The following is a 115343-nucleotide window of genomic DNA, read 5'->3' as shown; positions in this document are numbered from 1 at the left end:
TCAAAGCACGTGTGAAGGTTCCAGAGGGTACACAAAATGGACGTCAATTCCGTCTTAAAGGAAAAGGTATGCCCATGTTGCGCCATCAGCAAGAAAGGGGTGATCTTTATATTCATATCACTATTGAAACACCGCAGAAGCTAACTCAAGAACAACGCGAATTATTGCAAAAATTTGAAAAGCTTTCAAATCATGAGAATTCACCACAATCACACGGTTTTTTTTCACGTATGAAAGAATTTTTTGAAAATATCTCGAAACAAAATTAAGGAATATGCAGCAAAATTCATGAAGGGAAGAGTGCGCTTGCAAGGTTATTGTCATGCATTTTCTATTGCATCATAATCTTTGAAAAGATTGCTCTTTTTTCTCTCATGAAGTTATTTAAAAAGAAAAGAGGGAGATGTTTTAGGATACGGTTTTATGGCTATCTGTGGATGTCTTAAATTATGGCGTAGAACGAAGAGAAGAAAGAATGGAATAATTTTACGGTTTTCTATCAGAGAAAGTCGTATATTCTATTAAAAAGGACAAAGCATGACAGAGCTACAGGTTTTCTGATGTGCTGTTATCAAGCTGGTTCTGTTATTCATTTGTCCTCTTCTATTATTGTGACTATTTCTTTTCCATGGTCCGTAAAAAACATTGTTAGTTCTTTTAAAACGGTTTTATTCAAATACTGGTATTATTTAGTATACCGTAAAACACTGTTGTTTAGGATAGTGATATAAGGTATGAAAAACTGTGTAGATGAAGTCTTTTTAGATAATATGTGAGTATTCAGAGCAGGACTTGTCCGTAGAGTCTATGAATTGAATTATACCAATAGTCAGCAGTAGGAACCAACCAGAGAGGGAGCGGGTTATTGACAAACCAGCAGTGGTAGGAATCTTTGTCCTTTAGGACATGGAGGAGGTCAGTTGTCATCTGTAAACCAACGGTTTTGTTCATTCATTATAAAAAAGAGATGGAAATAAAGAAAATATTTCCCTATTGAGAGCTCTCATTTAACAGAACAATAATGAATTATAATTATAAATCAATGTATTAATTATCTGTAGTTTGGGAGATGGAGACTGTTCAGTTCATTTTTCTGATGTTCAATTATGGGAAAGAAGGCAAATTTTGAGGTTAAAATTTTAAATTATTTGAAGGAGGACATATGTGCAACTGAGGCATTTTCTATATTGGCGATATGATGATTCACGACATCGTGATTTTTATTGTCATCTTATAAAATCAATGGTTGTATATATCCGTATTCATTGTTAAAGATCCGTAAGGTAACATCCGTAAGTTAAGTGTACGGTGTGGCTTCAAAGTCCTTCTAAGTTCTGCTTTCATGTATATACAAGGTCATAAAGACAATGATATTTTGTACATCTATTTTGTTTCATTTTTAGATATCAATTCTTTTAAAGGGCAGCCTTTATTAGGTCTTTTTATTACTTTTGTGTGATGTAACCAATGGGCGTTTTTTAAGGGGGGGATGGATAGAGTAAACTTGTTTTAATTTTTTTCACTTTTTCTCAATTGCTTAAGAGAGGGTAAAAAGTGATGAGGAGGCTCTTTTGATGGATAAAGTTGAAAATGATATTGAAGATGTTTTTGAAAAACAAGCAGCATTTTTATCATCTGCTTTACCTTATATGCAAAAGTATGAGAATGAAACAGTCGTTGTAAAATACGGCGGTCATGCTATGGGTGATCCTGCTTTGGGGCGGGCATTTGCACGTGATATTGCTTTGTTGAAGCAATCAGGAATCAATCCTGTTGTTGTTCATGGTGGAGGCCCGCAGATTGCTGAAATTTTGATGAAAATGGGGATTGAATCACGGTTTGAAAACGGTTTACGCGTAACTGATGAGCGGATTGTTGAAGTCGTTGAAATGGTTTTGGCGGGTTCCATAAACAAAGAAATTGTTGCTCTTATCAACGCAGAGGGGGAATGGGCAATAGGGTTGTGTGGCAAGGATGGCAATATGGTTTTTGCTGAAAAGGCTTATAAAACTGTTATTGATCCCGATTCGCATATTGAACGTGTTTTAGATTTGGGCTTTGTGGGAGAACCGGTTGAAGTTGACCGCACATTGTTAGATCTTTTAGCATGTTCTGAAATGATTCCAATTCTTGCGCCTGTGGCTCCAGGACGCGATGGAAAGACCTATAATATTAATGCTGATATTTTTGCTGGAGCCATTGCTGGTGCATTAGAGGCTAAGCGTCTTTTATTTTTAACAGATGTTCCTGGTGTTTTAGACAAACAGGGCAACCTTGTAAAGGAGTTAACAATTTCTGAAGCGGAAAGCCTCATTAAAAATGGAACGATTTCAGGTGGTATGATTCCGAAAGTAGAGACGTGTATAAAAGCCCTCCAAAATGGTGTGGAAGGTGTTGTCATTTTAAACGGCAAAACCCCGCATTCTGTTTTGCTAGAACTGTTTACGGAACAGGGCGTTGGAACACTTATTGTTTCATAAGATATAGAGAAGAATTGGAGAAAACCACCTTTCATGATGAATATAAAACAGTTGAAACATTCTTTGTTAAGCAAACCAGAATTCATATTATTCGCTGCGACAATATTGTGGGGTATTACATTTTTAGTCGTTCACATTGCGGTACGCTATAGTGGTCCTCTGTTCTTTGTTGGATTTCGTTTTGTTGTTGCATCGCTGATATGCGGGGCAATTTTTTGGCGCTCGATGCAAGATATAACTATTTATGAGATTTTTGCTGGGATGGCAATTGGTGTAGGAATGTTTTTAGGTTACGCTTTACAAGCAGCGGGGCTTCAAACCATTATTAGTAGTCAATCAGCTTTTATCACAGCACTTTATGTTCCGACAGTTCCAATATTACAATGGATTGTTTTTAGAAAGCCACCTCATTTAGCTTCTTGGCTTGGTATTATTTTCGCCTTTATTGGTCTTATCCTGATTTCTGGACAAAAGCCAGGACAGTTTGATTTTTCGAAAGGCGAAATTTTGACTTTGTTAGGCGCTTTAGCAATTGCTGGGGAAGTGATCCTCATCAGTATTTTTGCCAGCAATGTTGATAGCCGGCGTGTAACAGTTATACAGTTATTTTTTAGTGGTATTTTTTCATTTTTTTGTATGCCTTTGATGGGTGAAAGCATTCCTGAATTTTCATGGGTATGGTTGAATATTGGTATAGGTTTGGCATTGATGAGTGCGATCATTCAATTGGCGATGAATTGGGCACAAAAATCTATTTCGCCCACACGTGCAACACTCATTTACGCAGGAGAGCCAGTATGGGCTGGTATCGTTGGGCGTTTGGCTGGTGAGCTTTTGTCCCCTTTAGCTTTATTGGGGGGGGGATTTATTTTGATTGGGATTGTTGTGGCTGAACTCCAACCTTCACAATGGCGTAAAAAAACGAAAATGACTGAAAAATTTGATTAATTGTGCATTTTTGTCATGCTATTTCCATCTAAAAAGATTTCATATTTCTCTTTCTTTAACGAAAGTAAGCCAGTTTTTGATGTTTTAATTTTTAAGTCAATATATTGATTTATAAGAATAATCTATTTATTCGGATGTTGAAGAAGAGAGACGAAAACAGTAAAATTTTCTCATTTAAATCCTATTACTAAATCACCCCAAATGATTGGTTTGCATGCTACAAGTGGGGCTAGTAGTATGGATAAGAAGCGTTTTTAAAAGCGTAAAAATGTTTCTTATGTGAACGCTCTCAAATGCAAGTGTTATCGCAATATTGAAGATTGATAAGAGATGATGACGCCTTCTTGCGTTTTTAGAAGTATAAAAATGGAGGTATTCAATGCATTCGACATTATACTATATACTATTCATGGTTGCTTTCATGAAATGAGTATGATGAGCATGAAGAAAAGTTTCTTTAAAACAGGGTATGAATGCGCAAGACAATGGCATTCTCTTTTGCGGCGTTCTGTACTTTGTGAGGGGTATGATCCTATCAAAAGAAAGAAGAATAAAATTTTTTAAAAAGTACACATTTTTCAAAAGACATGCTGCAAGAAAGAGTCTATTTCTAAAGTTTTACAGTTGCAAAGATTATCTGCTTCGATATAAGGCTGTTTTGTGTAAGGCTGATAAAAAATAAGTTAGCATGTACAAAGAAAAAGACAAGATCCTTTGCAAATCTTGTCAATCTTACGCAAGTCTCAAGCTGTAGAAGAATTTCTAACAATATACAGCCTATGAGTGGAAAAAGGGCAACGAATATAAAAAAGTTGGCAGCATTTGGGTATTTTGAATTGTTTACAGAGAGTTTAGCAAACAAAATCCTCACTTTTTATGTTATGAAGAGCTCTGTTTTTAAAAAGCCTTTTCATTTATATTTTTTGCAAGGCTTTTGAAGAGGCATAATTGGTCTTTGCCTTTTGTGCTATTCTTTGCTAAATCGCCCCTATGACAGTAGATCGTAATTATATTCGTAATTTTTCCATCGTGGCACACATTGACCATGGAAAGTCAACTTTAGCTGATCGTTTGATTCAAATGACAGGAGGGCTTGAGAGTCGCGAGATGAAAGAGCAAGTGCTCGATTCCATGGATATTGAACGCGAACGTGGGATTACCATTAAAGCACAAACAGTACGTTTGCACTATAAAGCGCACAGTGGTGAAACCTATATTTTAAATCTTATTGATACACCTGGTCATGTGGACTTTGCTTATGAAGTTTCGCGATCTCTTGCTGCTTGTGAAGGTTCGCTGTTGGTAGTAGATGCGAGCCAAGGTGTAGAGGCGCAAACGTTGGCAAATGTTTATCAAGCTATTGATAATTCTCATGAATTGGTTGTGGTGCTTAATAAGGTTGATCTTCCAGCGGCAGAACCTGAGCGTGTAAAAGAACAAATTGAAGATGTGATAGGCATAGATACCTCTGAAGCCGTAGAAATATCAGCAAAAACAGGTTTAGGTGTTCCTGATGTTTTAGAAGCAATCGTTACACAATTGCCCCCACCACCTACGGGTGATGTACACAAGCCTTTAAAAGCGATGTTGGTTGATAGCTGGTATGATGCATATCTTGGTGTTATCGTTTTGGTACGCGTTATTGATGGCGTATTAAAAAAGGGTCAGATCATTCGCATGATGGGGACTGGGGCGAAATATCCAGTGGAACGGGTTGGGGTTTTTACTCCAAAAATGATTCAGGTGGATGAATTAGGCCCAGGCGAGATTGGTTTTATAACGGCCTCTATCAAAGAAGTTGCAGATACTCGGGTTGGCGATACCATTACGGAAGAGCGCCGCCCTTGTGAAGAGGCATTACCTGGTTTTAAACCAGCACAACCAGTTGTTTTTTGTGGACTTTTTCCCATTGATGCTGCTGATTTTGATGATTTGCGTGCAGCCATGGGAAAATTACGCTTAAATGATGCAAGTTTTTCTTTTGAAGTTGAAACATCAGCGGCTTTGGGATTTGGTTTTCGTTGTGGTTTTTTAGGGCTTCTTCATCTTGAAATTATTCAAGAGCGGTTAGAGCGCGAATTTAATTTGGATTTAATTGCCACAGCACCTTCGGTTGTTTACCGTATGAATATGCATGATGGTTCTGTCAAAGAACTCCATAATCCAGCAGATATGCCAGATATTGTTAAAATTTCTTCTATTGAAGAACCATGGATTCGCGCGACCATCATGACTCCTGATAATTATCTTGGATCCGTTTTAGAGCTTTGCCAAGAACGACGTGGAATACAAGTGAGTTTGTCCTATGTCGGAACGCGTGCCATGGTGACATATGACTTGCCACTCAATGAAGTTGTTTTTGATTTTTATGATCGTTTAAAATCAATCTCAAAAGGTTATGCTTCTTTCGATTATCAGATGACGGATTATACAGAGGGCGATTTGGTTAAAATGTCCATTTTGGTGAATGGAGAATCGATAGATGCATTATCAATGCTTGTACACCGCACGATTGCAGAAAAGCGTGGGCGTTCACTGTGCGAAAAATTGAAGGATCTTATTCCTCAGCATATGTTTCAGATTCCGATTCAAGCAGCCATTGGTGGTAAAATCATTGCGCGCGAAACAATTCGTGCTTTACGCAAAGATGTAACAGCGAAATGTTATGGAGGCGATGTTACGCGTAAGCGCAAGTTGTTAGAAAAGCAAAAAGAAGGCAAAAAGCGCATGCGCCAATTTGGAAAAGTAGAAATTCCACAATCAGCTTTTATTCAGGCGCTCAAAATGAATAAATAACGAAATAAGGGAGTATTCTCCCTTATTGACTGCTTTGATTTTGTTGATTGGCTACAGTTCTTTACGGAGTTCTTAAAGAGTACACTTTAGTCACGTAAAAGGTCATTAATGGATGTTTTCTCTCGTGTTTTTTGATCAACACGTTTCACTATAACAGCACAATAAAGGCTTGGACCTGCTTCACCATTTGGCAGTGGTTTAGCGGGGAGAGAACCTGGAACAACAACAGAATAGGGAGGAACTTCGCCCACAAAAATTTCGCCTGTTGTCCGGTCAATAATTTTTGTGGATTTCCCAATAAAGACTCCCATCCCTAAAACAGAACCTTCACGGATAATGCAACCTTCAACAACTTCAGATCTGGCACCGATAAAACAATGATCTTCAATAATCGTTGGGTTTGCTTGCAGTGGTTCTAAAACGCCGCCGATTCCAACACCACCAGAAAGATGAACATGTTTGCCAATTTGTGCGCAAGATCCAACGGTAGTCCATGTGTCAACCATTGTGCCTTCATCAACAAAAGCCCCTAGATTGACAAAGGATGGCATGAGTATGACGTTTGGTGCAATATAGGCAGAATGGCGTACAATTGCTCCAGGAACGGAGCGGAAACCTGCTTTTTGAAAGTCAACTTCTTGCCAACCAGAAAATTTCGAAGGGACTTTATCCCACCAATAGGATTCATGAACACCGCCAGAAAAGATGCGCATAGGATTAAGGCGAAAAGACAAAAGAACAGCTTTTTTCAACCATTGATGAACATGCCATTGTCCATCTTTTTGGCGTTGTGCAACACGCATTTCTCCTTTATCAAGGAGATCTAGTGCATGTTCGACACTCTCACGAATTTCCCCCTTTGTGGTGGTATTGATAGAATTGCGGTCGTCAAATGCTTTTTCAATAATCATTTCCAGTTGCGTGAGATGAGCCATGGCCAGAGTTCCGTTAAACAAGTTGAAAGTTTCAATATTTATGACTCTATGGACTACGCGAAGAAATCTGTGCAGTCAATAAAACGATGTGGAAGGAAATAGGATAGAGGCATGAAAAAAGGCTATAAAGAAAAACGAAGAGAAGAACAAAACCATTGGACACCACTGCTTCATGCGAAGGATGCCTTACAACAAATAAAAAAAGTTTCTGATTCAGCACAAATGCATTCGCCTACTTATCGTTTGGCTTATATCGATCAAGAATTTATGATGCGTCCAGAACTACGCTCACAACGTATTGGTCTTGAGTTTTTAAAGCCAGAAATAACGCTTCAAGAATGTGATATCCAATCAACAGTTGTTTTATTTGGTGGTGCGCGTATTCCTGAATCTGGGCAAGCAGCGTGGGCAGCAAAAAATGACACGCAAAAGAAAAATTTGCGTGCTATGTCACATTATTATGATGAGGCAAGGGAGTTTGCGCGTTTGTGCTCACGCTATTCTGCTACCACTCAATATCGTGAATTTGTAGTTGTCACGGGGGGAGGACCAGGGATAATGGAAGCAGGAAATCGTGGTGCAGTTGATGTTGGTGCACCAACGGTTGGTTTGAATGTTGTTTTACCCCATGAACAGGCGCCTAATTCTTACATAACTCCACATTTATGTTTTAATTTTCATTATTTAGGAATGCGTAAAATGCATTTTCTCATGCGGGCAAAGGCATTAGCGATTTTTCCTGGAGGGTTTGGGACTCTAGATGAGCTGTTTGAGACATTAACTTTAATACAGACAGGACGGATGAAACAGGTTCCAATTTTATTGTTTGGCAAAGAATTTTGGCACAATGTGATCAATTTTAGCTATTTATCAGAACAAGGCACAATTTCTCCCTCCGATGTTGATTTGGTAAAATTTGTTAATACCGCGGCAGAAGCTTTTGAAGAAATTCGTTGCTTTTATAAGCTTCCGTAATTGCTTTTGAAGAATTAATTTTAATGGGACAGTTAATATTCCACTTTAGTCAAATAAAGCCCTGAAGGCGGTGCAACAACACCACACCGTGTGCGATCTTTAGCATGAAGAGCTGCTTCAAGATCTTGTGCTCTCCAGCGCCCAACACCAACTTCCATCAGGCTTCCTGCAAAGGAACGGATTTGATGATGCAGAAAAGAGCGTGCTTGTGCATAGAGGAAGATTTCTTCCCCCTCTCTTTTCACATCAAGGCGTTCAAGGGTGCGAATAGGGCTTTTAGCTTGGCAATGTGCTGAACGAAAGGTGGTAAAATCATGTTTGCCTACAAGTTTTTGGGCAGCTTCATGCATGATTTCCGCATTAAGGGGTTTTGGTACCCACCATACGCGTTTAGCGTTTAGGGCTGGTGGAGAGCGGCGATTGAGAATTTTAAAAAGATAATGACGTTTGGTTGCAGAAAATCGTGCATCAAAATCATCAGAGACATTTTCGACATTTAAGATTGAAATATTTTCCCCCCGTTTTTGCAAATGCGCATTCAGAGCATCGCGTACAGTGTGCGTCTGCCAGTTTTTTTCAAAATCAACATGTGCAACTTGCCCCATAGCGTGTACACCAGCATCTGTTCGACCCGCTGTTGTAATGGTCAATTGTTGTCCGCAAAAGAGAAAAATGGCTTGTTCAAGAGCTCCTTGTATGGTGTGCAGATCTGCTTGACGTTGCCAACCAGCATAATTTGAACCATCATATTCGAGGGTGAGTTTAAAACGTGGCATAATGTGCAATTTTCTCCATAGCGTATACACCATTATCCGTTCGACTTGCTATTGTGTTGGTCAATTGTTGTCCACAAAAGAGAAAAATGGCTTGTTCAAGAGCTCTTTGTATGGTGTGCAGATCGCTTGACGCTGCCAGCTAACATAATTTGAGCCATCATATTCAAGGGTGAGTTTAAAACGTGGCATATCAACAAACAGCAGAAATATGAGCGCCTCGCAAAAATGTTGCGCCCTCAAGGACTTTACCGCCAGATCTTTGCAAATCGGTTATTTCAAGGCGCTCTTGTCCACAATGGATAATTAAAGAATCTGGCTCTATTCGACCGATTTCAAGAGAAGGGTCTGTTATTATGCGGCTTCCAAGAATTTTTACACGTTCTTCTCGTCCACTGATATTCATGTTACACCAGCACCCAGGAGAGGGAGAGAGGGCACGAATATATCTGTGAATATGTTCTGCGGGCATTGTCCAATCAATGCGGGTTTCTTCCTTGTCAATTTTAGCGGCATAGGTGATGCCTTCTTCTGATTGTGGTGTAAGTTGAAGTTGTCCTTTTTCCAGAGCTGATAGAGCTTCTACCATAAGTTCTGCGCCGATATGTGAAAGCTTGTTTGCGAGTTTATCGGTCGTCATGTTATCAGTGAGAGGGATGGAGCGCGAAAGAGCAATAGGCCCTGTATCAAGTCCTTCATCCATTTTCATAATCATCATTCCCGTTTCCTTATCACCAGCCATAATGGCACGCTGAAGAGGTGCAGCACCACGCCAACGTGGCAAGAGTGAAGCGTGGGCATTAAAACAACCAAAACGCGGTATTTCAAGAATGGTTTTAGGTAAGAGAAGCCCATAGGCAACAACAACAGCAACATCAACAGCAAGTTCTGCAAATTGCGCCTGCTGTTCGGTTGTTTTGAGTGTTTGAGGAGTGAATACGGGAATAGATTTTTCTTCTGCTGCAATTTGTACAGGAGACGGGATCAGTTTAAGACCACGACGCCCCGCTGGGCGAGGAGGTTGACTGTAAACAGCGACAACATCATGACCTGCCTCTAACAAAGCCTGTAAAATAGGAACAGCAAAATGCGGCGTTCCCATAAAACTTAATCGTAATGCCATTACAATACTGCATCCTGTGTATTGTTTTCTTTTGCGCGTTTTTTAAATTTTCGTATCACCATATCACGTCTGATTTTTGAAATGTGATCAATAAAGAGGCGACCATTTAAATGATCAATTTCATGCTGTAAACAAGTTGCTAAGAGATTATCCGCTTCCATTTCTGTTTGTTTTCCTTCACGATTCTGATAGCGAACACGAAGGCGTTTAGGGCGTTCAACCTTTGCAAAATATTCCGGAATAGAAAGACATCCCTCTTTGTGAACATTACGTTCTTCTGAAAGCCACAAGATTTCTGGATTGATAATAACCTGCGGATTTTTCTGTTCATCATTTTGCGAAACATCTATGACCAACATGCGCAGTGGTATACCAATCTGAATAGCAGCAAGACCAACGCCTTGAGCATGATACATCGTTTCCAGCATATCATCAGCAAGCGTTTGGAGAGCTTCATCAAAATGCTCAACAGGTTTCGATACTTCCCGTAAAATCGGATCAGGTAAAATAACTAAAGATCTCATTGGCATGGGGCACAGATTAATCAATCCATTGTTGTGGGTCAATATTGAATAACGGATTTTCGCACTTTTTACGATAAGCACGTTATATTGTACCTTATGCTTGATTCGTTTTTTTCTTTTATGCTCTCTGATGAGTCTTTTACAAGACTGAGTGCTCTGCTTTTATTGCTGCTTGTATGTTTGGCATTTTTTATATTGATTTATTCTCACCGAAAAAAGGCATTTTTGGAAAGCGAAGCTGCTAAGTGTGCCCGTGAAGCACAAATACAGATGGCCACATTGCTCAAAACACAAGCTGAAATGCAAGGACGAATGCAAACAATGGCAGAAATTTTTGGTCAAAGGCAGGCTGAATTGAATAAGTCACTCAGTGAGCAACTCAATGGCATGACAGTTAATTTAGGTCAAACCCTTCAGGTACAGACCAAATCAACTTATGAAAATTTAAATCGTTTGCAAGAACGTTTAGCGGTTATTGATGCAGCGCAAAATAATATTCAGTCACTTACGGGGCAAGTCGTTCAACTACAAGCCATTTTAAGCAATAAGCAAACGCGTGGTACTTTTGGTCAAGGACGGATGGAAGCAATTATTGCCGATGCTCTACCAGTCAATGCTTATGTTTTTCAAGCAGTTCTCTCCAATGGAAAGCGACCAGATTGTCTTATTCATATGCCGAATAAATCACCCTCCTTGGTTGTTGATGCTAAATTTCCTCTAGAGGCTTGGAATGCCATGCGTAAAGCAGCATCTGCACAAGAACGTCAAGAGGCAGAACGCCAATTTCGTACCGATATGGAAGTTCATATTCGTGATATTGCCCAAAAATATCTCATCCCTGGAGAAACACATGATACGGCTTTTCTCTTTGTTCCATCGGAATCGATTTTTGCCACAATCTATGAGGATTTTGAGCCATTGGTACAAAAAGCCAATAAAGCACATGTGATCATTGTATCTCCCTCTTTGTTGATGTTATCCGTTCAGGTTGTACAAACCATTATGAAAGATGCGCGGATGCGTGAACAAGCGCATTTAATTCAGTCGGAAGTAGCAAAATTGATGGAAGATTTTGGAAGAATGGATACCCGTGTTCGCGCATTACAGAAGCATTTTTACAAAGCGGGTGAAGATATAGAGGGAATTTTAATATCATCCTCCAAAATTATGAAACGTGCTAACCGCATTGAAAATTTTCAATTAAAAGATAATCATGCTGAACCAACGGACATGACAACATCTGTTCAATCACAAACATTACGTTTGGTTGATGAGGAATAAAACCAGCTTTTCAGTAATCACAACTATTGTTATGCTCTTTTATGGATTGGTAATCATTTTTTAGTATTCATCTTTCATGATTTCCTCATGAAAGAAAGAGAAAATATGCGACACCTTTTGTTTTTAGGGGCATTGGTGTTTCTGCTGGAAGGGTGTGCAACAACTTCCCCGATCCATACAAATAATGCTTGTGCTATTTTAGCACAAAAAGATGGTTTTTTTGATAATTGGGGAAAGGCTTCCAAAAGAGCAGAAATGCGTTATGGAATTCCGATGCCTATTATTCTTGCAACCATTAAGTTGGAATCAAACTTCCGCCACAATGCACGTCCACCACGCACAAAATTGCTTGGTTTTATTCCATGGAAGCGTCGGTCGACAGCTTATGGTTACTCTCAAGCGCTTGACAGTACATGGGCAATGTATCTTCGCTCTACGGGGAGGTCTTTAGCATGGCGTACAAATTTTGCCGATGCCGCTGATTTTGTGGCTTGGTATCATCGCCAAAGTGTGGAGCGCAATGGTGTGAGATTTGATGATGCCTATAGCCTTTATTTAAATTATCATATGGGGCATGGTGCTTATGCGCGTAGCCGAGGATATGCAAATGGTGCACTTATACAGGCAGCGCAGCGTATGGCAAGAATGTCTAAACAATATGAGCAGCAATTAAAAACATGTGGGCGGCGCTAGGGAGGATTATAAAAATATCAACAAGAATTGAGATGGTTTTGCAATTGGTTTCAGTATAGAACTTCTCATCAGTAAAACGATCAGGTTTGGTTTTAGAGGGATATCTCCTCATGATTTCAAATCAATTTCACGAGAGTGCTCGTGGAGAGTGAAAGAATAAAATCCATTGGGCACCACAATTTTTACGCTTATGCAGGGGCCATTGGTCACTATCATTCTCTTTACAGCCCCCATGTTGCGACAGCTTTTACATCAAGACAATTCATAAGAGGCATTTTACGCCTTTTTAAAATGGTTCTTATCCATTTGCTGATCTTGCGTGTAACATGCCAGAAAATACTTTGATTGATTCAACATAGGAGAGATTTAAAATGAAAGAATCTTATGGTATTCAGATCTCTCATTCGATATGCAAACAATGAATTATGATTATCAATCAAATGCATTTTTTAAATTTACATGCATTAATTTCTCCCTATGACCAAGCAATTCTTCAGTGTGTTTGAGAACATAAGAGGGAGAATTTTTATAAAAATCTTTATTAAAAAGAAAATGCAAATAATAAAAGATAAAAAGCCAATGTAAAAGATTGCTAACAGAATATAATAAACAGCATGAATCAGAAAAGCTCTCATCTTTTATAAAAGTCAAACAACAGAGTATAAAAGAAAGAACGGGCGCCATTTAAATTGATAGTCTAAAAAGATATCAGGAAATTAAGCGCAGCTAAACTTCTTTATCAAAACAGTTACGCCATTCCTGAAACTCAAATGATTTTCTTCCAGCTTTTCTATAAAAAGACTTATCGCTCCTCGCTCTTAAGAAAGAGCGACAAAGCTTATAAAAATCTTAAATTATTTTTCTAAACAGTTTAGTGTAGAGTTACAATTTGTAGCTCATGTTCATTGGCTCCGGCAAGAGCAATAGAGCGCTCATCAGACAAAATAATTGGATAACCTGTTTCACCAAAAAGAGCCCATATTGTAATACCTGGAGTCATTGGTGGAAGATCTGGAAAATTTTTAGCGAGGTCATCAGTACAAACTTTTTTTAAATAAGCAATTTGCCCTACTTCAGAGTAGGACATATTCTGCAACGAAAAGCTTTGTTTATGTTCTCCCATTTCTCTATTCCTTTATGCTTTGGCTTTTATGATTTAAGCACTGCTCACTTTAATCGGAATTTGTTTTATTTGTTTTTTTGCTTTTGGTTGATGTAGATTAATTGATAAAAGACCATTTTTCAACTCCGCATTTGTAACCTCCATTCCCTCGGCGAGAACAAAGGTCCGTTGAAATTGGCGCGCTGCTATACCATGATACAAATATTGATGATTTTGATTGTCTGTTTGTTTACCATGAATGATCAGTTGATTATCATCGAGCAAGATATTGAGATTATTGACTTTAAATCCAGCAACAGCCAGAGTTATCCGTATATAGTTTGTGTCATCGTTTTTGTGTAAACGCTCAATATTATAAGCTGGATAAGTCTCATCAGCTTTGCTAATACGTCGCAATGTTTTTTCTACCGTTTCAAATCCTAAAAGAAAGGGATTGGAGAAAGGCGTCACATGTGTCATTGTGAATGTCCTCTTCAAAGCGGCTTTTCTTGACCAAGCTCTATAAAAAGTGTTTTCTACATGTTTCTCATATGGCAAGTATGAATGATAACTTCAAGAGAGAAGATTGAGAGAGTTCAATGGCTCAAAGGACGAAAAAAGTGTCGAAGACGCAAAAATCCTCTGGAACATTGTACAGGGAAGATGAAATTGAAGAAATATTTCGGCGTTTTTCTGTCCAACGTCCGGCTCCTCAGAGTGATCTTATCTATACAGATGTTTTTACGCTCTTAATTTCTGTTGTTCTTTCGGCTCAAGCGACAGATATGAGTGTTAACAAAGCAACAAAAGAATTATTTCGTCTCGCTGATCGTCCGGAAAAAATGATTGCTTTAGGAGAAGAAGAAATTGCACGCCATATTCGCACCATTGGTCTTTGGCGTGCAAAAGCGCGTAATGTTTATACACTTTGTCGCTTTTTAATTGATCACTATGGCGGTCAAGTTCCTGATACACGTGAAGCACTTATGTCCCTTCCTGGAGTGGGGCGTAAAACAGCGAATGTTGTTTTAAATATCGCTTTTGGTCAGCCTACATTGGCGGTAGATACACATATTTTACGCCTTAGCAACCGTCTTGGTTTGGCGCCTGGTAAAACACCAGAGATTGTTGAAGAAAAGTTGCTCAAGATTATACCGGTTCATTATCTGCATCATGCGCATCATTGGCTTATTTTACATGGGCGTTATGTTTGCCAAGCGCGCAAAGCACAATGTATGCGATGCATTATTGCTGATCTCTGTAAAGCAGCAATAAAAACGAATGCAATTCCAGCACCTTTGGTTGAAGTTCAAGGCAATGGAGCTCCCGTTTTTTTTTGATACACTCTTGCTATTTTGTGTAGACTAGCTTATGAAATGCCGTTGGAACTGTCCGGCAGGGCATGCCGTGGCTGTTTAAATGCTTGTTCAAGCGTTGGTCCGCTTGAATAAAGAAGTTCACTTTAATGAATTATGTGAAATAAAATGAAATTATATAAATGAATAAATATTGTATGGAGTAGCAAAATGCCCAAGATGAAGACCAAATCATCCGCTAAGAAGCGGTTTAAAATCACTGCGTCAGGCAAAGTTAAAGTAGCAGCTGCAGGTAAACGCCATGGCATGATTAAACGTTCGAATAAGTTCATTCGCGATGCACGTGGCACAATGGTTTTGAGTGAACCAGATGCTAAAAAAGTGATTCAGTATTATTTGCCAAATGGTTTTTAAACCTTACGCTTTTGATTTTTAGGAGAGTATTACATGGCACGTGTAAAAAGAGGTGTAACAGCGCACGCTAAACACAAAAAAGTTTTGAAACAGGCGGAAGGTTTTTATGGTCGTCGTAAAAATACCATTCGTGCAGCTAAGGCAGCAGTTGATCGTTCAAAGCAGTACGCTTATCGTGATCGTAAAAATAGGAAACGTAATTTCCGTGCTTTATGGATTCAGAGAATTAATGCGGCGGTTCGTGCAGAAGGTCTAACTTATGGGCGCTTTATTGATGGTTTGTCAAAAGCGGGTATTGAGGTTGATCGTAAAGTTCTTTCAGATATAGCAATTCATGAAAAGGCAGCATTTTCTGCTTTGGTTGCTTCTGCAAAGAAGGCTTTAGAATATTTGAAAAACACAACGCCTAATGCTTTTGAAGGCGCTGTCAAATAAGCCAGTCGTGTTCTCTTAAAGCATACATTTATTTGGGATCCCGTACTGGTTATTTCTGGTGCGGGGTTTTTTCTATTCAAAAACAATAGGCAAAAATATGAGCGATATTGAGCGTCTGGAACAAGAAATTTGTTTAGCTTTAGAGGGGGCTTGCGATGAACAAGCGCTAGAAGCAGTGCGTATTGCGGCGTTAGGCAAAAAAGGCAGTATTTCTGAAAGACTAAAAGCACTAGGGAAGATGGATGCTGAAGAGCGCCAAAAAGTTGGTCCAGCTCTTAATGGGTCGAAAAATCGCATTTTAGAATTATGGACACAAAGACGTGATCTTTTAAGACGTCAAGCAATGGATGCACGCCTGTCTCGTGAAAAGGTGGATATCACTTTGCCCGTGCGTTCTTCGCCTATGGAACGGGGGCGTATTCATCCGATCTCACAGGTCATTGAGGAAATTATCGCTATTTATACGAAAATGGGTTTTTCTCTTGCAGAGGGTCCAGATATTGAAACAGACTATTATAATTTTACGGCATTGAATTTTCCGGAAGGTCATCCAGCGCGTGAAATGCATGATACTTTCTTTTTTGATGTTGATAAAACAGGAGAGCGGAAATTATTACGCACCCATACATCCCCTGTCCAAATTCGTACCATGGAAAAGCAGAAGGCTCCGATACGTATTATTATTCCTGGGAAAACCTATCGTATGGATTCAGATGCAACGCATTCTCCTATGTTTCATCAGGTAGAGGGTCTTGTTATTGATAAAACCTCGACCATTGCCCATATGATGGGGCTTCATGAGACTTTTTGTAAAATTTTTTTTGAAGTTCCCTCTGTAAAGATGCGTTTTCGCCCCTCTTTTTTTCCTTTTACCGAACCGTCTATGGAAGTTGATATTCAATGTGATCGCTCTGGTTCAGAAGTAAAATTTGGGGAAGGGCAGGATTGGTTAGAAATCTTAGGATGCGGAATGGTGCATCCCCATGTCTTAAAAAATGTTGGTTTAGACCCTGATGAATATCAAGGTTTTGCTTGGGGCATGGGCATTGACCGCATTGCCATGTTAAAATACGGTATGCCTGATTTACGGGCGTTTTTTGATGCGGATCTGCGTTGGTTAGATCATTATGGTTTTCGCTGTTTTGATATGCCAGCTTTTTTTCCTAGTTTGAGAAATGTGTGATCTTATCAGAAGCTTTAATGTGAGGTTTTAAAATGAAATTTACATTGTCGTGGATAAAAGATCACTTAGAAACAGATGCATCTTTGGATGAAATTTGTGAGAAGCTAACGGCTATAGGTCTTGAGGTTGATCATGTTGATGACCGTTCTTCTTTAAAAGCGTTTGTCATTGCGAAAGTTTTAACGGCAGTAAAACATCCTGATGCAGATAAACTTCAGATTTTATCGGTAGATACAGGGTCTGCTACACCTCTACAAGTTATCTGTGGGGCACCAAATGTACGTGCTGGACTTGTGGGTGTTCTTGCTTTACCAGGCACTTATGTACCAGGACTTGATGTGACATTATCGGTGGGTAAAATTCGCGGTGTTGAAAGTTTTGGGATGATGTGTTCGGGGGCCGAGCTTGAATTATCAGGGGAACAGAACGGGATTATTGAGCTGCCAGAAGATGCACCGATTGGGGAATCTTTTGCGGTTTACGCCGGTTTAGATGATCCAATTATTGATATTGGTTTGACACCCAATCGTTCTGATTGCACAGGTGTTCGCGGTATTGCCCGTGATCTTGCTGCTGCTGGAATTGGAAAATTAAAAGAATTATCTTTGCCACAATTCGACGTGAGCTTTGAGACATTGCTTGATGTTTCTTTAGATTTTTCGCAAAGCGCGCCATTATGTTTAGGTTTTGCTTGGCGTGAAGTGTGTGATGTTCAAAATGGTGCATCGCCGCAATGGATGCAAAAACGTTTAAATGCCATAGGTTTAAGACCGATTAATGCGCTGGTGGATATGACCAATTACATCAGTTTTGATCTTGGTCGTCCGCTTCATGTTTTTGATGCCGACAAGATTAAAGGCAATTTGCATGTACGTTGTGCGCGTGAAGGTGAACAGCTTCAAGCGCTTAATGGAAAAATTTATCATTTGAGTGTTAAAGATTGTGTCATTGCCGATGAAGAGGGGGTTGTTTCCATTGCTGGGATCATGGGTGGTGAGCGAACAAGTTGTGATGAGACGACGCGGCGCGTTATTATTGAGTCAGCGCTTTGGGATGCACAGAGTATTGCACGGACTGGTCGCACAATAGGTCTTATCAGTGATGCCCGTTATCGGTTTGAACGGGGTGTTGATCCAGCTTTTATGGAAACAGGGCTTGAAATTGCCACAGAACTTACCTTACGCTTTTGTGGTGGTGAAGTATCTGAGAAGAGGATTGTTGGTTATCAAAAACCAGAAGTCAAACAGATTGCTTTTCCTTTTTCTGAAATTAAACGTTTAACAAATTTGTCAATAGAGCGTGAACAAGCTGTAACCATTTTAACAAAACTTGGCTTTTGTGTTGAAGGAAAAGGAGATGTGGTTACGGTTAAAGTGCCCACATGGCGCCCTGATATTACTGGTAAAGCTGATTTAGTGGAAGAGGTAATGAGGATTTATGGGCTAGATAAAATTAAGCCTATTCCATTGGAAAATTTTATAGAAAGCGAAGGTCCGATTTTAACAGTTTCGCAACTTCGTGCACGTGTTGCACGTTTGGTTTTAGCGCATCGTGGTATGAAGGAGGCCGTGACTTGGTCTTTTATTTCTGAAAAACAAGCATTGGCTTTTGGAGGTGGTCAGGCACAGCTTAAATTAATAAATCCTATTTCTGCTGATATGTCCATTATGCGTCCTTCTCTTTTGCCTGGTTTGTTGGTGGCGGCACAGCGCAATGCTGATCGAGGCTTCTCAGATCTTGCTTTGTTTGAAGTTTCCAATATCTATGAGGGTGATACTCCAGATACGCAACAACGTGTTGCCGGTGGTATACGTCGTGGAACAGAACGATTTGAAGGGGCAGGACGCTTTTGGCATGGGAATGCAAAAGCCATTGATGTTTTTGATGCAAAAGCTGATGCATTGGCTGTTTTAGAAGCATGTGGTATAGAGAGTGGCAAGCTACAAATTGAAGTTGGAGCACCGGATTGGTATCATCCTGGTCGTTCAGGGGTCATAAAACTTGGATCAAAGATTATCCTTGGTTTTTTTGGTGTTTTTCATCCTGCTACATTGGAAAAACTAGATGTTAGTGGTCCTGTTTGTGGTTTTGAAATTTTTCTTGATCAAATTCCAGAGTCAAAGAAAAAAATGACAAAAAGTCGTTCTCCGTTGAAATTATCGCCTTTCCAAATGGTGCGGCGTGATTTTGCTTTTGTCGTCGATAAAACGGTTGCTTCTTCTCTTATCGTGCGTGCGGCGAGTGGAGCGGACAAAAAGCTTATTCATTCTGTACAGGTTTTTGATATTTTTGAAGATTCAAGCCTTGGTGAAGATAAAAAATCTGTTGCCATTGAAGTAACTCTTCAACCCATGGAACGGACTCTAACAGATGAAGATCTAGAAGGTCTTGCCTTGAAAGTAGTGGAAAATGTCACGAAGATGACAGGCGCATATTTGCGCTGTTGAGTATTCTTATCTTCTCTTGGTTCTTGGACCCTTTATAAAAAGGGAGCATTTTTGAATGCTCCCTTTTTGCATTCAAGAGTTATAGAGTTTCTTGAAAGGTGATTTTCTTATTAAAGCAGGCTCACTTGAAGTCATTAAGTTTTTCAAGATGAAAAAGACGATTTTTAAACATCTTGAAAAGTTATGATTTCTGATAATCTTTCATTGCAAATATAAAATATAACTGTTATTGCTAAATGATAATGCAAATTATTCGCAATAAGGAGAGAGGGCATATGAAGGAAAGAGAGAAGCAATGAAGGTAAGGACGTTTTTCACGATAGTTTTTGGGAGTCTTGTTTTTTTTGCTCCCAATTTTGCCTTATGTGCAGGTAAATTTAAAGCTGTTACGACATTCACTATCATTGCTGATATGGCGCGCAATGTAGCGGGTGATGCTGCTGATGTTGAATCGATCACGAAACCAGGTGCTGAAATTCATGAATATCAACCCACTCCTCGCGATCTTATGCGCGCACAAGGAGCCAATCTTGTTTTGTGGAATGGATTAGATTTGGAGCTTTGGTTTGAAAAGTTTTTTCAAAATATCAAGGATGTTCCAAGTGTGGTTGTTTCCAAAGGTGTTGTACCCATTAAAATTGGTGAAGGTCCCTTTAGCGGCAAGCCCAATCCTCATGCTTGGATGTCACCCACTTCTGCTTTGATCTACGTTGATAATATTCGCGATGCTTTTGTAAAGTATGATCCTGAGCATGCTGCTATTTATAAAGAAAATGCTGAAATTTATAAGCAGAAGATTCGCGCAACGATTGACCCAATCAGGACTGCATTAGAAGCAGTACCGCAAGATAAGCGTTGGCTTGTCACCAGTGAGGGTGCATTTAGCTATTTAGCGCGTGATTTTGATCTAAAAGAACTTTATTTATGGCCCATTAATGCGGATCAGCAAGGAACACCACAGCAGGTTAAGCATGTTATTGATATGGTTCGTAAATACAATATCCATGCCGTTTTTTCTGAAAGCACTATTTCTCCAGCGCCTGCTAAGCAAGTTGCCAGAGAAACAGGGGCTAAATACGGTGGTGTGCTTTATGTTGACTCTCTGAGTGAGAAAAATGGTGAAGTACCAACCTATATTGATTTATTACGCGTCACAAGTGGGCGTATTAGCAGTGCCTTATTAGAGGGAGTAAAAAGCCAATGACGGGATCTGGAATATTTGCCCAAGGGGTAACAGTAACTTATCGTAATGGACATACGGCTTTACGTGAAGTGAATTTTGAAAGTCCAACAGGTTCTATTACGGCATTGGTTGGCGTGAATGGATCAGGGAAGTCAACGTTATTTAAAGCTATTATGGGGTTTGTCCGCCCCTCAAAAGGGAAAATTCGCATGCTTGGTTTGCCTGTTGATACAGCTTTGAAAAAAAACCTTATTGCTTATGTTCCCCAAAGTGAAGATGTTGATTGGAATTTTCCTGTTCTCGTTGAAGATGTTGTCTTGATGGGGCGGTATGGTCATATGAATTTCTTTCGTTATGCACGCTCACGAGATTATGAAGCAGTTCGTGTTGCCTTAGAACGGGTTGATATGTTGGCATTTGCCAAGCGCCAAATTGGCGAACTTTCTGGTGGGCAAAAGAAGCGTGTTTTTCTAGCACGCGCTCTTGCCCAGCAGGCAAAAGCAATTTTATTAGATGAGCCATTTACAGGGGTTGATGTCACAACAGAAGATAAAATCATTGCTTTATTACAGGATCTTCGTAAAGAGGGGGCAGTGATATTAGTTTCTACGCATAATTTAGGTTCTATTCGTGAGTTTTGTGACCATACAGTTTTAATCAAGGGAACAGTTTTGGCTTCTGGGTTAACTGAAACCGTCTTTACAAAGGAAAATCTGGAAAAAACTTTTGGTGGTGCTTTGCATCATCATATTTTTGATCTTCAAGCTGTGAACAAAAATGATGGTTTCACGGGGGCAAACCGCTCTGCTCTTCATGAGAATATTCAAAGAATGGAGCACGTTGCATGATTTCTTGGTTGCTTGAGCCACTGAGCTATCAGTACATGGTTAATGCGATGTGGGTTTCTGGATTAGTTGGGTGTGTTTGTGCCTTTCTTTCTGCGTTTTTGATGTTAAAAGGTTGGTCGCTTATTGGTGATGCGCTTTCCCATTCGATTGTTCCTGGTGTAGCAGGGGCTTACCTTTTAGGTTTACCTTTTGCGCTTGGAGCTTTTTTTTCTGGTGGGCTTGCAGCAGCAGCGATGCTGTTTTTTAATCAACGGACAAAACTCAAAGAAGATACGATTATTGGTCTTATTTTTTCTTCTTTTTTTGCTTTTGGGTTGTTTCTTAAATCATTAAAGCCAATGGCTGTGAATATTGATACAATTGTTTTAGGAAATATTTTAGCAGTGAGTTCATCAGATATTATCCAATTGGCTTTTATTGGTTTTTTCTCTTTACTTATATTGCTGTTAAAATGGAAAGATCTTCTTGTTTCTTTATTTGACGAGACACATGCGCGTGCCATTGGACTGAATGTAAAGTTTTTAAAGATTCTCTTTTTCACCTTGCTTGCTGCTTGTACTGTTGCTGCTATGCAAACAGTTGGAGCATTTTTGGTCATTTGCCTTGTGGTGACGCCTGGGGCAACGGCTTATCTTTTAAGTGATCGCTTTGTAAATGTTTTGATCATTGCAGTTATAATCGGGACCGTCACAAGTGTATTAGGTGTTTATGTGAGTTACTTTTTAAATGCGCAAACAGGTGGTGTTGTTGTGCTTTTTCAAGCATTTTTATTTATGTTAGCTTTTGTTTTTGCTCCTAAACACGGGTTTATTGCTGCACGTTTGCGTATAAATGCGGCCAAAAAAGGTGTGATATTGTCATGATTGATCAATTACTACTTCCTTTTCAATTTTCTTTTATGTTGAAAGGCATGCTTATTGTCATGATCCTTTCTATTCCTATGGCGATGCTTTCTTGTTTTCTGATTTTGAAAGGATGGGCACTGTTAGGCGACGCCATTTCTCATGCTGTTTTTCCTGGTGTTGTTGTGGGTTATATGACGACGCCGTGGGTGATAGCATTTTTGACTTCTTTACCGTTTGCTTGGCTTCAGCATATGCGTTCAGAAAATATTACCATGACTTTGATTACTTGCGGAGCTTTTGTCGCAGGTATGATTTGTGCGCTTGCAACAGGTTTTTTAGGAAGCAATAGTCGGATCAAACAGGATACGGTGATGGGCGTTGTTTTCTCATCGATGTTTGGTTTAGGGCTTGTTTTGGCCACATCTATTTATAGCAGTTTAGATTTGAATCATATTCTATTTGGTAATTTGTTGGGTGTTAACTGGCTTGATATTACACAGACGGCAATTATTTCTGCTGTTGTTACCTTTATTTTAGGAGCAAAATGGCGCGATTTTATGCTGTATATTTTTGATTCCGTTCAAGGTCGTGCTATGGGATTGCGAATATCATTACTTCACTATACTCTCTTAACAATGATTTCTCTCACAATTGTTGCAGCTTTGAAAGCTGTGGGTATTGTTCTGGTTATTTCTTTACTTATAGCACCAGGAGCAATCGCTTATCTTATTACGAAGCGATTTTCTTTTATGTTGGTGATTGCTATACTTGTTGCAGCTTTTTCTGGTTTTTTAGGAATTTATCTCAGTTTGTTTATTGGTTCTGATTCCGCTTCTACGATCGTATTGATTTTGACATTGATTTTTATTGCGATTTTCATGTCAGTTTTTTTTCGTCGCGCTACGGTTCAGGAAATTTGAGATTTCTAAAGTTCATGCATATCAGCCATGCATTTTTGTGTATTGTCTCTCATGTTTGTTTTAACTAGAAAGCACCTCGCTAGATTATTTTCCTCCTAACATCTGGCAAATGAATGCAGTATGTATTCTCCTCCCAACACTGCATTCGTAACTAAGAGGCTGCATTGATTTATTCTGCAGCCTTTTTATTTTTTCTTTTTCTAAAAATTTATTCATATTTCTTGAAAATTTAAAAATGATCATCATATTGCGTAAGCTGTTTTTGCTTTAAAAGAAGTTATCGAAGAAAATACACTTGCGTATAAAGTCGTATAAATGATTGTGCTCTAGAGCATGCAAAAGCAGGAAAATATGGAGAGAAATAGTACGAGAGGATGAAAAAAGATTTTAAAATATCTCACCCCTTGCGTATTTGCTATTATGTAGCAGGTTGGGCAATGATTATATTGGCAATTATCGGTATAGTATTACCTATTATGCCAACTGTGCCGTTTTTATTAATTGCTTCATGGTGTTTTGCTCGTTCATCGCCACGTTTTCATCGTTGGCTGAATAATCATCGCGTTTTTGGCCCACCCATTAAGCAATGGGAGGAAAAGAGAGCTATTTCCACATTTGTTAAAATTTTGGCATTGGTGAGTATAGCAGGTGGTTTTTTATCTTTTTTAGTGATAACGCATCCTGCTTTGTGGCTTGCTTTATTGGTTGCTGCACTTTTACTGTTTATTGTTCTTTATATCTTAACGCGTCCATCTTCGTAGTGATAGAAAGTAAAGGAGTTATAAACCGAGCAGTTTTTTGATTTTCGCAGATTTGTGAGAGTTATGTGATAGTTTTTTAACTCCAAAATTTGAGGGAGATGCTTACATAACAAAGATATCTATAAGAGAATGCTTTTAGGATAATTTATGATAAGATAACATGTGGGTGAAATAATTTTATAAAAAAAAGATTATCTGCAAATACCTTATAACTCAATATGCGTAAAATACATTGATAAGAAATGAGAGCAGCTTTCAGAGGGGGTATTTTTGCAAGTAAATGATGACTAAAATCTACCTTGGCCCTATCCATCAGTGATGTACTTTATCCTCTTTTAGTTTTCAATATTTTCTATGAATAGTATGAATAATGAGAGCTCTTTTAAACGTCATCATTTTTTTATTTATAAAGTAACAGACCAGCGATTATCTGAAGCCTGTTCTCATGTTATAAGTATTTTTGCCTTACAGAGAGTTGAGAGAAAGTAATCAAGTCTCTTTTCAAAAAGTTTTTATGCATAGATTCATTCTTTTTATGACAAACAAGTAACAGATTTTTTTTATATAATGGAAAACACTTGAAATAAGAAATTGTTTTACGTTGTATTCTCATTCCAAATAGGGAATGGTAAATGATCACGGTATCAATATATTCATTTTTTAAATTAGCAAGCAGCTAAGTTTTTATAGATCTCGCAATACGTTTTTCATTGCCAAAAAAATTGAGGTAACGCTGTACTTCTTGTGGATCACCAATGGTTTTTTCAGGATTATCTGAAAGTTTTACGGCTGGTCGACCATTAGCATGGGTGACTTTACAAACAAGGGACAGGGCATCAAAAGTTGCAATTTCTTGGGGGGAACATCCTGCAAAATCATTCGTCAAGTCTGTTCCCCAGCCAAAACTCATGCGTACTCTTCCATGGAAGTGGTGATAGGTTTTTTCGATTGTATCGACGTCAAGTGCATCAGAAAAAATCAATAATTTTTCCTGTGGATCTTTTCCCTTTTCCTTCCACCATTGAAGAATGCGTTCACCTCCCTCGATGGGAGGAGCACTGTCAGGCCTAAACCCTGTCCAGTCAGAGACCCAATCTGGTGCATTGCGCAAAAATGCTTCTGTGCCAAAGGTATCGGGCAAAACAATGAGGAGATTTCCACCGTAATAGCGATTCCAATCTTGCAAGACTTTATAGGGTGCTCTGTGTAGATCATCATCATTTTCTGCAAGAGCAGCAATAACCATGGGCAATTCATGGGCATTGGTTCCAAGAGCTTCTAAATCTGTATCCATGGCTAAAAGAACATTAGAAGTTCCGGTAAAAGAATTGCCAATACCTTCTTTTAATGCTTCAACACACCAGCGTTGCCATAAAAAGGAATGACGACGCCTTGTACCAAAATCAGATATTTTAATATCAGGTAATTTTTTAAGGCGTTCAACTTTACTCCACATTTTTGCTTTAGCGCGTGCATAAAGCACATCGAGAGCAAAACGATCGAGGTTTTTCATAGCGGCACGTGAACGTAATTCACTGATAATAGCAAGAGCGGGGATTTCCCACATGGAACTATGAGCCCACGGACCATGAAAATGAAGGATATATTGACCATCTTTGCGGGTAAGTTCATATTCTGGGAGTTGAAAGTTCTCAAGCCAATGAAGAAAATCTGGTTCGAAAATTTGTTTACGCCCATAAAATGTATTACCAGCAAGCCAAATCATTTCTTTTTTTGTAAAGCGCAAGCTCAAGGCGTGATCAAGTTGAGCACGCAGTTCACTTTCATCAATATCATCGGCAAGACGTATTGTTTTGCTGCGGTTTATAAGGGAGAAAGTAACATTGACATGAGGATAAAGCCCCCAGATCATCTGTACCATAAGAAGTTTATAAAAATCCGTATCGAGCAATGAACGAATAATAGGATCAAGTTTCCAAGTGTGATTGTATACACGCCTCGCAATATCTGGATGATTCATAACCCTCGTTCTTTCAGTCTTACAGAATATAAAATTATTGTGCTCCAACAAAATCCACATAGGCCAACAAAATACATATAGGAATGAGAAAAACTATAACAACTCTAAGGTCTTGAGCAAGAATAAAAAAAAGCCTTTTATCTTTTCTGTTTTGAGGATTGAAGAACGCATATGATTTCATGTTTTCCTGTTTTTTCCAATTTTATTCTTGCTTGAGTATGAGCATATTTTTTATCATCAACATGAAGCATATTTTCAACTCCCCATTTTACGGTGATGGTATAAATGGCATCATAAAATTTCATTTTTGCTTCATATTCAGACCATGAAGAAGGTAAATGTGGCTCTAAGAATAATTGATCATCTTGACGATTAATCCCAAGAATGGCTTGTGTTGCGGCGCGGTAGAACCAGCCTGCTGAGCCTGTATACCATGTCCAACCTCCTTGTCCACGATATGGTTCAACGGCGTAAATATCTGCGGCCATAACATAAGGTTCCACACGATAAATTTCAGGATTTTGCCCGTGGGTAATCGGGTTAATGGCAGAAAATAAAGCATAAGCTTTATCGCTTTCACCCATTTGGGCAAGCGCCAAAATACTCCAAATGGCACCATGCGTATATTGACCACCATTTTCTCGAATACCTGGAGGATAACCTTTTATATAACCGGGTTCGAGAGGAGATTTATCAAAAGGTGGCCAGAAAAGACGTATAAGACCGCATTTTTCGTCATACAGCTGTTCAAGCATTGATGCCATTGCTTGTTTTTGGCGCTCAAGCGATGCCATTTGCGAAATAACAGCCCAAGATTGAGCAATGGTATCAATTTTGCATTCATCATTGATTTGAGAGCCAAGAGGTGTACCATCATCAAAATAACCACGCCGATACCAAGCACCATCCCAACCGTTTTCTTCTAAGGATTTGGTTAAACGTTCAAGATATGCACGCCATGTCTCAACACGGGTGTTGTCACTCCGTTTTTGGGCAAGGGGGATAAATGCTTGGAGTGTAGTACCAAGAAACCATCCCAACCACGTGCTTTCCCCTTTTCCTTTAATACCTACCAAATTCATGCCATCATTCCAATCGCCGCCTAAAATAAGAGGAAGTCCGTGTGGTCCACAGCGTTTGATAGCAAGATCTAAAGCCAAAGCACAATGTTCATAAATTGTTGCAACCTTTAAGGATTGTATGGGCTTAAAATAAGCGTCTTGTTGTTCATTGTTAAGAGAATCTCCTTCAATAAAAGCAATAGGGGTATCAAGAAATATGCTATCACCAGTGGTGTTGACATAAAGTGCTGTGCCATAAGCAAGCCAAACAATATCATCAGAAATACGCGTGCGAACACCGGCGTTTGTATCAGGCAACCACCAATGTTGTACATCGCCTTCGAGAAATTGATGTGCTGCGGCGTTTAACAATTGTTCACGCGCCAGTTTCGGGTTCAATAATAATAAGGACAAGCTGTCTTGTAACTGGTCGCGAAAGCCAAATGCACCACTTGCTTGATAAAAGGCAGCGCGTGCCATCATACGGCAAGCGTAAATTTGATAAGGAAGCCAATGATTGACCATAAGATCAAAAGAGGGGTCAGGTGTTTTAACTTGGAATGGAGAAACAAAATCATCCCATTGCTGTTTTTGTTGTGTGAGCAAAATTTCAAAATCGCTTGCACGCACCTTGTCTAGTAAATTTTCCGCTTCTTGCCTATTTTCAGCATTGCCAAGATAGAAAACGATTTCTTTTGTTTGTCCTGGGAGAAGATCAATATCATAGGAAAATGCTGAACAAGGATCACATCCTGCTTCAACTGTATTTGAAAGAGCATTGGCTTTACGGATCGCGTGAGGATGTATCACTGTTCCCGTTACACCGATAAATTCAGTGCGATCAGTAGTCGTACTTGTTGGTAATTGGGAAGCAGATAAAAATGCCACTTGTTGAGATTTGTCGATGTGGTAGGGATTTTGGATAAAATGTGCACCACGTATAGGATCATAATAGGGGAGTATGAAAGGTGCATATTTTGTACGGACATTGCCCAAAACCCATTCAACATAATTATAAAGGCGTAAACTGCGTGATTTTTTCCCGTTATTTTTAAGGGTGAGTCGTGAAAGACGTACTGGTTTTTCTGGATCGAGTATATGGGTGAGCTCTAAGGCGATCTCTGTATGTGTAGATTTAAAGGTTGAAAATCCAAAACCATGGCAAGCCTCATAGACAACATTTTCATCACATTCAACGGCAGAAACGGGTGAGAACCGTTTTAAAGAAAGGCGGTCTACAAGATAAAGTGCTTCTCCTGGACGGTTAGAAATGGGATCATTACTCCAAGGGGTTAGTTGATAATCACGGCTATTATTTGCCCAAGTAAAGAGCGCTCCTTCAGCAGAGACATGGAAGCCAAAGTTTTTATGAGCAATGATGTTAATCCATGGTTGTGGTGTGGTGGTATGCCCATGAAGACGTACCACATAATGATTATGATGATTAAATCCACCATAACCATTCCAATATTTTAGGTCATTTCCATCAATGGGGAGAGGTGAAATTTTTTGTTGACCGATAAGACCAAGAGAAGCAAAGAGGCTTTGCTCCTTTGATATGATACTTTGTCGTTCTTGATGATGTTTTTGCTCGTTTAATTGATAATAGGATTCTTGATGTTCTTTATGGATGGTGAGATCAAAGTCATTATTGTCAAGTTGTTTGAGTTGTTCAGACAAAGATCCATTTTGAGCATCAAGAATAATGCGTGCTGAAGCAAGAAGAGTTTGAAAACTCTGTTCATTCATTTGATCACGCCGAAGAGTGAAAATATGTTGGCGTTCATCTGTATCATGAATGTGATGGCGATAGGATTCGCATACCCATTCAATAGCATGTTGTGTATTTTGTATGTAGGAAAATGCTTGTTCATTAAGAATGACAAGATCAACAATAAGTCCACGCATACGCCAATATTCATGTGCTTTGAGAAGTTCACGTAGAACAGTGATATCTCCCTCATTATCTAATCTGAGAAGACAGAGCGGAATGTCTCCTGAAAGTGACATTGGCCAAAGATCAGATTGTTTACCAAGATTTTTTGCTAAGTTTTTTGAAGAAAGACGCCATGTTCGATCAAGATAAATAAGTGGTGTTGCATATTTTTGATAGGTAATAGCTTCTTTAAGGCTGATACCACTTTGATAGAGCGAGACTTGCGAGCGTGTCCATGCCATTGAAAATTCTTGCTGGAATATATTGGGCTGCCGATAATGTTTAATATAATTGTGCAGTGTTTCTTTTGCATGAGCAGCAAAAGTCCAAAAAATCAGTTCAACTTTTTCATGTGCTGGAATTTTTACACGGCATCGCAGTGAGATAATGGGATCAAGCACACAACCTTGACTATTGCGAAAATGCGCATTGTGGTCAAATGCAGCAGGTCGATGAATAGATCGTCCTCGACCAATAAACTGCAAGCGATCCGTTTCAGCTTCTGTTTCTTGGATATTATCACCAGTCACAAAATGGGCAATGTGGATTTCAGGATCATGGGGAGAGCGTTTGCGCCTCTTAGCAAAAATTGTCCTTCTCCCGTTAGCAATTTCTGTTTCTATAAACATCCGCGAGAAAGCAGGATGTGCTTGATCTGCATCCATTGTTGCGAGGGCGAGTTCACCATAAGAGGTCACTTCAATGATACGGTCTTTGTTTGTTGTATTAATAAGTTGAAGACGTCTGCCTTCACCACATCCTTCAGAGGTAATAAGACATTCAAGTGTTGATTTGATACCATCAACCATTTTTGTATATTCAGCTTTTTCATCTGTAAAAATGCAGACTGCATCTTCTCCGACAACGCGTGTTGGCTCACCAGTCACAGACCACCAACGACCATTCTCTATATCACGGAGAAAGAACAAAGTTCCTTGTTGATCTTCTGTTGCATCGGGAATAAAGCGTGTAATCGCATAATCATGCCAACGACTGTAACCAGAACCGTTGGCTGTCAACATTGTAGAATAGGAACCATTGGACAAGAGCAAAGTTTCACGTGGTTTAAGCAGCGGGTTTTTGATAATACGCAAAGGAGCATCGTTGAATTCTTGATAATTGTTACGCATGCGATGAATAACTTTGCTATGAATGATAGGAATTTGATGTGGTGCTCTTTCCTGTAATAAAAATTGGATTGCTTCAATGATTGGGTCACTATGAAAGCGATCACGCATCCGCCCTTGAAAAATAACATTATCGATAGCAAGAATGGACATGCCATGATGATGCGCATAATAATTGCGTACTACAGCGTATTTTTCTCCTGTTTTCACGCGTGAGGGGGTGAAATCAAGAGAATCGTAATAACCATATGTTCCTAAAGCTCCAAGATCACGGAGATGTTTTAAATTGGTCACGGTTTGGTCAGGAACATATTGTGCTGCTAAAAGACTAGCATAGGGAGCAATAACGGTATTGCGTGAGAGACCACGTTGGAGTCCGAGGCTTGGAACACCAAAATGAGCATATTGGTAATTCATTAACTGATCACGAGCGTTAAATGCTGCTTCTGAAATTCCCCAAGGGACTCCACGTTTATAGGCGTATTGTATTTGATCATGAATAATCAGTCGATTGGTTTGATCGAGGAGAGATCCCAAAGGTTCGTGCATAACAAGGGAAGGCATGAGATATTCGAACATGGAGCCAGACCATGATAACAATGCACCTTTCCAACCAATGGGGACGAGGAGTCGACCAAGATGAAACCAATGTTTTACTTTTATATCGCCTTTTGCGATGGCAAAAAGACTTGCAAGGCGCGCTTCTGAGGCGAGTAAATCATAACAATTTTCATCGAGTTTATTTTCTTGCACACGATACCCAATAGACAAAAGATGACGTTCAGGTTGTTCTAAAAAGTCAAATTTCATATCCAAGGCAATTTGCCGCGCTTCTACAGCTAAACTATTCAATGTTTTACGTAATTTTTCACTGTCATAGCCAGCAGTAGCATCATGATGGTGAGCGTTACAGGTTTCTAAAAGACATTGAGCCCAAGAGAGTGTTTGAGAAGATTTTTTCGTTTGAACTTTTTGATGAAGTTCATCTATTAAGTGTATAAGATCATGCGCGATAAAGGATAGGTCTGTAAGCTGAGAAATGATGGTGTTTGGTGTTTCTACGACAGTACTCATACAATGATCAAAATTGCTGATGTACTTTTCGATTTGTTGACGTAAGGGATGTAAAATAGGTTGATTATCCGGAATTTCTTTGACAGTTTCTTCCAAAAGAGCATAAACATCACGCAAGCCGTCCAGATCACTTTGAATAAAAACATGAGGTTTTTCCGCCCATTCTCTTAAAGCTGAAGCAAGGGTCAGTAAATGGCCAGCAAGATTTCCTGAATCAACGGTTGATACATAAGTTGGTAGAAGAGGTTTGAGTGTATCTGTTTCATACCAGTTATAAAGATGTCCACGAAATTTTTTCATTTTAGCAAGAGAACGTAGTGTACATTCAATGCGGGTAATGGTTTCTTGACAACTAATCCAGCCAAAGTCACGCGCAGCAATAACAGAAAGAAGATAAAGCCCAATATTGGTCGGAGATGTGCGTTGTGCAATCAGAGGTTCAGGGTCTTCTTGAAAATTATCGGGGGGCAAATAATTGCTTTGCGCATTGACAAAACTTGCATAATAAAGCCATGTCTGTCGTGCAATAGAGCGTAGTGTTTTTTTATCTTCAAAAGAACTATGAAGAGTATCTTGAAATGTTGAAGGTTGACTCACAATCCATGCAATGAAGGGTGAAAAAAACCATGTCAGACCAAACGGTAAGGCAATAAAGCTTGCAAAATTATGGGAAAAGAAAGGAAGTGCTATAGCAAGAATACCCATAAGTGTTGCTGGCCACATTGTAAAGATAGAGAAGCGAAGGCTATTGGGAATAGATTTTGTTGCAGCAGAGGTTTTCCATTCAAGCAAGTGCTGTTTTGAAATCGTCATGCGATAAAGTGTGCGGATAATTGCATCAGTCATAAAATAAGCTGAATGAGCAAGAAATGTCATTTTAAGAAATATATTTGCGCCAGTTAGGGTCGTTTTATTGAAAATTAATTGAAAATATCCACGTAAAGAATCACCAATATTGGATGGAACAAGCGTTTGTAAGATACTTAAAATTGGTGCAATGAAGAGACTAAAGAACAAGAATGTTTGCCAAATAATTGCACTCTTTAATGGCAAAAGAGACCATCCAGCAAAGGCAGCAATGAGCCACATCAGTGGTGTGAGAGAACGGCGCAGATTATCCTGTATTTTCCAACGTGTCGTAGAACTAATTTGACGAGGACAAAAGAGATAAGGCAAGAGTTGCCAATCTCCGCGAACCCAACGGTGATAACGCGCAACATCAACATTATAAGCTATTGGATAATCCTCAATGACTTCTACATCACTCACCAATGCGGTACGTGCATATCCTCCTTCTAAAAGGTCATGACTAAGAACAGTATTTTCTTTGATTTTGCCGTTAAGTGCTTGCTGAAATGCATCAATATGATAAAGACCTTTGCCGATAAAAGTTCCTTCTCCTAAAAGATCTTGATAGGTATCGGAAACAGCAAAGACATAAGGATCAATACCGCGATTGGTAGAAAAAACCCGTTGCAAAATGGATGTTTCTTTTCCTGTGGTAAGAGAAGGCGTAATACGGGGTTGTAAAATGCTATAGCCTTTTACAATTTTTTCATGGAGAGGATCAAAAGTGGGGTGGTTGAGCGGATGGTTCAGTTTTCCAACAAGTTTTGTGACACATTCAGGGGGCAGGCGCGTATCTGCATCCAACGTCATAACAAAACGGCAATCCATGGGAAGATGTGGGTTAGGAGGATAAAAGCTGGTGTTTTTATCACCTCTTAATAACAGATTAAGTTCATGAAGTTTACCACGCTTTCGCTCCCATCCCATCCAGCATTTTTCGCTGGGATTATAAAGACGCCGACGGTGTAAAAGGAAAAAAAGAGGGATATCATCACGATGATAACGACAATTAAGTTTATCGATACTCTTTTGCGCGTAATACAGCAAGTCAAGATCATCTTGCGTTTGCTCTAAGGGAGAATCTACCCAATCTGTGAGGATTGCAAAATGGATGGCGCCTTTGGGATTGGAAAGGTAGTGCACTTCAAGATTGCGCACTTGCTCATCAATAGAGTCGCGTGAGGTGATTAAAGTAGGCACAGCAACCATTGTGCGTGCATGTTCCGGAATCCCCTTTTTATATTCATAACCAATGAGTTGTTTTGAGGGAATAATCCATGAAACAACAGTGTTGAAAAAAGCAAAAGCAGCATCCATAGCAGGAAACAGCGCTAAAGCAGTGAAAAGAAGCGTTATCCAGAGTGTTTCAGATGTCTGTAAAAGAGCGTAGATTGCAAGCAAAAGGATAAGCGTGAGAAAAGAAACAGGAATAGTAATAATGCTTATCTTTGAACAGCAGAAAAACCGTGCCCATTTTATAAGCAAAGGTGAAGTATAGCCACATGCTTTTTCAAAACTATGCCGTCCATCACCAATAAGGTACCACCCAACAGAGGAGTGCAGAGGTGTATTTTCAGAAGGAGAACGTGCTATTTCTATCGCTTTTCGTGCAACTTCCTGTTCACTAAGAGGTGAAAAGCGAGCGATTTTTTCGATCACTTGTCGATAAATATTGCGTGAATGAGCATCAATTTTAGAAAAATCACTATTTTTATGCAAAATAGAGTCTACAGAACTAACAGTTTCAAACCATACTGCCCAATCAACATCACCAAGTGCTTTAAGTGCACGGATAATATTGCCCATGGTGACACCATCTGCTGCTTGGCGTATATGTTCATCAGTTGTGGCAATTTCGAGGTTACTGCCTTGGTTTTGTAATTGCTGTTCAAGCCAATTTAATGCGGTTGTTGAATCCACAGATGCACTGCGCAGACGATAGAATAAATGGGCTGAAAAGCTTGGATAAACAGTGAATGGTGTATAACGAGTAAAAAGAGTATGTAATTTTGTTTCATTATCAGTGAGGGAAATTTTATCAGCAACTTTATGGGCAAGCTGGCGCATAGTGCGTGTTTGTTCAATACGCAGTGCAAGACGACGGACATTTTCGATGAGCAACATCTGTATAACAGAAGGAAGAGCCCATAATTCACCAATTTTGAGAGCACAAACTTCTTGAAACCCATTGATCATAGCCGTGAGTGTTTTTTGTGAAAATATACTGTCCGTATGGGCAATATAAAGCCAAGCTAACGCAAAAATGCGTGGTATGTCTTCCCTTTGTTCATAAAGAGGAAGTTGCTTAATGAAAGACTTAGATAAGTTACGACGGAGTTGTTGTATCGTTTTGTCAATGGTATAATGATTATCAAGCAGCCATTGAGCAGATGGCGCCATGGTTTCATCGTTTCGAGCAGCAATATAACAGGTGTGAAAGGCACGGAGAATAAGTTTAGCATTTTCATTCAACCTTTTGTGAAAATTATTTTCTCCCTTATATTCAGGAAGGAGGATTTCTTTTTTAGAAGCTATGTCATAGCCTAATTTATAAAGTTCATCCTGCGATTTATAAGTTGAACGAAGAGGAGCACTGGTTTGAGTCAGATGATGAATCTTAGTTTGTTGAGAAAAAAGATACTTTATGCAGGATATTGTGAATACCATATTATTTCGATTCAATGATGTGGTTTCTTCATATTTAATAGGCTGTAAGCATTTTATTTTAATACTGAACAGTTCAAAGAAAAAATAAATTGTTTCTTTAAGAATAGTTGTAATTTTTAACAATACAATTGAAGAAATAAGCAAACAATTTTTTAAAACAAATAAAAAAGGCCGCCCGAAAAATGAGCGACCTCACATTATAGATAATTTCTTTTAACAATGGAACATTAATCTTGTTCTTGCTTTTTCAAAGCAGCACCGAGAATATCACCAAGAGAAGCACCTGAGTCTGTAGAACCGTACTGTGCAACAGCTTCTTTTTCTTCTGCGATTTCTAAAGCTTTGATAGACACTGAAAGTTTGCGTGTTTTCTTATCAAATGCGGTGATGCGGGCATCAACTCTTTGACCAATAGAAAAACGTTCAGGACGCTGTTCATCACGATCACGGGCGAGATCAGCACGGCGAATAGTTGTTTCAAGGTTATGATCAATTAATTTAACATCAATATCATTATCATTAACGGCGATCACTTCACATGTCACAACAGCCCCTTTGCGAAGTTCACCTGCTGCTGCTGCTTCTCCAACTTTATCACTAGAAAGTTGCTTAATTCCAAGAGAGATACGTTCTTTTTCAACGTCAACATCAAGGACCACAGCTTTAACGATATCTCCTTTATTGTAGGTATCAATGACTTGTTCACCAGGGCGATTCCAATCAAGATCAGAGAGATGAACCATACCATCAACATCGCCTTCAAGACCAATGAAGAGACCAAATTCTGTTTTATTTTTAACCTCTCCTTCAATTTGTGAATTGACAGGAAATTTATTGGCAAAAGCGACCCATGGATTTTCAAATGTTTGTTTTAAGCCAAGAGAAATACGCCGTTTAGAAGGATCAATTTCAAGCACAACCACTTCTACTTCTTGTGATGTAGAGAGAATTTTTCCAGGATGAACATTTTTCTTTGTCCAACTCATTTCAGAGACGTGGATCAATCCTTCGATTCCTGGCTCTATTTCAACGAAACCACCATAATCAGTAATGTTGGTAACAGCACCGGTAATTTTTTTGCCCACAGGATATCTCGCACTGATGCTTTCCCAAGGATCACTTTCAAGCTGCTTCATGCCAAGAGAGATACGGTGTGTATCTTGATTTATGCGAATAATCTGGACTTTAATTGTTTGCCCAATGGTGAGAACTTCTGATGGATGATTAACGCGTCGCCAAGCCATATCTGTGACGTGTAAGAGCCCATCAATTCCACCAAGATCAACGAAAGCACCATAATCAGTGATATTTTTAACCACACCTTCAACAATTTGGTTTTCTTCAAGATTTTGTACAATTTCTGAACGTTGTTCAGCACGACTTTCTTCTAAGACAGTACGGCGTGAAACAACAATATTACCACGACGACGATCCATTTTTAAAATTTCAAAGGATTGTGAATTGTGCATAAGAGGTGAAACATCACGGATAGGGCGAATATCAACTTGGCTGCGGGGTAAGAAAGCAACAGCACCATCGAGATCGACCGTAAAGCCCCCTTTTACTTGGCTAAAGATAACCCCATCAACGCGTACACCAGCATTGAATTTTTCTTCCAACCGAATCCAGCTTTCTTCACGCCGTGCTTTTTCACGTGACAGAACAGCTTCACCCATCGCATTTTCGATGCGTTCAATGTAAACTTCAACTTCATCGCCAACTTGTAAGGAACCGTCTTTTCCTTTAGCTCCAAATTCTTTGAGTGGAATACGTCCTTCGACTTTAAGTCCAGCATCAATAATGGCCATGTCTTTTTCGATTGCAATAATGCGACCTTTAACAACGGATCCTTCATTAAGATCATTGGTTTGAAAGGATTCCATAAGAAGGGCTTCGAAATCCGCTGTTGTGGGATTGTATTGTGACATAAGAACTCCTGATACATACCTTCATTGTAAAAGGTATAAGCGCTAGGTTAGTGTTAACATGGGGCAAGTTCCCGCCTTTTTCCTTGAATGCAGGAAAAAAATTAGCGCTCGGCCGGAAATCACCTTTACAACTTTATCCAATTATACGCTCTTTTATGATAGGATCAATAAAAGTGCATGCAATTGCAAATGTTGCTTCTATACTCAATTCTGACGTATCAAGCAAGTGGGCGTTTTTTGCTGGTCGCAGTGGGCTTTGTTTGCGGGTTATGTCACGTCTATCGCGCTGTTCAAGATCGCTAAGGATTTTGTGATAATCTGCTTGGTTTCCTTTTTCTACCATCTCCTGATAGCGGCGTTTTGCACGTGTTTGAACATCCGCTAAAACATAAAACTTAATATCGGCATCGGGGCAAACAACAGTACCAATATCACGTCCATCAAGCACACTTCCAGGTAAAATTTTAGCAAAATCACGTTGTTTTTCGACAAGGGTTTCACGCACAGCGGAGTTAAGTGCTATTTTTGAGGCAGCCTCACCAAGTTCATGACAAGAAAGAAGAACTGGATTTAAAGTGTTAAAATCAAGCTCTTTGGCACAATCGATAGCACTTTTTTCATCATTGAGAGGGAATTTTTGTTGTAAAAGTGCGTAGGCAACACCACGATAAGTAAGCCCAGTATCGAGATGGTGAAGATGATAATGCCTAGCAATTTTGCGTGCTAATGTTCCTTTTCCTGAAGCGGCTGGTCCATCAATTGCGATCACAAAAGGTTTCAAGCGATTTTCCCCCCAAGTTGTTTGATGAAAGAAATAAATTCTGGAAAACTGGTAGCGATCATTCTTTGATCATCAATGGTAACAGGTTTTTCTGACGCGAGTCCAAAAACCAGAAAGCACATAGCAATTCGATGATCAAGATATGTGGTAACGTTTCCACCACCCAATCCTTTTCCGGAACCTTTTCCATGAACAATGAGAAAGTCTTCCCCTTCTTCACATTCTACATGATTCATTTTGAGTCCTTTTGCGATTGCAGAGAGTCGATCTGATTCTTTAACACGCAATTCCTCAATTCCGAGCATCATCGTTTTGCCTTCAGCAAAGGCTGCTGCTACCGCTAAAGCGGGATATTCGTCAATCATTGATGGGGCTCGTTTTTTTGGCACAACAACCCCTTTTAGCGTTGAAGATTGAACGCGCAAATCGGCAACATCCTCTCCACCTGTTTGGCGTTGGTTCAAAAGTTCAATTTGAGCGCCCATTTCCCATAATGTTTCGATAAGCCCTATTCGAGAAGGGTTTATAAGAACATTTTCGATGGTGATATCAGAATCCTCTACAAGAAGGGCGGCGATCAGTGGAAAAGCTGCAGAAGAGGGGTCGCCTGGGATATCAAGAAGCTGTCCGGTCAGATGTGGTTGGCCATTGAGGTGAATAAAACGCGTGCCTTCCATATCTGTTTCTATTTCAAGTTTAGCACCAAATGCTTTGAGCATCTTCTCCGTATGATCTCGCGTGGGAATTGGTTCAATAACGGTTGTGGTACCAGCAGTATTAAGACCAGCAAGCAGGACCGCAGATTTAACTTGAGCAGAAGCCATGGGAACACGATAGCAAATCGGGTTAGCCATTTTGGGACCATGAAGCGTTAAAGGAAGAAGGTCTCCACGGGTTGCTGTAACGTCAACACCCATTGATCGTAATGGATCGAGAATACGTCCCATGGGACGTTTGGAAAGAGAGGCATCACCGATAAAGGTTGTTTTCATATGATAAGGGCCAACCATTCCCATAACGAGGCGAACACCCGTTCCAGCATTGCCAAAATTGAGAGGGTTTTGTGGTGCTAAAAGGCAACCATTTCCAGTCCCTCGTATAATCCAGTGATCATTTTTCTTTTGCATACAAGCGCCCAAAGCTTGCATAGCAGCCGCTGTCTTTAAAACATCATCACTCTCAAGCAGTCCGTGAATATGTGTTTCACCAGTTGCTAGCCCTCCCAATATAAGAGATCGGTGAGAAATTGATTTATCTCCTGGTATTTTAATTTTTCCAGAAAGATGGGTAGATCTGTAAGCGGTTATAGGTATTGCTTTTTGCATAGAAATTCTATTTAATTTTATCTAAATTTTACGAAATTAATCCCCTCCTTAGCACAAGCTTTGAGAGGCGTCATGAGGAAATCCATGAAGAATGATGTATTTATCTTTTGACAAAGACATTATTTTTTGATTAAGCACCATGAAATTTATTTTTTAATGGAATGATAGTTAAGCAAAAGAGGCACGGTTCATGGCAAAACAGGATCTTGGAACTAAGCGTGTTGATCCAGAAACGGGAAAGAAGTTTTATGATCTTAATCGCGACCCTATTGTATCACCTTATACAGGGATTTCTTATCCACGTTCTTATTTTGAGGTTGCAGCAGCTGAAGCAAATAGTGAAGAAGATGTTGATACTGAAGAGCTTGATACAGCACTTGAGAAATCTGCTTTTATGCTTCTTGAAGAGGATGGTGACGATTCTAAAGATGATGATCTTCCTGATTTGGAGGATGGTGATGTTGATCTTGGTGATGACGATGACGCCTTTTTATCCCACGATGAGGACGATGAGGATGATGATGTTGCCGATATTCTCGGAGGCGGTGTTTCTAACGACGACGATTCTTAAAAGTTAAGAGAAACGAAGGTTATTCTTTTCATTGAATACAAATTTTTCTTGATCTTCGATTTTTATCGTTCTAGAAAATTTCAGTCAGGTTATTTGCCTTTCTTTTAAGGGATAACTGTCTTTAATATGGGGCTATAGCTCAGCTGGGAGAGCGCTTGCATGGCATGCAAGAGGTCAGCGGTTCGATCCCGCTTAGCTCCACCAAAAGATCAAAAGTTTTTTCAATAAGCTATCAATATTTATAAAAAGAATTTATCTGCTGTGAAGGGCGCATTTTTATCTATAGCATTTTCAATGATTGCATAAAGTGCTTCTTTCCAAGAGTTCGCTCTATGCCTTTTCTTTGATAATACTCATGAAATTTATTGTTATGAAAGCGCAAGAGCAGATGAGTGATATTTTATAGTTTGCGCAAATATCTCTATACCGAAAATGAAAGTCTGTTCTCATATGATTTCTTAAATCAATAGCTCTTTATAAGATAGCTTTTATGATTTTCAAAAGCTTTAGCGATCATTTTTGCAGAAAATGTTTTGGATAACAAACAATAGCTGCAGCTTTCAATTTTGTGATTTAATTGTCTCAATAACGGGCTTTTTTTATTTTTCGCAGGCGAGCTCTTGTTTTTAAGGGGAGATTGCAGCAAAACAAAGAAAATGGAATTATTTGAGGGGAAAAAATAATGCCTTCTTACCGTTCAAGAATATCGACTCATGGACGCAATATGGCAGGGGCTCGCGGTCTTTGGCGTGCGACAGGGATGAAAGAGACTGATTTCGGCAAACCTATCATTGCTATTGCCAATTCTTTTACACAATTTGTACCAGGACATGTCCATTTAAAAGATCTTGGACAGTTGGTAGCACAACAGATAGCAATTTCTGGCGGTGTTGCGAAAGAGTTTAATACTATTGCTGTAGATGATGGAATTGCGATGGGGCATGATGGAATGCTCTATTCTTTGCCTTCACGTGAAATTATTGCTGATTCTGTTGAATATATGGTCAACGCCCATTGTGCTGATGCACTTGTCTGTATTTCCAATTGTGACAAAATAACGCCAGGTATGTTAATGGCTGCTTTACGCTTGAATATTCCAACAATTTTTGTTTCAGGCGGTCCTATGGAAGCAGGTAAGATTAAATGGAAAGGTCAAAATCTTACTGTTGATTTGGTGGATGCCATGGTTGCTGCGGCTTCAGAGCATAATTCAGAACAAGAAATTGCGGAAATGGAGCGTGCTGCTTGTCCAACATGTGGTTCTTGTTCAGGAATGTTTACGGCTAATTCTATGAATTGTTTAACCGAAGCATTAGGGCTTTCTCTTCCTGGCAACGGGTCAATATTAGCAACGCATAGAGATCGCCAAATGCTTTTTGAAGAAGCAGGAAGACAAATTGTTACATTGGTCAAACGTTATTATGAACAAGAAGATGAGACAATTTTACCGCGTTCGATTGCCTCACGCAAGGCTTTTGAAAATGCCATGGCTGTAGATATTGCTATGGGAGGATCAACCAATACTGTTTTACATCTTTTAGCGGCTGCGCAAGAAGGTGAAGTAGATTTTACCATGACGGATATTGATCGACTTTCACGTCGTATTCCTGTTTTGTGTAAGGTTGCTCCTTCTGTTGCAAATGTGCATATGGAAGATGTCCACCGCGCAGGTGGAATTATGGCCCTTTTAGGAGAATTGGATGCTGCCGGACTGATTGATACGTCTACTTATACGGTTCATGCAAAAACGATGAAGGAAGCTCTTTGTCACTGGGATATAAAACAGACAGCTGAAACAACCGTTCATGAATTTTATCGTGCAGCGCCAGGGGGGATTCCAACACAAACAGCGTTTAGTCAATTTTGTCGCTACGAAACTCTTGATCTTGATCGTGAAAAAGGTGTGATTCGTAATAGAGAACATGCCTATTCGCAAGATGGAGGATTAGCGGTTCTTTATGGGAATATTGCCAGAGATGGTTGTATTGTGAAAACAGCAGGTGTGGATCAATCAATTTTAACTTTTAAAGGTTCAGCAAGAATTTTTGAAAGCCAAGATTCCGCTGTTTCAGCAATCTTAAATAATAAAATTCAATCAGGTGATATTGTTTTAATTCGTTATGAAGGGCCACGCGGTGGACCGGGAATGCAAGAAATGCTCTATCCAACAAGTTATCTCAAATCGAAAGGATTAGGCAAGGCCTGTGCACTTATAACGGATGGACGTTTTTCAGGAGGAACTTCAGGACTCTCAATAGGACATATCTCACCAGAGGCTGCAGAGGGAGGAGAAATTGCTTTGGTAGAAGAGGGCGATATCATAGAAATTGATATTCCTAATCGTACCATTCATATGTTGGTCGATGACGCTGAGATAAAGCATCGTCGTGCTAAAATGGAAGCGAAAGGAAAAGCAGCTTGGCAACCCATTGAGAAGCGTGAGCGTAAAGTCTCAAAGGCTCTCAAAGCTTATGCAGCAATGACAACTTCTGCTGCTAAGGGTGCGGTTCGTAGCATATGATTGTGTGAAAAACCTTATTTATGGAAAATGAAGAGAATTATAACTCTTTTTCGTAAGATGACAACACATTGATTTATAATGATAAAGTATCATTTTTCAACGTGGATCACAACTCCGAATCGAGAGAAATTTTCTCATCACAAATCCTCTTAGTCGATTAATATCACTTGCTTGCACGTCACAAACGGGGCTGGCGTGTGGGTAAAACTACACAAGAAAGGAGTAAAAATGCCTCTTATGAATGCTCTCAAAGGCAAGGGTTGTCGCAACATTGGGAATTGGCAAATATAAGGATGGTGCCGGTTTGCTTCTCCACAAGTATAAAGATGGTGGTACTAATAGCTTGATCGTTATACCCTTCATGGTTGGTTTCGTGAAATAGGCTTTTGTGTCTTAAGAAATGTTTCTTTAAAAAAGCACGTGAATGTGTAATTGGGTGGCGTTCTGTTTTACATGAAGGTCGTGACTTCATGAAAAAACGAGAGAAATAAAAGCGTGAAGCAATGCCAATTGCCATTATTTAAAGGATATTGTTTGAGATACTTTTGAAAGTCGGAAAGCAGAGTTTCAAACTGATTATTTTACATTTTTTAGAAGAATATTGAAAGTCAGAGTGCATCAGAATGACAAGTATCGCGCTGATGAATATGGCGCTATAAATTGCTTGTTTGTATAAAACAATTGGCTTTAAAAAGTATGGTATAATTTCTTTCCCGGTCTCTACTTTACGGTTGTTAAGAGACATTATGTAAAAGCAAAATGATAAGGTAATGAAGAGTCGATATGCGTTAGAATGATCAAGAAAGAATGTTTTCTTTGATTTTTTTATAAAGGATTTAGCTTTTTTCTAGTTTTTTGAGGCGATAAAGTTCTTCTAAAGCTTGCTTAGGGGAAAGTTCATCAGGGTGAATATTTGCTAACGCCTCATGAAGTGCGCAATGCTCTTGTGTTTTTTCATTTACAGGAGATACTGCTTTAAGGGAAAAAAGTGGTAAATCATCAATAAGTTTATGTCCTTTTCCAGCCATTTCACCTTGTTCTAATTGGTGGAGAACATCTGTAGCGCGGGCAATAACTGCTGGGGGAAGTCCAGCAAGTTTTGCAACTTGTACGCCGTAGGATCGATCTGCAGCTCCTGGTGTGACTTCATGAAGAAAAACCACATCACCATCCCAATTTTTAACTTTCATTGTTACATTATAAAGGCGGTTAAGCTTTTCTGTCAGTGCTGTCATTTCATGAAAATGGGTAGCAAGAATAGCACGACAGCGATTCACTTCATGCAGATATTCTACAGCTGCCCAAGCAATGGAAAGTCCATCAAAGGTTGATGTTCCTCGTCCAATTTCATCAAGAATAACAAGGGATTTGTGACTAGCGTGATTAAGAATTGTTGCTGTTTCCACCATTTCCATCATGAAGGTTGAGCGCCCCCTTGCAAGGTCATCGGAAGCACCAACACGACTAAAGAGGCGATCAACGACGCCAATATGTGCGCAAGTTGCTGGAACAAAGGATCCCATTTGCGCCATAATAGCAATCAGCGCATTTTGCCGTAAGAAAGTGGATTTTCCTCCCATATTGGGACCTGTCAAAAGCCAGATGGCTGCATATTGATGATTTTCTTGTACAGAGAGATCACAATTATTGGCAACAAAGGGTTCTGCAGCTTGTTTGCGAAGTGCTTGCTCCACGACAGGATGGCGCCCAGCAGTGATACGAAAGGTAAGAGAATGATCGATTTTGGGGCGACAATATCCTTGTTCTTCAGCCAGATGTGCTAATGCGACGGATATATCCAAGACAGCAAGTGCTTCGGCTGCTTTACGAATGAAATCAATCTGCTCAGTAATTTCATGCACAAGGGTTTCAAAGATTTCCAGTTCAAGTGTCAGTGCGTGGTGAGCGGCATGGGCAATACGGCTTTCAAGATCAGCAAGCTCTGTTGTGGTAAAGCGCATAGCATTTGCCATTGTTTGCCGATGAATAAAACGTTCTTTGGCTTGAGGGTTATTTGTGAGTGCAGATGCTTGTACATTGGTGACTTCAATGAAGTAGCCTAGAATATTATTATGCTTGATTTTAAGCGTTTTAATATCTGTTTCTTGGGCATATTGTGCTTGAAGTTCGGCAATGACACGGCGCGATTCATCACGTAGAGCACGCATTTCATCAAGCTCTTTATGATATTGAGAGCGAATAAAACCACCATCACGTTTCAGCAGAGGAAGGTCATCCGCTAATGCCCGTTCTAAATGATCATGTAAAGCAGTGGGCAAATGTGAGAAAACCTGTTGTACGTCACTGATTTCTTGAGGAAGCAATTGATCATTAAAAAGCTGCTTGATTTCACGAATAATTTCAAAACCACGCTGGATTGCAGCCATATCACGGGGACCACCTCGTCCAAGCACCAAACGTGACACTGCACGGGGCATATCTGGGCCCCCCTTTAAAATAAGTTTTATGGCTTCTGCAAGGGAGGTATTTTGTAAAAAAAAGGCAACCGAATCGAGTCTATGATCAATAGCCGAGGGTGTGGTGAGGGGTGCAATGAGACGATCGACAAGAAGACGTGATCCCCCTCCTGTTACCGTGCGATCAATAGCTTTTAATAAGCTTCCATCACGTTGTCCTGAAGTGGTTCGGACAAGCTCAAGACTAAGTCTGGTTGCAGCATCAATGAAAAGGGTAGCACTTTCATTTTGACGTTCAGGATGCATAAGAAGAGGGCGATGCGTGATTTGTGTTTTTTCGATGTAACGGATGGCAGCAGCGATTGCAGAGAGTTCAGGGCGAGAATAATCGGCAACACCTTCAAGGGTTGAAAGTTTAAAATAACCGCAAATATCGCGTTCGGCAGTAACTGTGTCGAAGAGATTAGCAGGTTGAGGTAAAACAATGCGATCGAGAACATGAAAAAGTGATTTGTGGGATTTGTCATGAAAGAAAGAGTCAGCGACAATAATTTCTTGAGGATCTACGCGCATAATGTCTGCCAGAAGTTTTTCAGGACGGCTTTCTGTTACACGAAATATGCCTGTTGAGATATCAATCCAAGAAAGGGCAAAATCCTCTCCATCGCTGGTTTTGATGCGCGCAAGTGTCATCAGATAATTTGCACGCGTTGGATCAAGAAGTTTTTCTTCGGTAAGAGTTCCAGGTGTGACAAGGCGCACGACATCGCGTCGAACAACCGATTTTGATCCACGCTTTTTGGCTTCGGCAGGATCTTCTGTTTGTTCACAAACAGCAACGCGATATCCACAAGCAATAAGTTTTTGCAAATAATCATCAGCAGCATGAACGGGAACCCCGCACATAGGAATATCTTCACCCAAATGTTTGCCGCGTGTTGTGAGGGTGATTCCTAAAGCTTGAGCAGCTTCAACAGCATCATTAAAAAACAATTCATAAAAATCACCCATCCGGTAAAAGAGCAGGGAATCATTATTGACTGCTTTGATTTCTATATATTGCTCCATCATAGGTGTGAGGCGTTGTTGATGAGGAGCAGATGAGAGGGCAGGCTGAGGAATTAAATTATTTTTAGAGTTGTTTTTTTTATCCATGTTTACGCGCCTGTCTCCTTCAAGTGAAGTTTTAATACCCTTTTTTGTTTACTTCAGTAATACTTATCTTCATTATCTCTAAAAATTGAAACGTGTAATCAGGTTTGTTAAAGCAAGCATAGCGATTTCTCATATATGAATCAAATTTTAAAATCGGGTAATTACACGTATCATAGAGCATAATTGACACTGTTTTGGAGAGAATTGAGTGAAATGAAAAAGCAAAATCAGAAACTACCTCAAATGATTTATGGTGTTAGTGAGCAAGAAGCTCTTGATTTTCATAGTTGTGGTCGACCTGGAAAGCTTGAAATTATTGCAACAAAGTCTATGGCAACACAGCATGATTTAGCACTTGCTTATTCACCAGGTGTTGCTGTTCCAGTGAAAGCAATTGCTCAAAATCCAGCATTGGCTTATGATTATACGACAAAAGGAAATCTTGTGGCTGTGATATCAAATGGAACAGCTATTTTAGGTTTGGGCAATTTAGGTGCGCTTGCATCGAAACCTGTAATGGAAGGCAAAGCAGTGCTTTTTAAGCGCTTTGCGGATATTGATTCCATTGATTTGGAAATTGATACAAACGATCCAGAAGATTTTATCAATTTAGTACGTCATTTGGAACCGTCTTTTGGCGGTATCAATCTTGAAGACATTAAAGCACCAGAGTGTTTTATGATTGAGAGTCGCTTACGCGAAGTTATGAATATTCCTGTTTTTCATGATGATCAACATGGTACAGCAATTATTGTTGCCGCTGGCGTACTGAATGCTCTGTATTTAACAGGGCGTGACATGCAAAATACGAAGTTAGTCTGTAATGGTGCTGGCTCTGCTGGAATTGCTTGTATTGAATTGATTAAAGCAATGGGGTTTCGACCTGAAAATATTATACTCTGTGATACGAAGGGTGTGGTCTATGAAGGGCGCAAAGAGGGAATGAATAAGTGGAAAGCTGCCCATGCTCTTCGAACCGATAAACGCACGCTAGCCGAAGCAATGGAAGGCGCTGATATGTTTTTTGGGGTTTCGGCGAAAGGTGCAATTACCCCTGAGATGGTCAAATCGATGGCACCACAGCCGATTATTTTTGCTATGGCCAATCCCGATCCAGAAATTACACCAGAAGAGGTTATGAAAGTGCGTAATGATGCCATTGTGGCAACAGGTCGTTCAGATTATCCAAACCAAATTAACAATGTTCTTTGTTTTCCTTATATCTTTCGTGGTGCACTTGATGTACGTGCGACGGTTATCAATGAGGACATGAAAATTGCTGCTGCAAAAGCTTTGGCGCAGTTGGCCCATGAAGAGGTTCCTGACAGTGTAGCAGAAGCTTATCGTGGCAAGCGATTGAAATTCGGACCTAATTATATCATTCCTGTTCCTTTTGATCCACGTTTGTTTACGGTTGTTTCAAAAGCGGTGGCAAAAGCGGCAATGGAGAGTGGTGTTGCGCGAAAGCATATTGATGATTTAGAGGCTTATGAGCGTGATTTAAGTGCAAGACGTGATCCCATTTCCTCTGTGATGCGTGGAGTTTATAATCATATTCGCCAAGCGCCAAAACAGATTGTTTTCGCAGAAGGTGAAGAAGAGCAAGTCATCAGAGCCGCTGTTTCCTATGTTCATCAAAAACTAGGACAAGCAATTTTGATTGGCCATGAAGAACAAGTGAGAGAAACTGCAGCTATTGCTGGTATTGATCTTGAGCGTGAAGGTATTTCACTTATGAATGCAAAGCTCTCCTGTCGTACGGATGCTTATGCGAATTACCTTTATAAAAAGATGCAGCGTCAAGGCTGGTTATTGCGTGATTGTCACCATCGTATCAATAATGATCGCAATTATTTTGCTGCTTGTATGGTGGCATTAGGGGATGCTGATGCAATGGTTACAGGAGTAACACGCAATTATGAAACAGCATTGATCGATATACGTCGTGTGATTAATGAAAAACCACAAGAACGGTTGATTGGTATCTCAATGGCTATTTGCCGTGGACGAACGGTGTTTATTGCAGATACAGCTGTTTATGAGGATCCTAACGCTGAAGAACTTGCTGATATAGCGGAACAAACAGCTTCTTTTGTCCATGGATTTGGATATCAACCACGGGTCGCGTTTTTAGCATTTTCTACTTTTGGCTATATGAAAGGAAAAGTTACACAAAATATCCAGGATGCTGTTCGTATTTTGCATGAACGCGGGGTTGACTTTGAATTTGATGGAGAAATGAGTGCAGATGTTGCGCTCAATTTGAAATTGATGCAACAATATCCCTTTATGGGATTAACAGAACCAGCCAACATTTTAATAATGCCTGGCTATCATAGCTCTTCTATTGCGAGCAAAATGTTGCAAGAGCTTGGTGAAGCAACCCTTATTGGACCTATTCTGATTGGATTGGAAAAATCTGTCCAAATTGTACCTTTTAGTGGAAATGATACAGATGTTGTTAATATCGCAATGTTAGCAGCGTATCATGCAAAAAAATTGTAAAAAAAAGGCCCTGAAGTATCAGGGCCTTTTTGATAATAAAAAAATAAATTTTTACGATGGTTGTACCTGACTCTGATTGTCGTTTTGTTCTTCAGCAAGACGTTTTTGAAATAATGCTGCAAAGTCAATTGGATCAATCCAAAGAGGTGGAAATCCTCCATTTTGGGTAGCATCAGATATAATTTGCCGCGCAAATGGAAATAAAAGACGAGGACATTCAATAAAAACAAGAGGCATAACATGCTCTTGTGGAATATTTTTAATATGAAAAACACCACCATAAATGAGTTCTACATGAAACAATATTTCCGTATCATCACTGGCTTTAACAGAGAGGGATAAGACAACATCATAATTATCATCACCGATTGGGTTTGCGTTGACATTGATATTGATATCTATTTGTGGTGATTTTTCACGCGGACGCAGTGAATGAGGAGCAGCTGGGTTCTCGAATGAGAAATCTTTTAAATACTGCGTTAATACAGCAAAAACGGGCTCTCCACCACTGTTGTTCATTTCACCTTCGGCCATAGTATAAACTTTCTCAATTTCTATTATTATATATTTCTATTTTAGAGCTACAGATTAAGCTGGTTATCACGCCTTGCAAAAGGTTGCAAGAAACGCTCCTCTTGTCTTGATTATTTTTTAAGTTGGTGACAGATTTTTTTCTCTTTCAATGATTATCATCATTTTTACGCCATGGAGATTCTGTAGTATTATAGACTTCGTAGTCTTCAGCTTTAAGATCAATGATTTTTTCAGAATCATTGTGAGTATTGGTTTTATTTTTAGTATGTTTGTTCATTCTATTTTGAAATGATAAAAAGAAGTGCCAGATAAGAAAACGGATTGGCTTAATAAGGAGTAGTATTCCAAAAATATCGCTGACAAATCCAGGAAGAATAAGCAAAATCGCTCCCACAATGATAAAGGCATCATCGGTAATATTGTTTTCCAGTCTGCGTCCTTGGATAAGTTCATGTTGTATATTTTTTAAAAGGCTAATGCCTTGAATTCGCAATAAAACAGCTCCAACTATTGTTGTGAGAACAACAAGACTCAAAGTTGCTAGAATGCCAATTTCTTTTCCAACAAAAATAAAACCAGCAATTTCGATTAAAAGAGTGCTAAGGAAGATAATGATAAAAAAGCGAGGATTGATAGGGTAAGACTTTATCACATAAAAACTCCCTTCTAGATAGTTTAGGATAATAGAAGATTATAAGAGCCATTCTTTTAAACATACATGAATAAAGTTTATAAAAATACATGAAAGGCTATAAAAATATTTGAATCGTAGATTCCTTATTTTACATATTTATTGATAAATGATATTGACTGCAATGTTTATTACAGATCATCTTAGGTTTGGAGATTGACAGCACCCATGGAATTTGACGTTATACTTGTCGTAGCTCTTATCATTATGGTTATCGTTTTTGTGCAACTGCGTAATGTATTAGGAAAACGGATTGGTTTTGAAAAACCTCCCTTTGATCCTTATTCACGTTGTTCTAAAAAGCAAACTGAGGTAGAAACGACAGACAGTATTGTTTCGTTCCCTCATCAAGACAATTCGCAAAAGAATGATTTTAGCGAGATTGATGCGATTTCACCAGAAGGGACTGTACTGAATGAAGGGTTACGGGCACTTCGCAAAATTGATTCCCATTTTTCTCCTCAATTTTTTATAAAAGGTGCACGGGTTGCTTATGAAATGATTGTCACAGCTTTTGCTAGAGGTGATCGAGATCAACTTAAAAGATTGCTTTCTCAAAATGTTTTTGAAAGCTTTTGTGCTGCTATTGAAAAACGTGAAAACAACAATGAAAAGGTTCAGTTTACTTTCGTTGGAATTAATAAGATAGAGTTCGTTTCAGCAGCAATACAAGATAAGGACGAATTTATAACTGTGCGGATTATCAGTGAGATGATTTCTGTAACCTATAATGGGCAAGGAGAGCGTATAGATGGTGATCCTGATGCTATCGTAGAAATTAGAGATGTTTGGACTTTTGTTCGCAACAGTTTATCATCAGACCCAAATTGGAAGCTTTTTGCAACAGAAGATGAAAATTAAGATCTTTTTTCTATAAGATTATAATAAATAAGCTTTATAAGAGATTGACGATTGAAATGTCTATGGGTGAATGGAGATGCAAAAAGGAATTCTTGACTCCACAAGATCGTCTTTTATGGGAGAGGGTGTGTCGTACAATAAGACCGCTTCATGATACTCTCCTTTCTTCTCTTACAAAAGATGCAGCAAATATTGATAACGAAAAACAGCGCCTAGCACCAATCGGTTCATTATCTCAAAAAAAACAACTGAAACAAACAGTTGTTAAAACAGAAAAGGAAATACTTGCACGAGCGCATAAAATCCATTTTTTTGATCGTGCTGCATATCGCAAGGTTGCCAAAGGGCATTATCCTATAGAGGCACGTCTTGATCTTCATGGTTGTATGCAGGAAGAAGCTTATTTTTTCTTAAAAAAGTTTCTACAATCGTCTCAGCAGAATGGATTGCGTTATGTCCTTGTGATCACAGGAAAAGGACGATCGCTTGGAAGTGATGGTGCTTTGTATAAGTTGGTTCCTCATTGGTTATCAACACCAACTTTTCGATATTATGTGCATGCCTTTGAGCAGGCGGCCCGCCAACATGGTGGTGGAGGTGCGCTTTATATCTGGTTGCGCCGTTTTGCACGAGATAAAGGGCATGATGTCATTTGAGTTATTGTAGGTTCAATCTTTCTTTGGCTCGTTATAGTATTTTACAAGTTATATTTTCTTGGCAGGAATAGGGGGGAGCGCAAAACTTAATCATGAGTTTTATGCTATTGTGTTTGATTTTTATAAAGAGTCATTCTGTTTAAGCCAAACTATAAGGAAAGAGACATCCTCAGTTCAAAAAATATTCGTGGAATCACAAGTCTGTAGAAAGAATATCCAAAGCTCTAAAAAAGTTTTAAAAACTTTTCATTTTCCTCAAGAATGAAATATTTGTTTGCTGTCTTTATTTTTGATACTTTGGGCTAGCATAGTAGCATATTGAGATGGGCAGATACTATCGATGAGTTGATATATAAAAGAGCATAAAATATTCTACCTTCACTTTTTATTTAAGACAGACACGGTAATAAAGTTTTATCATGCTTATGTTTATCAATAAATATAAGCAGAAAAATCATTATATTGATAACTCATGCTGTAAGTTTTCTTGTAGTCAACTGATTCATAAGGATTATTTTCCTCATTTTTATTTTTTCTGATTCATAATCAGAGGATTTGAATAAGAAAATACAATGATATTGAGCAAGTTTATTGCATCTGACAAAGATAATTTACCATTAATAATCAATATGTTGATCATTAAAAAAGAAAGAGTTCTTCAGTATAAAAAACTCACTTATGATGTGCAAATGTAAAAGAGAACTGTATTTAAAAAGAATAAAGCATATGTGAAACTATAAGTTGTTTCTATAAAAGAACATAGGGAACGCATACATAGGATTTGAAAAAACGTATAATCGTTTAGGCAAGGAAAAAACAGGGTGTGTTGCAGAGAACAAAATACACAAAAGATTTTAAAAGTTGATACGAAGCTGTCTTTAGGTGCAGCTGTATCATGAAAATAACTTTAGTGACAGAAAGCATTTCCTTGTTTGTAAGAAATATTTGTTAGCTTTTTTCTTCAGAAAATTCTTGCAGTTTAAAACGATAAGTTGTTGAGCAAAACTCACATGTGACGGAAATATATTGATTTTTAACCATTTCATTTCGTTCATCAGGGGGGAAGCCTTCAAGCATACCTTTAATCTTTTCACGCGAACAAGAGCATTGATCCACAAGAGAAAACGGATTAAAAACTCTGACACCATATTCATGGAAAAGACGGAATAAGAGCCGCTTACTGCCGACTTGGGGATCTGTCAATTCGGCACTTTCAATGGTTGCGGTTAGCGCTTTAGCCTCTTGCCAATGGTCTTCAAGTTGTCCATCGATTTTTGCTTTTTCTTGTTTTTGACCTAGATCATCTATTTCATGATGAGATGATGCTTTGGGCAAGAATTGGGTCAAAATTCCTCCTGCTCGCCAGTTTTTCTGTGTTTTTCCTTGTTGGTCTCGATTGACCAATATAGCAACTGCCAAACGGATATCGGTAGGAGTTTGCTCTGATTGATCAAAATAAATACGAGCAGCTTCTTGCAAGTTTGTTCCGTCTAATGCAACGATTCCCTGATAGGGCTGTGTATGGGAGCCTTGGTAGATGGTGAAGGCTAAAGTGCCTTTTCCCAGAAGGGTTTCTGAAGATATTTGCTCATTGGCAATTGCTTTTTTTAACTGTTCTTTATCAAAACGCGCATAACCACGCAGATGAGAGGGAGGAGAGAAATCGCATACCAACATATTAACCGGCCCATTGGAATGGGTTTGTAAAATAAATTTTTCCTTGAGTTTTAGGGAAGTTCCAAGCAAAACAGTCACAACTAAAGCTTCTGCGAGAAGGTAAGAAACTGGTTCAGGATATTGATGTCTTGTAAGAATAGAATTTAAAGCGTCACCAAATTGTACAGAACGCCCACGAATATCCAGTTCTTCGACTTGAAAGGGAATAACAGTATCATCTTCACTCAAGTAGATATTTTTGAGAGAAGCTTCATCTGTGGATTTTTCGCGCATATTTTTGCCTTTTATATAATCTGTTTTGTAAGATATTGTGAAGTGAAAAATCCATCTTGTAAACACCATGCAAGAATTGCTTTTTGGGTATGAAGGCGATTTTCAGCTTCGTCAAAAACAACGGAATGCGCTCCATCTATCACAGCATCAACAACTTCTTCACCACGATGCGCAGGAAGGCAATGCATGAAAAGAGCATTGGGTTTGGCTAATTTCATTAAAGCTTCATTGACTTGATAAGGTTGAAAAATAGAATGATCGCGGGCACGAAACTCTTGTCCCATGGAAAACCATGTATCGGTAATAATACAATCGGCATCCTTAGCAGCCTTTTGAGGATTATGCGTTAAGGCAATATGAGCACCTCGTTCACGTGCCCAGTGAACAAATTTTTCTTGTGGTTCGCTGCCTTTTGGAGTGGCAATACGTAAGTGAAAGTTAAAAAGGGCAGCAGCTTCGATCAAGGAATGAAGCACATTATTGCCATCCCCCATCCATGCAAATATTTTTTTTGCAATGGGTCCACGATGTTCTTCATAGGTCATGATATCTGCTAGAATTTGGCAAGGATGAGTGTCATCTGTAAGGGCATTAATGACAGGAATCTGTGCGTATTGTGCCAATTCAAGCATTCGATTATGTGTTGTTGTTCGTAATATAACAATATCCACAAAACGCGATAAGACCCGAGCTGTATCAGCAATGGTTTCACAATAACCAAGCTGCATCTCTGAACCCGTTAACATGATTGTATCTCCCCCAAGTTGGCGCATCCCGATATCAAATGAAATACGGGTTCGTGTGGATGGTTTTTCAAAAATCATTGCGAGTGTTTTATCAACAAAAGGTTTTGAGCTTTTTCCTGCTTTGAAAGATGCTTTAAGTTTTTTTGCATAATCGATAAGAGCACGTGCTATTTGCGGGGTTAAAGCAGATAAATCGGTGAAGTGGCGAAGAGCATTTGTCATGTTTGTCATATTTTCCTTGTTTTATTTGTTTGCGAAAGAGAGGCAATTGCTTTTTCAACACGACGCAAGCTTTCATCGATTTCTTCTTCCGTGATGATAAGAGGAGGCAATAAGCGCACTACATTATTGTTGGCATGAGTACAGAGAACATATTCATTTTCCAAGGCACTTACGACTACATTTGCGGGAACCACACACTGAATACCAATCATAAGACCTACCCCCTGAATTGCAGAGATAATATCAGGATAGATATTGAGAATTCTCGAAAGTCCACTTTTGAGCTTATCGCCTACCTGCTCAACATGTTGGAGAAAGCTTGGTTCTAATATAATATCAAGAACACTATTGCCCACCGCCATTCCAAGAAGATTTCCTCCAAAGGTTGAACCATGGGTCCCTGGTATCATACTTTTTGCGGCTTCCTCTGTTGCAAGACAAGCTCCCAGCGGAAATCCACCACCTAATCCTTTTGCGAGAGTAAGAATATCAGGCGCAATATCACTCCATTGATAGGCAAAAAGCTTTCCTGTACGTCCAATACCCGTTTGGACCTCATCTAAAATCAATAATAAATTATGATCGTCGCATATTTTGCGCAAAAATTTTAAAGTGTCATAAGAAACCGTTCGTATTCCTCCTTCGCCTTGAATAGGCTCGATAAGAATAGCTGCGGTATTTTGATTGATGGCGTTTCGCAAAGCGGTTTCATCACAAAAAGGAATTTGAATAAATCCACCAGCTTTGGGCCCAAAGCCTTCGAGATATTTTTCGTGCCCAGTAGCCGCAAGCGTTGCAAGTGTGCGTCCATGAAAGGCACCTTCAAAAGTAATAATTTCAACGCGTTTTGGATGGCCAGATGCGTAATGATAATGACGAGCTGTTTTGATAGCGCATTCTAATGCTTCAGCACCAGAATTACAGAAGAAAACCTTATCAGCAAAGCTATTTGCACAAAGCCGTGCAGCAAAAGCTTCTTGTTCAGGTGATTGAAAAAGATTGGAAATGTGCCAAAGTTTTTCAGCTTGTCTTTTGAGAGTATCGACCAACCTTGGGTGCGCATATCCTAATGCATTCACAGCAATACCAGATGTCAAGTCAAGATAACGCTCTCCTTTATCAGAAATAAGCCAGACACCACTGCCTTGTTTAAAATGCAAATTACGTCGAGCAAAACACTTATAAAGTGGCTGTAGAGCAGGAGTGCCCATTATTCTTTCCTTTTATATTTTAAATTTTGTCATACAATAAACAAAACAATGTGATAAATAAAGCAGTGTTCTAGCTTTAGATACAGTATTTCATTACACACCCATGTTATAGATCGTGACCGAGATGGCTAAAAAGTCAATAAAGGTTCTGCAAGAAGTATTTAGAGGGGCAAGTCTTAAGCAAATACGATAGTTTGGTCTAGACTTGATTTGCAAGTTGGGGAAAACGTTCTAAATAAACTCTTCAAGAGGGAAAGACTCTTGTCAGAGAGTCGATGCGTATTGTAGTTTAAATCAGCAAGCAAGGTTGTGTTGAGTTTTTAAGTTCCATAGGTTGAATGAAATTGTTATGCTTAGGGCAGAGTAATTTTTTTTCATTCGATTCATTGGGGACATTATTCAAACATTTGAAGATGCAAGGGGGAGCATCTCATTGAGGTGATCAGGATTGGAGTGCTGATATGGGTTGGACAGATGAACGCGTTGAACTTCTTAAGAAGTTCTGGAGTGAGGGGTTAAGTGCAAGTCAAATTGCCGCCCAGTTAGGTGGGGTCAGCAGGAATGCAGTGATTGGTAAAGTGCATCGATTAAAGTTACCGGGACGTGGTAAAACAGCACAAGGGAATGTGCGTGCCCAAAAGACACCTGCTAGTAGTCCATCATCTCCGCGTATACGTCGTACACCATCGACGGTATCACCAACGATTGCTCCGTCTTGCAGCGTTGGAGCAACGGCATTAAAGGTGGAGTCTGTAGTCGAGGATATAAAAGAACCCGATGTGCCTGAGAAACCGAATGTAGTTGTGCCTATATCACGCCATCTTAATCTTTTGCAATTAAGTGAGAATACATGTAGGTGGCCCGTTGGAGATCCCTTATCATCGGATTTTCATTTTTGTGGTGCTGATTCCGGTGAAAATAGTCCCTACTGTGCTTTTCATGCTAAAATAGCATTTCAGCCAATCTCTGAAAGACGGCGGATAAGAATATAATATTTGAATGTAAGCACTATTACATTTTCTGTTTTATCTTGATTATTAAAGATAAGGCTTTTGCTGAAAAGAGAAGTTTTCTCTGTTAAGGGAATCTCCAAGTAGTATTTTTGTGTTATTGCATAATGAAGTGCCGTTAAGGTGCGAAAAGTTGTCTATTTTTATTTAGCTTTACGGATCAAAGTATCTACAGCAGCATTTTGTGAATAATACAGAATTGTATAAAGCTTCATATTTTTGTTTTTTATACTCTTATAATGACTTCGCTTTTCTTATGCAAAAGAACACAGTATTTATTCAGTGACGCACTTAAACTTAAAGAAATTATATTTTGTTTATTTTATTGTTTTAATGGCATAATACAAAATTTATAGCGTACTCTCATATTTATCTATTCCTCATGTTTAGCTACTTTTGCATGAAGTCCCACAAAAATGCAGAGTAAGTTTTCTCAAGTGAATTTATTCTGCCTGCCTTTTTTATTATAATAAGTCGGCACCATCATACTCTTTGCCAACTCAAAATGCCGCGACAATTCTTGTATTTGAGAGTGCTGATAAGAAATATTGCTCTTTTCTTTAATAGTTTTTATCTACACGCCAACTTCATTTGTGATGTGAAGGAGATAATTCTGAGCTGATACAGCATAACAGCTTTGATAGGAAAGAATCTAACAATGTTTGGGACTCTCATTCAAGTTGTAAAAAGAAATGATCATGATAAATCGATGTATTGCATTAACAATGCAAGGGAATCTTTTAAAGAGGGTATCATCAGAGGGAGAAATAAAAAAATTTAACCCTATTCTCATTCTTCAATATGAGAAAATAACGCATTATCTTTATGCATCAATGCATTGTTGTTGGATATCTCTTCTTGCATGATAGCCTTTTCAATTTTTGGTAGGATTTTGTTTTGGTAAATTTGCCATGTTAAGGGACCAACATGTTTAGCAATAATAATGCGCTCTTTATTTAAAAGAAAGGTTTCTGGCGCTCCATATATTCCCCAATTAATGGCTGTATATCCTGAAGCATCAAAGCCAATCACTTTAAAAGGGTTCCCAAAACGATTCAGAAAGCGTTGAGCGTTTTCTTTATTGTCTTTATAATTAATACCAATAAGATCAAAACGTTTATCTTGTGCAATCTTCATCAAAAACGGATGTTCTTTACGACAGGATGAGCACCAAGATCCCCAAAAATTGATTAATGTTATACGTCCTTTCAATTGATCTGAATGGAGAAGATGCTTTTCATTGCCAAGAAGGGGAAGACTTATTTGGGGAGCTGATTTTTCAACAAAGCTGTTTGGCAGAAGAGAAGTATCATTGGGGTATTTTCTCCCTATAAGAGAGAAGAAAACCACAGTGAGAAGAGAAAAAAACATAAATGGTCCAAAAAGACCAAACACGATAGATAAGAATGTGTTTTTTTTAATTTTTTGAAGGATATTTTTCATGATGCTTTTCTTTCCAAAACACCTCTTTTTTGTTCAACTGTTGTAGGATTTTTTTTTGATAGATAGCTTTGCAAAGGATATGACCCATAAGGCACAGAAGGAAGATTGCGGAAAGCATGTAACTCAAAATAACAATTTGCTTGTGGTGAAGAGTACCAAGAAACAAGTCAATTTGCTGAGAGAGATTTCCTAAAAGTCCGCTATGACTGCTATTGAGATCAAGCATGATGAAAATTCCTAATATTGTGCATGACGGGCTTTTTTCTTCTGAAGTATCTGGATATGACGGCTATTGATTTCGTTGCGTATAGCCATCAAATAGAGCAAAATAAACAGAAAGCTCAAACAAAAGATCATTGTGATAAGGGGCCATAACATAGCACGTTCGATAGTTGGCCCTCCTGAACGTAAGAGCGATGACGATTGATGGAGTGTGTTCCACCAATTAACGGAAAATTTGATAATAGGGATATTGACAAGTCCAACGAGGGTAAGAATGGCTGTTGCGCGTGCAGCTTTTTCTTGATTATAAAAAGCACGAGCAAGCATGACAATAGCAAGGTAGATAAAAAATAAGATCAAAACAGATGTGAGTCGTGCATCCCATACCCACCATGTTCCCCATGTAGGGCGCCCCCAAAGCGCGCCTGTTATCAGAGCTAAGGCTGTAAAGATTGCTCCAATAGGTGCACCACATTTAAGTGCTATATCAGCAAGATGATATCTCCAGATCAAACTCCCTAAAGCAGCTGCACTTATGATGATATAACAAAATGTAGAGAGCCACGCGAATGGTACGTGAAGATACATAATCTTGACAGTGATGCCTTGTTGATAGTCATCAGGAGAATAGATAATCAAAATAAGCCCTAGGATAAGAAGGCCCAATGTCATACTTGTTAACCAAGGTAACACAACACGACTTATTTTCATAAAACGAGTTAAACTTACTGGGAGCGTACCCATTTTATGTCTGTGAGATATTTTATTCATGAAATTTATAATAGGCAGAGTTTTGCTGTGCGGCAATCCTCTTTTACTCTTCTGCTAAAAGCTTGAGCGTTATAGCAGCAACAAAGGAACTAAAAAGACTCAAAAGAAGTGAGAAAGCGATAAGAAGAGTCAGGGAACTCAGAAAAGAGACACTTGGATTTGTTGGGGCTGTAGCGGCTGAAACGCCAAAAATCATGATAGGAATGATCCATGGTAAGATAATAATAAAGACGAGGAGAGTGCTATGTAACAATGAGGTTGCGAGGGCAGCTCCTATAGCGCCAATGAAAATAATAGCAGGTGTTCCACATAAGAGGGTGAGTGTTGTTGTAAAAGTTGTTACTGCATCGAGATGGAGCATGAATGCTAAAATCGGCGTAGCAAAAATAAGAGGGAGCATTGTTCCTGCCCAATGAGCGAGGCATTTAATAAATACAATCAGAGTAAAACTTTGTCTTTGTCCAGAAAGAATGAATTGATCAAGACTGCCATCATCATGATCGGTTTGAAAAAGTTTATTAAGATTGAGGAGTCCTGCAAGAAGGGCTCCAAACCATAATATGCCAGGGCCTATTTGTGCAAGGACTTTAGGCTCTGGCCCAATGGCAAAAGGGGTTATCATAATAACGGCGATGAAAAACAACAGCCCTTTTAACGAAGAGGCTTGTGGTGCTAGAGTTAATTTAAGATCACGCCAAAACAGTGCTTTCATTCTTTATCTTTCTTGGAGAGATAGGAATTTTTCCAAAGCAATATTATGATTTTCTGGAATACCGAGGGGATGATGGGTTGCAGCAATAATCATACCACCTTGGTTTAGATGATGTTGAAAAATATGAGAAAGAAGAGTTTGCGCATAGCTATCGATGCCCGATATTGGTTCATCTAAAATCCAAATAGGACGATAAGAGAGCAAAAGACGGGCAATGGCTACGCGTCTTTTTTGCCCAGTTGACAAGACATGAAAGGGTAAGTGTTCAAGCTCAGAAAGACCAATATCGGCAAGGGCTTCATGGGGAGAGCGTAGATATTGTCCATAAAATGCTGACCAAAATTGTAGATTATCAATAACAGATAAAAAAGGTTTCATAGCATTTTGGGGGGCAAGATAATGGCATGCAGTTGCTACCGGATATGTTTGTTCTTGGTCTTTAAGGATGATATTGCCTTCAGTGGCTTTAAGAAGACCAACAATGATTCGTAGTAATGTAGATTTACCGATACCATTTGGACCTGTGATGGTCATAAGTTGCTGTGGGAGTAAACAAAAAGAAAGACCTTGGAATAAAATTTCTTCGTTTCTGTGAGCTGCTAAATTTACGCCCGAGAGCACCATGTATTTACCTATTTTTCTTTTATTTCTATAATCTTTATTGCATTATAAGATAAAAAACACGTTTTTTCTGTAATTGTACCTAGAATAGTTCTAGAAATAGTTCTATAAGATATGTATTACATCAAGATCTGGTGGAGAATGGTTTTTGGTGTCGATTTCTGAATTTGCTGATGAAAAGGTAGAGGAGGAAATGGAAGGGGGAAGTTATTGCGTCTGCACTCAAGCTGCGACCTTGACTCGTAGTTTGTGTTGTTTGTTCCGGAAAATTAGATGGTTTGTAGTATGAGGGTGGACAGTCGTGACTCAAATTGATAGCTTTAATTGTCGTAGAATTTTGAATGTTTGTGGCAAGGAATATACTTATTATAGCCTAATCGAAGCCGAGAAAAATGGACTTAATGGTATTTCTCGCTTACCATTTTCGATGAAAGTCATTCTTGAAAATTTATTACGGTTTGAAGATGGGCGCACGGTTAAGAAAGAAGATATCTTAAACGTTGCTAAATGGTTAAACGATAAGGGCAGTGCTGGAGCAGAAATCGCCTATCGCCCTGCACGCGTTCTTATGCAAGATTTTACAGGTGTTCCTGCGGTTGTTGACCTTTCTGCGATGCGTGATGCTATGGTTAAACTGGGGGGGAATGCGGAAAAAATCAATCCTCTTATTCCTGTTGATCTTATCATTGATCACTCTATTATCGTTGATGACTTTGGCAATCCCATGGCTTTCAAAGAAAATGTTGAGCATGAATATGAACGCAATGGTGAGCGCTATCGTTTCCTAAAATGGGGGCAGCAAGCATTTCAAAATTTTCGCGTTGTTCCTCCAGGAACAGGGATCTGTCATCAGGTAAACCTAGAATATTTAGCGCAATGCGTGTGGTTGAAGGGTGAAGAGCCACATCAGACGGTTTATCCTGATACCTGTGTGGGAACTGATTCGCATACGACTATGGTGAATGGTTTGGGTGTTTTAGGTTGGGGCGTTGGTGGTATTGAAGCTGAAGCGGCAATGTTAGGTCAGCCCGTTTCTATGTTATTGCCTGAAGTGATAGGCTTCCGTCTCACAGGTAAACTTAAAGAAGGTGTCACAGCGACTGATTTAGTGTTGATGGTAACACAAATTCTACGCAAGAAGGGTGTTGTTGGTAAATTTGTTGAGTTTTTTGGCCCTGGTCTAGAACATATGACGCTTGCTGATCGAGCAACAATTGCAAATATGGCTCCCGAATATGGAGCAACCTGTGGCTTTTTCCCCATTGATAAGGAAACAATACGCTATCTCCATATGACAGGGCGTGATGAGAATCGGATAGCGTTAGTGGAAGCTTATTCCAAAGCGCAAGGGATGTGGCATGATGAAGCTGTAATCGATCCTACTTTTAGTGATACAATAGAATTAGATATGGAAAATGTTGTGCCTTCTATGGCCGGTCCTAAGCGTCCTGAAGGGCGTATTGCATTGGAAAGTGTTGGGCAAGGTTTTGAACAAGCATTAGCCGAGGATTATAAGAAGACTTCTGAGCAAGATGGTCGTTATCCGGTTGAAGGTGAGGAATACACACTTAGTCATGGCGATGTGGTAATTGCTGCCATTACTTCTTGCACGAATACATCGAATCCAAGCGTTCTTATTGCTGCTGGTCTTTTAGCACGTAATGCTGTAGCGAAAGGTCTCAAAAGCAAACCATGGGTTAAAACATCTCTTGCGCCTGGTTCACAAGTTGTTGAAGCTTATCTTTGCAACTCAGGATTGCAAAAAGATTTGGATGCACTAGGGTTTAATTTAGTCGGATTTGGATGCACAACCTGTATTGGCAATTCTGGTCCTTTGTATCCTGCTATTTCTAAAACGATTAATCATTATGGTCTCATTGCCGCTGCAGTTCTTTCAGGAAATCGTAATTTTGAAGGGCGTGTATCACCTGATGTGCAAGCAAATTATTTAGCTTCACCACCATTAGTTGTTGCACATGCTTTGGTTGGGACAGTGCGTAAAGATTTAACCAAAGAGCCTTTAGGAATAGGTTCAGATGGACAACCAGTCTATTTGAGAGATATTTGGCCAACCTCTCAAGAAATACAAGAATTTATCGAAAAGAATGTTACGCGTAAGATTTTTTCCCAGAAATATGCGGATGTCTTTAAGGGAGATGAAAATTGGCGAAAGGTTAAGGTTCCAACAGGGGTGACGTATGCTTGGGATGAACAGTCAACATATGTGCGTAATCCGCCTTATTTTGATGAGATGCAAAAGACTCCTGATGTCTTGCCAGATATTAAAGATGCACGGATTTTAGGTTTGTTTGGTGATAAAATCACAACGGATCATATTTCTCCTGCTGGTTCTATTAAGATGGATTCTCCTGCTGGAAAGTATTTAATAGATCATGGGGTTAAAGTGGCTGATTTTAACCAATATGGAACACGTCGTGGGAATCATGAAGTGATGATGCGTGGAACCTTTGCCAATATCCGTATTCGTAACTTCATGTTAGGAGAAAATGGTCGTGAGGGAGGCTATACAGTCCATTATCCATCAGGAACAGAGCAGGCAATTTATGATGCAGCTATGGCGTATAAACAAGAAGGTGTGCCGTTGGTTGTATTTGCCGGTATTGAATACGGCAATGGGTCTTCTCGTGATTGGGCGGCCAAAGGAACTAACCTTCTTGGTGTAAAAGCAGTGATCGCTCAATCTTTTGAGCGGATTCATCGTTCGAATCTTGTTGGTATGGGAATTGTTCCCTTTGTGTTTGAAGAGGGTACGAGCTGGAGATCTTTGGGTTTAAAAGGGGATGAAAAGGTAACCATTGAAGGGATTCATAACTTAAAACCTCGTCAAAAAACAGTTGCCATCATCACTTTTTCCGATGGAATGATAAAAACTGTTCCATTATTATGCCGTGTTGATACTGAAGATGAGTTAGATTATTTGCACCATGGTGGTATTTTGCAATATGTTTTGCGTCATTTGGCAGTTTAAACCGCATTTATGCATTTAGGAGTGTCTTTAAACGATGAAAGTCTCAAAAGTTTAGGGGTTGCTTTTTTATACTTAATCTGTGAGAAATCGATTGACGTTGGTTTAAGGATTGCGTTATAAGCTGCTCAGTTATTGGCAGCTTTATAGTATTGCTTGAATTGGATTTATTTGGATTGGTAGAGATATTATTGAGGCTAACCATATCCAATGCGTTGAAAGAAAGATATATTTATGGCGAATACACCTTCCGCTCGAAAAGCGGTACGCAAAGTTGCGGCACGCACGCAGGTTAATAGGGCACGTCGTTCGCGCGTTCGTACTTTTATTCGTAAGTTTGATGATGCTGTAGCTGGTGGTGATAAGGCATCTGCGGAAATAGCATTTAAGAATTTTGAACCTGAAATTATGCGTGCTGTTTCCAAGGGCGTTTTTCATAAAAATGCTGCTGCGCGAAAAGTTTCGCGTTTAGCTAAGCGCTTGAAAGCTTTGGACGTTTAAACTTTTTCTATTTTATGAAAGATTTAAAAATCAGGCCAGCATCTGTAGGTGCTGGTTTTTTTATTTTCCCAAAACCTTCACTTTTTAGGAGAGGGAATCAGTGATTTTTTCTTCTATGAGAAAGACGAGAAGATTCATAGAGTTTGTATGGTTATCCACAAGCTTTGTGGATTTTTACAGAGTCTTTTTTGTCAAGCATTTTTATTTTTTTTTTTTAATCCGGAGGGATTCTTTAATTATTGGTAAATTTAGAGAAAAAAAATGAATTGAATCAATAATTTTCTCCATCTCTAATTTATATGAGCAGGTTTATAGGAGGTTTTGCTTTTATTTTGGCCTCTTGCATTTTACCTCTGCTGTTTTGTATGTTTCTCATGGAGACGAAAAACAGGCAGGGTTCACATCAGTTTTTATCCTGCGGTATGTATGAGTTTAAAATGCTTGAATTTAGGCTGTCATGGACTCTCATGTTGGATAGATTTTTTCTAAGGTGTTTTTTGTTTCTTTGTTGGTATGTTATCCATTTTAGAAGAATGGTTCATATCATGAGTGCAAGTAAATCTTATTGGTCATCTTTATTGGTGGGGTTTAATGAAGCTATCCTAAGGGGGGGATAAGTAATCTTATTTGGGGTAGGGCGTTTTGCCTTTGCTATGTTGATTTTTAGCGATTTGGCAAGACAAAATTTTTATTTTTATCAGGATGAAAGATGGTGGATAAATTGAACTCTAAAGCTAGTTCCTTTAAAAGGGTTACGGTGAATATCCTGTCGGCAGAAAAAATAATCAAGATGACGGATAATGGTGGAGCGGTGAGTAGAAATGTTTCTGGAGGGTTTCCTATTATTTCAGAGGAAGAGGGTGCTGCGGCTTTTGCACGTGTGATGGCCCAATTAAAGGCACAAGTTGGTATTGAGGCTTATACGAGTTGGTTTGGTCGTGTAAAGCTTGCTGAATATAGCCGTAATCTTGTAAAACTTTCTGTTCCTACAGCGTTTTTACGTTCATGGATTAATAATCACTATGGTTCTCTTTTGATAAATTTATGGAAACAAGAGAACCCGATGATTCTTCGTGTTGAAGTTATTGTTCGCGGTATGAAACGCGTTTCTGGAGGTGTGGTCTGTAAAACAAGTGCCGCTCCAGTTGCTCTGGAAGAGCAAACGACTCCATCTTTTGTTGAGAGTTACACAGAGAATTCTGTAAAGAGTGTTCAAGCAGGTGTTTTTGGTTCACCTCTTGATTCTCGCTATACGTTTGAAAGTTTTGTGGAGGGTTCTTCTAATCGTGTTGCTTTAGCTGCAGCGCGTTCGATTGCAGAAGGGCATAAAAGTGCTTTAAGATTTAATCCTCTTTTTGTTCATGCATCTGTTGGTTTAGGGAAAACGCATTTGCTTCAAGCTATTGCGGCAGCGTCGTTGAATCGTTTAACGCCTGCACGAGTTATTTATTTGACTGCTGAATATTTTATGTGGCGTTTTGCAACGGCTATTCGTGATAATGATGCTCTTTCCTTTAAAGAGCAGCTTCGTGATATTGATCTTCTCATTATTGATGATATGCAATTTTTGCAAGGAAAGTCGATTCAGCATGAGTTTTGTCATTTACTGAATATGTTGCTTGATAGTGCGAAACAAGTTGTTGTTGCTGCGGATCGTCCACCAGCAGAATTAGAATCGCTTGATCTTCGGGTTCGCTCTCGTCTTCAGGGAGGGGTTGCCCTTGAAATTGAGGCGCCAGATTATGAAATGCGTTTGAGTATGCTACAACAGCGATTGAAGGTAGCACAGCAAGATGATAGTACGCTTTCGATTTCTGATGATATTCTAGAATATATTGCAAGAACAGTTTTAGGATCAGGACGTGATATTGAGGGAGCATTTAATCAACTCTTGTTCCGCCAGTCATTTGAAACAGATTTATCCTTAGAGCGGATTGATGAATTGTTAGGCCATTTGACACGTTCTGGTGAGCCTAAGCGCATTCGAATCGAAGAAATTCAGCGTACGGTTGCACGTCATTATAATGTGTCTAAACAGGATTTGTTATCCAATCGTCGGACACGTACAGTTGTCAAGCCGCGACAAGTTGCGATGTATTTAGCAAAAATGTTGACGCCTCGCTCGTTGCCAGAAATTGGGCGTCGTTTTGGTGGTCGTGATCATACGACAGTTTTACACGCAGTTCGTAAAATTGAAGACTTGGTTTGTGGTGATCAGACATTGGCCAAAGAGCTTGAGTTGCTTAAGCGATTAATTGGAGAGCAGGCTGCTTAGTATTTCCAATCTTTCCTTATCTTGAAAGAAAGAGTGCAGGGGGGAGGTAAGCTAGCTTTTTTTCTTATACAAGAGTCACTTGCCATTTTAAGAGACGTTGAATAAAATCCAGCAAATGATTCTTAAGGGAATGGGTTGTTTTCTAGAGAATTTCTATAGTTTTTAGTAAATTGTAACGGAGATTTTATGCGTATTATAGTTGATCGCAGTCAGTTTCTTAAATCTCTTGGTCGGGTTCACCGTGTGGTAGAGCGTCGTAATACCGTTCCTATTTTATCAAATGTTTTGATTGATGCAGAGAATGGAAGTGTGCAATTAAAAGCGACGGATCTTGATTTAGAGGTCACGGAATCTTTTACAGTCAATATTGAACAAGCAGGAGCGATAACTGTACCAGCATATTTGTTATATGATATAGTGCGAAAACTTCCTGATGGGAGTGAAATTGTCTTGTCCGTTGATGAGAATCAGGCAAACACGATGTCTGTCGTTTCGGGTTGTGCGCATTTTCAGCTTCAGTGTCTTCCGAAGATAGATTTTCCAGAGTCTCTTCCAGGTCAGTTTGGTTATCGCTTTTCTCTATCGGCCTCAGGTTTGAAACATTTACTTGATTGTACGCAATTTGCTATTTCTACGGAAGAAACCCGTTATTATCTCAATGGGATTTATTTTCATGTTGTGAATGATGGTATTTTGAAGTTGCGTTTAGTTGCCACCGATGGTCATCGTTTAGCACAAGTTGATATGGAAGCGCCTTTAGAAGTTGAAGGTATGCCAGGTGTCATTATTCCTCGTAAAACTGTAGGAGAATTACAAAAGCTTCTTTCAGAAGAAATTGACGGTGATGTGTCTGTAGAAGTCTCAGAAACAAAAATTCGTTTTTCTGTAGGTTCTGTTGTTTTTACATCGAAATTAATTGATGGAACATTTCCAGATTATCAACGTGTTATCCCTCTTGGAAATGATAAAAAATTGATTGTTAACAAACAGGATTTTTCTTCTGCGGTTGATCGTGTTTCAACGATTTCGAGTGATCGTGGACGTGCGGTGAAATTAACGATTGAGCATGGGCAATTAAAGCTTGTCGTTAATAATCCTGATTCAGGTAGTGCGGAAGACCAATTAGCGGCAACTTATACATCTGATCCGCTTGAGATAGGATTTAATTCGCGTTATCTTTTGGACATTGCTGGTCAGCTTTCCAGTGATGAGATGGTTTTTATGTTGGCAGATGCTGTAGCACCAGCTCTGATTCGTGATAATGATGATTCAGATGCGCTTTATGTGCTGATGCCCATTCGCGTTTAGGGACTATTGTTTTGCAATGCATAGCTGGTTATGTGCACAAAGTGGCAGTGCGGCAGCTAAAGCTTGTGCGTTATCGCAATTATTCCTCCTTTAATATCCATTTTTCAGGTCAGCATGTGGTTTTTACTGGCCATAATGGTGCGGGTAAGACAAATCTTTTAGAAGCTTTATCTTTTCTTTCTCCTGGTCGCGGTTTGCGGCGTGCTGCTTATTCTGATGTTAGTTTTGCAAATGATGGTGGTGAAGGGTTTGTTGTCTTTGCACGTCTTGAATGTGCTCTTTATGGTGAAGTAAAGATTGGTACAGCATTCGAAATTGGGACTAATAGTCGTAAAGTACATATTAATGGTGTGAATGAGACAGGAGATTGCTTAACAGATTACTGTCATATCAGTATTCTGACACCTTCTATGGATGGGCTTTTTACAGGCCCTTCGCTTGAGCGGCGTCGTTTTTTAGATCGTATGGTTTTGGCTATTGATCCTTTGCATAGTCGTCGCATAGCAGATTATGATAAGGTGATGCGCGCGCGCAATCGTTTATTTTTGGATGACAATGAAAATGATGCTTGGTTTAATGCGTTAGAAAAGCAGATGGCAGAACTAGCAACGGCTATTGCTGCCGCACGTATTGATCTTATTAGGCTTTTGAATGATCTGTTTGTACAAATGCCATCTCAGAGAGTTTTTCCACGCGCTTTTTTACAAATTGATGGTTTTTTAGAAACGGCTTTGAGTAAATTATCGGCGGTTGAGGTTGAAGAGCAATTTTATGATCGATTGCGACATAACCGTGCAATAGATCGGGCAGCTGGAAGGACTCTGGAAGGACCACATCGCACAGATTTACAAGTTTTTTATGCTGATAAAAACATGGCTGCAACATTTTGTTCTACGGGTGAGCAAAAAGCGTTGCTCACAAGTTTGGTTTTATGTCATGCGCGTTTAACAGGTATGATGTCGCAGAGGGCACCTATACTACTTCTTGATGAAATGGCAGCACATCTTGATTCTCATCGGCGCGCTGCTTTATTTGATATTCTTGATGACTTGAGGGGGCAAACATTTATGACAGGAACAGACCGCATTTTGTTTGATTCCTTAAAAGGACGAGCAGAGTTTTTTGAGATTAAGGATGGAGCTTTATTTCAATAAAAATGTGCTAAATTTTTTATAAGTGATGGTCGACGAAAAAGAGGCTTATGATGTCTACAATTATAACGGTTTTAAATGGTCCTAATTTAAATTTTCTTGGGCAACGTGAGCCAGAGATCTATGGAACTGAAACTCTAGAAGATATTGAAAAATTTTGCAAGGAATGGGCAACCAGAGCGGGTATAGTCGTACATTTCCATCAAAGCAATTATGAGGGGCAATTGGTAGAGTGGATACAGGAAGCGGTTGGAATGAGTGCAGGATTGATAATCAATCCTGCTGCTTATAGCCATACCTCTGTTGCAATTCTTGATGCTTTAAAAATATTTACAGGGACAAAAGTAGAGGTTCATTTATCTCATATTTATCATCGTGAGTCCTTTCGCTACCACTCTTATACGTCTGCTGGTGTGGATGCTGTCATTGCCGGTTGTGGGAGCGATGGGTATTGGTTTGCGCTTGAATATATTGCCAAGAGGCTTAAATTGGGCAGAGAGGAATCAAAAGTTGTATAATGTTGATGAGGGCATTTGAATTTACTTGATAATTCTTTTTAAATTGGTAAGCATATCGTTAAGATTTTGTCATGTTTTGATGGCAACTTCTGGTATGTATGATGGGGCAGGTGAAATGAAAAACTTTGTTAAACGAATAAAGATGCTCGTAATTTTAGGGGTTGTGTTGCTTTTATCAGGTTGTAAGTTTGACGTTCTTCACCCGGCGGGATATGTTGCGCGGCAACAGCTTATTTTGATTGTTATTTGTGTTGCTGTTATGCTTTGCGTTGTGATTCCAGTCATGGTGAGTGTCGTATTTTTGGCTATTAAATATCATGCGTCGAACACGTCAGCAGAATATTTACCTGATTGGGGGCATTCCAATAAAATTGAAGCAGTTATGTGGGGCATTCCAATTGTTATCGTGTGTGTTTTGGGTGCGTTGACTGCCTATTACACCTATAAGCTTGAACCAGAAAATCCGCTTCCCACGGAAATTGTTGGTGAAGGGGAGCCGTTGCAGATAAATGTTGTGGCTACGGATTGGAAATGGGTTTTTATTTATCCTCAATATGGTATTGCAGCAGTCAATGAAATTTATGCACCTGAAGGTCGCCAAGTTTTATTGCAGTTGACGTCAGAGAATTCTGTTAATGCTTTTTGGGTACCAAAACTGGGCACGGTTCTTTATGCTATGCCACAAATGAATTCTAAATTGCATTTGGTTGCTGATAAGCAAGGAGTATTCAACGGAACTTCGGCGAATTACAGTGGTGATGGTTTCGCAGGAATGCGATTTAAATGGCATTCTGTATCTTTGCAGGATTTTGATAATTGGGTTGCTAAAGCTCGGGCCCATGGTCAAGTACTTGATCGTGCATCTTATCGTCAGCTTTCTATTGCGCCTCGTATGGGTGATATTGCTGCGAAGGAAAAGGATGCTGAGGTACGTTATTTTGCACCTGTTGAGAAGCAGCTCTACTACCGGATTGTTAATCGATGTGTTGATGCAAATACGGTGTGTAATGAAGATTTAATGAAGCGAGCTGCAGCTCAGACACTTTGGGGTGCACTTTGTTCAGTTTTTGATCCTGATGGTTATTGAGTGCATCAATCGAGAAAGAGACCTTTTAAAAATAAGGTTTTTTTAAAATGAAATTTATCTGATACGGGTTGAGAAATGTTTGGAAGACTTACAGATCCTACAGCTGGTGCTTTTCACGCGCTGGCACATGAACCGATCGTTTTATACACGTGTATTGCGATTGTTGTGGGTGGTTTAATTGCTGTTCTTGCTTTGACAGTGCTTGGATGGTGGGGAGTCTTATGGCGAAATTGGATTACAACAGTTGACCATAAACGCATTGGCATTATGTATATAGTGCTTGGTATTATTATGCTTGTTCGCGGTTTCGCGGACGCAATTATGATGCGAACGCATCAGGCTTTGGCTCTGGGGAGCGAAACGGCGGGTTATTTACCTCCTGATCATTTTGATCAGATTTTTTCGGCTCACGGTACTATAATGATTTTCTTCATGGCCACGCCGATATTATTTGGTCTTTTCAATTATATTATACCACTTCAAATTGGTGCTCGTGATGTTGCTTTTCCTTTTGCCAATAATTTGGGATTTTGGATTACAGCTGCAGGAGCAATACTCATTAACATATCACTAGGTGTTGGTAATTTTGGTCGTGGTGGCTGGTTGATGTATCCACCTTTCACAGAGTTGCAAGGAAGTCCAGATACGGGGGTAGACTATTATTTGTGGTCACTTCAACTGTCTGGTATTGCAACAACGATGGGAGCAATCAATTTTGTTGCAACGATGATAAAAATGCGGGCACCTGGTATGACGATGATGAAAATGCCCGTCTTTTGTTGGAGTGCTTTCGTTAGTAATGTTCTTATTTTAGTGATTTATCCTGTCTTAGCTGTAGCGTTTGCTCTCTTGGCATGTGACCGTTATTTGGGCATGAATTTTTTTACCAATGTTGGTGGCGGAAATCCAATGGTATGGATTAACTATGTTTGGATTTTTGGGCATCCTGAAGTTTATGTTTTGGTTGTCCCTGCTTTTGGGATTGTTTCTGAAGTTGTCTCGACGTTTTCTTCAAAACGCCTTTTTGGTTATACTTCAATGGTATGGGCAATGTTGGTTATTTTAATCCTTTCACTTCTTGTTTGGGGACATCATTTCTTTACCATGGGTGGGGGTGAAGTTGTAAACACCTTCTTTGGTATTGCTACGATGATCATTGCCGTTCCAACGGGTGTAAAAGTCTTTAATTGGTTACTAACCATGTATAAAGGGCGGATACGTTTTGAGCCTCCAATGCTTTGGTGCATGGGGATGATCTTTACATTTGTTGGAGGTGGCTTAACAGGTGTTTTGCTATCTATTGTGCCTGCGGATTGGCAATTTCATAATTCGTTGTTTTTGATAGCGCATTTCCACCACACAATTATCGGAGGTGTTGTGTTTGCCTACTTAGCTGGACTTGCTTTTTGGTTTCCAAAAGTTTTTGGTTATAAACCAAATCGGATGCTAGGCATTGCATCTTTCTGGTGTTGGTTCATTGGTTTTTATCTTGCCTTTTTTCCAATTTATGCGCTTGGGCTCATGGGTGCGACGCGTCGTCTTCAACATTACATGGAGCCTAGTTGGCAGCCGATGTTTATAATTGCAGCACTAGGAGCTTTTATTATCTTACTTGGTATCCTTTGTTTTGTGCTGCAAGTTGTTTTGGCAATTTGGTACGGTATTAAGCATAAGGGACGCTTACCAGTAACGCTCAATGATTCTTGGGGTGATGCACGTACACTTGAATGGTTTACCTCTTCACCGCCACCTTCTTACAATTTTGCCATTATTCCAGAGGTACACTCTGACGATGCCTATTGGAATATGAAGAAAAATGGTTATCAGCGTCCAACAAGTGGATTTTCAAAAATTCATATGCCGTCAAATACATCGGCTGGAATTATTGCTGGGTTCTTTTCATTAGTTGTTGGTTTTGCGCTTGTTTGGCATATTTGGTGGCTCGTTGCGATTGGAATGATTGGCTTTGTGGCGACGATAGTGTGTCATTCATTAACAGGTGATCATCATGGTTACTATATTCCAGCTGAAGAAGTGCAAAAGACAGAAGATGCTTTTACAGCTGTCCTTAAAAAACAAGGAGTAACAGTATGAGTACGATGGCAATGAAGAAGACTCACATTGATGAGCATCATCACGACAATAGTTCCGTCATGACGTTTGGTTTCTGGGTTTATATCCTTTCGGATTTGATCCTATTTTCGACACTTTTTTCAAGTTTCGCTGTTTTTTCCGCTTCTTACGGTGGAGGAAAAGCAGGCAGTGAATTTATTGATTTAAAGTTTGTCTTGGTTGAAACTGCTATTTTGTTGCTTTCATCAATTACTTATGGGTTTGTGATGGTACAAACCCATAAGGGGCATCTCAGTGGTGTGCGTTTATGGATGGCTATTACTTTTGTACTTGGATGTTGCTTTATTGGCATGGAAATTTACGAATTCCATGAACTTTTGGGCGAAGTATTTTATTACGATCCTGGTGCTTATGCTGGTATTGACCCTGCAACGGGTTTAAAGCTTTTTGGAAAAGAAGTTTTATCTGCTTATTGGTCAGCGTTTTTTGCTTTGGTTGGCACCCATGGTCTTCATGTGAGTGTTGGTCTTCTCTGGATGGTGGTGATGTTTTTTCATCTACGTCGGAGTGGTTTGGATCAGGATAATAAAACGCGTTTAGCATGCCTTTCAATTTTTTGGCATTTGCTTGATATTGTATGGGTTGGTGTTTTCACCATGGTTTATCTGTTAGGAGCGCTGTAATGAACATGCAAAACGAAACACATGGTCCCAGTACTGGTTCCTATTTAATCGGCTTTATTCTCGCGATATTTTTTACTTTAGGTTCTTTTATTCCTGTGATGTATGGAATGATGGAGAGCTGGGCGATTAGTACAAAAGTTGCATATCTTATTGGAATGGCGATTATTCAAATTATAGTGCAGGTTGTTTTCTTTTTGCACTTGAATTCTGGTCCAGATGCGAAATGGAATTTAAGCGCTTTGTGGTTTGCGGCCATTTGCGTTTTGATTATTATTGGTGGTACGTGGTGGGCTATTTCCCATTTAAATTATAATATGATGGGTGGTTCAGGACGTATTATTGAGCCGGAAAGAACAACAGAAGATAGTTCTATATCGACAGGAAAATTATCAGAAAAACAAAAGCCAGCAGGAGATTTATTAAGCACTCAGGTTGCTACAGAGCAAGAGCCAAGTATGCCAGCTCATGTAGAGCAAGCACCAGGTGTGGAAATGCCTATGGGGCAAGAGCCAAGTATGCCGGCTCCTGTAGAGCAAGCATCAGGTGTGGAAATGCCTATGGGGCAAGAGCAAGTATGCCGGCTCCTGTAGAGCAAGCACCAGGTGTGGAAATGCCTATGGAACAAACACCAAGCATGCAAACGCCTGTGCAATAAAATTATCAAAAATAACAAGATTCATAGAGCCAATGCCAAGTGCATTGGCTTTTTTGCGAGAGTTCGTTATAAACAAGTTTATTGGGGCTAAGGTGAGTGATAAACAGAGGGCTAGAGAGGAAATTGAAGAGGCATCATTTTGAATATACGTTTATTTTAAACGAGAAAGTTTATGGGGACTTAAGTGTAACCTCAATTTGACCTGAGATAAGCAGTCATTTGGAGAAGCTATAATATTATTTTCATACGCTTGAATACAGAAGGTATGAGAATTTTGAAAAGATTTCACAGTATGTTAGAATGAAGCCATAACGGACTACAAAGAGAAATTTGGAGAATAATCAGAAAGTTTGATGAAAGCCGTTTCGATAACAATTATTGGTGCTGGTTCTTTTGGCACGGCGTTGGCGATTGCTTTGGCTCGTAATGGCCATCGTGTTTTACTTTGGGGTCATAATCCTCAGCATATCAAAGAATTACAGAAATATCGCTGCAATCAAGCATTTTTACCAGATATTCAATTTCCTGAAAATCTATCTCCCGAAGTTTCGCTTGAAACTGCAATAACAGCAAGCCGAAATATATTAATTGCTGTTCCAAGTCATATATTTCACCAAGTATTATACAATATTCAACCTTATTTGGATCAACATTCACGTATTATATGGGTAACGAAGGGCTTGGAGCATGGTACAGGACGCCTTTTACAAGAAGTTGCTTGTGAAATTTTAGGAGATAAAATTCCTTTAGCTGTTTTTTCTGGACCAACCTTTGCCAAGGAGATTGCCATTGGTTTGCCTACAGCAATTACAGTAGCAGCTTCTGATGCTGAATTTAGTAAAGAGCTACAGCAACTTTTTCATTGTGATAAGGCTTTGAGAGTTTATAAAAATTCTGATATGATTGGCGTTCAATTGGGTGGAACGGTCAAAAATGTTATTGCCATTGGTGCAGGAATATCAGATGGCATGGGATTTGGGGCAAATGCTCGAATAGCGCTCATCACACGAGGCTTAGCTGAAATCAGTCGTTTGGGTGTTGCTATGGGCGCTGAACTTTCCACATTTATGGGTATGACAGGCTTAGGCGATTTGGTTTTAACATGTACTGATAATCAATCGCGCAATCGCCGTTTTGGTATGCTGCTTGGTCAAGGAATGAATATAAAAGAAGCGGAAAAACAGGTTGGCCAAGTTGTTGAAGGTTATTTAAATACGAAAGAAGTGCATGCATTAGCACAACGCATAGGAGTAGAAATGCCAATTACAGAGCAAATCTATCAAATATTATTTTGCGATAAAAGTGTAATCGAAGCAGCAAATACATTATTGAGCCGAGCACTCAAAGATGAAATACGTGATACAGTATGTTTCTAAACTATTCAAACAGATGAGAGAGATAGTGGTCATAGAATAGAAATTTTGAAGTTTAGTACGCTGACCATAAGATAAAGCAGTCATACTATAGCAAATGAAAGAAAACCAGATCGCTTTTTATGTGGATGACTGAAGTATAGCGGATATAGCTAAAACATGGAAAAATTTAACTGCTACTCTAAGTTATATCTTTAAAAAGCAAGCTATGTTCTCTAATTATAGATTTTACAGGAGAGAAGAAAGCACTCAACATATCTTTATATGCTGTGCAAAGGGGTATTTTCGTACTTTGACCAAGCACTAGGAAGAGTTATCCTCCTTGTGTTTCCTCACTTTGTTTTAATTCTTCAAGGGTTGGCATAGACATAATATTATAGCCTGAATCAACATAATGAATTTCACCAGTAACGCCTGATGATAAATCAGAAAGGAGATAAAGAGCAGATTTTCCAATTTCGTGAATATTTACGGTGCGACGCAATGGCGCGTTACGACGTTGATAGGAAAAAATCGCGCGTGCAGCTGCAATTCCATTGCCTGCTAAAGTTCTCACAGGTCCAGCTGAAATTGCATTGACACGAATGTTTTGAGGACCAAAATCCGCTGCTAAGTAACGTACCATAGCTTCTAAAGCAGCTTTAGCCACACCCATAATATTGTAATTAGGGACAACTTGTTGTGAAGCTCCATAGGTAAGTGTTAAAAGCGCACCTCCATGAGGCATAAGCTTACCAGCGCGCTGAGCAATTTCAGTAAAAGAATAGGCAGAAATAACCATTGTGCGCTGAAAGTTTTCGCGTGTTGTTACATCAACATAACGTCCTTTTAATTGATTCTTATCTGAAAAGCCGATGGCATGAACAACGAAATCAATCGTTTTCCATTCTTTTTCAAGATATTCAAAAACACGATCAACATTTTCAATTTTTTCAACATCGCATTCAAGCAACAATTTGCAACCGAGCTGTTCTGCTAAAGGTTGAACGCGTTTTCCAAAGGCTTCTCCTTGGTAGGTAAAAGCCAATTCAGCTCCTGCTTTTGCGAGTTGGCAGGCAATGCCCCATGCAATTGAATGGTCATTTGCAACCCCCATAATAAGGCCACGTTTGCCCTCCATCAAACCTTTCATGTTATTCTCCGTAAGACCGTGCTTTTTCAACCAGCTAAGAATCCCTCTTTATGCATAACGTTGGAAAATGAGCGTTGCATTGGTACCGCCAAAACCGAATGTGTTTGACAATACAGTATTAAGTTGTTGATGATCACGACGTTCACGAACAATGGGCATATCGGCGAAAGCTGGATCAAGCTCTTCAATATGAGCACTCTCGCAAATAAAATTATGCTTCATCATTAACAATGTATAGATTGCCTCATGAACACCTGCTGCCCCTAAAGAATGACCGGTCAGAGATTTTGTGGCAGAAATAGGTGGGCATTGATCACCTGCTCCAAAGATACGGCGAATTGCTTCTATTTCGGGGGGATCACCAACAGGTGTTGCTGTTGCATGAGGGTTGATATAATCAATTTTATTCTTTACGGTTGCAAGCGCCATGCGCATGCACCGTTCTGCCCCTTCACCGGATGGAGCAACCATATCATGACCATCTGATGTAGCACCATATCCAACAATTTCTCCGTAGATTTTCGCGCCACGCGCTTTAGCAAGTTCGAGCTCTTCAAGAACCAAAACACCTGCTCCACCAGCAATAACAAATCCATCACGATTGACATCATAGGCACGTGAAGCTTTTTCTGGTGTGTCATTATATCTACTGGACATCGCACCCATAGCATCGAAGAGTACAGATAATGTCCAGTCCAAATCTTCACAACCACCAGCAAAGATGCGGTCCTGTCTACCATACTGTATTAATTCATAAGCATTTCCAATACAATGATTAGAGGTTGCACATGCTGAAGAAATTGAATAGTTCACGCCTTTAATTTTAAAAAAAGTTGCAAGTGTCGCAGATGCTGTAGAACTCATTGCTTTGGGTACGACAAAAGGACCAACGCGCTTTGGACCTTTTTGCCGTGTAATATCAGCAGCTTCAACGATTGATTGAGTTGAAGCGCCTCCAGAGCCCATAATGATACCCGTGCGTTCATTTGATACTTCATGGGGCTCTAAACCCGCATCAACAATTGCTTGATCCATAGCGATGTGATTCCAAGCAGTTCCACGTCCATGAAAACGCAAAGCACGTCGATCAACCAGTTCTTCTATATTAACATCAGGTTTACCGTAAACTCTGCTACGAAAACCTAATTCAGCATACTGAGGTGCATAAGAAATTCCGGATTTGGCTTCATACAAACTGGTTAAAACTGCCTCTATATCATTTCCAATTGCAGAGACAACTCCCATTCCAGTTACAACAACGCGACGCATCCATACCTCCTTGTTTCATACAGAACAACAAAATGTTCTGGTGGAAATAATTTCAATCTTCTTTAAATAAGGCAACACGTAAATCACTTGCTTTATAGATAGCTTCACCATCTGCTTTTACCCACCCATCTGCTATTCCTAACACCAAATTTCCACGTCGGATACGTTTAAAGTCTATTCCATATTCAAGAAGTTTGGTTTGCGGAGTTACCATACCTGATAATTTTACTTCACCTGTTGATATAGCTCTCCCTTTTCCTGGTTCACCTAACCAGCCGAGAAAAAAACCTGTTAATTGCCACATACCATCCAACCCGAGACAGCCCGGCATAACTGGATCACCTATAAAATGACAATCAAAGAACCATAGGTCTGGGGTAATGTCAAATTCAGCGCGAACCATTCCTTTATCATATTCACCTCCCGTTTCACTAATTTGGGTGATTCGATGAATCATCAACATTGGTGGGGCAGGTAATTGTGCATTACCTTTACCAAACATTTCGCCGCGAGCACAGCTTAGAAGCTCTTCATAAGTATAGCGAGACTTTTGTTCAGCCATTGTTACTCCATTTGTTAGCGTATATTTTGACTTCTGCGCTTTTCCCCAATCTACTTTTAGAGCAAATTTGAAAGAGAGGGAAATGATTTTATATCATTTTTAATGACAAAAGCCCTTTTTTATGTATCCTGTGTGTGTGATTATAAAAAAATGGAATGAAAAATTATATCAAACTGTTCCCATTTTTTATATTTTACTTATTTGAATAGATTATATTGTGGTTTTAAACATGTCAGTGAATGCAGACAATTTCATTTCCAATCAAGAGCAGCTACCTGCAAAAGATTGTGAGAAGGTTATACGTTATTATTCAATTTCTACGTTAGAAAAGCATTTGCGTAAAAATGGTTTGCGACCAACACGTCAGCGGTTAGAACTTGCGCATATGATTTTTTCTCAAGGGAACCGTCATATTGCTGCTGAAGAGCTTTATGAAGAAGCGGTGAGGGCAGGTGTGCCTGTGTCTTTGGCAACGGTTTATAATACGCTTCATCAGTTTACAGAAGCGGGGTTATTACGGATTATTGCCGTAGAAGGTTCGAAAACTTGGTTTGATACCAATACTTCTGATCATTATCACTTTTATATAGAAGGCGAAAATCGTATTCTTGATATTCCTTGCGATTTAGGAGAAGCGCCTATTATTGGGAATTTGCCCAAACCACCAGAAGGTATGGAAATCTCACATGTTGACTTGATCGTTCGATTAAAACCGAAAAGCTAATCTGCATAGAGAACATGAGAAAGTTCAATAAGAGATAAAAATTAAACTTTATGGATTAAAAAATTCATTAATTATTTATTTTTTCATCAGGATAGATTCCCCATAACAGAGATTGAGGAAGCCATCCTCGGATATTATTGATATTTAATTCGCACCACTGTTCATCACATTGGCGAATATTACCAATGACATTGGGTTCTACTTCTGCTACGAGTTTTGCGTTGTTTGCGGGATTTTTGCGTAGCATTAGCCTTTTTGTTTTATCTTTTTGCCATGGAATAGTTATAGCGGTCCTTTTTCCAGAGAGAAGAGATTGATAGACCCACCCCTCATCGCCTTCGGCATCACGAATTTTGCGCCATTGATCGTATTCTTGAATAATTTCAATAGGAAGCCCCTGTTTTGTGTAGGTAAAGAGAATAGCATAATTGCTTCCTGGTCCGATGCGCACATTCACGCGTGTAGGCTTAATAGAAGCAAACCGTGGGAGTGGTAAACCACTTGATCCTAAATTTTGCCCTGAGTTTTGCCCTGAGTTTTGCCCTGAGTTTTGATTGAGCGTTTGTGCGTTCACAAAGCGAAGGGAATTGAATACAAAAACACCTGCTATGAGGATACATGATGTGAGTACTGAGAATCGAAACCAACGAAAATATTGCACACTTAAACCTTTTTTGTTTCTCTGATATTGGCAATCTAAGATCTGAGAGAGAATTGAGAACTGATAAAAGCTATGGCACACTGCTAGTTAAAGAGATCTAAACAATAAGGAAATGGTTACAAGAATCATGGAATAAGTTAAGATAAAAATTTAAACTACTTAACATTTTCTTTATGTATAAGAGGATACCTTTAAATCAACAGTGAATTTTCATCCAGTTATAGGATTGAGATAAATATTGAGCGGATTGAAGGGTATATGAGTTGTATAAGCCTTTATAAACAGATTGGGGGGAAGTATTGTGTCTACCTGTTTGATTTATTTCATCAAATGATGAAACAGCTGTCTTTGTCTTATGATCAAAAAATTGTTCAATAAGAGCACAAGAGAGAAATGAGCATATAACCTGAAAAGCCGTTTTAGAAGAGAGAAAACACGCAATCGATGAGCCGTTCAAATACAAAACCATCCGCATGATTGGGGATAAACCAAAGGAAAAGGGGCTATAATCTTACAAACATGAGATGATTTTGGCTGCTAACGTTTTTTACAAGCTTTTTATTCTAGTTATAAAATAACATTATTTGTTTAGTGAGTAATACTGGAATGTTATAAGCAGATACAAGAGCCTATAAGAGAGCCTCGCATGAAGTCCAAATTGTCATGAAACACTTGAGGTTATAGAGTTTCATTGTCTCATTTAATAAATGTTAAGAAGAAAGATTGCATATGCGAAATTTATACCTTCTACACACTCAATTGCATATTGACGTAGCTAATTTATATTTCGTGATTTCAGCTGTTTAAAAGAATTTGAAAGATGCTAAAGAGTGAGTAGAAAATAACAGAACTCTCAAAAGAATGTACGTACAAAGCAAAGATGATATTAAAAGATAAAAAACACTGTACACACAATGTGTACTTTACATAACAACGAACGCACTTCACGATTGCAAACGACAATCTAAGCGCGATATAAATTAAGAGCTCAATAAAACCCACCAACGCTGTTGTAAAAAATTAACGGCGACAATCTCAACAACACATTAGTCCACAACAGAAGATAACGAAAAATAATACGATAAAGAAAAACCTTCATCGTATTACACAGACTGTTTAGATACTCCAAGCACTGTTATTGCTACGGAATTTTATAAAGCAGAAAACAGACTATCTTACCGCAGAAGCTAGACCGTTTTTAAACAGCACCTTCTCTTTGCGCACGCTTACGAGCAAGCTTACGTGTACGGCGAACAGCTTCAGCTTTCTCACGAGCGCGCTTTTCCGATGGCTTTTCATAATAACTACGCATTTTCATTTCACGAAAGATACCTTCACGTTGCATCTTTTTTTTCAACGCGCGTAGCGCTTGATCAACATTATTATCACGAACGAGTACTTGCACTATTTATCCTGCTTTGTTTCAGTGTCATAAATAATAGGAAAAACCTAGTTCCTTTTAAATGAATATCCAAAAGGAAACCTACCATACGTATAATATACGTACAATATAAATACGCATACCACATAAAGAAGGTGTTTGTCTATATCGCTTTTTAAAATTCTATTCTTTTTGTTATCAGGCGCCTTTCATAATGAATGATTGAGTTTACAGCTATAATCTTAGGAGAGCCCTTGTATTTGATCATTTTCATCAAGATAAATTTTCTCAGCAATAGGGTAATGCGGTAAACCAGGCATAGTCATGATATCTCCGCAAATGACAACAATAAAACCTGCCCCTGCCAAGAGACGGACTTCACGTACAGGAATTTCAAAATCAACAGGCGCTCCGTATTGAGTAGGATCAGCAGAGAAGGAATAGGGTGTTTTAGCCATACAAATAGGGAGTGTGCCATAACCTTCTTTTTCCCAACATTCAAGCTGCTTGAGAAGAGGGGCAGAGATGATAGCTCCACGACCACCATAGATATTTTTTATAATGGAATTAATTTTTTGAACAAGAGGAAGATCATTTTGGTATAAAACTTTGAAATGAGAATCTTTTTCTTCAATTAAGGTAACAAGTTCCTGTGCAAGTGCTACTGCGCCTTTACCCCCTTGCTGCCAATGTTTACAAACGATAGCCTTATGTCCGGTTGTTGCAACTATTTTTTGTAACGTCCTTATTTCAGCATCGCTATCGGTATCAAAATGATTAAGTGCGACGACACAAGGAATACCGTAGTACTCCATATTTTTGATATGTCGTAAAAGATTGGCGGTCCCCTTTTCTAAAGCGGCAATATTTTCTTTAGTTAGGTCATTTTTATTCACACCACCATTCATTTTTAATGCACGAATTGTTGCGACAATTACTATAGCATTCGGGATAATACCTGCTTGTCGACATTTAATATTGAAAAATTTTTCTGCTCCAAGATCGGCTCCAAATCCTGCTTCTGTGACAACATAATCGGCAAGTTTTAAAGCGGTTTTTGTTGCTATAACTGAATTACAGCCATGAGCAATATTGGCAAAAGGACCTCCATGTACAAGAACAGGATTATTTTCGATTGTTTGTACAAGATTAGGTTGCATAGCATCTTTAAGAAGAACTGTCATTGCTCCCTCTGCATTGAGATCAGCAACTGTCACAGGTGTTTTATCATAACGATAAGCAACGATAATTTTTTTCAGTCTTTGCGTAAGATTTTCTAGATTGTTGGCAAGGCAAAAAAGTGCCATAATTTCGGATGCGACAGTAATATCAAAGCCTGTCTGGCGAGGAAAACCATTGGTTACTCCACCCAAGGAAGTGACGATATCACGCAATGTACGGTCATTCATATCAAGGACTCGTCTCCAAACAATGCGGCGAGGATCGATATTCAGAGTATTTCCCCAGTAAATATGGTTATCTATCATTGCAGCAAGAAGATTATGAGCCGCTGTAATAGCATGAAAATCACCGGTAAAATGTAAATTAAGATCATCCATCGGTACAACTTGAGCATAACCACCTCCAGCAGCACCACCTTTGATACCAAAACAGGGACCTAAAGATGGCTCTCTCAAGGTGGCTATGGTTTTTTTTCCGATGAGATTGAGGGCATCATTAAGACCAACCGTTGTTGTTGTTTTTCCTTCTCCAGCAGGTGTTGGATTTATAGCTGTAACAAGGATAAGTTTCCCTTCCGGATTTTTATTGAGTGATTTTATATATGCAGAAGAAATTTTAGCTTTATCATGTCCATAAGGAATGAGATTTTCAGGGGCAATGCCGATTTTTTGGGCAATTTCAGTGATGTGTTGCTTTTGAGCAGTGCGAGCAATTTCAATATCTGTTTTAGGCATAGAAGAACCCTTTAAACTTGGCTTTTGTTGACATTGAGAGCGTGTACTATAATCAGACAAGATAACCTATAGAATAGGAGGGTACAAGACATCATAACATATGGAATTGATGACATACTGTGCTAGAGAAAAGACTAAAGTGAAAGAAATATTATAATTAAAAAAAGAATTTCTCCCTTTTTAATTCTGATAAGCTTTAGGAAAGGATACGTGATTGAGAAAAAATGCATGTATATCAGAAACGGTTCATGAGAATGAACCGTTGCGTTTTTACAGCTCATTATAAAGTATTCTTCTTACCTCATCTGATGAGGTAAGAATGTTATAGTTTGAAAAGTTTTGTAACTTTTTCAAAAGAAGACAAAATATTTTATTTTACATTTTAAGAAATGCAAAAAATTTGCAAAGATTTCCATTATTGAGGAATGAAAACACCTTAAATATCTGCTGTATCTAAAAATATCTCGAAAAGAAGCCTTGATTCGCAGTTATAAAAAGCAACTATGATGCATTTGACAACGCTATAAATACATAATGGCAAAGGGTTCAAGAAAAGAAGAGTGATTAAATTCCGACACTGAAGAAAGTAGAAATTTATAAAAGTGGCGCACCCGAAGAGATTCGAACTCCTGACCCCCAGATTCGTAGTCTGGTGCTCTATCCAGCTGAGCTACGGGTGCATAGATTTCAATTTTCTATCTTACTTAAGACAAAGGGTTCCTAATCGTTTCACGAAGGAATTGCAAGCAAAACTTGGTAGGAATAAAAATTTTATCTCTTTGTTTATGATATATTTTAAAAAAAGTGCCATATTTTTAGGTTTTAGTTGGATTTTGAGATGATTATTTTTTTGTTGTGTGAATGGTGTCATTTAAGATGAACGATAGTTAACTTGACCTTTTCATTTACGAAAGATAATCAAGCGCAACACGAGATATGTTTTTTGCGGTGGGGGATGAGATACGCTACCTGCAGTTCGGTTGTTGTATGAAACTCGGATATTACTGTTAAGAACTGTTTCAGAAAAATTTACATATATTCATAACACAGCAAAGGTAGATATATGAAGCTGTTTAAAAAAGCCTTCCCACTGGTATTTCTCGTTATCGTTTTGATGGTTACTTATTGGGCAGGCAAACAAAGTGCACAGCAACGCATTTCTGTAGTGGATAAAACGATAAATATATCCCAGAAAACTTCAAAAATGCAAAGCAGTAGGCCGCCAACACATGTTGTTGTTGATCTTGTAAAAATTAAAGATTTTTATGAACAGTTGAATGCACTTGGCAGTGGGCAAGCTTTGGCTTTTGTAGAATTAACGCCTTGGTTATCAGGCGTTGTTGATAAGGTTTTTGTGTCAGCTGGTATGAAAGTACAAGTGGGGGATGTAATTGCAAAGCTTGATTCTAAAAAGGAAGAAATAGCGGTTGCAAAAGCAAAAGTACAACGTGATAACAGTGCACTAACACTTTCACGTGTTCTTAAATTACGTGCCAGCAAGACAGCAACAGAGGTTCAAGAGATTACTGCCCATTTAGAGCTGGATAACGCAAATTTAGCTTTGCGTAATGCTGAATTAGACCTTGATCGGCGAACAATTCGAGCACCAATTAATGGAGTTGTTGGCATTTTACCCATTGGTGAGGGCAATGCTGTGACACCTAATACCATAATAGGACGTATTGAGAATAGAGAACGTATTTTAGTTGATATCAGGGTTCCTGAACGTTATATATCGCATATCCATAAAGGAGATAAGGTAACAGCAACTTTAACAGCACAGCCGGATAAAACTTTTGTTGGTTATATTCATGCGATTGATAATGTTATTGATCCTGAAAGCCGTACACTTCATGTCCAGATTGGAATCGAGAATGAAAAAGATATCTTCATGTCTGGTATGTCTTTTTCTATTGCTTTGCGATTTCATGGAGGTTCTTTCCCTGTTGTGAATCCTCTTGCAATTCAATGGAACAGCAAAGGATCATTTGTTTGGCGAGTAAGGGAGGGTAAGGTAGAATCCATTCCAGTATCAATTATTCAGCATAAAGCAGATCAGGTTTTTGTGAAAGCCCCCTTAAAAGATGGTGATCAAGTTGTCATACAGGGAGTACAGATGCTTCATCTAGGAAGCCAAGTGACTATTGAGGATCCAAAAATCAATCAACAGCAATTATCAACACTTCATGGACAGGATGTACAATGAGTCAAGAATTGAGCACCAAACATCCTCCAGCACAGGCCGAGCAAGGTGGGATGATTGCATTATTTATTCGCAGACCAGTTTTCACTTTTGTTTTGAATGCGATGATTATGATTGCAGGGTTTGCTGCATGGTTGAATGTTGATGTACGCGAACTCCCCGATGTTGATACTCCAGTAACGACAATTATGACCACTTTTTCTGGTGCATCAGCAGAAACAATTGATCGAGAAATTACCAGAGTTATAGAAGATGCTGTTGCTCGTGTTTCAGGTGTTAAAACGATTTCTTCAAGTTCTTCTTTTGGTCGTTCTCGTGTAGAGGTCCATTTTAATGTTGGTGTTGATTTAAATATTGCAGCATCTGATATTCGTGATGCTCTTTCTCGTATTGCTTATACTTTGCCCAAAAATGCTGATGCACCTATGATTATTAAAGCAGATTCGAATGCTGCCGCGATGATGTATTTGGTTGTGACTTCATCAATCATGAATATTGATGATTTAACAACGGTTGTAAATGATCAAATTGTTGATGCATTGTCCGCTGTTGATGGTGTTGGTGATGTCCAGGTTGATAGTGCTGGTACGAAGATTTTTCAGATTGATGTTGATCAAGCAAAGCTTGCTAGCTATGGATTAACTGTAGCAGATATTTCACGTATACTTGCTGATATGGCAACGGATGTACCGGTAGGGTCATTACGTAATTCTAAGCAGACTTTAATTGTACGTGCCACCGCACGTTTAACGACATCAGAAGCTTTTGAACAAGTTGTTTTAAAGCCACATGTGCATCTTGGTGATGTTGCGCGTGTTACTCTATCACCTGATGTGGAAACGGTAATTCTTCGTATCAATGGAAAGACAGGCATTGGGTTGGGAATTGTGCGTAAAGCACAATCCAATACCCTTAATATTTCTAAAGGTGTTCGAGAAGCTCTTGATCATCTCAAAACTGTTGTTCCTTCTTCTGTACATATGAGTGTTATTAGTGATGATGCACTTTTTATTAAAAGTGCACTTCATGAGGTTGAGGTTGCCCTTGTTATTGCTATTCTCAGCGTTATCCTAGTTATTTTTCTCTTTCTGAGAGACATTCGTGTAACGCTTATTCCTGCTTTATCGATTCCTGTTGCTTTGATTGGTACCATTGCTGCCATTTATCTTGTAGGATTTTCGTTAAATATTCTCACATTTTTGGGACTTGTTTTAGCAACAGGGCTCGTAGTGGATGACGCGATTGTCGTGCTTGAGAATATTGTTCGGTGGCGTAATATGGGATTAGGTTCTCGGGCTGCAGCAGTGTTAGGAACAAGGGAAGTATTTTTTGCTGTTTTAGCAACGACATTGACTCTCGTTGCTGTTTTTGTGCCTATTTCATTTCTTCCTGGGCAAGTAGGGGGACTTTTTAGAGAATTTGGTTTTGTCTTGGCAATTTCGATTCTTCTTTCTTCTATTGTCGCTTTGACGCTTTGTCCCATGTTAGCTTCACGCTTTCTTAAAGGACATGTTGAGGGTAATAGAGAAGAGGCACATTACTTTGCTTTTCTGGATAAATTAGGCTCTTTTTTTAGCAAATGGTATGCTTATAGTTTGCATAAATGTTTAGAAAGGCCTTGGACAGTTGTTTTCGTTTCGCTTATTTTTGCCTGTCTTTGTATTGGAGGTTATACGAAACTCAAACAAGAATTAACACCAGCAGAAGACAGGGCTCTTATCTTTTTAGTCATTAATGGGCCACAGGGTATTTCAACACAATATCTCAATGAGCAAGTAGAGCAGGTTGAAGCAAGCTTACAACCTTTACGTGATGCTGGAGAGATTGTTAATAGCTATTCTATTGCGGGGATTGGTGGTTCGCCTAATACTGCTTTTTTAGTTTTGTTGCTTTCATCCTGGGACAAACGCTTGCGGAGTCAACAAGAGATTGTAGAAGATGTTAATGTAAAGGTAAGACAGTTTCCAGCAGTTTTGGTGTTTGCAGCGCAGGGAAATTCTTTAGGTGTGAGAGGAACGGGGCAAGGATTACAATTTGCAATTCTTGGCAATGATTACACAAAATTGCAGCCAATTGCTGATAAGCTTGTGAGTGCTCTACAAGCTGATCCGCATTTTATTCGTCCACGTCTTACTATTGATGCAACGCAACCGCAATTTTTTATTGAAATAAATCGAGAAAAAGCGGCAGATTTAGGGATTGATATCACGAATTTAGGCAATACATTACAAGCGATGCTGGATGGTAAAAAGATAGGTTCCATTTATGTGGATGATCATTCTTATGATGTTAAACTGACATCGCGGAAGAATCCTATGAGAAGTCCTCATGATTTGGAAAATATTTTTTTAAAAACAAAAGGAAATCAATATATTCCTTTATCAGTCATTGCGAATTTACATGAAAAAGCTATTGCGCCCCAATTAAAACGGGAAAAACGTATGAGTGCTGTTGTTTTAAGTGCTAATCTTGCTCCAGGTGTTGTTTTAGGGGATGCTTATCAGACTGTACAAAAAATTGCTGCTCCTTTGTTATCAAAAGGAAATTATGTGGTACCTTTAGGGGAGGCGGCAACACTTGATGAAACATCTTCCAATTTTATGATTGTTTTTGGAATTGCCTTTATAATTATCCTCTTGGTTTTAGCCGCACAATTTGAAAGTTTTGTTTCAGGATTTATTATCATGGCGACCGTACCATTAGGGATTGGTTGTGCTGTGATTGCGATGTTGTTGAGCGGTGTTAGCCTTAATATTTATAGTCAAATTGGCTTGATTTTGTTGATTGGAGTGATGGCCAAAAATGGTATTCTCATTGTTGAGTTTGCAGATCAATTACGAGATCAAGGCAAAACTGTTCGTGCAGCCGTAGAAGAAGCGGCCAATATTCGTCTTCGTCCGGTTTGTATGACCATGATTTGTGCCATTTTAGGAGGGATTCCTTTGGTGTTAGCCAAGGGTGCGGGTGCAGAAGCACGTGTAGCTTTAGGTTGGGTTATTGTTGGTGGTTTGGGTTTAGCAACTATTTTTACGTTGTATGTCACACCGGTTGTTTACCTTTTTCTTGGACATTTTGTAAAATCAAAAGCAGAAGAAGCGGTACGTCTAACAAGAGAACTTAGCCAAGTTGAATGATACATTTTATAAAGAGATTGAGAAGTTTTTTATTTGTTTTAAAAATGTCGTTTTCGGATCTTATCGTTCTCCTTTTGATCCTTTCATTTTGTATGTGAGCATTAAAAGGATAAGCAATAAAGGAGGTATTCGCTGTTTTATGATGCATTTTGTGTGTAGATTTTATTGTCAATAACTGTACGGGATAAATCCATGAAAGATCGTTTATCGCTGCGGAACGAGAAAGCTTTTGAGGGGATTTTGAAGGCTTTAAGAGAACACGCTACGAAGGATGATGTGAGTGACATCCGTAAGCATTTTTTGGAAGATAAACAGCGTTTTTCTCATTTTTCTTTAAAACTTGATGATCTCCTTTTTGATTTTTCAAAATGTGGCGTAACGTTTAACACATTGAAACTCCTAGATGATTTGGCTGTTGCAGCAGATGTGTTCGGCAAACGTGAAGCAATGTTTTCAGGGCAGGCGATTAATACAACGGAAAAGCGCTCAGTTCTTCATATTGCACTCCGTTTACCTGCTGATGAAGTTTTCATGTTGGATGGTCATGATTTGATTCAGGATATTCAAGCTGTTCTCCATGATATGGAAAGATTTTCTGAAAGAGTGCGTGATGGCAGCTATAAGGGGCACAGTGGTGAGAAGATAACCGATATTGTCAATATTGGTATTGGTGGTTCTGATCTTGGACCGGTGATGGTTACATGTGCATTAAAACCTTATCATGATGGTCCCCATTGTCATTTTGTTTCTAATGCGGATAGTGCAGATATTTTTGATGTTCTCTCTGTTTTGAATCCGGCAACAACGTTATTTATCATTGCTTCTAAAACTTTTACAACGGCTGAAACAATGGCAAATGCTCAAGTTGCACGCCAATGGATTCGTTCACATTTAGGAGAAAAAGCTGTTTGTACGCATTTTGTTGCTGTTTCGAGTGTTCTTGATAAAGTAGAGGAATTTGGCATAGATTCTTCGAAAGTTTTTCAATTTTGGGATTGGGTTGGAGGGCGTTATTCCATTTGGTCAGCTGTTGGTCTTGTTGTGATGTTAGCGATAGGGGGGCGTAATTTTCGTCAGTTTCTCCAAGGCGCTTTGCAAATGGATCAACATTTTAAGACAATGCCTTTCCATAAAAATATTCCTATTCGCTTCGCACTTTTAGGATTTTGGCATCGTGTTATTTGTGGTTATTCATCACGTGCTATTATTCCCTATGCACAACGTTTGGAGCATTTTCCAGCTTATTTACAGCAACTTGATATGGAATCAAATGGTAAGCAAGTTTCTTTAGAAGGCAAACCATTAAATTTTTCAAGTGGTCCAGTTGTTTGGGGTGATTCAGGAACCAATTGTCAACATGCTTTTTTTCAGCTTCTGCATCAAGGAACAGATGTTATTCCTGTAGAATTTATTTTGTTTATAAAAGGTCATGAGCACAATTTACATCCTATGCATGATATGTTGGTAGCGAACTGCTTAGCACAATCAAAAGCCTTAATGAAAGGACGCAGTGTTGAAGATACGCGGCGTATCCTTTTAAAAAAGAGCATTGATACGTGCGAAGCGGATAATTTAGCACGTCATAGAAGCTTTGCAGGAAACCGCCCTAGTATTATGTTGCTTCAGGATTTATTGACACCTTTTGCACTTGGTCGTCTCATTGCACTTTATGAGCATCGTATTTTTGTTGAAGGGATTTTAATGAACATTAATTCATTTGATCAATGGGGTGTTGAGCTTGGTAAAGAATTAGCAGATGAATTGTTACCAATACTTCGCGGAGAAAATAAAGCAGATAAACGCGATAGCTCGACATTGGGATTGTTAGCACATATTCAGGCAAGACGTGCAAAATAACGCATAATCCATTGTGTACCTTCATCTTTACATCTATGAGGGTGTTAGGCAACAGCAACATCATTCTATTTGCGCGCTCAAAATATCGCGATAACCCTTACATTTATTAATTTATAAAGAGCATTTTTATTTCTTAATTCATACGCTCATTTTTGTTCTGATCTACAGATGATTTTGCTTGATTCAAAATAAATAAGAAAGTTTTAAATGAGGGAATTTTACAATATTCGAAACTTTCATTCAACATGCGAAAAGATAAATTTCCATTATAAATCAAAATAATGCGTGATAATTCACCATTTTATGTACATTTATCATTCATACATTGTTTGCTAAATTAAATTTTAACAGCAGAAAATGAAAACAACGAGGAATTATACAAATTAAAATCCGTTGATCCTATCACACCAGCTGCTGTTTATATTGGTGGCAAAATCAGGTTAGAAAAGACTATAAAGTAGCGGCTTCGAGCAATAAGCGAGTAAAAATATATCAGTAGAGCCCACTGCGAACGGAAGCATGATAAACTCTTGTTGAAAGATTCTCGAATAGGTATATCGTGTCAAGCAACAGCTACTAAATCACGGAGAATTTATGAGCAATATTCCTACTTATCCTGTTACGCCAAATCTACAATTGGTATACGTATCAAACGTAGAGCATTCTACCGCTTTTTACAAATTCATCTTCAAGAAGGAGCCTGTATTCATCTCGCCACGCTATGTTGCATTTGCTTCTTCGGGTGATGCACTCTTTGCACTTTGGTCTGGGGGCGATGCACCTGAGGAAAATGTGCCTCGTTTTTCAGAAATTGGCATTATGTTGCCTCATGGAGAGGATGTAGATAAACTCTATGCGGAATGGCAAGAGCAAACCACCGTTGAGATAAATGTCTTGAAGGAACCCTATACTGACATATTCGGACGTACCTTCCTCATCAAAGATCCCGACGGCCATATTATTCGTGTTTGTCCACTAGATTAAATTGAAATGCAATTCGGTCAACTTGACCGATTCTTCAAATTTTCTTTTGTTTTTTAATAACGTACTGAAAATCGAAAAAGCTATCACGCCAGTTTATGCTAAAAGAAATCATATTTTATGCATGCTGCTTCTCAAATAATGTGTTTCCTATAATACGATTCCTGCTGATGACCTACTCTCAAAAATTGCGACCTTTAAAAGAAAAAAGACTTGTTAAAGGGATTTTAAATGATCTTTGAAAGGTTTCTGAAGATCCTTTGAGAGCCCCTTAAAAAACTCTTTGAAAAAAATAAATTGGTACAAAATCTGCCGGCAAGCTATAAAAGCTATATGCATTAAAATATTTAAAAAGAACACTTTATTGAGTGCTCTGGCGGAGAGAGAGGGATTTGAACCCCCGATAGAGTTGCCCCTATGCCGCATTTCGAGTGCGGTGCTTTCAACCACTCAGCCATCTCTCCGTAAAAGTACAACAAGATTTGCACTATTTAAGTATATGACGGGTAGATAAACTTCAATCTCTCCTAGTACAACCCTTTTTTTGTTTTTTTGTATGACTTTATTGACAGAGAAGAGAAATTCGGTCATATACGCAAAATACAAGCGTGGAGAAATCTGCGCATATTTGTGTTTGAAGGGTATTTTGTCCTTCTTTTAAAATCTATTACGACTGATAAAAAGCGGCCTATTTTTTCTTATTAATAAGGTAGAAATTCAATAAGAGTCAAATAAGAGCTGGAGTGAACGAAAGGATAAAAAATGTTCGCAGTCATTAAAACCGGTGGTAAGCAATACCGCGTTGTTGCTAACCAAGTGGTGAGAGTTGAAAAAATTATTGGCACTGCCGGTGATATCATTGAATTTAATGATGTATTGATGGTAGGGCAAGAGGGTGATGCGGTTATTGGTTCTCCTGTTGTTGCGGGTGCTTTAGTTACGGCTGAAATTGTAGAGCAAATACGTGGACGTAAGGTTATTGCATTTAAGAAGCGCCGTCGTCAAAATTCGAAACGTACGCGTGGTCATCGCCAAGAGCTAACAACACTGCGTATTTTAGAAGTGTTAATGGGTGGTGCAAAACCTAAAAAAGCAGCAGCAAAACCAATTAAAGAAGAAGCAACTGCATTAAAAGAAGAAACAAAAGCGGATGTTTCTGTTAAAAAAACAGCTAAGAAGGCAGCTGAAAAAAAGACTATGCCGCCAAAAAAAGCGGCTGTAGCATCAAAGAGTAAAGAAGATTAAAGGAGAACGTCCATGGCACATAAAAAAGCTGGTGGTTCCTCACGTAATGGCCGCGATTCAGAATCGAAACGTCTTGGCGTTAAAAAATTTGGTGGTGAAGCCGTTGTCGCTGGAAATATTATTATTCGCCAGCGTGGTACACGCTGGCATCCTGGTAACAATGTTGGTATTGGAAAAGACCATACCCTTTTTGCACTGTCAAATGGCGTGGTTTCTTTTCAAAGAAAAGCCAATAACCGTTCCTATGTTTCCGTCATTCCTGTGGTAGAGGCGCCCGAATAGATTATAATATTCTCTGTATAAGCCAATATTTCATTGGAAGTTAGTAGTAAGATTATGAATCTTAAAAAAAAGGAAAGATAGGATACTGTCTTTCCTTTTTTGTTGATAGTATAATGAACACAGAAGCATGTAGATAATTGCAAAGGTAGAATTTAGGCAATTATTATTCCTCAAATAATGAAAAAATGACGACTCTATTGAGTTTGTAATGAAGACATTGATACGGTGATAGAATTTCCTGATAAATTGGTGTATGATAGCAGTGAGAAGTTTTTTTCTTTTGACGTGCAAAAAGTGCTCAATAATTTATATTTTCAGAGAATTTTAGAGAAATTTTATGGGAATATTTGCATGATCATTTGGGTAAGGGTGAATAAATTTGTAGAGGTTAAGGGTGTACATAAATATTCTTTAAACGGTTATAGATAGTGATGAGGTTATCCATTTGAGAGAGAAAAAATATGTAAAATAGGTTATACAAAATGTTGATCAAAACAATTTTGAAATGAAATATTTTTAGGGAAGAACAATCTAGAAGAGAGGAAATCACCTTTAAGGAAGCGTGGTTTGAGATGATCGAAATGACTGGTATGTAATCAGTGATATCGAGTTTTTTTGATCTATCTATTATGGCATGTTATGAACATAAACTCTATTAGTATTTAAGAGAAGATTGATCTAAGCTAAAAGCGTTTTCCGTTTTATAATTTTTTTCTTTAGCGATCTCACACACTTTTAGGGAGAAATACTGAATTGGGACGTAGACAGAGGGGGCTATGGGGTTGCAGTATTGATTTGAGAAGGGAAAACATATGATATCATTAAAGTGATATGTTGAGGATTTTATGTTATGAGATATTTAGCGACGTCGGATTTTAAAGAGGGAAATGATGTGTAGGCATTTGTGATTCCGTACTGGATCAGAGAGAAATATGGCTTGTTTAGTTGAAGGGAGATCAGTTAAAGTTGCGGATAATTGGGGAGTTGCTTTCTTTGTATGGGGAATAATAACAAGTTATAGAGGGTAACTTGGAGTGTGGGAGCATTTTAAAAAGAGTTTTTTCGTAAGTGGGTATGTCAAGAGTGGGACATTTGTCTTTGTGAAGTACAGAAACAGAAGAAGAAGCATATTTGCCTATGATAGTTTTAGGGCAATTTGGGTGCCGTTGTTCTCCAATTATTGAATCAGTCATGTTGGGGTATTTAAACACTTTGCTTAAGTTATCTTTGGTATACCAGAAGCAAATTGTAGTGTTATTTATCATTTATCTTTTTGGGAACTGCGGCTTTGGCATGAAATTGATCAAACATATTTATACTTAAATGTGAGGCAGTTTAGATTCATTATGAGATGTGAGGAAGTAGAGGCAATGGATACAGATTTTAATGAGAGTGGAATCTTGTCTATTAGATCTGTACAGCTTGCAGCTACTTTTGATCATAAGCATGATGTGATCCATGCTGCTGCTGAATTGCTTGTGCAGGTTGGTGCCGTTAACAAATGTTATCTAGCAAGTATGCTCAAACGTGAAGCAATAACAAATACTTGGTTTGGGAATGGTATAGCAATTCCCCACGGAATGTTTGAAAGTGGTGATTTGATCATCAGGGATGCTATTGCTGTTATACAGATTCCTGCTGGTGTTGAGTGGTGGGATGGAAATAAGGCGCGTTTGGTTATTGCCATTGCTGCTTGTGCGGATCGCTATAGAGACATTTGCCAACAGTTAACACATCTTTTATTTGATAAGGAACGGCTTGAAACACTTTTAACAACTGGTGATAAACAACAGATTGTCACAACTCTTTTTGGTCAGGATATGAAGATAGGGAAAGCGTCTATAGGTGATCTTTCAGTGTGTCAAGCATGGACGTTAGATTATCCAAGTGGTCTTCATGCGCGTCCAGCCTCTCTTTGGGTTGATTTTGCGAAAAAAGCGCAAAGTTCTATCAGAGTTCGCCACGGTCAATATGCCGTTGAAATGAAAAATTTGGTTGGTTTATTGCAATTAGGGGCAAAAAACGGTGATGTTCTCATTTTTTCAACGGATGCTGTAGAAGGTACACAACTTCTTGAGAATGCGATTTCCGTTGTGAAGCAAGTGAGTATAAGTGAAAAGTGTATGGTGAGAGAAATGGAATCTCAAACAAAGACTTTTCATGGTTGGTATCCACGTTTCAGACAAAAAGAGATCTCTGGTGTTGGGGCAAGTTCAGGGTTAGCTTTTGGCAAGATTTTTGTTTTAAAGAAAAATGATATTTCCATCATAGATCAGCCCATAGGTTTTGCAGCTGGTGCATCGTGTCTTGAAAATGCTCTTACAAAAACAAAACATAAAATGGCATCTGTGATTGCTGATATTACAGCGCGTATGGGTGCAAATTCGGCTGCGATTTTTTCTGCACAAATGGTTTTGCTTGAAGATGAAAATTTGATAGCTCAGGCTTATCGTTTTATGGCAGAAGGTCATGGTGTCGCTTGGTCTTGGGATAGAGCAGTTCAGCAATTTGCAGATATGTTCTCTAAGATAGATAATCCTATATTAGCAGGACGTGCTGTTAATTTAATTGATGTTGGTCGTCGTGTTTTAGGAGAAATCAATCCATCCTATAGATCATTCTTTTTAAATGATATTCCACGTGATGTTATTCTTGTTACGGATGACCTTTCTCCTTCCGATGTAGCACAGCTTGATTGTACAAAAGTACAAGGGGTAGCAACAGCATGGGGAGGTCCACTCTCTCATACGTCTATTTTGGCGCGTACCCTTGGTATTCCTATGGTTGTCGCTATGGGTGTAGATGTTTTATCAGTTGAGTGTGGTATCGAAGCGATTATTGATGGCGATAACGGGTTTATTTATCTTGATCCTGCTCCTGAAGATATTGAAGATGCTCAAAGGCAGATGCGTATTGTCATGCAAAAGCGTGACTATGAGATAGGTGTGTGTAAATTACCAGTACAAACAACAGATGGCCAAAGAATTCGTATCATGGCTAATGTCAACTACGCAAATCAGGTTCCTATTGCACTAGATTTGGGGGCTGAGGGTGTTGGGCTCATGCGTACAGAATTTTTGTTTTTAGATAGTCCACATATTCCAGATGAAGACGCCCAATTTGATGTATACCGTGCGATGATTGCAGCTCTAGGAGATAAGCCATTAATTATTCGCGCACTTGATATTGGTGGGGATAAACAGGTTAAACATTTACATTTATCTAAAGAGGACAATCCCTTTTTGGGTATTAGGGGAACGCGGCTTTTGTTGCGACGGCGTGATCTTTTGGTTCCTCAGTTACGTGCTCTCTATCGAGTTGCAAAAGAAGGTGGAGATTTATGGATTCTGTTTCCAATGGTCATGTCTGTTTCAGAAATTTTTGCTATAAAAAAGATCACAGAAGAAATTCGCAACGATATTGATGCACCAAAATTAAAACTTGGTATTATGATTGAAGTTCCAGCGGCTGCCATTATGGCAGATATTTTAAGTGCTTATGTTGATTTTTTTTCGATTGGAACCAACGACTTAACACAATATACAATGGCTGTTGATAGACAAAATCCTTATCTCGTTGCTGAAGCGGATAGTCTTGATCCAGCAGTTTTACGCATGATACATCAAACGGTTCAAGGTGCAGCAAAACACGAGTGTTGGGTTAGTGTTTGTGGTGGCATGGCTGGCGATCCTTTTGCAGCAATGATCTTGACAGGATTGGGAATTAATGAACTTTCTATGATATCCTGTGATATTGCTTCAGTCAAAGCGTGCTTACAAGCTCATAGTTTTGAAGATATGAAAATTTTAGCAAAAAAAGCATTACAGTGTGAGACTGCGCGAGCTGTACGCGCTCTTAGCAACGAGATAAAGCAATAAGAGATTTAAAGAGGAGAAGGGTGCGCCAGTTGGCAATTTGGTAAAGTAAGCGCATTATGAATCATTTTTGTTAGAATAATTTTATTATATCCATGAAGCATATTTAAATATTGGAGAACCACAGATTAAAGCAGTTACTTATTTAGCTGATTATGAGATGCAATGAAGGGTAATGGGTTTTGAGTAATGCTTTGTTCAAAAACATTAGGCAGTGTAATCAACAATAGTGTTATTCATCAGTGAGAAGATGACATGTGAGATAAAAATGGCTTACTTATGGTAATTTTGTGATCTTATTTTAGCTGTTTATATTCACGGGAAAAATTTGTTTTTTAAAAGGAGAGGATGTGTTTGTGTTTCAACAAGTATCGCATCTTATTTTGGGAAATAAAGTTGTTTTTTAAATTTTGAGTTATAATTTAGACTTGCACGTTATTTCTTTCTGGGTATAGTGTGCAAACCTCTGGAGAGGTGGCCGAGTGGTTGAAGGCGCACGCCTGGAACGCGTGTATATGAGAAATCATATCGAGGGTTCGAATCCCTCTCTCTCCGCCATCGATCATAAAATTAATAGGTTATATAAAAGTTTGGGCATTTTAGGTTCTGTGCTTCTTTTGGCTGATTTTACTGTTTATTATCTACCTGTTAAATTTTTTACATTGCTGAATGCTTTTATAGGTCATTGATATAGAGGGTGCTGTTTATTTGTGGACCAGTCAAAATGCGTGCTTTTGAATAGATAGATAAAAGTCTGCAAGTTACAGGAATGCCGGAAAAATGAGACATATTAAATGGATTGATCCTTTAAAGGGCTCGAGAGATTCGATTAAATCGTTTATTTTGGTCTAGAAGGTTACTATTCACTACAGCCATGAAATCCAAGACGCTGAGAATTTTTTAAGCCAGTATAGATGAAGAGCAGGCCGAACTGTTGCAGAAAAATGCAGTAATTGCTGAATGAGCCATTCTCTATTTTATCACCCTACCACTGGTTGATGTGCTGTTCAATGCACAAGCCTCTTTTACTATAAAGGAAATGGACCTCTTTCAGTATTCTATCTCACATTACAAAATCAACCTAAAGAACATGATGTGGTGCCTGAAAATTTTCTGTGCTGGGTTTGGGTTGAAAGCAGAAAAGTTAATGGCTTATACACCAAAGACTCAAACAGCCATAGATTCATGGGAAGTCATATGATTGGTGGTCGAAAATTCTAAGCTCTATCGTGATATTTAAACGTTTCACTCCGTCTTCTGTGAAACCTTTGTGATAATGATAAGCTAATATTCTCAGTGTGATTTTTTAAGAGTTCCTTCTAAAAAAACACTGCAAATAAATAAGTAAATATATACCCAAAATATAAACCAACGACAAAAAGCCAAATATATTGACCATATATGCACTCATGTAAAAAAATACCAAGAGACTAAGTCTTCCAATAGTCGACAAGAATGACTCGTATGTGGCTCTAAGACTGTCGCTAATACTGTTGTGCAGGGAAATTTCTACACGAAGATATGTATGCTTAATGAAATAAAAAATCATACAGACTAAAAGAACAACAATTTCTTTTCTTGGTTCAAAGAAAACAACTGTCAAAATTATGGCAACTGAAAGCAACAGCAGTAAAACAAAATTCATTCTCTCACTGAATTTTCTAAATAGGAAACTAACCATTAGCTGGGAGAGCAATAGAAGAGAGAAGACTAAGCCAAGATAAAAATAACTTACATTGATATTATAATCTTTAAATATCCACTGCCAATACTGCGAAAAGATATTGAAAAAATAAGTGAAAAATAAAAACAGAGAGAAATATAAGAAACTTTAATAAAAATAGACAACATCTCTTTTGCGCCACAAATAAAAGAAGTCGCTTTTTTGCTTCTTTCTCTCCTTTTAGATCATCCAAAAAAACAAACCGAATATTGTGGTCTTCATCATGAGAAATGTAGAGCTATACCATATGTGTTGGCTAGAATAACCGGCAAAATATGCACCGATCAAACTAAAGAGAAGCATGCCAATGCAATTATATTGAGAGCTATGATCAAACATTTTTTTCGTAGATGTACGTTTTGTTTTTGCATCTTGAATAAGTAAAGCGTTATAGGTACCAGCAATCAATGTAAGTGATAATGCATTAAAAAGCTCTGCTAGAAGAAAACCGTAAAAGCTTGTAGAAATGCCCATAAGAAAGAGCCATTTGGCTGCAAAAGTCGCTGCTAAAATGATCGATATTTTATAACTTTTTCTATCTGCAAAATATCCAAGAGGAATATCTGTAACCATCATGACAAAGGTTTGGAATGACTTAATGATACCGATATCAATAAGCGTCAAGCCTTTTTCAAGCATATAAAATACAATAAAGGCGCCTGTTGAAATCCTTATACCGTTAAATAAAAACCCAAATGCTCATATACTCGTCATTTATTCCACACCAACAATGAATAAAGTAATGAGTACATTACTTTGTGAAAGAGATAGACGCGAAAACTTATACTTTTATAAAAAATAGAGCAATAGCCCTATATGGAGCATCAGTTTTATCAATCTTTTATCCAGAAAGCTTCATGAAGAATTTTTTTCTATAATTTTTTATTGGTAAAAAATACATTAAATATTTCATTTCTTTAAGAACAATCCAAAAAACAGCAACCGTATTGTATAGATCTAATAAACTATGCATAGAATTTTTCTTAATATTCTTGATCAATACACTGAAATTTTTCATATGATTCTGATTTGCACATGAAGAACATCTGGTTTTACTTGGGATAATAAACAGCTCCACGACAGCATTTGCTATAACTAAACAGGTATATAAGGGTGCACCCTTCATCTTGCAGATAGTTTGGTAGGTAAAATGAAAAAATATGATCTCAGGTTATTGGCTGTGTATAGCACAAACTCAGTACTTTCGAGTGGTCAGGTGTTTTTCTACATTATCTATTTTTTCATTATAGAACATAGGGCAAAATGAACTGTGACGAGCGCAATGCGATGCTCGAAGGGGTTCTAACATTAGATGTGAGCTGGAAGCAGTCAAATTAATGATTTGATCCGCCACAAAACCCAAGGAGTACAGCTTTATGGGAATGGGACGAAAAGGTCCCCTGTATCAGAGGCAATCAACGAGAGCGCATTTATCTACCATTTTCAAGAGCAAGGATTTCCGTAGCGATTGCATATATGCATCCTGTATCTGCAGCTACTGATTTATGCTTTGTGTTGGCAGGAAGATGTATCATATTTCCTGGTGTACAGGTTATACGCTTCTCACTATAGAAAAAATCTAACTCTCCCTCTATAATTAAGAGAGTTTCATCGACCTTATGGGTATGCCAATCGTGTATTTTTCCTGGAAAATCTCTTTGTATCTCTATCGAGCCTTGTTTTGGCAGCATCATTTTTAAGATATCATAGATATTTTTATTTAATTGAATTTTAGAAAACTTAGTCATTATCGTGCTCCATGAGATGATATGGGCAAGATGGGGATTCAATATTATTATCTGCAGAAGTATTGCATCCGCGCTCTATTCTTGGGATCATCATATTTTTGTGGTCAACTTGTTGTAGAATCCAAATCAGAGCATGTCTTTTTGCTATCCATTCACCCTGAATAGGCAGGGAAAATTCTAGTTTTGTTATTCATGAGCGCATCGAATTCTTTAAAAACAACCTGCTTCGATTTTTAGTTTCTATTCCTCATTATTTGTGTTGCTGAATTCCTGTTTTTCTCCAAACTGTTATATTTTATAAGAAATTGCTACGAATTGAGGCCTCTAAGGTCGATAATTCATCATCATTTTCGCCCAAAATTGCTATAATAGCTGGGCAGGTATTTAAATCAATTGTCATGGGTAGAGGTTCATTTTCTTTAAAAAAGAGCATAAAATGAACCACATTTTCGCAAGAATGAAGTTTTTGCTGCCATAGGTTCATATCTTTTATAATAAAGCCCTCAGTCTTGTTGATAAGAAAGAGAATACGTCCTTTTTTCTTAAAGCGGCTTGGTGTTTGCGAAAATACCCCCGCAATAAGGTTGACAGAGCTTTTCAGTAAATCATCTTCATAGCAATGCACGAACAAGGAGGGTGCAATCCCTCCGTGGAGGCGGGCTCCCACTTCAATCATCACGGGACCGTGAGCGGTTTGCATGATTTCCATATGCGCAGGTCCATATTCAATTCCCACTGCGCTAATACATTTTTTTGCATAAGAGATAAGATCAGCATAAAGAGAGTCTTGAGCATCGAGCACATCAAGCGATTCATAAACAAAAGCACTGCCATTATGGAGCCCCTTTTTATAGCGCGATAAACTGCATATCTTGATAGCTTCTCCCTTTACAACGGCATCTACGATGTATTCTTCTCCTACTAATCTTTCTTGGAGCAAATAAGCCTCATTAGGCATACCAAAAATATTTTTCTGCCTCCAATCGATTCCAGAGATCCACGCTTCCACTTCCTCACGGTTGGAGAAAAATAAAACACCATCGCTTCCAGCAGAAGCATTGGGCTTCACTACATAGCCGCTGTGGCTTTCAAAATCATCGAGAGCACAATTGTCTTTTGTAAGAATTTTTGAGCGGATATAAGACAAACCATTTTCATGGAGGCGCTTTTGCATTGCTGCTTTTTTCCGTCGCCAATCGGTGGTCAAGGGATTGTTTCCAGGGCAACCATAATAAGCAGCCAATTGCTCTGCACAATAAAGACTGACTTCAGCACCAGCCACCACGGCTTCTATCGTGCTAATCGGAAAACGCTGCTTGATTTCATCGACACTATGAAGTTTTGCTTCTGCCATGCCATCACCCTGATAAGCAAGCGTGAGATGCGAAGAGAGAGTTGGTTGAGAGACAACGCCATAACAAGCATAACCTAATTTTTGCAAGGCAGGGCCATAGAGGGCACCCGTGGAGAAAGGATCGACGATAAGAATGGGTTTACTCATGCTGTGGTCCGCTGTGTGACAAGGAAAAGGACATAAATAAAGATTATCAGCCCTATAGGGGGGAGAAGATAAACAGCTGCTTGTGGCCCCATAAGGGCAGAGCTTGTAAGGAGACCAAGGATAACATAACCAGCCGATTGGGAAAGAGTATAAAGCATGCCGCTATAGCTTCCCACCAGCTCTGCTTGAGTTTCTGTCTTGGTTGCTTCAATCGTATGTTTGCGGGCATTAATTCGTATGGTATTCATCGAAAAGCCAATAAAAAAGCAAAAGACCACAGCCAAATAGGGTAATTGGGTGATGCTAAAAATGGCATCAGCTACACTCAACAATAGGGCTGGGAGGATGAATTCAAAGCGAGGGATTTTAATAAAAGCAGCCAAAAAAGCGCCAACACCTGCAACAGCGCTGCAAAGCCCATAATATTCAGAGCCAAAATTTTTCACACTTTGAAAAAGAATGGTTGCCAGTGTATTATAGGCGCAAGCATGAAAGCCAATAAGGCTTATACAGACGCATAAAAGCTTTAGTTCAGGAGTGAGCCCATCTGCTTTTGGTGGTATTGTTTGAATATTCTCGGTTGCAAGTGGCGTAGCATTTGTAGCATTATCGGTGCTATATTCATCGCGAAAGATAACATAACCGGCCACAAGGCTTACGATAATATCAAACAGACAAATTGCTGCAATCAAGCCATTATAGCCGATTCCAGCTGCTATTCCTTGTGAACTGGTTGCTTTTAAGAGATAACCACTCAATGCTGCTCCCAAAAAGGCACCAATTTGCACCACTGTTTGCATGATGCGGGAAGCCTTTTGCGCGCTAATATAACCACTAAGCGCTAGTTTAGTATTATAAGTCTCGAGTGTGCTTAGAGTGATCAAAGAAAGATAACCAATAGAGATAGAGACAGCAATAAAACCAAAAGGGGAATCGACATAATGAAAAAGGGCAATCAATAAAAGAAGACTATAAATGATAATCCGCCTTTTGTATAAATCTACCAACCGCAGTGAGGACTTAATGCGTACAAGTTTGCTTTTTTTCAAAAGATAGGGTGTAAGGGTGCCAAAGCCATGGTTACGCCTAGGAAAACCGATGAGGATGTTATACGATAAGCATTCCAAAGATTACTTAAAAAGAGCACCATATCAGAAAGATAGAGCAGGACAACAAGACCATAAAACCGAAATATCAGTTGTTTGCGCATATCTCCCCCCTATAACCTCTATGCCCGCAGGTCTAAAAATATGCAATATGATAATCAACATGCATGCCGACAAATAATGAGTACACGCATTGGCGAGTATTTCAAGTTTTTTTGAGAGGGACATAATATAAATTTGAACGTTGATCTTTTTTATGACGATAATTCATGTTCAAGGATTGAGGGCAGTTTAGTATTTTCTCTGCGTGTTGATGCGTTGTCGATAAGGGGACGCTTCACGAAGAGAGACGCTTAGCGATGCCCTTGAGATGAAGCTTTCAGGGTTGATTATGTTTATGTTTGGTGTTGAAATTTTGCTATTGATCGTTACGGTAATAAGCTTTGATTTTGCTGTGACGACAACTTCTGTTATCGGGCAGAAAATCATTTATGATCTCAGGCTGAAGACACAGTTGTATTAACGGTTTTACAGAGTATTTTTTTCAAGTTGGGCACGCGATAAATGAGCTTTAGAGGATTCTATACAACGGATTTATATGGATCGGCATCGTTGTTGTTAAGTTTATATAACAGCTTCTTATCAAACTGAAAATATATAAGAAATATTTTCTTTAAACGCTTTTACAAGAAGCATACCAATAGTTCTGTGATGCTTTAAGACTTGCCTTGCTCCTTTTTGACAAGATTGGATATCAAATGTATATAACGGGCGGTGGTTCAAGAAAAGGTCAAGAATTCATAAGCTAATTATGTAGCAGAATGGAGTATTCTCTTTTAGAGGCAATAATATGCTTTGATAACATCTGTCTCTATAGCACTGACACTACGCGATCAATCCTCAAAAGCTTTACTGAAAAATAGCAGGTTATGCAGTGTGAACAAAAATATCTTTGATGACAAGGAATGAATTTCATTTTAAGGGATCAAGAAGAGAACCTTTAGTTTAGAACTGAATCTATACATCGCATTGTCTTTAAACGCATTTTCCGTTTCCTCCTTTGAGTGGTTTGTTTAAGAAGCAATGTACTTGTAACCAAACAAGCAATGTATCTATTGTTCGTTGAATTGACTCTAGCTGATATCCATAATGGACAGGTGATTTAAAGGGCATCATTCGGATAATCCCTCCTTGGTAAAAAAACGTATATTTTCATGCATCCAAACTTGACGTTTACAGCTTTGAACACCATGGCTGTAACAAAGGCTTTTTCTCATCCAGTCTGTCGATCGGTTGATTATTATGAAGTAGAAGATAAAATAACATTTTTTTTCAAATATCATGGCATAGCCAAGAAGTTCTCTGTTGAGTACAAACATCGGTAGTAGACAGTAAGATTGAATGCAACGAGATGTCCGTTTAAGCCCTGAGGGGGAAAATCTGTGCGCTGCTTTTAAACGCGCATATGAGTAATGCGTGCATTTTTTTCGCATCATTTGTTTTAGGATACCGAAAGAAAGTGAAGGTAACTGAGGTAGCTTATCTTACATACATGTAGAGCTCGCTTTGATACAAAAGCTGCAAATTCCCTTGTACTTCATATTGTTTTATCAATATAGCTAATTGCTGCAAATATTCGTCTCCATGCCTAGCAATCGCGCGTTGTGCTTGCGTTGAAGAGCGGCTCATACCAATAAAGGTGTTAGATGGAATTTTCATCACCCAATTGTGTGTATGGAGAGAAATCTTTTCTGGATTTACCGCAAAACCATCACGCATTTCCTGTAAAAAATCAAAATGGCGATAATAACGGGAATAGTTAGGGCTCATCTCCTCTAATAATGTCTCATAAGCGTTGAGAAATTCGCTCTGTTTAAAATCGCGATTATTTTGAATGACCGCCATGACACCTCCAGCTCGGAGTTGGTTTGAGACGGTGCTAAGCAACAGAGGGCGATCTATCCACTGAAACGCTTGCGCTGCAACAACAAGATCAATTTTACCGATTTTGGGCAATAGGCTTTCAGCTTTGCCTTGATACCATTGCACAAAAGGAAACTTTCTTTGCCCCTGCTTAATCATATCTGCTGAGACATCGATAGCATGATATTGGTGTTCATTTCCTAGAATTTTAACAATTCCCTCTAATGCAATGCCTGTTCCAGCTCCCACATCCACGATAGACAAATGCTTTTTATTCTTAAAAGGAAGCAACATAGTGTTCAATAAGGCAAAAGGATAACGCGGACGATAGCGATCATAATCATCAGCCAATCCGTCAAATTTTTCATTTTTTGGCTGAACGCTTTGTATCATAGTACCCTCCCTTATAATTGTTGCCAAAATAATTGAGAAGCTCTTCTTTGGCTAGTAAGCATAAATTCTGCAAAAGGGCGAAATGAGTACTATCCTTTAGTATTGTCTCTCTTTCATTCGATAAAATTGATACACACATTTTTCTTTAAATGATCTCTTTTGCAATGCAATTATAATCAGGTAGAAATTTCATACATTCCAATAAAAATCCGTCCCAATTCTAGTGCGATTATCGCTTCAATGTTTTGAGCGAGTCTTGAATTTATAGCTCACTAGATGGGAACGATCAAATTCGAATACTGGAATGAAAAAGATGAGGTCACGCATTTGTACGCTATTAGAAAACTCAAGTCAAAAATTTTCAAAAATGTGAGATGCTAAATATATGGAATTTGTCTCTATGTGTTTATAGTGAGGAAGATTATAGCATTTATAGAAGCATCCCTAGCGAAGGGTGAATTCTGAAATTTATAAAGCGCTTTATCAAAGTTGATATTTTCTCATGCCATTTTGGGAGCAATAGTCGGTATTGACCAATATATGGTAATATCAGGATTGCCTATACTCCCTATAAAGTTGGGGGTATGCTTAATATCTTCGTTTTTCGTGCAGAAAGAGTTCTATGTTATATTGAAATGCTTATGACTGTGGTTTAATAAAATAAGCATATTTCATATACAAGGTATAAAAAGAGTATATGAGTATAAATAGTAATGAGGTGAAGTGTTATAAACTGGCTTATAAACATCAATGCAAGATAAATTTAATTTATCTTCATAGGAGCGGGGGGCTGGTATTTTCAGTAAAGTGGCGTCTCTTATCTCTTGTTGAATCAAAAGGCTTCATTGAATATAAAGTTTAAAAATATGTCTCTCGTTGCAAATAATGTTCAAAAATTTCAGTCTCTTACACTAAAGGAACTTGATATTCTTGATGCCTCTCTCTGGTAACGAGTGATGAATTTAAACATATCTAAAGAGATTTTGCGTATCAAATGACTTAAAGAATGGATGGTTTAATAGATAAAATGTATCTTAATAAAGATGTTTATAATTCCATGTGGTCTCTAAAAAAATATTCTGGCTCTTTTATTGCTTTATGTGGATTTGATGGGAGTAGAAAAACAACTCAAACAAAAAAAATTCTCGCCATTACTCACAAGAAAGACATATAATACAAACTTTTCAGCCTAGTAATTGGTATAGAAATAAACCAGAGGTTAGAGATTATTTAGATAATGGAAAACAAATTGATCCATTGCTTTTAGGGCTTTAGCCGCGACAGATAGACGCAAACATACGCTTGAAATTATCGAGCCCTCTTTAACGTCATCAAAAAATTTATTAATCAGCGATCGATATGTTTATTCTAGTCTTGCTTATTTTTATGCGCGAGATCTTTCTCTTGAAACTGTGGTGAAATTAAATCAATCTATTCCAAGACCTCATATCACATTTTACCTTCATTTACCGCCTGCTGTGATTATAGAACGGTTGCAAAAAAGGGATGGTTTAATCTTAAAATACGAAGAAAAACTCTCATTTATTGAAAAAGTTTGTGAAGTATATCAACTTTTGTCAGAAATGGATGAGCGATTTATTGTAATTGATGGAACTAATTCTGTTTCTTCAATCCATAATCAAATACGGCACTATATAGATAAGGTTTGTTTTGGCCAATGCATAAATGTAATATAAAAACCTATCTGCGGTATATTCTTCTTATATTATTGGCTTAAAGCTTATATAGGAAATTCTAAAGATGTCATAATAATTGATATGTGCTGGAAAAATATTTCCTTGAATATTTGAAGCTTTTTACTGAAAAATTATCTATCATTAAATCGCAAAATACTTTTTTGAAAGATTTTTGGCAAGAGGGATACAGTGTTAGAAAAATGATCTATATTTATCATGATGATAATATCTTCATTCTTTACATTAAATGTAGCGCTATAAGCACGATCAGGTATGGATATACTCAAACATATTTGCATACAGAGAGTAAACGAAAGATGAAGGCAATAACGTCTCTTTTTTTGGGGGGAATTTGATATCCTCTTGCCTTTCATAGATGCGTGAGAGATGAAATGGCAAAGGTTCGTTCAGAGTAGAAGCTATAGTTTTTCCTTGATATCTATAAAATGACACCAGTTTTAGCTCGGTAAGATTTCGCAAATCTTTGATTTGTGGCTGCTATCCTTTGGTACGAGCAGAGCAATTATTTCAACACGACTATTTTGTGTTTACGGTGTAAATATTCAATGAGAGCAGTGATGTTTATGAATCTTTGTTATTGTAAAATGATCTAACCTTATATCTAAGGTGCTTTATTTTCATAGAAAAGTGAGTCACATTATGACAAAATGAACATTTTAAAAGCATCCAAGCGAAGAGTTTTTAATTTAACTGGCTAAAATATAAAATTGTAAAAAAAGCATATCTTTTAAAAGGGATTTCAATATAGAGCAAATAATATTGATATGAAGGGAGCGAATTTATGTTCGCGGCAAATTTGAAAGAACGCGCTGCTTTATTGGAAAGTAGGACTTTTCTCTATTTTACGTTGAGCGGCTTATTTGCTACATTTGGTAATGGGCTAAATTATATCGCTTTGTCATGGCTTGCCTACCATCAGACAAGTTCAATTCGTGGTGTAGCGCTTCTCATGTTTTTTCTCTGGATGCCGAGCATTATTTTTGCACCTGTTTTTGGCGTATTGGCGGATAAATACAATCGTAAAATGCAGATTATGATTTCAAATCTTGTCAGGGGGATGATACTCGTGGCTTGGGTAATATTTGGGAAATTGGGTATAGAAATTGAATTGATGGTCTTGTCTACCTGCTTAGGTATTTTTGTCTCTTTTTATATGCCATCAGCTGTACCTTTAATCCAAAGTATTGTTCCAAAAGAACAGCTTGTTAATGCAAATGCGACAATCGATATGGTTTATGAACTTGGCACCATCGTGGGTATGGGGGTAAGTGGATTTATACTCACCTATGCAGGAACAAAAGGAACGCTTCTCATAGGTGGTATATTCTTTATTATTGCTGGTTTATTTAACTTGGCAATGAAAGTACCTGAAATGCGAAAATATGAAAATCAAAATAAACTCAATTGGTGGAAAAGTTATATAGCGTCATTTCATTATTTTAAGCAGAATCCGGCTCTTTTTATGCCTTATGTAAGCCAGATGATTATTATGACTCTTTTGATGACCATTCCTGTTATTCTGGTTCCTTATACGCAAGAGATTTTAAAAGCAGATAACAAGATCTTTGCAATATTGGAAGCGCTTTATTCTGCGGGTGCATTTATCGGTGCGCTTTTTTCGCCACTTCTTTGTAAAGCTTTCTCTATAAGGAAAACATTGGCACTTTTATTAGCTATTATGGCTATCGGTCTTATTATTCTGTCTGTTAATACACAGACACACATTGTTTTTCCTGTTTATTTCATGATTGGATTTGGACTTTCAAGTTGGGCTCTTTCGATTTCTTTATCGCAACTCTCTTGTGATCCCAAATATCAAGGAAGATTACAAGCAAGTTTTAATGGTCTTTCTGGCTGCTTTATTCTTGGAGTTTATCTCTTTATGGCAAGTGATACCAACAGCATCTCATCTCAGTCGATATACTTTTTTCAAGGTATGATTGCTGTTATTGGTACGCTCATCACCCTATTTTACAAGAATGGAAAACAATAAATTGTATTTAAGTATTATTCACAAACAGTTGCGAGAGCTTTCATATTTTGCTTTTAAAGGGGAAGTGAATGCTAAGGAAGCTAACGAATAAAGCATAAATTTTATCGATGCTTTAAATGCAAGTTGTGTTGATGCATTACCAAGAAAGCATCAAGAGTTCTTTTTGATTAAGTTCATTATGCGATGGTTTTCTAACACAGCGTTTTAAAATTTTGAAAAGTTTTTATGTTTGAGCAAGCAGCATCATCATACTATTTGCCAGCTCCCAATGTTACGATATTCTTTAGCGCCTGAGAGCATTTATGAGAGGTATTTTTTCTTTCTTTGTTTTATCTACACGGCACTCCCGCTTGTGGCATGCAAACAAATGGTTTTAATGGGTTCAAGAGCTCTAGATTTGAATGGAGAGAATTTTAGGATATGCGGGGTTATTATTCAATAGGGATAGTGATTATCTTTATAAATCAATGTAATAAAAATAATAGAGAGCAGAACAATCCGCTTCTCTCATACCTGCTATATTTTTTTAATTGCGTTCTTCAAAATCCATATGAATAATTGTGTCCGTCTCATCAATTGTTTCATCTTCATTAGAATGAATATTTTTGCGACGGTGCAAGGTTTGTATAATTTCTTTTTTCAAAAGTGCATCTGCTTCGCTTAAACGATGAATACTCAGTTCCAATTCAAGAGATAAAGCCAAATCCACGCACAATTTAAGCTCTTCTCCAATATCAAAACCGCGTTGATAGTCGTCATAAAGACCAACAAGTGTATCGGACAATTCTTTATCGCCTAAAGAGGCCATGCCTACTCCTCCACGTTGCGGCTTTTCCATGTGGCTTTGATATTTTAGGTCTCACCTCACTGTCATCACCAAGAATTGCCATGTATACCAACGTGATCATTTTGTCAATTTTCTGCAAAGGAGCAGTTTTTAAAACGCTATTTGTGAGAAACGTTATTGCGTTAATACTATGAATTTTCCAATCATGAAGAGATCTCGCAATATGATGATAGAGTTTGCAGAATTTAAGCTGTATTTCTAAACAGCTTTTAATTTGCATGTAAGAGAGGATATTTTTACGATGAACAAAGCGCTTTAAGATTTTATCCTTGCCAATAAAAGCCAAATCAGTGCCATTGTTAATAAGCAAGTGTGGGTTATAAATGTTTAGTCTTTGCAGAAGAGTTGATATGCACATTTTTTGTAGAACATCACTTATCTTATCCATTTTGTATTGACTTTTAGACATTGATAAACCTTTTATCTTATGTTGTAATTTAAAAATGATGGGAATACGTTTGATATGTAGATCCTTGCAAAGAGGTTTAAGGCAGGAAGGTGAGAAAAATCGTATTAAGCTGTTTTTCGGCTGAAGGAGTGTGACTGCGATTTTTGAAAGAGTGATCGAGAAAATTGGCTTAGCGGGCAAACTGATAAAGTGAGTAATGGCGCGTTTGGCTTTTTCATTGGGCTGTGTCCAAATGCTTTTGACACTGGAAAATAGTTTGTAAGAGGTTTTTGTACTTTTTCCAAGGTCATATGACAACGGGGCAGTTTAACAAAATACCACGGCGATCGCATTTTTTGTGTGATTGTCATAAATTTCGCTCCTGCTTAAATAGATGGTAAAGCATCCATTTTTGTGGGGTTTATTTAAATAACCGCCGACCTTAACGGGCAGTGATAGGAGATATAAATCAATATAATTATTTAGTCAACAATTATATTGATTTTGGAGTAATTTTTTGGCACGTCCTGAAAAAGAACCTAAAACCGAATTGGCAAGACGTTTTCGTGAAGTGCGGCGCGCACTTGGTTTTACCGAGCGTAAACAATTTGCTGAACATCTTGGGGTAACTGCTGGTTCTATAGGAACTTATGAGACGGGCATCAGTGAACCTACCGCCTCTGCTCTCTCTAAATACAAAGAAATTTGCGGTGTTTCATTAGATTGGTTGATAACTGGTACAGGTGAAATGTTCGCAGACATAGCCAAGGCAAAAGCTGCTGGTTTTAAACCGCAAGCGATTCCTGTAGGGCTGATGAAAAAGCTTGGGCATTTAGCTGATACAACCTATCATGATGCAAAAATAATACTTTCTCCTGAAGATGTGGCGGAATTAGCAGCAGAGCTTTATGGAAGATTGCAAGAGCTTATTCAAAACATCTATGATATGGAAGAAGTTGAAGCCACTTTGCCTTTGTTAAAACTTCATTTAAAACGCCAAATCGAAGCTGAAAAGGCACAGCAAACAACGACAAAAGAGACAGATGAATGATCTCAAAAGAAAAATCTTTTTTGCTATAAAAATATTCTCTCAAAAACAGTGCCTTGAATGGTAAATATCTCTAAGACATATTTTTCGTTGAATTTTTTTCTATAGGATACAAAGCTTCAGATAATACAGAAAATTCATTTTATTGGCTTTTGATCATTTTGGATACAGAAAAAGATTTGCACAACGTGCATATTTATTTCCAAATATACTGTAGAGATCTTTGTCAAGAAACAAATGAACGAATGATATTCAAAGGCAAAAGAGAGCAATTATAAAGGCTTGACCTGCGAATAGTTTGGTTTTTCAGTCTTTTATTATTTTGGTAAAGTTTTTGTATTTACTTTCATAAAGAAAAAGCAAGTTTTCAAAACATAACATTTGATAAGAAGAGAACGCTGTAAGTGTCTTATCTTTGAGAAGTCAGAAAATTCACTAAAATATGTATTTTAGATAATAGGATATCTAAACATACCGATATCCGAGTGATATATTTTGAGAATGTTCAAAGAATATCAGCAATTGTCTTTGTGATAACATCTTGGATTTAGCAATATGCATTTTTCTATAATGTCTGTTTAGGAAATCAAAAATCTATAAGCTATTCATTTTCAGAAAATATTTTGTATTTTTGTACAAAAAACAGAGAGAGCATGGTTTATTTGTAAAAAATGTTTTGAAAGTTTGTTTTAGATGCTCATTCTTAAGAGACATTTATGAAAAAAACTCTGCTTTACGAAGATAAAATCGCTCAGAAAAGTGAAGACTGATATTATAGAGCAATAAATGGAAAAGTTTTTTCGAACACGCCTCTTCTAGGATAGAGTATCTCGTAGAAAAAATGCGTTGATGAGTATGATCATTATTTATCACATGATGTTATAAGTTAACAAAAATAAATTTATGTTTATAAGAACAGTTATTATAAAGAACTCTTTTTGTATTTAATGAGAAGAATTTTGCAAATTATTGAAAAATTATTTTTCATACTCTTGCCATTCTGTTTATGCGCTTTATTTGAAAGGTAGAGTTGCTCTTTAAGAAGCTATTTTTATTATGAGCTAAATCGCGATATGTTTGGATGGAAATGATGTAATATTCTCAAAGTTTGTGTTTTTATTTATTTTTAGCTTGAATCCCTCTAGCTAAAAGGGTTGGGGACTTTTCTAGATTCAATGTTTTACTGAGACTTTAGGATGAAGCCGTAAGAAACGCCGGCATCAGGAGGGGACAGCTTTACCTTTTTATTCGTTTTTAGGTGCGCAAGCAGGGTTTTGCCGTGGGAGTTTTTGCGCGTTGTAATGATATTGAGCTCTGTTGGAGGGGTTTTTTTTATGAACAAATATTCAAAATCAAATTTGCTTAAAGCGGTCTCATTAGGAACCGCCATGGCTGCACTTTTATCAAGTGTCTCTCCCGTTTTCGCTGCGGGTGTTTCTACAACAGGGGCAGTTGTTCGTAATTCGAGTGGTATTGATGTTCCCTATCCATTTGGCAGTCATGGGAGTATCGTCTTTGCTGGTGATGATGACTACTGTGGTGTGGATAATGTTGTTGGACGTGGGGGGACGCAACAGCAGGGAATTGCTAATAAAATATCTGCAGAACAAGAGTTTGAAAATTTTATTTATGACCAAGCAACAGACAGTGGTCGTAATCCTTATGGTACAACTACTAAAAAAGTTACTTGGGTGTCCGATGGGGTCCTTAGTGATCCCAAAGCGAGTTATATGGGAACAGCTACAAGGGGATCTCAGAATATTTTGCCTGAAGCTTATGGTGTTTATTCTTTTGTCACGGGGTGTGGAGCTTCGGCAACAGGGAACTACTCAACGGCATTTGGTGCTGGTGCAACCACAAAAGCTGGTGGAGCGCAAGCTTTTGGTGTTGCTGCGCTTGCAAGCGGTAGAGCAAGTGTTGCTATGGGAGTGAGTTCAGAAACATCAGGAGAGGCTGCAGTTGCTATTGGTGGTCTTGCAACTGCAGCTGGTAACAGAAGTATTGCTTTAGGTGCTGAAGCAAAAGCAGAAGATAATTATGCGATTGCGATAGGTTTATCTGCTGAAGCGAAAGCTTCAGGTTCCATCGCAATAGGTAGCAGGCGTTCTGACAGAACTGATCCTAATGATCCAAATAGAAAAGCCATAGCGGTTGCTAAAAATGCCATTGCTATAGGTACAGATACTTTCGCTAAAGAAGAAGATTCGGTTGCTATTGGTGCAAATGCACAGGTACTTGTTCATGATGGTGTTGCTGTGGGTGGAGGGGCTGTTTCTGATAGAGCAAAAGGGGTTAAGGGGTACGACCCTTACCTTGATGGTGATACGACAGAAACAAATAATATGGCATGGATCAGCACAACAGGTGCTTTTAGCGTTGGTGAAGTTGGTGGCACAGGTAATGGTAATCTAACACGACAAATTACTGGTGTGGCTGCTGGTAGTGCTGATACTGATGCAGTAAATGTTGCACAGTTGAAAGCTATGAGAGAAGTCATAGCAGGAGGAGGAGGTTGGAAAATTTCTGCTAACGATACAGATCCTACAAATGTTAATGCAGGCAATACCGTAGATTTTTCAGTGACAAAGAGTAACGTAGGACAAGATAACTTAAAAGTTGTAAAAAACACTGCAGATAATAAGCATAAAATCCAATTTGCCTTGAGTGATAATCTTAAGTTAACAAGTGTCACTACTGGCCAAAGCTCTATGAGTAACGATGGCTTTATTATTAATAGTGACAACGGTCCACGCATGACTATTGACGGTATTGATGCTGGCAATCAAGCTATTAAAAATGTGGCAGACGGGGAAGAAGATAACGATGCGGTGAATTTGAAACAGCTGAAAGCTATGGCAAAAGCAAATAAGACAATTTGGCAACTTGCTGTTGAAGGTGGAGATGCTACAGCTATTGGTCCAAATGGCATGGTAAATTTACAAGCAGCTGGCAACGAAAATAAAAAGAATATCAAAATAGAAAAAGATAGTGACCACAATGTCACATTTGGTTTAGCTGATAATATTACAGTAAAAAGTGTCACCGCAGGGAATACTCTTATAAGTGAAGCAGGTTTTGCTTTTGTTAATGGTAATGGTCCTCAAATCACGACTGCTGGTATTGATGCTGGTAGTAAAAAGATTACGAAAGTAGTAGAGGGGACTGATGATACCGATGCAGTGAATTTTAAGCAGCTGAAAGATTTGACAGCAGGGATAAAAACAGGCTGGAAACTTGCTGTTGAAGATGAAGAGACTACAGATGTTGGAGCAGGTAGTACAGTAAAATTTATAGCCGTTGAAGATGATGACCTTAATAAAAATATCAAGATTGTAAGAGGCACCAACAATGAAGTAAAGTTTGATTTAGCTGATAATATTAATGTAATGACTGTCACAGCAGGAGAAAGCATTATGAATGATGATGGCTTTTTTATTAATGGTGATAGTGGCCCAAGTATGACTGTGGATGGTATTAATGCTGGCTATACAAACATCACAAAAGTGTTAGAGGCGACTGAAGATGATGAAGCAGTGAATTTTGGGCAGCTGAAAAGATTTGTAGGAAAAGGGAGCGGCTGGAAGCTTTCTGTTGATGGTCAAAATGCTACAGATGTTACAGCAGGTAGCACAGTAGATTTTGTTGCCATTAAGCATAAAAATGATGATGGTAGTGAAAATGATGAGGTCACAAATATTAAAATTATAAAAGACGAAAACAATAAAGTATCCTTTGATTTAAATGATTATATTAAAGTTAATCGTGTAGAAACAGGAATAACTTCTTTAAGTAACGCAGGTTTAATGATTAAAGATGGACCAAGAGTAACAAAGGGGGGTATTGACGCGGGTGGTAAAACGATTAGCAGAGTAGCAAATGGTGTTTTAGATGAAGATGCGGTGAATCTTTCGCAGTTAAAAGAAATCACATCAGGCATCAAAACGGGCTGGAAGCTTTCTGTTGATGGTGATGATGCTACAGATATTGGGGCAGAAAGTACAGTAAAATTTGTAGCTGCTATGGATCAGGATAGTCACAAAAATATCAAAATTGTAAGAGGCAATGATAACGAAGTAAAATTTGATTTAAACGAACTTATTAAAGTTAAAAACATAAAAGTAGGTAACGAAGTTACTATAAATGATAAGGGCTTAGCGATTAGACATGGTCCAAGTATAACATATGGCGGTATTGATGCTGGAGATAGAGAGATTAGAAACGTAGCAGACGGTGTTTTATACACGGATGCGGTGAATCTTTCACAGTTACAAAAAGTAGAAGAGAAAATAAAAGAGGTAGCAGATAATAGTCTAGTTAAATGGATAGAAGACCAGAAGCTTATCACAATTGGTGCGCAAAAAGATGGCACAAAAATCAGTATTGCCAATTCTAACGGCCAAAATCGAGTTATTTCTGGTGTTGCAGATGGTAACCTGGGAAAGGCTTCAACTGATGCTATTAATGGCAGCCAGATTAATAAGATATCAGGAGATATAGCACAATTTTTGGGTGGAGATGCAGCATTTCAGGATGGTGCTTTTGTAGGTCCAAAATATCAGTTAACGACTATTGATGAAGATGGTACAATAGCTATAAAGCGATATAGTGATGTTGGTTCAGCTTTAGATGCAGTTAATAAAAATGTCTTTCATGTTGACCACACAATGATTATTGGATTTAATGATATTGCAGACTATTTTGGTGGTGGCGCTAAGTATGAGAAAGGCAAATGGCAAGCTCCTACTTTCAAGGTTTCTCGGCGTGACACGAATGGTGGTATTGTTAAGAACAATTACCAGAATGTTGCTGATGCTTTTGATGCTGTTGATACTTCTATCACAGATATCTATAGTCAGATTAACAATGTAACAGGCAATAGTCTAGTTAAATGGATAGAAGACCAGAAGCTTATCACTATTGGTGCGCAAAAAGATGGCACAAAAATCAGTATTGCCAACTCTAACGGCCAAAATCGAGTTATTTCTGGTGTTGCAGATGGTAACCTGGGAAAGGCTTCAACTGAAGCTATTAATGGCAGCCAGATTAATAAGATATCAGGAGATATAGCACAATTTTTGGGTGGAGATGCAGCATTTCAGGATGGTGCTTTTGTAGGTCCAAAATATCAGTTAACGACTATTGATGAAGATGGTACAATAGCTATAAAGCGATATAGTGATGTTGGTTCAGCTTTAGATGCAGTTAATAAAAATGTCTTTCATGTTGACCACACAATGATTATTGGATTTAATGATATTGCAGACTATTTTGGTGGTGGCGCTAAGTATGAGAAAGGCAAATGGCAAGCTCCTACTTTCAAGGTTTCTCGGCGTGACACGAATGGTGGTATTGTTAAGAACAATTACCAGAATGTTGCTGATGCTTTTGATGCTGTTGATACTTCTATCACAGATATCTATAGTCAGATTAACAATGTAACAGGCAATAGTCTAGTTAAATGGATAGAAGACCAGAAGCTTATCACTATTGGTGCGCAAAAAGATGGCACAAAAATCAGTATTGCCAACTCTAACGGCCAAAATCGAGTTATTTCTGGTGTTGCAGATGGTAACCTGGGAAAGGCTTCAACTGA

82 protein-coding genes, 4 tRNA genes and 1 pseudogene (1 of these 87 running past the window's edge) are annotated in these 115343 nt (G+C 38.6%); 49 read left to right on the top strand and 38 right to left on the bottom strand.

Going from position 1 to position 115343, the window contains the following annotated elements:
- The 4 genes from dnaJ to lepA form a co-directional block, all read left to right on the top strand.
- Positions 1–269, top strand: the final stretch of a protein-coding gene (gene dnaJ / locus PVV64_RS03265; protein WP_273759798.1) for a molecular chaperone DnaJ. The gene continues 877 nt to the left of window position 1, outside the view; the window shows 269 of its 1146 coding nt (coding positions 878–1146); its start codon lies off the left edge, out of view; its stop codon occupies positions 267–269.
- Between the two features lie 1305 nt (positions 270–1574).
- Entirely contained in the window at positions 1575–2480 is a 906-nt protein-coding gene (gene argB / locus PVV64_RS03260) for an acetylglutamate kinase (RefSeq protein WP_273759773.1), read from the top strand.
- Positions 2481–2513: 33 nt separating this feature from the next.
- Entirely contained in the window at positions 2514–3428 is a 915-nt protein-coding gene (locus PVV64_RS03255; RefSeq protein ID WP_273759772.1) for a DMT family transporter, read from the top strand.
- A gap of 990 nt (positions 3429–4418) precedes the next feature.
- Positions 4419–6224: a translation elongation factor 4 gene (lepA, locus tag PVV64_RS03250; protein ID WP_273759771.1), complete on the top strand. Its 1806-nt coding sequence runs from the start codon at positions 4419–4421 to the stop codon at positions 6222–6224.
- Between the two features lie 86 nt (positions 6225–6310).
- On the opposite strand, the gene dapD is transcribed toward lepA, so the two are convergent.
- Positions 6311–7159 (bottom strand): 2,3,4,5-tetrahydropyridine-2,6-dicarboxylate N-succinyltransferase, encoded by an 849-nt coding sequence (gene dapD / locus PVV64_RS03245; protein WP_273759770.1) that lies wholly within the window; start codon positions 7157–7159, stop codon positions 6311–6313.
- A gap of 111 nt (positions 7160–7270) precedes the next feature.
- Here dapD and PVV64_RS03240 point away from each other — a divergent pair, with 111 nt between their 5' ends.
- Entirely contained in the window at positions 7271–8134 is an 864-nt protein-coding gene (locus PVV64_RS03240; RefSeq protein WP_273759769.1) for an LOG family protein, read from the top strand.
- Positions 8135–8166: 32 nt separating this feature from the next.
- Here PVV64_RS03240 and truA read toward each other — a convergent pair whose 3' ends face one another.
- The 3 genes from truA to def all read right to left on the bottom strand — a co-directional run bounded on the left by truA (position 8167) and on the right by def (position 10560).
- Positions 8167–8910, bottom strand: coding sequence for a tRNA pseudouridine(38-40) synthase TruA (gene truA / locus PVV64_RS03235; RefSeq protein WP_273759768.1), 744 nt, complete (start codon positions 8908–8910; stop codon positions 8167–8169).
- A 190-nt stretch (positions 8911–9100) separates the two neighbouring features.
- A complete protein-coding gene (fmt, locus tag PVV64_RS03225) occupies positions 9101–10030 on the bottom strand; it encodes a methionyl-tRNA formyltransferase (protein ID WP_273759767.1) in 930 nt (309 codons plus the stop codon).
- Positions 10030–10560: a peptide deformylase gene (def, locus tag PVV64_RS03220; RefSeq protein ID WP_273759796.1), complete on the bottom strand. Its 531-nt coding sequence runs from the start codon at positions 10558–10560 to the stop codon at positions 10030–10032. Before def ends, fmt begins: the two co-directional genes overlap by 1 nt.
- Positions 10561–10650: 90 nt before the next feature.
- Here def and PVV64_RS03215 point away from each other — a divergent pair, with 90 nt between their 5' ends.
- Positions 10651–11835: a DNA recombination protein RmuC gene (locus tag PVV64_RS03215; RefSeq protein ID WP_273759766.1), complete on the top strand. Its 1185-nt coding sequence runs from the start codon at positions 10651–10653 to the stop codon at positions 11833–11835.
- A 105-nt stretch (positions 11836–11940) separates the two neighbouring features.
- Positions 11941–12528, top strand: coding sequence for a hypothetical protein (locus PVV64_RS03210; RefSeq protein WP_273759765.1), 588 nt, complete (start codon positions 11941–11943; stop codon positions 12526–12528).
- 871 nt (positions 12529–13399) lie between these two features.
- Here the strand turns inward: PVV64_RS03210 and PVV64_RS03205 are convergent.
- Together PVV64_RS03205 and PVV64_RS03200 are read right to left on the bottom strand one after the other, a co-directional pair.
- Complete coding sequence (locus PVV64_RS03205) at positions 13400–13651, bottom strand: DUF1150 domain-containing protein (protein ID WP_273720247.1); 252 nt, start codon at positions 13649–13651, stop codon at positions 13400–13402.
- A gap of 33 nt (positions 13652–13684) precedes the next feature.
- Complete coding sequence (locus tag PVV64_RS03200; protein ID WP_273759764.1) at positions 13685–14110, bottom strand: Hsp20 family protein; 426 nt, start codon at positions 14108–14110, stop codon at positions 13685–13687.
- A gap of 119 nt (positions 14111–14229) precedes the next feature.
- Between PVV64_RS03200 and nth the strand changes: the two genes are divergently transcribed.
- The 10 genes from nth (at position 14230) to PVV64_RS03150 (ending at position 23982) form a co-directional block, all read left to right on the top strand.
- The gene (gene nth, locus PVV64_RS03195) at positions 14230–14970 is read left to right on the top strand and encodes an endonuclease III (RefSeq protein ID WP_273759763.1); all 741 of its coding nucleotides are present in this window, start codon (positions 14230–14232) and stop codon (positions 14968–14970) included.
- A gap of 186 nt (positions 14971–15156) precedes the next feature.
- Positions 15157–15360: a 50S ribosomal protein L35 gene (gene rpmI / locus PVV64_RS03190; protein WP_273759762.1), complete on the top strand. Its 204-nt coding sequence runs from the start codon at positions 15157–15159 to the stop codon at positions 15358–15360.
- Between the two features lie 33 nt (positions 15361–15393).
- Positions 15394–15795 carry a 50S ribosomal protein L20 gene (gene rplT, locus PVV64_RS03185; RefSeq protein WP_273720240.1) on the top strand — a complete coding sequence of 134 codons (402 nt, stop codon included), beginning with the start codon at positions 15394–15396 and terminating at the stop codon, positions 15793–15795.
- A 97-nt stretch (positions 15796–15892) separates the two neighbouring features.
- Positions 15893–16978: a phenylalanine--tRNA ligase subunit alpha gene (gene pheS / locus PVV64_RS03180; protein WP_273759761.1), complete on the top strand. Its 1086-nt coding sequence runs from the start codon at positions 15893–15895 to the stop codon at positions 16976–16978.
- Between the two features lie 32 nt (positions 16979–17010).
- Positions 17011–19425, top strand: coding sequence for a phenylalanine--tRNA ligase subunit beta (gene pheT / locus PVV64_RS03175; protein ID WP_273759760.1), 2415 nt, complete (start codon positions 17011–17013; stop codon positions 19423–19425).
- A gap of 295 nt (positions 19426–19720) precedes the next feature.
- Complete coding sequence (locus tag PVV64_RS03170; RefSeq protein WP_273759758.1) at positions 19721–20629, top strand: metal ABC transporter substrate-binding protein; 909 nt, start codon at positions 19721–19723, stop codon at positions 20627–20629.
- Positions 20626–21456: a manganese/iron ABC transporter ATP-binding protein gene (locus PVV64_RS03165; protein WP_273759756.1), complete on the top strand. Its 831-nt coding sequence runs from the start codon at positions 20626–20628 to the stop codon at positions 21454–21456. Before PVV64_RS03170 ends, PVV64_RS03165 begins: the two co-directional genes overlap by 4 nt.
- Positions 21453–22319: a metal ABC transporter permease gene (locus PVV64_RS03160; RefSeq protein WP_273759755.1), complete on the top strand. Its 867-nt coding sequence runs from the start codon at positions 21453–21455 to the stop codon at positions 22317–22319. Before PVV64_RS03165 ends, PVV64_RS03160 begins: the two co-directional genes overlap by 4 nt.
- Positions 22316–23221 (top strand): metal ABC transporter permease, encoded by a 906-nt coding sequence (locus tag PVV64_RS03155; protein ID WP_273759753.1) that lies wholly within the window; start codon positions 22316–22318, stop codon positions 23219–23221. The genes PVV64_RS03160 and PVV64_RS03155 overlap by 4 nt, the downstream gene beginning before the upstream one ends.
- Positions 23222–23595: 374 nt before the next feature.
- Positions 23596–23982: a YbaN family protein gene (locus PVV64_RS03150; RefSeq protein ID WP_273759752.1), complete on the top strand. Its 387-nt coding sequence runs from the start codon at positions 23596–23598 to the stop codon at positions 23980–23982.
- A gap of 676 nt (positions 23983–24658) precedes the next feature.
- On the opposite strand, the gene pncB is transcribed toward PVV64_RS03150, so the two are convergent.
- The 5 genes from pncB to aroA form a co-directional block, all read right to left on the bottom strand.
- Positions 24659–25963 carry a nicotinate phosphoribosyltransferase gene (pncB, locus tag PVV64_RS03145; RefSeq protein WP_273759751.1) on the bottom strand — a complete coding sequence of 435 codons (1305 nt, stop codon included), beginning with the start codon at positions 25961–25963 and terminating at the stop codon, positions 24659–24661.
- Between the two features lie 137 nt (positions 25964–26100).
- Positions 26101–34677, bottom strand: coding sequence for a GH36-type glycosyl hydrolase domain-containing protein (locus PVV64_RS03140; protein WP_273759750.1), 8577 nt, complete (start codon positions 34675–34677; stop codon positions 26101–26103).
- A 227-nt stretch (positions 34678–34904) separates the two neighbouring features.
- A complete protein-coding gene (gene rpsA / locus PVV64_RS03135; protein ID WP_273720226.1) occupies positions 34905–36605 on the bottom strand; it encodes a 30S ribosomal protein S1 in 1701 nt (566 codons plus the stop codon).
- Between the two features lie 133 nt (positions 36606–36738).
- A complete protein-coding gene (gene cmk, locus PVV64_RS03130) occupies positions 36739–37386 on the bottom strand; it encodes a (d)CMP kinase (protein WP_273759749.1) in 648 nt (215 codons plus the stop codon).
- Positions 37383–38711, bottom strand: coding sequence for a 3-phosphoshikimate 1-carboxyvinyltransferase (gene aroA, locus PVV64_RS03125; RefSeq protein ID WP_273759748.1), 1329 nt, complete (start codon positions 38709–38711; stop codon positions 37383–37385). Before aroA ends, cmk begins: the two co-directional genes overlap by 4 nt.
- 190 nt (positions 38712–38901) lie before the next feature.
- Here aroA and PVV64_RS03120 point away from each other — a divergent pair, with 190 nt between their 5' ends.
- The 4 genes and pseudogenes from PVV64_RS03120 to PVV64_RS10495 all read left to right on the top strand — a co-directional run.
- A complete protein-coding gene (locus tag PVV64_RS03120; RefSeq protein ID WP_273720221.1) occupies positions 38902–39282 on the top strand; it encodes a TIGR02300 family protein in 381 nt (126 codons plus the stop codon).
- 128 nt (positions 39283–39410) lie between these two features.
- A tRNA-Ala gene (locus PVV64_RS03115) sits at positions 39411–39486 on the top strand.
- Positions 39487–39964: 478 nt separating this feature from the next.
- The gene (gene ilvD, locus PVV64_RS03110; protein WP_273759747.1) at positions 39965–41803 is read left to right on the top strand and encodes a dihydroxy-acid dehydratase; all 1839 of its coding nucleotides are present in this window, start codon (positions 39965–39967) and stop codon (positions 41801–41803) included.
- 228 nt (positions 41804–42031) lie between these two features.
- A pseudogene (locus PVV64_RS10495) lies at positions 42032–42338 on the top strand (integrase); the annotation flags it as partial.
- Between the two features lie 301 nt (positions 42339–42639).
- Here the strand turns inward: PVV64_RS10495 and mutS are convergent.
- The gene (mutS, locus tag PVV64_RS03105; protein ID WP_273759746.1) at positions 42640–45375 is read right to left on the bottom strand and encodes a DNA mismatch repair protein MutS; all 2736 of its coding nucleotides are present in this window, start codon (positions 45373–45375) and stop codon (positions 42640–42642) included.
- A gap of 213 nt (positions 45376–45588) precedes the next feature.
- On the opposite strand from mutS, the gene PVV64_RS03100 reads away from it, so the two are divergent.
- Entirely contained in the window at positions 45589–47880 is a 2292-nt protein-coding gene (locus PVV64_RS03100; RefSeq protein ID WP_273759745.1) for an NADP-dependent malic enzyme, read from the top strand.
- 51 nt (positions 47881–47931) lie between these two features.
- On the opposite strand, the gene secB is transcribed toward PVV64_RS03100, so the two are convergent.
- Both secB and PVV64_RS03090 read right to left on the bottom strand, forming a co-directional pair.
- On the bottom strand, positions 47932–48414 hold the full coding sequence (gene secB, locus PVV64_RS03095) for a protein-export chaperone SecB (RefSeq protein ID WP_273759744.1): 483 nt from the start codon (positions 48412–48414) through the stop codon (positions 47932–47934).
- Positions 48415–48559: 145 nt separating this feature from the next.
- The gene (locus tag PVV64_RS03090) at positions 48560–49066 is read right to left on the bottom strand and encodes an FxsA family protein (protein WP_273759743.1); all 507 of its coding nucleotides are present in this window, start codon (positions 49064–49066) and stop codon (positions 48560–48562) included.
- Between the two features lie 207 nt (positions 49067–49273).
- On the opposite strand from PVV64_RS03090, the gene PVV64_RS03085 reads away from it, so the two are divergent.
- Both PVV64_RS03085 and PVV64_RS03080 read left to right on the top strand, forming a co-directional pair.
- Positions 49274–49966, top strand: a complete 693-nt coding sequence (locus PVV64_RS03085; RefSeq protein ID WP_273759795.1) for a Tim44/TimA family putative adaptor protein — start codon at positions 49274–49276, stop codon at positions 49964–49966.
- Between the two features lie 56 nt (positions 49967–50022).
- Positions 50023–50622, top strand: a complete 600-nt coding sequence (locus PVV64_RS03080) for a Smr/MutS family protein (RefSeq protein WP_273759742.1) — start codon at positions 50023–50025, stop codon at positions 50620–50622.
- A 948-nt stretch (positions 50623–51570) separates the two neighbouring features.
- Here the strand turns inward: PVV64_RS03080 and PVV64_RS03075 are convergent.
- The 3 genes from PVV64_RS03075 to PVV64_RS03065 are packed head-to-tail and all read right to left on the bottom strand — an operon-like array spanning position 51571 to position 54751.
- Positions 51571–52572, bottom strand: a complete 1002-nt coding sequence (locus tag PVV64_RS03075; protein ID WP_273759741.1) for an Hsp33 family molecular chaperone — start codon at positions 52570–52572, stop codon at positions 51571–51573.
- A gap of 11 nt (positions 52573–52583) precedes the next feature.
- The gene (argF, locus tag PVV64_RS03070) at positions 52584–53540 is read right to left on the bottom strand and encodes an ornithine carbamoyltransferase (RefSeq protein ID WP_404978412.1); all 957 of its coding nucleotides are present in this window, start codon (positions 53538–53540) and stop codon (positions 52584–52586) included.
- A gap of 5 nt (positions 53541–53545) precedes the next feature.
- A complete protein-coding gene (locus PVV64_RS03065; RefSeq protein ID WP_273759739.1) occupies positions 53546–54751 on the bottom strand; it encodes an aspartate aminotransferase family protein in 1206 nt (401 codons plus the stop codon).
- Between the two features lie 461 nt (positions 54752–55212).
- Between PVV64_RS03065 and PVV64_RS03060 the strand changes: the two genes are divergently transcribed.
- Complete coding sequence (locus tag PVV64_RS03060) at positions 55213–55743, top strand: GcrA family cell cycle regulator (protein ID WP_273759738.1); 531 nt, start codon at positions 55213–55215, stop codon at positions 55741–55743.
- An 807-nt stretch (positions 55744–56550) separates the two neighbouring features.
- Here the strand turns inward: PVV64_RS03060 and PVV64_RS03055 are convergent.
- The 5 genes from PVV64_RS03055 to ccmA are packed head-to-tail and all read right to left on the bottom strand — an operon-like array spanning position 56551 to position 59533.
- Positions 56551–57204 carry a DsbE family thiol:disulfide interchange protein gene (locus PVV64_RS03055; protein ID WP_273759737.1) on the bottom strand — a complete coding sequence of 218 codons (654 nt, stop codon included), beginning with the start codon at positions 57202–57204 and terminating at the stop codon, positions 56551–56553.
- Entirely contained in the window at positions 57179–57430 is a 252-nt protein-coding gene (locus PVV64_RS03050; RefSeq protein WP_273759736.1) for a hypothetical protein, read from the bottom strand. Before PVV64_RS03050 ends, PVV64_RS03055 begins: the two co-directional genes overlap by 26 nt.
- A gap of 11 nt (positions 57431–57441) precedes the next feature.
- Complete coding sequence (locus tag PVV64_RS03045; protein ID WP_273759735.1) at positions 57442–58197, bottom strand: heme ABC transporter permease; 756 nt, start codon at positions 58195–58197, stop codon at positions 57442–57444.
- Positions 58198–58240: 43 nt separating this feature from the next.
- Entirely contained in the window at positions 58241–58909 is a 669-nt protein-coding gene (gene ccmB, locus PVV64_RS03040) for a heme exporter protein CcmB (RefSeq protein ID WP_273759734.1), read from the bottom strand.
- A 3-nt stretch (positions 58910–58912) separates the two neighbouring features.
- Positions 58913–59533, bottom strand: coding sequence for a heme ABC exporter ATP-binding protein CcmA (gene ccmA / locus PVV64_RS03035; protein WP_273759733.1), 621 nt, complete (start codon positions 59531–59533; stop codon positions 58913–58915).
- A 298-nt stretch (positions 59534–59831) separates the two neighbouring features.
- On the opposite strand from ccmA, the gene acnA reads away from it, so the two are divergent.
- From acnA to gpsA, 11 genes are all read left to right on the top strand, one after another.
- Positions 59832–62519, top strand: coding sequence for an aconitate hydratase AcnA (acnA, locus tag PVV64_RS03030; protein WP_273759732.1), 2688 nt, complete (start codon positions 59832–59834; stop codon positions 62517–62519).
- 231 nt (positions 62520–62750) lie between these two features.
- Positions 62751–63017 (top strand): 30S ribosomal protein S20, encoded by a 267-nt coding sequence (rpsT, locus tag PVV64_RS03025; protein WP_273759731.1) that lies wholly within the window; start codon positions 62751–62753, stop codon positions 63015–63017.
- Between the two features lie 709 nt (positions 63018–63726).
- The gene (gene dnaA, locus PVV64_RS03020; protein WP_273759730.1) at positions 63727–65292 is read left to right on the top strand and encodes a chromosomal replication initiator protein DnaA; all 1566 of its coding nucleotides are present in this window, start codon (positions 63727–63729) and stop codon (positions 65290–65292) included.
- Between the two features lie 186 nt (positions 65293–65478).
- Positions 65479–66600 carry a DNA polymerase III subunit beta gene (gene dnaN / locus PVV64_RS03015; protein WP_273759729.1) on the top strand — a complete coding sequence of 374 codons (1122 nt, stop codon included), beginning with the start codon at positions 65479–65481 and terminating at the stop codon, positions 66598–66600.
- Between the two features lie 20 nt (positions 66601–66620).
- A complete protein-coding gene (gene recF / locus PVV64_RS03010) occupies positions 66621–67754 on the top strand; it encodes a DNA replication/repair protein RecF (RefSeq protein WP_273759794.1) in 1134 nt (377 codons plus the stop codon).
- 50 nt (positions 67755–67804) lie between these two features.
- The gene (gene aroQ / locus PVV64_RS03005; RefSeq protein ID WP_273759793.1) at positions 67805–68269 is read left to right on the top strand and encodes a type II 3-dehydroquinate dehydratase; all 465 of its coding nucleotides are present in this window, start codon (positions 67805–67807) and stop codon (positions 68267–68269) included.
- Positions 68270–68384: 115 nt separating this feature from the next.
- A complete protein-coding gene (gene cyoA / locus PVV64_RS03000) occupies positions 68385–69356 on the top strand; it encodes a ubiquinol oxidase subunit II (protein ID WP_273759792.1) in 972 nt (323 codons plus the stop codon).
- Between the two features lie 75 nt (positions 69357–69431).
- The gene (gene cyoB, locus PVV64_RS02995; protein ID WP_273759727.1) at positions 69432–71450 is read left to right on the top strand and encodes a cytochrome o ubiquinol oxidase subunit I; all 2019 of its coding nucleotides are present in this window, start codon (positions 69432–69434) and stop codon (positions 71448–71450) included.
- Positions 71447–72112 carry a cytochrome (ubi)quinol oxidase subunit III gene (locus PVV64_RS02990; RefSeq protein WP_273759726.1) on the top strand — a complete coding sequence of 222 codons (666 nt, stop codon included), beginning with the start codon at positions 71447–71449 and terminating at the stop codon, positions 72110–72112. Before cyoB ends, PVV64_RS02990 begins: the two co-directional genes overlap by 4 nt.
- Positions 72112–72702, top strand: coding sequence for a cytochrome o ubiquinol oxidase subunit IV (cyoD, locus tag PVV64_RS02985; RefSeq protein ID WP_273759725.1), 591 nt, complete (start codon positions 72112–72114; stop codon positions 72700–72702). The genes PVV64_RS02990 and cyoD overlap by 1 nt, the downstream gene beginning before the upstream one ends.
- A 418-nt stretch (positions 72703–73120) precedes the next feature.
- On the top strand, positions 73121–74143 hold the full coding sequence (gene gpsA / locus PVV64_RS02980) for an NAD(P)H-dependent glycerol-3-phosphate dehydrogenase (RefSeq protein WP_273759724.1): 1023 nt from the start codon (positions 73121–73123) through the stop codon (positions 74141–74143).
- A 310-nt stretch (positions 74144–74453) separates the two neighbouring features.
- On the opposite strand, the gene fabI is transcribed toward gpsA, so the two are convergent.
- From fabI to fabA, 3 genes are read right to left on the bottom strand one after another with little or no spacing between them, the layout of a single operon-like run.
- Positions 74454–75272: an enoyl-ACP reductase FabI gene (fabI, locus tag PVV64_RS02975; protein ID WP_273759723.1), complete on the bottom strand. Its 819-nt coding sequence runs from the start codon at positions 75270–75272 to the stop codon at positions 74454–74456.
- A 48-nt stretch (positions 75273–75320) separates the two neighbouring features.
- A complete protein-coding gene (fabB, locus tag PVV64_RS02970) occupies positions 75321–76541 on the bottom strand; it encodes a beta-ketoacyl-ACP synthase I (protein WP_273759721.1) in 1221 nt (406 codons plus the stop codon).
- A gap of 52 nt (positions 76542–76593) precedes the next feature.
- The gene (gene fabA, locus PVV64_RS02965) at positions 76594–77103 is read right to left on the bottom strand and encodes a 3-hydroxyacyl-[acyl-carrier-protein] dehydratase FabA (RefSeq protein WP_273720182.1); all 510 of its coding nucleotides are present in this window, start codon (positions 77101–77103) and stop codon (positions 76594–76596) included.
- A gap of 229 nt (positions 77104–77332) precedes the next feature.
- Between fabA and irrA the strand changes: the two genes are divergently transcribed.
- Positions 77333–77827, top strand: coding sequence for an iron response transcriptional regulator IrrA (gene irrA, locus PVV64_RS02960; RefSeq protein ID WP_273759791.1), 495 nt, complete (start codon positions 77333–77335; stop codon positions 77825–77827).
- 67 nt (positions 77828–77894) lie between these two features.
- Here the strand turns inward: irrA and PVV64_RS02955 are convergent, their stop codons facing one another.
- From PVV64_RS02955 to PVV64_RS02940, 4 genes are all read right to left on the bottom strand, one after another.
- Positions 77895–78488 (bottom strand): SH3 domain-containing protein, encoded by a 594-nt coding sequence (locus tag PVV64_RS02955; RefSeq protein ID WP_273759719.1) that lies wholly within the window; start codon positions 78486–78488, stop codon positions 77895–77897.
- 1198 nt (positions 78489–79686) lie between these two features.
- The gene (gene rpsU, locus PVV64_RS02950; protein ID WP_273759716.1) at positions 79687–79893 is read right to left on the bottom strand and encodes a 30S ribosomal protein S21; all 207 of its coding nucleotides are present in this window, start codon (positions 79891–79893) and stop codon (positions 79687–79689) included.
- Between the two features lie 218 nt (positions 79894–80111).
- Positions 80112–81785: a formate--tetrahydrofolate ligase gene (locus PVV64_RS02945; RefSeq protein WP_273759714.1), complete on the bottom strand. Its 1674-nt coding sequence runs from the start codon at positions 81783–81785 to the stop codon at positions 80112–80114.
- Between the two features lie 603 nt (positions 81786–82388).
- Positions 82389–82465 (bottom strand) — tRNA-Arg (locus PVV64_RS02940).
- A 383-nt stretch (positions 82466–82848) separates the two neighbouring features.
- Between PVV64_RS02940 and PVV64_RS02935 the strand changes: the two genes are divergently transcribed.
- From PVV64_RS02935 to PVV64_RS02920, 4 genes are all read left to right on the top strand, one after another.
- Entirely contained in the window at positions 82849–83991 is a 1143-nt protein-coding gene (locus tag PVV64_RS02935) for an efflux RND transporter periplasmic adaptor subunit (RefSeq protein ID WP_273759712.1), read from the top strand.
- A complete protein-coding gene (locus tag PVV64_RS02930) occupies positions 83988–87122 on the top strand; it encodes an efflux RND transporter permease subunit (RefSeq protein WP_273759710.1) in 3135 nt (1044 codons plus the stop codon). The genes PVV64_RS02935 and PVV64_RS02930 overlap by 4 nt, the downstream gene beginning before the upstream one ends.
- A gap of 192 nt (positions 87123–87314) precedes the next feature.
- Positions 87315–88979, top strand: a complete 1665-nt coding sequence (pgi, locus tag PVV64_RS02925) for a glucose-6-phosphate isomerase (RefSeq protein WP_273759708.1) — start codon at positions 87315–87317, stop codon at positions 88977–88979.
- A 594-nt stretch (positions 88980–89573) separates the two neighbouring features.
- Positions 89574–89963, top strand: a complete 390-nt coding sequence (locus PVV64_RS02920; RefSeq protein WP_273759706.1) for a VOC family protein — start codon at positions 89574–89576, stop codon at positions 89961–89963.
- 371 nt (positions 89964–90334) lie between these two features.
- On the opposite strand, the gene PVV64_RS02915 is transcribed toward PVV64_RS02920, so the two are convergent.
- A tRNA-Ser gene (locus tag PVV64_RS02915) sits at positions 90335–90424 on the bottom strand.
- A gap of 298 nt (positions 90425–90722) precedes the next feature.
- Here PVV64_RS02915 and rplU point away from each other — a divergent pair.
- The 4 genes from rplU (at position 90723) to PVV64_RS02895 (ending at position 95920) form a co-directional block, all read left to right on the top strand.
- Positions 90723–91205, top strand: coding sequence for a 50S ribosomal protein L21 (gene rplU, locus PVV64_RS02910; RefSeq protein ID WP_273759704.1), 483 nt, complete (start codon positions 90723–90725; stop codon positions 91203–91205).
- A gap of 12 nt (positions 91206–91217) precedes the next feature.
- The gene (gene rpmA, locus PVV64_RS02905) at positions 91218–91487 is read left to right on the top strand and encodes a 50S ribosomal protein L27 (protein WP_273759703.1); all 270 of its coding nucleotides are present in this window, start codon (positions 91218–91220) and stop codon (positions 91485–91487) included.
- A gap of 1370 nt (positions 91488–92857) precedes the next feature.
- Complete coding sequence (ptsP, locus tag PVV64_RS02900; protein ID WP_273759702.1) at positions 92858–95365, top strand: phosphoenolpyruvate--protein phosphotransferase; 2508 nt, start codon at positions 92858–92860, stop codon at positions 95363–95365.
- A 465-nt stretch (positions 95366–95830) separates the two neighbouring features.
- Positions 95831–95920: transfer RNA gene (locus PVV64_RS02895), tRNA-Ser, on the top strand.
- 1345 nt (positions 95921–97265) lie between these two features.
- Here PVV64_RS02895 and PVV64_RS02890 read toward each other — a convergent pair.
- The 6 genes from PVV64_RS02890 to PVV64_RS02865 form a co-directional block, all read right to left on the bottom strand.
- Positions 97266–97724, bottom strand: coding sequence for a hypothetical protein (locus tag PVV64_RS02890; RefSeq protein WP_273759701.1), 459 nt, complete (start codon positions 97722–97724; stop codon positions 97266–97268).
- Between the two features lie 791 nt (positions 97725–98515).
- Positions 98516–98833, bottom strand: a complete 318-nt coding sequence (locus tag PVV64_RS02885; protein ID WP_273759700.1) for a cupin domain-containing protein — start codon at positions 98831–98833, stop codon at positions 98516–98518.
- Between the two features lie 295 nt (positions 98834–99128).
- Complete coding sequence (locus PVV64_RS02880; protein ID WP_273759699.1) at positions 99129–100334, bottom strand: ATP-grasp domain-containing protein; 1206 nt, start codon at positions 100332–100334, stop codon at positions 99129–99131.
- Positions 100331–101383: a hypothetical protein gene (locus PVV64_RS02875; protein ID WP_273759698.1), complete on the bottom strand. Its 1053-nt coding sequence runs from the start codon at positions 101381–101383 to the stop codon at positions 100331–100333. Before PVV64_RS02875 ends, PVV64_RS02880 begins: the two co-directional genes overlap by 4 nt.
- Positions 101380–101544 carry a hypothetical protein gene (locus tag PVV64_RS02870; protein WP_273759697.1) on the bottom strand — a complete coding sequence of 55 codons (165 nt, stop codon included), beginning with the start codon at positions 101542–101544 and terminating at the stop codon, positions 101380–101382. Before PVV64_RS02870 ends, PVV64_RS02875 begins: the two co-directional genes overlap by 4 nt.
- Positions 101545–102979: 1435 nt before the next feature.
- Positions 102980–103756 (bottom strand): trans-aconitate 2-methyltransferase, encoded by a 777-nt coding sequence (locus PVV64_RS02865; protein ID WP_273759696.1) that lies wholly within the window; start codon positions 103754–103756, stop codon positions 102980–102982.
- A 1256-nt stretch (positions 103757–105012) separates the two neighbouring features.
- Between PVV64_RS02865 and tmk the strand changes: the two genes are divergently transcribed.
- Both tmk and PVV64_RS02855 read left to right on the top strand, forming a co-directional pair.
- Positions 105013–105453: a dTMP kinase gene (gene tmk, locus PVV64_RS02860; RefSeq protein WP_342753409.1), complete on the top strand. Its 441-nt coding sequence runs from the start codon at positions 105013–105015 to the stop codon at positions 105451–105453.
- 802 nt (positions 105454–106255) lie between these two features.
- Complete coding sequence (locus tag PVV64_RS02855; protein ID WP_273759694.1) at positions 106256–107467, top strand: MFS transporter; 1212 nt, start codon at positions 106256–106258, stop codon at positions 107465–107467.
- Between the two features lie 526 nt (positions 107468–107993).
- On the opposite strand, the gene PVV64_RS02850 is transcribed toward PVV64_RS02855, so the two are convergent.
- Entirely contained in the window at positions 107994–108275 is a 282-nt protein-coding gene (locus tag PVV64_RS02850; protein WP_273759692.1) for a hypothetical protein, read from the bottom strand.
- 944 nt (positions 108276–109219) lie between these two features.
- Here PVV64_RS02850 and PVV64_RS02845 point away from each other — a divergent pair.
- The gene (locus PVV64_RS02845) at positions 109220–109753 is read left to right on the top strand and encodes a helix-turn-helix domain-containing protein (RefSeq protein ID WP_273759690.1); all 534 of its coding nucleotides are present in this window, start codon (positions 109220–109222) and stop codon (positions 109751–109753) included.
- A 1177-nt stretch (positions 109754–110930) separates the two neighbouring features.
- Here the strand turns inward: PVV64_RS02845 and PVV64_RS02840 are convergent.
- Entirely contained in the window at positions 110931–111140 is a 210-nt protein-coding gene (locus PVV64_RS02840; RefSeq protein WP_273759688.1) for a hypothetical protein, read from the bottom strand.
- Here PVV64_RS02840 and PVV64_RS02835 point away from each other — a divergent pair.
- Positions 111139–115343 (top strand): hypothetical protein (locus tag PVV64_RS02835; protein WP_273759686.1); only part of this gene is annotated, 4205 nt, incomplete at its 3' end. The two genes, PVV64_RS02840 and PVV64_RS02835, sit on opposite strands and share 2 nt — an antisense overlap.

The sequence above is a fragment of the Bartonella sp. ML70XJBT.G genome, assembly GCF_028618575.1.
In the GTDB taxonomy this organism is placed as follows: domain Bacteria; phylum Pseudomonadota; class Alphaproteobacteria; order Rhizobiales; family Rhizobiaceae; genus Bartonella.
Note: the sequence above shows the minus strand (reverse complement) of the source record. Positions and strands in the feature narration are given on the sequence as shown.

Coding starts and splice junctions, on each gene's coding strand:
- PVV64_RS02870 (WP_273759697.1), bottom strand. CDS start 101,544: ATGCGCAAACAACTGATATTTCGGTTTTATGGTCTTGTTGTCCTGCTC.
- PVV64_RS03150 (WP_273759752.1), top strand. CDS start 23,596: ATGAAAAAAGATTTTAAAATATCTCACCCCTTGCGTATTTGCTATTAT.
- irrA (WP_273759791.1), top strand. CDS start 77,333: ATGTCAGTGAATGCAGACAATTTCATTTCCAATCAAGAGCAGCTACCT.
- PVV64_RS03065 (WP_273759739.1), bottom strand. CDS start 54,751: ATGGGCACTCCTGCTCTACAGCCACTTTATAAGTGTTTTGCTCGACGT.
- rpsT (WP_273759731.1), top strand. CDS start 62,751: ATGGCGAATACACCTTCCGCTCGAAAAGCGGTACGCAAAGTTGCGGCA.
- secB (WP_273759744.1), bottom strand. CDS start 48,414: ATGGCCGAAGGTGAAATGAACAACAGTGGTGGAGAGCCCGTTTTTGCT.
- PVV64_RS03085 (WP_273759795.1), top strand. CDS start 49,274: ATGGAATTTGACGTTATACTTGTCGTAGCTCTTATCATTATGGTTATC.
- cyoB (WP_273759727.1), top strand. CDS start 69,432: ATGTTTGGAAGACTTACAGATCCTACAGCTGGTGCTTTTCACGCGCTG.
- PVV64_RS03160 (WP_273759755.1), top strand. CDS start 21,453: ATGATTTCTTGGTTGCTTGAGCCACTGAGCTATCAGTACATGGTTAAT.
- aroA (WP_273759748.1), bottom strand. CDS start 38,711: ATGCAAAAAGCAATACCTATAACCGCTTACAGATCTACCCATCTTTCT.
- rplU (WP_273759704.1), top strand. CDS start 90,723: ATGTTCGCAGTCATTAAAACCGGTGGTAAGCAATACCGCGTTGTTGCT.
- dnaN (WP_273759729.1), top strand. CDS start 65,479: ATGCGTATTATAGTTGATCGCAGTCAGTTTCTTAAATCTCTTGGTCGG.
- PVV64_RS03240 (WP_273759769.1), top strand. CDS start 7,271: ATGAAAAAAGGCTATAAAGAAAAACGAAGAGAAGAACAAAACCATTGG.
- PVV64_RS03045 (WP_273759735.1), bottom strand. CDS start 58,197: ATGAATAAAATATCTCACAGACATAAAATGGGTACGCTCCCAGTAAGT.
- PVV64_RS02855 (WP_273759694.1), top strand. CDS start 106,256: ATGTTCGCGGCAAATTTGAAAGAACGCGCTGCTTTATTGGAAAGTAGG.
- PVV64_RS03080 (WP_273759742.1), top strand. CDS start 50,023: ATGTCTATGGGTGAATGGAGATGCAAAAAGGAATTCTTGACTCCACAA.
- PVV64_RS03050 (WP_273759736.1), bottom strand. CDS start 57,430: ATGCTTGATCTCAATAGCAGTCATAGCGGACTTTTAGGAAATCTCTCT.
- PVV64_RS03055 (WP_273759737.1), bottom strand. CDS start 57,204: ATGAAAAATATCCTTCAAAAAATTAAAAAAAACACATTCTTATCTATC.
- PVV64_RS03165 (WP_273759756.1), top strand. CDS start 20,626: ATGACGGGATCTGGAATATTTGCCCAAGGGGTAACAGTAACTTATCGT.
- PVV64_RS03100 (WP_273759745.1), top strand. CDS start 45,589: ATGAAAAAGCAAAATCAGAAACTACCTCAAATGATTTATGGTGTTAGT.
- truA (WP_273759768.1), bottom strand. CDS start 8,910: ATGCCACGTTTTAAACTCACCCTCGAATATGATGGTTCAAATTATGCT.
- PVV64_RS02935 (WP_273759712.1), top strand. CDS start 82,849: ATGAAGCTGTTTAAAAAAGCCTTCCCACTGGTATTTCTCGTTATCGTT.
- cyoD (WP_273759725.1), top strand. CDS start 72,112: ATGAACATGCAAAACGAAACACATGGTCCCAGTACTGGTTCCTATTTA.
- PVV64_RS03075 (WP_273759741.1), bottom strand. CDS start 52,572: ATGCGCGAAAAATCCACAGATGAAGCTTCTCTCAAAAATATCTACTTG.
- fabA (WP_273720182.1), bottom strand. CDS start 77,103: ATGGCTGAACAAAAGTCTCGCTATACTTATGAAGAGCTTCTAAGCTGT.
- aroQ (WP_273759793.1), top strand. CDS start 67,805: ATGTCTACAATTATAACGGTTTTAAATGGTCCTAATTTAAATTTTCTT.
- def (WP_273759796.1), bottom strand. CDS start 10,560: ATGCCAATGAGATCTTTAGTTATTTTACCTGATCCGATTTTACGGGAA.
- mutS (WP_273759746.1), bottom strand. CDS start 45,375: ATGGATAAAAAAAACAACTCTAAAAATAATTTAATTCCTCAGCCTGCC.
- PVV64_RS03060 (WP_273759738.1), top strand. CDS start 55,213: ATGGGTTGGACAGATGAACGCGTTGAACTTCTTAAGAAGTTCTGGAGT.
- pncB (WP_273759751.1), bottom strand. CDS start 25,963: ATGAATCATCCAGATATTGCGAGGCGTGTATACAATCACACTTGGAAA.
- PVV64_RS03210 (WP_273759765.1), top strand. CDS start 11,941: ATGCGACACCTTTTGTTTTTAGGGGCATTGGTGTTTCTGCTGGAAGGG.
- PVV64_RS03200 (WP_273759764.1), bottom strand. CDS start 14,110: ATGACACATGTGACGCCTTTCTCCAATCCCTTTCTTTTAGGATTTGAA.
- pheS (WP_273759761.1), top strand. CDS start 15,893: ATGAGCGATATTGAGCGTCTGGAACAAGAAATTTGTTTAGCTTTAGAG.
- ptsP (WP_273759702.1), top strand. CDS start 92,858: ATGGATACAGATTTTAATGAGAGTGGAATCTTGTCTATTAGATCTGTA.
- lepA (WP_273759771.1), top strand. CDS start 4,419: ATGACAGTAGATCGTAATTATATTCGTAATTTTTCCATCGTGGCACAC.
- fabI (WP_273759723.1), bottom strand. CDS start 75,272: ATGAAAGGTTTGATGGAGGGCAAACGTGGCCTTATTATGGGGGTTGCA.
- pgi (WP_273759708.1), top strand. CDS start 87,315: ATGAAAGATCGTTTATCGCTGCGGAACGAGAAAGCTTTTGAGGGGATT.
- PVV64_RS03215 (WP_273759766.1), top strand. CDS start 10,651: ATGCTTGATTCGTTTTTTTCTTTTATGCTCTCTGATGAGTCTTTTACA.
- dapD (WP_273759770.1), bottom strand. CDS start 7,159: ATGGCTCATCTCACGCAACTGGAAATGATTATTGAAAAAGCATTTGAC.
- PVV64_RS03205 (WP_273720247.1), bottom strand. CDS start 13,651: ATGGGAGAACATAAACAAAGCTTTTCGTTGCAGAATATGTCCTACTCT.
- fmt (WP_273759767.1), bottom strand. CDS start 10,030: ATGGCATTACGATTAAGTTTTATGGGAACGCCGCATTTTGCTGTTCCT.
- fabB (WP_273759721.1), bottom strand. CDS start 76,541: ATGCGTCGCGTTGTTGTAACTGGAATGGGAGTTGTCTCTGCAATTGGA.
- argF (WP_404978412.1), bottom strand. CDS start 53,540: ATGACAAATGCTCTTCGCCACTTCACCGATTTATCTGCTTTAACCCCG.
- PVV64_RS02930 (WP_273759710.1), top strand. CDS start 83,988: ATGAGTCAAGAATTGAGCACCAAACATCCTCCAGCACAGGCCGAGCAA.
- rplT (WP_273720240.1), top strand. CDS start 15,394: ATGGCACGTGTAAAAAGAGGTGTAACAGCGCACGCTAAACACAAAAAA.
- PVV64_RS02990 (WP_273759726.1), top strand. CDS start 71,447: ATGAGTACGATGGCAATGAAGAAGACTCACATTGATGAGCATCATCAC.
- PVV64_RS02865 (WP_273759696.1), bottom strand. CDS start 103,756: ATGATACAAAGCGTTCAGCCAAAAAATGAAAAATTTGACGGATTGGCT.
- PVV64_RS03140 (WP_273759750.1), bottom strand. CDS start 34,677: ATGGTATTCACAATATCCTGCATAAAGTATCTTTTTTCTCAACAAACT.
- PVV64_RS02890 (WP_273759701.1), bottom strand. CDS start 97,724: ATGCTTGAAAAAGGCTTGACGCTTATTGATATCGGTATCATTAAGTCA.
- ccmA (WP_273759733.1), bottom strand. CDS start 59,533: ATGGTGCTCTCGGGCGTAAATTTAGCAGCTCACAGAAACGAAGAAATT.
- PVV64_RS03255 (WP_273759772.1), top strand. CDS start 2,514: ATGATGAATATAAAACAGTTGAAACATTCTTTGTTAAGCAAACCAGAA.
- PVV64_RS02880 (WP_273759699.1), bottom strand. CDS start 100,334: ATGAGTAAACCCATTCTTATCGTCGATCCTTTCTCCACGGGTGCCCTC.
- rpsA (WP_273720226.1), bottom strand. CDS start 36,605: ATGTCACAATACAATCCCACAACAGCGGATTTCGAAGCCCTTCTTATG.
- PVV64_RS03155 (WP_273759753.1), top strand. CDS start 22,316: ATGATTGATCAATTACTACTTCCTTTTCAATTTTCTTTTATGTTGAAA.
- PVV64_RS02945 (WP_273759714.1), bottom strand. CDS start 81,785: ATGCCTAAAACAGATATTGAAATTGCTCGCACTGCTCAAAAGCAACAC.
- pheT (WP_273759760.1), top strand. CDS start 17,011: ATGAAATTTACATTGTCGTGGATAAAAGATCACTTAGAAACAGATGCA.
- PVV64_RS02850 (WP_273759692.1), bottom strand. CDS start 108,275: ATGGCCTCTTTAGGCGATAAAGAATTGTCCGATACACTTGTTGGTCTT.
- PVV64_RS03120 (WP_273720221.1), top strand. CDS start 38,902: ATGGCAAAACAGGATCTTGGAACTAAGCGTGTTGATCCAGAAACGGGA.
- cyoA (WP_273759792.1), top strand. CDS start 68,385: ATGAAAAACTTTGTTAAACGAATAAAGATGCTCGTAATTTTAGGGGTT.
- rpmA (WP_273759703.1), top strand. CDS start 91,218: ATGGCACATAAAAAAGCTGGTGGTTCCTCACGTAATGGCCGCGATTCA.
- argB (WP_273759773.1), top strand. CDS start 1,575: ATGGATAAAGTTGAAAATGATATTGAAGATGTTTTTGAAAAACAAGCA.
- rpmI (WP_273759762.1), top strand. CDS start 15,157: ATGCCCAAGATGAAGACCAAATCATCCGCTAAGAAGCGGTTTAAAATC.
- PVV64_RS02885 (WP_273759700.1), bottom strand. CDS start 98,833: ATGACTAAGTTTTCTAAAATTCAATTAAATAAAAATATCTATGATATC.
- dnaA (WP_273759730.1), top strand. CDS start 63,727: ATGGTGGATAAATTGAACTCTAAAGCTAGTTCCTTTAAAAGGGTTACG.
- PVV64_RS02920 (WP_273759706.1), top strand. CDS start 89,574: ATGAGCAATATTCCTACTTATCCTGTTACGCCAAATCTACAATTGGTA.
- ccmB (WP_273759734.1), bottom strand. CDS start 58,909: ATGAAAGCACTGTTTTGGCGTGATCTTAAATTAACTCTAGCACCACAA.
- PVV64_RS02840 (WP_273759688.1), bottom strand. CDS start 111,140: ATGGCGGTTCCTAATGAGACCGCTTTAAGCAAATTTGATTTTGAATAT.
- gpsA (WP_273759724.1), top strand. CDS start 73,121: ATGAAAGCCGTTTCGATAACAATTATTGGTGCTGGTTCTTTTGGCACG.
- nth (WP_273759763.1), top strand. CDS start 14,230: ATGGCTCAAAGGACGAAAAAAGTGTCGAAGACGCAAAAATCCTCTGGA.
- ilvD (WP_273759747.1), top strand. CDS start 39,965: ATGCCTTCTTACCGTTCAAGAATATCGACTCATGGACGCAATATGGCA.
- PVV64_RS03170 (WP_273759758.1), top strand. CDS start 19,721: ATGAAGGTAAGGACGTTTTTCACGATAGTTTTTGGGAGTCTTGTTTTT.